The sequence below is a fragment of the Phyllobacterium sp. YR531 genome, from assembly GCF_000282595.1.
In the GTDB taxonomy this organism is placed as follows: domain Bacteria; phylum Pseudomonadota; class Alphaproteobacteria; order Rhizobiales; family Rhizobiaceae; genus Phyllobacterium.
On sequence record NZ_AKIZ01000001.1, the window covers coordinates 1 to 114,376 of the forward strand.

105 protein-coding genes and 5 pseudogenes (1 of these 110 cut by a window edge) are annotated in these 114,376 nt (G+C 55.5%); 42 read left to right on the top strand and 68 right to left on the bottom strand.

Annotated elements, in window-relative coordinates; translation table 11 throughout:
* Positions 1–261 precede the first annotated feature (261 nt).
* The 8 genes from PMI41_RS00005 to PMI41_RS00040 form a co-directional block, all read right to left on the bottom strand.
* The gene (locus tag PMI41_RS00005; protein ID WP_008120488.1) at positions 262–1,251 is read right to left on the bottom strand and encodes a sugar phosphate isomerase/epimerase; all 990 of its coding nucleotides are present in this window, start codon (positions 1,249–1,251) and stop codon (positions 262–264) included.
* A 39-nt stretch (positions 1,252–1,290) separates the two neighbouring features.
* Positions 1,291–2,385, bottom strand: coding sequence for a Gfo/Idh/MocA family oxidoreductase (locus PMI41_RS00010; RefSeq protein ID WP_008120489.1), 1,095 nt, complete (start codon positions 2,383–2,385; stop codon positions 1,291–1,293).
* 322 nt (positions 2,386–2,707) lie between these two features.
* Positions 2,708–3,484, bottom strand: a complete 777-nt coding sequence (locus PMI41_RS00015; protein ID WP_008120493.1) for an ATP-binding cassette domain-containing protein — start codon at positions 3,482–3,484, stop codon at positions 2,708–2,710.
* On the bottom strand, positions 3,481–4,491 hold the full coding sequence (locus tag PMI41_RS00020) for an ABC transporter permease (RefSeq protein WP_040853365.1): 1,011 nt from the start codon (positions 4,489–4,491) through the stop codon (positions 3,481–3,483). Before PMI41_RS00020 ends, PMI41_RS00015 begins: the two co-directional genes overlap by 4 nt.
* Before the next feature lie 136 nt (positions 4,492–4,627).
* Positions 4,628–5,647: a substrate-binding domain-containing protein gene (locus PMI41_RS00025; RefSeq protein WP_157179258.1), complete on the bottom strand. Its 1,020-nt coding sequence runs from the start codon at positions 5,645–5,647 to the stop codon at positions 4,628–4,630.
* 68 nt (positions 5,648–5,715) lie between these two features.
* Positions 5,716–6,633: a sugar phosphate isomerase/epimerase family protein gene (locus PMI41_RS00030; protein ID WP_008120499.1), complete on the bottom strand. Its 918-nt coding sequence runs from the start codon at positions 6,631–6,633 to the stop codon at positions 5,716–5,718.
* 479 nt (positions 6,634–7,112) lie between these two features.
* On the bottom strand, positions 7,113–8,111 hold the full coding sequence (locus PMI41_RS00035; protein WP_040853341.1) for a LacI family DNA-binding transcriptional regulator: 999 nt from the start codon (positions 8,109–8,111) through the stop codon (positions 7,113–7,115).
* A 277-nt stretch (positions 8,112–8,388) separates the two neighbouring features.
* A complete protein-coding gene (locus PMI41_RS00040) occupies positions 8,389–9,402 on the bottom strand; it encodes a LacI family DNA-binding transcriptional regulator (RefSeq protein WP_008120501.1) in 1,014 nt (337 codons plus the stop codon).
* Between the two features lie 119 nt (positions 9,403–9,521).
* Between PMI41_RS00040 and PMI41_RS00045 the strand changes: the two genes are divergently transcribed.
* From PMI41_RS00045 to PMI41_RS00065, 5 genes are all read left to right on the top strand, one after another.
* The gene (locus tag PMI41_RS00045) at positions 9,522–11,075 is read left to right on the top strand and encodes a carboxylesterase family protein (RefSeq protein WP_008120504.1); all 1,554 of its coding nucleotides are present in this window, start codon (positions 9,522–9,524) and stop codon (positions 11,073–11,075) included.
* Positions 11,076–11,113: 38 nt separating this feature from the next.
* The gene (locus PMI41_RS00050; RefSeq protein ID WP_008120505.1) at positions 11,114–12,010 is read left to right on the top strand and encodes a transporter substrate-binding domain-containing protein; all 897 of its coding nucleotides are present in this window, start codon (positions 11,114–11,116) and stop codon (positions 12,008–12,010) included.
* An 87-nt stretch (positions 12,011–12,097) separates the two neighbouring features.
* On the top strand, positions 12,098–12,772 hold the full coding sequence (locus tag PMI41_RS00055) for an amino acid ABC transporter permease (RefSeq protein WP_008120507.1): 675 nt from the start codon (positions 12,098–12,100) through the stop codon (positions 12,770–12,772).
* Positions 12,769–13,437: an amino acid ABC transporter permease gene (locus PMI41_RS00060; protein ID WP_008120509.1), complete on the top strand. Its 669-nt coding sequence runs from the start codon at positions 12,769–12,771 to the stop codon at positions 13,435–13,437. Before PMI41_RS00055 ends, PMI41_RS00060 begins: the two co-directional genes overlap by 4 nt.
* A gap of 34 nt (positions 13,438–13,471) precedes the next feature.
* The gene (locus tag PMI41_RS00065; RefSeq protein ID WP_008120511.1) at positions 13,472–14,254 is read left to right on the top strand and encodes an amino acid ABC transporter ATP-binding protein; all 783 of its coding nucleotides are present in this window, start codon (positions 13,472–13,474) and stop codon (positions 14,252–14,254) included.
* 48 nt (positions 14,255–14,302) lie between these two features.
* Here PMI41_RS00065 and PMI41_RS00070 read toward each other — a convergent pair whose 3' ends face one another.
* The 18 genes from PMI41_RS00070 to PMI41_RS00155 all read right to left on the bottom strand — a co-directional run bounded on the left by PMI41_RS00070 (position 14,303) and on the right by PMI41_RS00155 (position 33,331).
* On the bottom strand, positions 14,303–14,452 hold the full coding sequence (locus PMI41_RS00070) for a hypothetical protein (RefSeq protein ID WP_157179259.1): 150 nt from the start codon (positions 14,450–14,452) through the stop codon (positions 14,303–14,305).
* 273 nt (positions 14,453–14,725) lie between these two features.
* Positions 14,726–16,312 (bottom strand): electron transfer flavoprotein-ubiquinone oxidoreductase, encoded by a 1,587-nt coding sequence (locus tag PMI41_RS00075; protein WP_244423882.1) that lies wholly within the window; start codon positions 16,310–16,312, stop codon positions 14,726–14,728.
* Between the two features lie 104 nt (positions 16,313–16,416).
* Positions 16,417–17,397 carry an alpha/beta fold hydrolase gene (locus PMI41_RS00080; RefSeq protein WP_244423883.1) on the bottom strand — a complete coding sequence of 327 codons (981 nt, stop codon included), beginning with the start codon at positions 17,395–17,397 and terminating at the stop codon, positions 16,417–16,419.
* Positions 17,398–17,462: 65 nt separating this feature from the next.
* Positions 17,463–18,338: a CoA ester lyase gene (locus tag PMI41_RS00085; protein WP_008120519.1), complete on the bottom strand. Its 876-nt coding sequence runs from the start codon at positions 18,336–18,338 to the stop codon at positions 17,463–17,465.
* A gap of 54 nt (positions 18,339–18,392) precedes the next feature.
* Positions 18,393–19,574 (bottom strand): FAD-binding oxidoreductase, encoded by a 1,182-nt coding sequence (locus PMI41_RS00090; protein ID WP_008120520.1) that lies wholly within the window; start codon positions 19,572–19,574, stop codon positions 18,393–18,395.
* Between the two features lie 44 nt (positions 19,575–19,618).
* Positions 19,619–20,542, bottom strand: coding sequence for an FAD-binding protein (locus PMI41_RS00095; RefSeq protein WP_008120521.1), 924 nt, complete (start codon positions 20,540–20,542; stop codon positions 19,619–19,621).
* Positions 20,542–21,303, bottom strand: coding sequence for an electron transfer flavoprotein subunit beta/FixA family protein (locus PMI41_RS00100; protein ID WP_008120522.1), 762 nt, complete (start codon positions 21,301–21,303; stop codon positions 20,542–20,544). Before PMI41_RS00100 ends, PMI41_RS00095 begins: the two co-directional genes overlap by 1 nt.
* A 27-nt stretch (positions 21,304–21,330) precedes the next feature.
* Positions 21,331–22,164, bottom strand: a complete 834-nt coding sequence (locus PMI41_RS00105) for a 3-keto-5-aminohexanoate cleavage protein (RefSeq protein ID WP_008120523.1) — start codon at positions 22,162–22,164, stop codon at positions 21,331–21,333.
* The gene (locus tag PMI41_RS00110) at positions 22,161–22,958 is read right to left on the bottom strand and encodes an SDR family NAD(P)-dependent oxidoreductase (protein ID WP_008120524.1); all 798 of its coding nucleotides are present in this window, start codon (positions 22,956–22,958) and stop codon (positions 22,161–22,163) included. Before PMI41_RS00110 ends, PMI41_RS00105 begins: the two co-directional genes overlap by 4 nt.
* Complete coding sequence (locus tag PMI41_RS00115) at positions 22,955–24,508, bottom strand: hydantoinase B/oxoprolinase family protein (RefSeq protein ID WP_008120525.1); 1,554 nt, start codon at positions 24,506–24,508, stop codon at positions 22,955–22,957. Before PMI41_RS00115 ends, PMI41_RS00110 begins: the two co-directional genes overlap by 4 nt.
* The gene (locus PMI41_RS00120) at positions 24,505–26,577 is read right to left on the bottom strand and encodes a hydantoinase/oxoprolinase family protein (RefSeq protein WP_008120526.1); all 2,073 of its coding nucleotides are present in this window, start codon (positions 26,575–26,577) and stop codon (positions 24,505–24,507) included. The genes PMI41_RS00115 and PMI41_RS00120 overlap by 4 nt, the downstream gene beginning before the upstream one ends.
* The gene (locus PMI41_RS00125) at positions 26,574–27,680 is read right to left on the bottom strand and encodes an Ldh family oxidoreductase (protein WP_052025800.1); all 1,107 of its coding nucleotides are present in this window, start codon (positions 27,678–27,680) and stop codon (positions 26,574–26,576) included. The genes PMI41_RS00120 and PMI41_RS00125 overlap by 4 nt, the downstream gene beginning before the upstream one ends.
* Positions 27,677–28,618: a branched-chain amino acid transaminase gene (locus PMI41_RS00130; protein WP_008120528.1), complete on the bottom strand. Its 942-nt coding sequence runs from the start codon at positions 28,616–28,618 to the stop codon at positions 27,677–27,679. The genes PMI41_RS00125 and PMI41_RS00130 overlap by 4 nt, the downstream gene beginning before the upstream one ends.
* Positions 28,618–29,034, bottom strand: a complete 417-nt coding sequence (locus PMI41_RS00135; protein ID WP_008120529.1) for an OB-fold domain-containing protein — start codon at positions 29,032–29,034, stop codon at positions 28,618–28,620. Before PMI41_RS00135 ends, PMI41_RS00130 begins: the two co-directional genes overlap by 1 nt.
* Complete coding sequence (locus PMI41_RS00140) at positions 29,031–30,161, bottom strand: thiolase family protein (RefSeq protein WP_008120530.1); 1,131 nt, start codon at positions 30,159–30,161, stop codon at positions 29,031–29,033. Before PMI41_RS00140 ends, PMI41_RS00135 begins: the two co-directional genes overlap by 4 nt.
* Positions 30,162–31,355 (bottom strand): CoA transferase, encoded by a 1,194-nt coding sequence (locus PMI41_RS00145; RefSeq protein WP_008120531.1) that lies wholly within the window; start codon positions 31,353–31,355, stop codon positions 30,162–30,164.
* Position 31,356: 1 nt separating this feature from the next.
* The gene (locus tag PMI41_RS00150) at positions 31,357–32,130 is read right to left on the bottom strand and encodes an enoyl-CoA hydratase/isomerase family protein (RefSeq protein WP_008120532.1); all 774 of its coding nucleotides are present in this window, start codon (positions 32,128–32,130) and stop codon (positions 31,357–31,359) included.
* Between the two features lie 4 nt (positions 32,131–32,134).
* The gene (locus PMI41_RS00155; RefSeq protein ID WP_008120533.1) at positions 32,135–33,331 is read right to left on the bottom strand and encodes an acyl-CoA dehydrogenase family protein; all 1,197 of its coding nucleotides are present in this window, start codon (positions 33,329–33,331) and stop codon (positions 32,135–32,137) included.
* A 294-nt stretch (positions 33,332–33,625) separates the two neighbouring features.
* Between PMI41_RS00155 and PMI41_RS00160 the strand changes: the two genes are divergently transcribed.
* From PMI41_RS00160 to PMI41_RS24110, 5 genes are all read left to right on the top strand, one after another.
* On the top strand, positions 33,626–34,651 hold the full coding sequence (locus PMI41_RS00160) for a transporter substrate-binding domain-containing protein (RefSeq protein ID WP_008120534.1): 1,026 nt from the start codon (positions 33,626–33,628) through the stop codon (positions 34,649–34,651).
* Between the two features lie 103 nt (positions 34,652–34,754).
* Positions 34,755–35,939, top strand: coding sequence for an ABC transporter permease subunit (locus PMI41_RS00165; RefSeq protein WP_008120535.1), 1,185 nt, complete (start codon positions 34,755–34,757; stop codon positions 35,937–35,939).
* The gene (locus PMI41_RS00170; protein WP_008120536.1) at positions 35,936–37,024 is read left to right on the top strand and encodes an amino acid ABC transporter permease; all 1,089 of its coding nucleotides are present in this window, start codon (positions 35,936–35,938) and stop codon (positions 37,022–37,024) included. The genes PMI41_RS00165 and PMI41_RS00170 overlap by 4 nt, the downstream gene beginning before the upstream one ends.
* Before the next feature lie 51 nt (positions 37,025–37,075).
* Positions 37,076–37,849, top strand: coding sequence for an amino acid ABC transporter ATP-binding protein (locus PMI41_RS00175; protein WP_008120537.1), 774 nt, complete (start codon positions 37,076–37,078; stop codon positions 37,847–37,849).
* A gap of 53 nt (positions 37,850–37,902) precedes the next feature.
* Positions 37,903–38,700 carry an IclR family transcriptional regulator gene (locus tag PMI41_RS24110; protein ID WP_008120538.1) on the top strand — a complete coding sequence of 266 codons (798 nt, stop codon included), beginning with the start codon at positions 37,903–37,905 and terminating at the stop codon, positions 38,698–38,700.
* A 207-nt stretch (positions 38,701–38,907) separates the two neighbouring features.
* Here the strand turns inward: PMI41_RS24110 and PMI41_RS00185 are convergent, their stop codons facing one another.
* Genes PMI41_RS00185 through PMI41_RS00195 form a run of 3 tightly spaced genes read right to left on the bottom strand, consistent with a single transcriptional unit; the run spans position 38,908 to position 43,865 of the window.
* On the bottom strand, positions 38,908–39,558 hold the full coding sequence (locus PMI41_RS00185) for a hypothetical protein (RefSeq protein WP_008120539.1): 651 nt from the start codon (positions 39,556–39,558) through the stop codon (positions 38,908–38,910).
* 12 nt (positions 39,559–39,570) lie between these two features.
* The gene (locus PMI41_RS00190) at positions 39,571–42,723 is read right to left on the bottom strand and encodes a multidrug efflux RND transporter permease subunit (RefSeq protein WP_008120540.1); all 3,153 of its coding nucleotides are present in this window, start codon (positions 42,721–42,723) and stop codon (positions 39,571–39,573) included.
* 5 nt (positions 42,724–42,728) lie between these two features.
* Positions 42,729–43,865, bottom strand: coding sequence for an efflux RND transporter periplasmic adaptor subunit (locus PMI41_RS00195; RefSeq protein WP_008120541.1), 1,137 nt, complete (start codon positions 43,863–43,865; stop codon positions 42,729–42,731).
* Positions 43,866–44,257: 392 nt separating this feature from the next.
* On the opposite strand from PMI41_RS00195, the gene PMI41_RS00200 reads away from it, so the two are divergent.
* The 4 genes from PMI41_RS00200 to PMI41_RS00215 all read left to right on the top strand — a co-directional run bounded on the left by PMI41_RS00200 (position 44,258) and on the right by PMI41_RS00215 (position 48,054).
* Complete coding sequence (locus PMI41_RS00200) at positions 44,258–44,884, top strand: TetR/AcrR family transcriptional regulator (protein ID WP_008120542.1); 627 nt, start codon at positions 44,258–44,260, stop codon at positions 44,882–44,884.
* Between the two features lie 352 nt (positions 44,885–45,236).
* The gene (locus tag PMI41_RS00205) at positions 45,237–46,259 is read left to right on the top strand and encodes an ABC transporter substrate-binding protein (protein WP_008120543.1); all 1,023 of its coding nucleotides are present in this window, start codon (positions 45,237–45,239) and stop codon (positions 46,257–46,259) included.
* A gap of 5 nt (positions 46,260–46,264) precedes the next feature.
* Entirely contained in the window at positions 46,265–47,296 is a 1,032-nt protein-coding gene (locus tag PMI41_RS00210; RefSeq protein ID WP_008120544.1) for an iron chelate uptake ABC transporter family permease subunit, read from the top strand.
* The gene (locus tag PMI41_RS00215) at positions 47,293–48,054 is read left to right on the top strand and encodes an ABC transporter ATP-binding protein (protein WP_008120545.1); all 762 of its coding nucleotides are present in this window, start codon (positions 47,293–47,295) and stop codon (positions 48,052–48,054) included. Before PMI41_RS00210 ends, PMI41_RS00215 begins: the two co-directional genes overlap by 4 nt.
* Positions 48,055–48,325: 271 nt before the next feature.
* Here PMI41_RS00215 and trbI read toward each other — a convergent pair whose 3' ends face one another.
* Genes trbI through traI form a run of 12 tightly spaced genes read right to left on the bottom strand, consistent with a single transcriptional unit; the run spans position 48,326 to position 58,587 of the window.
* On the bottom strand, positions 48,326–49,639 hold the full coding sequence (gene trbI / locus PMI41_RS00220; RefSeq protein WP_008120546.1) for an IncP-type conjugal transfer protein TrbI: 1,314 nt from the start codon (positions 49,637–49,639) through the stop codon (positions 48,326–48,328).
* 12 nt (positions 49,640–49,651) lie between these two features.
* Complete coding sequence (trbH, locus tag PMI41_RS00225; protein WP_008120547.1) at positions 49,652–50,107, bottom strand: conjugal transfer protein TrbH; 456 nt, start codon at positions 50,105–50,107, stop codon at positions 49,652–49,654.
* Positions 50,107–50,952, bottom strand: coding sequence for a P-type conjugative transfer protein TrbG (trbG, locus tag PMI41_RS00230; RefSeq protein ID WP_008120548.1), 846 nt, complete (start codon positions 50,950–50,952; stop codon positions 50,107–50,109). The genes trbH and trbG overlap by 1 nt, the downstream gene beginning before the upstream one ends.
* 15 nt (positions 50,953–50,967) lie before the next feature.
* Positions 50,968–51,630: a conjugal transfer protein TrbF gene (locus PMI41_RS00235; RefSeq protein ID WP_008120549.1), complete on the bottom strand. Its 663-nt coding sequence runs from the start codon at positions 51,628–51,630 to the stop codon at positions 50,968–50,970.
* A 41-nt stretch (positions 51,631–51,671) separates the two neighbouring features.
* Positions 51,672–52,871, bottom strand: a complete 1,200-nt coding sequence (trbL, locus tag PMI41_RS00240; protein ID WP_008120550.1) for a P-type conjugative transfer protein TrbL — start codon at positions 52,869–52,871, stop codon at positions 51,672–51,674.
* The gene (gene trbK / locus PMI41_RS00245; RefSeq protein WP_348225788.1) at positions 52,865–53,011 is read right to left on the bottom strand and encodes an entry exclusion protein TrbK; all 147 of its coding nucleotides are present in this window, start codon (positions 53,009–53,011) and stop codon (positions 52,865–52,867) included. The genes trbL and trbK overlap by 7 nt, the downstream gene beginning before the upstream one ends.
* 56 nt (positions 53,012–53,067) lie before the next feature.
* Positions 53,068–53,817: a P-type conjugative transfer protein TrbJ gene (trbJ, locus tag PMI41_RS00250; protein WP_040853350.1), complete on the bottom strand. Its 750-nt coding sequence runs from the start codon at positions 53,815–53,817 to the stop codon at positions 53,068–53,070.
* Between the two features lie 34 nt (positions 53,818–53,851).
* Positions 53,852–56,308, bottom strand: a complete 2,457-nt coding sequence (locus tag PMI41_RS00255) for a conjugal transfer protein TrbE (protein WP_008120553.1) — start codon at positions 56,306–56,308, stop codon at positions 53,852–53,854.
* Positions 56,309–56,316: 8 nt separating this feature from the next.
* The gene (locus tag PMI41_RS00260) at positions 56,317–56,616 is read right to left on the bottom strand and encodes a conjugal transfer protein TrbD (RefSeq protein WP_008120554.1); all 300 of its coding nucleotides are present in this window, start codon (positions 56,614–56,616) and stop codon (positions 56,317–56,319) included.
* Entirely contained in the window at positions 56,609–56,992 is a 384-nt protein-coding gene (locus tag PMI41_RS00265) for a TrbC/VirB2 family protein (protein WP_008120555.1), read from the bottom strand. The genes PMI41_RS00260 and PMI41_RS00265 overlap by 8 nt, the downstream gene beginning before the upstream one ends.
* The gene (gene trbB, locus PMI41_RS00270; RefSeq protein WP_008120556.1) at positions 56,982–57,953 is read right to left on the bottom strand and encodes a P-type conjugative transfer ATPase TrbB; all 972 of its coding nucleotides are present in this window, start codon (positions 57,951–57,953) and stop codon (positions 56,982–56,984) included. Before trbB ends, PMI41_RS00265 begins: the two co-directional genes overlap by 11 nt.
* A gap of 10 nt (positions 57,954–57,963) precedes the next feature.
* Positions 57,964–58,587, bottom strand: a complete 624-nt coding sequence (traI, locus tag PMI41_RS00275) for an acyl-homoserine-lactone synthase TraI (protein ID WP_008120557.1) — start codon at positions 58,585–58,587, stop codon at positions 57,964–57,966.
* A gap of 383 nt (positions 58,588–58,970) precedes the next feature.
* Here traI and repA point away from each other — a divergent pair, with 383 nt between their 5' ends.
* From repA to repC, 3 genes are all read left to right on the top strand, one after another.
* Entirely contained in the window at positions 58,971–60,188 is a 1,218-nt protein-coding gene (repA, locus tag PMI41_RS00280) for a plasmid partitioning protein RepA (RefSeq protein WP_008120558.1), read from the top strand.
* A 229-nt stretch (positions 60,189–60,417) separates the two neighbouring features.
* Positions 60,418–61,431: a plasmid partitioning protein RepB gene (gene repB, locus PMI41_RS00285; RefSeq protein ID WP_008120559.1), complete on the top strand. Its 1,014-nt coding sequence runs from the start codon at positions 60,418–60,420 to the stop codon at positions 61,429–61,431.
* Positions 61,432–61,616: 185 nt separating this feature from the next.
* The gene (gene repC / locus PMI41_RS00290; protein WP_008120560.1) at positions 61,617–63,062 is read left to right on the top strand and encodes a plasmid replication protein RepC; all 1,446 of its coding nucleotides are present in this window, start codon (positions 61,617–61,619) and stop codon (positions 63,060–63,062) included.
* 207 nt (positions 63,063–63,269) lie between these two features.
* On the opposite strand, the gene PMI41_RS00295 is transcribed toward repC, so the two are convergent.
* Complete coding sequence (locus PMI41_RS00295) at positions 63,270–64,427, bottom strand: site-specific integrase (RefSeq protein WP_040853351.1); 1,158 nt, start codon at positions 64,425–64,427, stop codon at positions 63,270–63,272.
* Positions 64,424–64,945: a hypothetical protein gene (locus PMI41_RS00300; RefSeq protein WP_008120562.1), complete on the bottom strand. Its 522-nt coding sequence runs from the start codon at positions 64,943–64,945 to the stop codon at positions 64,424–64,426. The genes PMI41_RS00295 and PMI41_RS00300 overlap by 4 nt, the downstream gene beginning before the upstream one ends.
* A 171-nt stretch (positions 64,946–65,116) precedes the next feature.
* Here PMI41_RS00300 and PMI41_RS25545 point away from each other — a divergent pair.
* Positions 65,117–66,241, top strand: a pseudogene (locus PMI41_RS25545) (RHE_PE00001 family protein).
* A 70-nt stretch (positions 66,242–66,311) separates the two neighbouring features.
* Here the strand turns inward: PMI41_RS25545 and PMI41_RS00310 are convergent.
* The 4 genes from PMI41_RS00310 to PMI41_RS00325 all read right to left on the bottom strand — a co-directional run bounded on the left by PMI41_RS00310 (position 66,312) and on the right by PMI41_RS00325 (position 71,114).
* Positions 66,312–68,006 carry an ADP-ribosylglycohydrolase family protein gene (locus PMI41_RS00310; protein ID WP_008120567.1) on the bottom strand — a complete coding sequence of 565 codons (1,695 nt, stop codon included), beginning with the start codon at positions 68,004–68,006 and terminating at the stop codon, positions 66,312–66,314.
* A 2-nt stretch (positions 68,007–68,008) separates the two neighbouring features.
* Positions 68,009–68,683, bottom strand: a complete 675-nt coding sequence (locus PMI41_RS00315; protein WP_008120568.1) for a DarT ssDNA thymidine ADP-ribosyltransferase family protein — start codon at positions 68,681–68,683, stop codon at positions 68,009–68,011.
* A complete protein-coding gene (locus tag PMI41_RS00320) occupies positions 68,680–70,062 on the bottom strand; it encodes a 3'-5' exonuclease (protein ID WP_348225789.1) in 1,383 nt (460 codons plus the stop codon). Before PMI41_RS00320 ends, PMI41_RS00315 begins: the two co-directional genes overlap by 4 nt.
* A gap of 461 nt (positions 70,063–70,523) precedes the next feature.
* On the bottom strand, positions 70,524–71,114 hold the full coding sequence (locus PMI41_RS00325) for a poly-gamma-glutamate hydrolase family protein (RefSeq protein ID WP_008120570.1): 591 nt from the start codon (positions 71,112–71,114) through the stop codon (positions 70,524–70,526).
* A gap of 98 nt (positions 71,115–71,212) precedes the next feature.
* Between PMI41_RS00325 and PMI41_RS00330 the strand changes: the two genes are divergently transcribed.
* The 4 genes from PMI41_RS00330 to PMI41_RS00345 are packed head-to-tail and all read left to right on the top strand — an operon-like array spanning position 71,213 to position 74,954.
* The gene (locus PMI41_RS00330) at positions 71,213–71,791 is read left to right on the top strand and encodes a hypothetical protein (protein ID WP_008120571.1); all 579 of its coding nucleotides are present in this window, start codon (positions 71,213–71,215) and stop codon (positions 71,789–71,791) included.
* Complete coding sequence (locus tag PMI41_RS00335) at positions 71,788–73,170, top strand: 7-cyano-7-deazaguanine synthase (RefSeq protein ID WP_008120572.1); 1,383 nt, start codon at positions 71,788–71,790, stop codon at positions 73,168–73,170. Before PMI41_RS00330 ends, PMI41_RS00335 begins: the two co-directional genes overlap by 4 nt.
* 4 nt (positions 73,171–73,174) lie before the next feature.
* Entirely contained in the window at positions 73,175–74,359 is a 1,185-nt protein-coding gene (locus PMI41_RS00340) for an ImmA/IrrE family metallo-endopeptidase (RefSeq protein WP_008120574.1), read from the top strand.
* 31 nt (positions 74,360–74,390) lie between these two features.
* On the top strand, positions 74,391–74,954 hold the full coding sequence (locus PMI41_RS00345; RefSeq protein WP_244423879.1) for a hypothetical protein: 564 nt from the start codon (positions 74,391–74,393) through the stop codon (positions 74,952–74,954).
* Positions 74,955–75,307: 353 nt separating this feature from the next.
* On the opposite strand, the gene dinB is transcribed toward PMI41_RS00345, so the two are convergent.
* Both dinB and PMI41_RS24465 read right to left on the bottom strand, forming a co-directional pair.
* Positions 75,308–76,369 carry a DNA polymerase IV gene (gene dinB, locus PMI41_RS00350; RefSeq protein ID WP_008120577.1) on the bottom strand — a complete coding sequence of 354 codons (1,062 nt, stop codon included), beginning with the start codon at positions 76,367–76,369 and terminating at the stop codon, positions 75,308–75,310.
* A 1,823-nt stretch (positions 76,370–78,192) separates the two neighbouring features.
* Positions 78,193–78,762 carry a GNAT family N-acetyltransferase gene (locus tag PMI41_RS24465; protein ID WP_280113437.1) on the bottom strand — a complete coding sequence of 190 codons (570 nt, stop codon included), beginning with the start codon at positions 78,760–78,762 and terminating at the stop codon, positions 78,193–78,195.
* 181 nt (positions 78,763–78,943) lie between these two features.
* Between PMI41_RS24465 and PMI41_RS24470 the strand changes: the two are divergent.
* From PMI41_RS24470 to PMI41_RS00375, 3 genes and pseudogenes are all read left to right on the top strand, one after another.
* Positions 78,944–79,144: pseudogene (locus tag PMI41_RS24470) on the top strand (ABC transporter permease); the annotation flags it as partial.
* Positions 79,145–79,291: 147 nt separating this feature from the next.
* Positions 79,292–79,927, top strand: a complete 636-nt coding sequence (locus tag PMI41_RS00370; RefSeq protein WP_008120581.1) for a DUF4433 domain-containing protein — start codon at positions 79,292–79,294, stop codon at positions 79,925–79,927.
* A complete protein-coding gene (locus tag PMI41_RS00375) occupies positions 79,924–80,997 on the top strand; it encodes a macro domain-containing protein (RefSeq protein ID WP_244423880.1) in 1,074 nt (357 codons plus the stop codon). Before PMI41_RS00370 ends, PMI41_RS00375 begins: the two co-directional genes overlap by 4 nt.
* 193 nt (positions 80,998–81,190) lie before the next feature.
* Here PMI41_RS00375 and PMI41_RS00380 read toward each other — a convergent pair whose 3' ends face one another.
* The gene (locus tag PMI41_RS00380; RefSeq protein WP_008120583.1) at positions 81,191–82,066 is read right to left on the bottom strand and encodes a LysR substrate-binding domain-containing protein; all 876 of its coding nucleotides are present in this window, start codon (positions 82,064–82,066) and stop codon (positions 81,191–81,193) included.
* Between the two features lie 138 nt (positions 82,067–82,204).
* On the opposite strand from PMI41_RS00380, the gene PMI41_RS00385 reads away from it, so the two are divergent.
* From PMI41_RS00385 to PMI41_RS00410, 6 genes are all read left to right on the top strand, one after another.
* Positions 82,205–82,966: an SDR family NAD(P)-dependent oxidoreductase gene (locus PMI41_RS00385; protein WP_008120584.1), complete on the top strand. Its 762-nt coding sequence runs from the start codon at positions 82,205–82,207 to the stop codon at positions 82,964–82,966.
* 40 nt (positions 82,967–83,006) lie between these two features.
* Positions 83,007–83,846 (top strand): transketolase, encoded by an 840-nt coding sequence (locus PMI41_RS00390; RefSeq protein ID WP_008120585.1) that lies wholly within the window; start codon positions 83,007–83,009, stop codon positions 83,844–83,846.
* The gene (locus PMI41_RS00395) at positions 83,843–84,880 is read left to right on the top strand and encodes a transketolase family protein (RefSeq protein ID WP_008120586.1); all 1,038 of its coding nucleotides are present in this window, start codon (positions 83,843–83,845) and stop codon (positions 84,878–84,880) included. Before PMI41_RS00390 ends, PMI41_RS00395 begins: the two co-directional genes overlap by 4 nt.
* Positions 84,881–84,944: 64 nt before the next feature.
* Positions 84,945–85,952, top strand: a complete 1,008-nt coding sequence (locus tag PMI41_RS00400; RefSeq protein ID WP_008120587.1) for a TRAP transporter substrate-binding protein — start codon at positions 84,945–84,947, stop codon at positions 85,950–85,952.
* A 27-nt stretch (positions 85,953–85,979) separates the two neighbouring features.
* Complete coding sequence (locus PMI41_RS00405; protein WP_008120588.1) at positions 85,980–86,510, top strand: TRAP transporter small permease subunit; 531 nt, start codon at positions 85,980–85,982, stop codon at positions 86,508–86,510.
* Positions 86,507–87,766, top strand: a complete 1,260-nt coding sequence (locus PMI41_RS00410; protein WP_008120589.1) for a TRAP transporter large permease subunit — start codon at positions 86,507–86,509, stop codon at positions 87,764–87,766. The genes PMI41_RS00405 and PMI41_RS00410 overlap by 4 nt, the downstream gene beginning before the upstream one ends.
* Positions 87,767–88,248: 482 nt before the next feature.
* Here PMI41_RS00410 and PMI41_RS00415 read toward each other — a convergent pair whose 3' ends face one another.
* From PMI41_RS00415 to PMI41_RS00435, 5 genes are read right to left on the bottom strand one after another with little or no spacing between them, the layout of a single operon-like run.
* Entirely contained in the window at positions 88,249–88,575 is a 327-nt protein-coding gene (locus PMI41_RS00415; protein WP_210160779.1) for a DCL family protein, read from the bottom strand.
* Positions 88,575–90,446, bottom strand: a complete 1,872-nt coding sequence (locus tag PMI41_RS00420; protein WP_202949282.1) for an ATP-binding protein — start codon at positions 90,444–90,446, stop codon at positions 88,575–88,577. The genes PMI41_RS00415 and PMI41_RS00420 overlap by 1 nt, the downstream gene beginning before the upstream one ends.
* A 28-nt stretch (positions 90,447–90,474) precedes the next feature.
* Positions 90,475–90,996, bottom strand: coding sequence for an ABC-three component system middle component 5 (locus PMI41_RS00425; RefSeq protein ID WP_008120593.1), 522 nt, complete (start codon positions 90,994–90,996; stop codon positions 90,475–90,477).
* Positions 90,993–91,550 carry an ABC-three component system protein gene (locus PMI41_RS00430; RefSeq protein WP_244423881.1) on the bottom strand — a complete coding sequence of 186 codons (558 nt, stop codon included), beginning with the start codon at positions 91,548–91,550 and terminating at the stop codon, positions 90,993–90,995. The genes PMI41_RS00425 and PMI41_RS00430 overlap by 4 nt, the downstream gene beginning before the upstream one ends.
* A 17-nt stretch (positions 91,551–91,567) precedes the next feature.
* Positions 91,568–91,756: a hypothetical protein gene (locus tag PMI41_RS00435; protein ID WP_008120595.1), complete on the bottom strand. Its 189-nt coding sequence runs from the start codon at positions 91,754–91,756 to the stop codon at positions 91,568–91,570.
* Between the two features lie 341 nt (positions 91,757–92,097).
* Here PMI41_RS00435 and PMI41_RS00440 point away from each other — a divergent pair.
* Positions 92,098–92,250 (top strand): annotated as a pseudogene (locus PMI41_RS00440) (cold shock domain-containing protein); the annotation flags it as partial.
* Positions 92,251–92,318: 68 nt separating this feature from the next.
* Positions 92,319–93,079, top strand: a pseudogene (locus tag PMI41_RS24480) (IS5 family transposase).
* A 12-nt stretch (positions 93,080–93,091) separates the two neighbouring features.
* Here PMI41_RS24480 and PMI41_RS00455 read toward each other — a convergent pair.
* A complete protein-coding gene (locus PMI41_RS00455; protein ID WP_008120599.1) occupies positions 93,092–94,087 on the bottom strand; it encodes an ornithine cyclodeaminase family protein in 996 nt (331 codons plus the stop codon).
* 138 nt (positions 94,088–94,225) lie between these two features.
* Between PMI41_RS00455 and PMI41_RS00460 the strand changes: the two genes are divergently transcribed.
* Both PMI41_RS00460 and PMI41_RS00465 read left to right on the top strand, forming a co-directional pair.
* Positions 94,226–94,687, top strand: coding sequence for an Lrp/AsnC ligand binding domain-containing protein (locus tag PMI41_RS00460; protein WP_008120600.1), 462 nt, complete (start codon positions 94,226–94,228; stop codon positions 94,685–94,687).
* 186 nt (positions 94,688–94,873) lie between these two features.
* Positions 94,874–95,143, top strand: coding sequence for a hypothetical protein (locus PMI41_RS00465; protein ID WP_157179261.1), 270 nt, complete (start codon positions 94,874–94,876; stop codon positions 95,141–95,143).
* Between the two features lie 142 nt (positions 95,144–95,285).
* On the opposite strand, the gene PMI41_RS24115 is transcribed toward PMI41_RS00465, so the two are convergent.
* A complete protein-coding gene (locus PMI41_RS24115; protein ID WP_008120601.1) occupies positions 95,286–96,503 on the bottom strand; it encodes a lipase family protein in 1,218 nt (405 codons plus the stop codon).
* 478 nt (positions 96,504–96,981) lie between these two features.
* Here PMI41_RS24115 and PMI41_RS25360 point away from each other — a divergent pair.
* Positions 96,982–97,257, top strand: a pseudogene (locus PMI41_RS25360) (metal ABC transporter permease); the annotation flags it as partial.
* Between the two features lie 292 nt (positions 97,258–97,549).
* Here the strand turns inward: PMI41_RS25360 and PMI41_RS00485 are convergent.
* Both PMI41_RS00485 and PMI41_RS00490 read right to left on the bottom strand, forming a co-directional pair.
* Positions 97,550–97,927 (bottom strand): 2Fe-2S iron-sulfur cluster-binding protein, encoded by a 378-nt coding sequence (locus PMI41_RS00485; RefSeq protein ID WP_008120604.1) that lies wholly within the window; start codon positions 97,925–97,927, stop codon positions 97,550–97,552.
* Between the two features lie 171 nt (positions 97,928–98,098).
* The gene (locus tag PMI41_RS00490) at positions 98,099–99,382 is read right to left on the bottom strand and encodes a cytochrome P450 (RefSeq protein WP_157179262.1); all 1,284 of its coding nucleotides are present in this window, start codon (positions 99,380–99,382) and stop codon (positions 98,099–98,101) included.
* A 1,076-nt stretch (positions 99,383–100,458) separates the two neighbouring features.
* Between PMI41_RS00490 and PMI41_RS00500 the strand changes: the two genes are divergently transcribed.
* On the top strand, positions 100,459–101,451 hold the full coding sequence (locus tag PMI41_RS00500) for a transporter (protein WP_008120612.1): 993 nt from the start codon (positions 100,459–100,461) through the stop codon (positions 101,449–101,451).
* A 212-nt stretch (positions 101,452–101,663) separates the two neighbouring features.
* Here the strand turns inward: PMI41_RS00500 and PMI41_RS00505 are convergent, their stop codons facing one another.
* Genes PMI41_RS00505 through PMI41_RS00535 form a run of 7 tightly spaced genes read right to left on the bottom strand, consistent with a single transcriptional unit; the run spans position 101,664 to position 107,689 of the window.
* Entirely contained in the window at positions 101,664–101,981 is a 318-nt protein-coding gene (locus tag PMI41_RS00505; RefSeq protein ID WP_008120615.1) for a 2Fe-2S iron-sulfur cluster-binding protein, read from the bottom strand.
* Between the two features lie 40 nt (positions 101,982–102,021).
* The gene (locus PMI41_RS00510) at positions 102,022–103,254 is read right to left on the bottom strand and encodes an FAD-dependent oxidoreductase (RefSeq protein ID WP_008120616.1); all 1,233 of its coding nucleotides are present in this window, start codon (positions 103,252–103,254) and stop codon (positions 102,022–102,024) included.
* 13 nt (positions 103,255–103,267) lie between these two features.
* Positions 103,268–103,825, bottom strand: a complete 558-nt coding sequence (locus PMI41_RS00515; protein ID WP_008120617.1) for a cupin domain-containing protein — start codon at positions 103,823–103,825, stop codon at positions 103,268–103,270.
* Complete coding sequence (locus PMI41_RS00520; RefSeq protein WP_008120618.1) at positions 103,818–104,489, bottom strand: 4-carboxy-4-hydroxy-2-oxoadipate aldolase/oxaloacetate decarboxylase; 672 nt, start codon at positions 104,487–104,489, stop codon at positions 103,818–103,820. The genes PMI41_RS00515 and PMI41_RS00520 overlap by 8 nt, the downstream gene beginning before the upstream one ends.
* 48 nt (positions 104,490–104,537) lie before the next feature.
* Positions 104,538–105,449: an ABC transporter substrate-binding protein gene (locus tag PMI41_RS00525; protein WP_008120619.1), complete on the bottom strand. Its 912-nt coding sequence runs from the start codon at positions 105,447–105,449 to the stop codon at positions 104,538–104,540.
* A 30-nt stretch (positions 105,450–105,479) separates the two neighbouring features.
* Positions 105,480–106,505, bottom strand: a complete 1,026-nt coding sequence (locus PMI41_RS00530; protein ID WP_008120620.1) for an amidohydrolase family protein — start codon at positions 106,503–106,505, stop codon at positions 105,480–105,482.
* Positions 106,505–107,689 carry a cytochrome P450 gene (locus PMI41_RS00535; protein ID WP_008120621.1) on the bottom strand — a complete coding sequence of 395 codons (1,185 nt, stop codon included), beginning with the start codon at positions 107,687–107,689 and terminating at the stop codon, positions 106,505–106,507. Before PMI41_RS00535 ends, PMI41_RS00530 begins: the two co-directional genes overlap by 1 nt.
* 226 nt (positions 107,690–107,915) lie before the next feature.
* Here PMI41_RS00535 and PMI41_RS00540 point away from each other — a divergent pair, with 226 nt between their 5' ends.
* Positions 107,916–109,295, top strand: a complete 1,380-nt coding sequence (locus PMI41_RS00540; protein ID WP_008120622.1) for an aminomethyltransferase family protein — start codon at positions 107,916–107,918, stop codon at positions 109,293–109,295.
* Between the two features lie 306 nt (positions 109,296–109,601).
* Here the strand turns inward: PMI41_RS00540 and PMI41_RS00545 are convergent, their stop codons facing one another.
* Together PMI41_RS00545 and PMI41_RS00550 are read right to left on the bottom strand one after the other, a co-directional pair.
* Positions 109,602–110,249: a TetR/AcrR family transcriptional regulator gene (locus PMI41_RS00545; protein ID WP_008120624.1), complete on the bottom strand. Its 648-nt coding sequence runs from the start codon at positions 110,247–110,249 to the stop codon at positions 109,602–109,604.
* Between the two features lie 55 nt (positions 110,250–110,304).
* Positions 110,305–110,664 carry a DoxX family membrane protein gene (locus PMI41_RS00550; protein WP_008120626.1) on the bottom strand — a complete coding sequence of 120 codons (360 nt, stop codon included), beginning with the start codon at positions 110,662–110,664 and terminating at the stop codon, positions 110,305–110,307.
* Positions 110,665–110,807: 143 nt separating this feature from the next.
* On the opposite strand from PMI41_RS00550, the gene PMI41_RS00555 reads away from it, so the two are divergent.
* The 4 genes from PMI41_RS00555 to PMI41_RS00570 form a co-directional block, all read left to right on the top strand.
* Positions 110,808–111,917, top strand: a complete 1,110-nt coding sequence (locus tag PMI41_RS00555; protein ID WP_008120629.1) for an alcohol dehydrogenase catalytic domain-containing protein — start codon at positions 110,808–110,810, stop codon at positions 111,915–111,917.
* 121 nt (positions 111,918–112,038) lie between these two features.
* A complete protein-coding gene (locus tag PMI41_RS00560) occupies positions 112,039–112,269 on the top strand; it encodes a tetrahydrofolate dehydrogenase/cyclohydrolase catalytic domain-containing protein (protein WP_008120635.1) in 231 nt (76 codons plus the stop codon).
* A gap of 541 nt (positions 112,270–112,810) precedes the next feature.
* Positions 112,811–113,659, top strand: coding sequence for a formyltetrahydrofolate deformylase (purU, locus tag PMI41_RS00565; RefSeq protein ID WP_008120637.1), 849 nt, complete (start codon positions 112,811–112,813; stop codon positions 113,657–113,659).
* A gap of 26 nt (positions 113,660–113,685) precedes the next feature.
* Positions 113,686–114,376 carry the 5' portion of a methylenetetrahydrofolate reductase gene (locus PMI41_RS00570; RefSeq protein ID WP_202949283.1) on the top strand. The gene runs 227 nt beyond the window's last position, so 691 of the gene's 918 nt are visible here — the first part of the coding sequence; it begins with the start codon at positions 113,686–113,688; its stop codon lies off the right edge, out of view.

Here is a 114,376-nt window from a genome sequence, read left to right on the forward strand (position 1 = left end):
GCTTTTCCCTCGACCATGACGACCGCGTTCTTCAGGCCGAGCCCAGGCGACCTGGACAAAACGGCACTGATGGAGCGCCGGCCCCTTCTCTCAGTCAGTTCCGTCAGAAGCTGGATGACGCGAGCCCGCACCGAAACGAATGAAGCACAAGCCTCGCTGTGGATCTCGCAGGAGAAGCAAGTGGGCCGAAGATCACTGCTATTAGGTGCGAGAAGGTGCGCAGAGCGGCGATCCCGATGAGGATAACTACTCTACTGGCGCTCACTTAAGCATGGTTTCTCGGAGGAAGTCCGCGGATCTCTCGATTGCCATAAGGTCGTTCGACATAAGGAAGTCCTCGACTTCAATGCTAACGGGACCAACATAAGATCCAGCGGCCAGTGTGGCGAAGAATTCCTTCCACCAGAGGTGGTCATGACCATAGCCGACTGCAACATAATTCCAGGCTCGCTCAGCGGCGGGCGCCCAGAAAGGCTGGACCTCGATAAGATCAAGTGCGCGATTGCTCTTGTTGATCCGGCAATCCTTGGCATGGACGTGGTAGACCAATTTCTCTTGGCATAGGACCCGTGCCATTTCGATCGGGTCGCCGCCCATAAAAAAGACGTGACTCGGATCGAGGTTCATTCCGACTATCTCTCCAAGCTCCTTCCTCATGATCCTCATGGTCCGTACATTGTAGACCATATTGGATGGATGATTCTCAAACGCGATCTTTTTCACCCCGTGTTCCGCGGCCTTTTTGACGGCACCCGCCCAGAATTCGAACGAGACCTCCCACTGATACTTCAAGATATCGAGGTTTTCGAAAGGAAAGGAGCTGGTAATCCAATTGACGCATTTGTCTTCAGCGGATCCCGCGGGGCAACCTGTCTGTGAAATTATAGTGTCGACCCCCAAAGCTTCCGCAAGTTCAAACGACCTGTAGATATCCTCCCTATGCTGCTTGCCACGATCTCCTGGTTCGAGCGGATTAGCAGAGCAATTAAGGACGTCGAGCGTCATCCCTCGCTGCTCAATCTTGGACAGGTAGGTCTTTCGAGCCTGTTCGGAGTCCAGGATCGCACCGACATCGATGTGGGGACAAGTCGACCATCCTCCAACGCCGATCTCGAGTCCTCGAATTCCCATTGCCGCGGCAGTGTCCAGCATATCGTCAAAGGACAGTCGCCCCATGCCCTCGGTGAACAAGCCCATATGCATTGGCAATGGACGAACAATTCCAGCAAAAGCTGTCGCGATATCAAGCATCGATAACCTCCTAAATATTTGTCCGAGTCGTGAAATGTTTCAAAGGTCAACCCATCTGTTTTCATCGGCGGATTGTTGGATCGCATCGATGACACGGTCTATTTCGGCGCCGAAGGAAAAATCGCATTCGTAGTCAGCGCCATTGACAAGCGCATCGAACACTTTGTTGAACTGGAACATCATCATCTCGGAGAAACTGCCCCACCAGACTCCGTCAGAATATTGCTCTGCGATCTTGACCTTCTTGAAGCCAGGATATTCATCATTGCCGAAGTGGACATATACTTCGTTGAAGTTGTCCTGCTCGACCCGAACGCTGCCGAGCAGCCCCTGCAATTCATAACCGATGCCGATAGGATGACCGCCTCCCAGGCCCGTGCATCCCAATGAACCGATCGTGCCATTCTTATACTCGATCAGAAATTGCGTGATGTCATCGGTTTGTACCTTTGCCATTTCGGAACTTCCGACAGCGATAGGCCGCTCCTTGATAATCGTACTTTGAATTCCGACGACACGCTTTGTGTCACCAAGTACAGCCTTGAGAGTAGAGAGGACATGTGTGCACGTATCGCCCAGGACGCCGCTCTTGGAATTTTTATCTTTCATACGCCAGTTTATGGGCATGTTTGGATCAAGTTTGCCGCCGTAGTCAAAGGTTCCGGTAACCCGCGTTATTTTACCCAGTTTGCCGGAGACCACGAGGTTTTTGACAAAGACGTTCTGGGGCGCGGTGACGTAGATAAATCCAACGTAGTTGAAGCACTGTCTCGTTTTCGCGAGGTCCGAAAGTTCTTGGGACTGCCTCGGGTCGGTAGTGAGCGGCTTTTCGCAAAAAACGTTTATGCCGTGCTCGATAGCTTGCCTGGAGATTTCATAGTGAGACTCGTTGGGCGTAGCAACGATAAGCAGATCAAGCTTGCAAGCCAGGGCATCCCGCCAATCGCCTGAATGTCGTTCGAAACCGTACCTTGACGCAACGGCTTGTGCTGCGTCGCCATTCGCATCACATACGATTGCCCATTCTATAGTACCGTTGCGCCCCTCGAAGATATCCTGCTGGGCAAGAATGGCACTGACATGCATTTTCCCGATGAAGCCGGCCCCAACCAGACCGATCCGAATTTTTTTCATTCTCACGTCCTTTATATATACAGCGTTCACATTTTGGCCCGGCCTGCCTTGGCTACAGAGACAGAGCTCCTGTCTCTGTAGCCACCTCGATGGCTCTCTCTGAGGCGGCCATCGCCTGGGCGCAAAGCGCCATTTCGTTGACTTTGACTTGCGGCATCTGGACGCACCTCCGGTGCGGTCAAATCGCCGAGCAGGGCTGGTAATGACTGTGATCCAGACCTATCGTCGCGCAGCCGCCGTCACGCGACGTTCAGCAACGCGCTTTACGCACTCGATAGCTCTCGCGATTGACAAACACGGGGATGACCAATGATTCCCCGCGTCACTCCTCCAAATCGATATCTAAGTTGGCGAGGGTTTGGCCACCCGCCATCAGATCGGTAATCTCCTCGCGAGTTTTCTCGCCTTTGGAAAAGTTCGCAGCCAGTCCCCCACGGATCAAGACGGCAAACTGATCGCCCACAGCCATGGCATGGGTCACCTGGTGGGTTATAAAGATCACTGCTAGTCCACGTTTCTTTGCTTCAAGAACAATTCGTAGAACATGGCTCGCCTGTTTGACGCCAAGCGCAGCTGTGGGTTCATCGAGAATAAGGACTCGGGCACCAAAGTAGACTGCTCGGGCAATCGCCAATGACTGGCGCTCTCCTCCAGACATACCCCCTACAAGACGATCGCCATCGTCGATGCGCGTGATCCCGAAGTCTTGCACCGCCTTTACCGCAATTTGGTTGGCACGTTTGCGATCATAAACCCTGAAAGGCCCGAAACTTTTCGTTGGCTCGTTACCGATGAAAAAGCATCGACCGATGCTCATGAGAGGAAATGTTCCACCGAACTGATAAACCGTCGCAATGCCCTTGTCCTGGGCTTCGCGAGGGCTTGCGAAGCTCACCCTCTCCCCATCGATGGAAAACGAACCGGACGTAGGCTTGTAAACACCGGAGAGCGTCTTGATGAGTGTTGACTTGCCGGCACCATTGTCACCGAGCAAACAAAGAACTTCACCTTTGTTGACCTTAAGTGTGATGCCATGGAGTACGTCCATCACGCCAAACGATTTCGTGACATTTTTGAGCTCAATCAAGGGTGTGCTCATGACGTCCTCCCCTTTTTCGGACTGTAGCTGAGCGCCATTTTCCGGAAAGTATTGTTTGTCAGCACCGCGAGCAGCAGCAGGACACCGATGATGAGGCTGGCCCAATTGGCGTCGAACTGCGTGAAATAGATTCCCTGGCTTACGACGGCGAAAGTGAGTGTTCCGAAGAAAATTCCCACGACTGAGCCGAAGCCTCCCGTCAGCAGGACACCTCCAACCACAACAGTGACGATCGAATTGAAGATATAGGACATGCCCCCAGATACCTGGGCCGAACTGTAAAGGATGGTCTGACACATCCCGACAAAAGATGCGCTCATAGAAGAGGTGGCAAAAAGGGCGACGGTCAAACGTTCTGTTGGGATTCCCACATTTCGAGCGCTCTCTCGATCACCGCCCATGGCGAAGATCCAATTGCCGTAGCGCGACATGTGAAGCACGAAGAAACACATCACCACAAAAGCCAACCACCAGAAAATCGTGACCTGAAAACTGTTGGCCACGTAGGAGCCAAACACCGTCTTGATCCAGTCCGGCGCACTTAGCGGGACAGAAGTGCTCCCCGTCAAAGCGACTGAGACACCGAGAACAAGCCCTTGAACGGCGAACAAGGTTCCGAGCGTCACGATCAGAGAGGGCACCCCGGTTCTGATCGTAAGGATTCCGTTGATCAGGCCGATGACAAACCCGAGAAGAAGGGAAGCGCCAATCCCTACGACAATCGGTGCACCGTAGTGGCCCGAAACGATGGCAACGGTCATTGCACCTGCAGGGATCATCGCTCCGATCGAAATGTCGAGCTCGCCAGCGATCATCAATAGTCCGACAGGGAGTGCCACGATGCCCAGGTTAGCGGCAACATTGAGATAGCTTGCAGCACCTATGGGAAGCACAAAGTTGGCGTTTCCAAAGAAGGCAAAGAAACCAAAGACGAAGGCCAGTCCTATAAATGCGCCAACTTCTGGACGCCGGATAAGTAGGCCGAGGTCAAATCTGGCATTGGGCAGTTCATCTAAATGCTTAGCCGGGATATTTTGTGTTGTATTCACGAATCAGGCTCCTCCTTGGTTAGTACCGACGACCCGTGTTCTTCGGCGGCAAAGGTCGACGGGCGTCGGCGGCATCAAACGCGATGGTCGATGTTTAACGCGTTCCCTGCTTAGCTCCTGCGAGGACCTGCTCGACGTTGGAGCTATCGACGATGGTGGGACCGGTCAGGATCGGTTTTGTCGGTACAGCACTGCCAAACGCCACATAAGAGTGAAGCAACGATGTTGCCAGAAAGCCTTGGAGATATGGCTGCTGATCGATGGCGAACATTTGAGTGCCATCCTTGATCCGATTTAAGACCCTCTGGCTCACATCGAAGCTAGCGAGCTTTACACGCCCGTTAGCACCGGCTTGCGCGATTGCATTCGCCGCGCTATCCGCATCGACTTGACCGACCGTAATCACGCTGTCGATTGTCGGATCATTCAGCAGTCGCGCCTTGATCGCTTCCGTTACGGCAATTGGATCTCCGAAACTTGTCGCCGGCAACGGCAACTGCTTTGCTGCTTTGCCGGCTGCGGTCATTGCCTCAGCAATACCGCCGCACCGTGCCTCCAAATTTGCTGAACCTGGGACGGTATTAACGCACACCGCGTTAGTCGCCCCATTTTGCGCAAGATACTTTCCACCTTCAATTCCAGCTAATTTGTCGTCGGTGCCGATGTAATTTAGCGCACCGACGGCATTGGCGACATCAACGCTTCCAGAATTATATAGCATTACAGGTATACCTGCCGATATTGCCGCAGTAATCGCTGGATTTTCTGCTTCTGGCACCCAATTCGGAACAGCTATACCGGCAGCACCTTGGTTAGTAGCTGTGCGAACCAAGTCTGCAGTATCGGCTCCAATCTTATCGTAACTTTGCAGAGCCAAATACTTGACCGATCCTCCATAAGGCTGCATCGCTTTTGCGGCATCATCAACGCCCTTCTTTATGACGGCGAAGAAGGCGTCGTCAGAACGGGCGCCGATCACGTAGATGCTTTTGCCCTCCTGCGCCGAAGCAGCGTTTGCCAACACGACAAGAATTGCAGCACCTGCTGCGACCATAGTAAGATAAACGTTTCTCATGCTTTTCCTCCCTGTAGAAATTTGTCTGTCTTTACCCATCTGGCCGGAGTTTCACGCCACCAGCCTCCAAGTGGTCGTTAACCGGCACATTTGCGCGACGTGTTGTGTTATGGCGCCTTTTCCCCCAATAACTCCTTCTCCAATCGCGCTTTCACTTGTCGACCATCGATGACCGCTCGTTCGGGGAAACCAAGCGGATTAAAATTCGCAATCGTGTCCTCTTGCTCCCCGAAACCCAGTTCACGGAGCGCCGCAAAGAGATCGTCAAATGGAATATCGCCGACACCGAGCTCGCCGAGATGTAGATGGCTTCTGATCGAACCATTCCAGAACGCTGCTGGCGGGTTGATGTTGTTTCGAAAAAGCTTTGTATGGTCGTATGTATCCGCGACCAGAATATGCTTGAGGTGTTTGCCAGCATACCGCAACATACGCTTCACATCGCCGACACCTTCATCGTAATGAAATGTATGCGGAATCGAATAGATGTAAGCGAAAGATGACGAGTCGTAGTACCTAATAATGTCGACCGTATCATCGTTACGCTCATAAAAATCATCGGGGTGGGCCTGTATATCCAACCGCATGCCTTTGCGCTCAAAAACGGGAAGCAACTCATCAAGCGAACGCATGAGTTTCGCTTCGCATAACTCAGGTGTAGCCCTGCTGCCACCGAGTTCGGAGTTAAATACTTGCGCTCCCATCTGTTCGCCGATTTCGATCATGCGCTTCCAGCAATCGACGGCATACTGGCGTACGAATTCATCCGTATCGGCAAGGCGAAAACCGGTAGTCAGAGAGGCGATTTTTAAACCAGCTCTCTCAATCGCCTTAGCGTGCCACGCAACCTCTGCGTTTGTAGCCTTCGGTCGCTTCCAATAGCCAGGAAAATATAGATCATATGGGGAGACATATTCGTATCCGGCCTCTGCGACCTTATGATAGACTTCCTCAAACTCCATACCTGTCTTGATCCGGCTGCCTTCCTTCACCCAGAAGGCGCTGGTGTCGAATGTGATCTTCATAGTTTCTTCCTCCCGGGCAGACTTTCATTTCCAATTGGGTAAAGGCGTTGGTGGTCTGGAGTTTTGCTAAGCTCGACCACCATAGCTCGCAACGATACAGCGCCCGTTGACACTATGACGCGTAACCTCAAGGCCAATTATGACAACTCGGCAAAGTCAAAGGTTTATCCGTCTCAGGCGGAAAGTTGCTTTGTGACTTCCTAGACGTGAGACCCACTTGACATCGATATCTTTGAATATAGCAGTGGGTTCCTCCTCCCTCTACTACGAATATTAAGTTCGCTCGAGTAGATATGCTTTTTGGCATTCAATAGCTGTGACATACGATATTACGCCCAGCGAAACATTACGACTGGCGTTTTTGATCGATTTCGATCATTTCCTAGATATGCAGCCCAGATTATTGACGTCGGCGACCGGCCGCCTCACGCCCCTGAGCTGATCTGTATGCGAGACATGGATTGTGCCAGCTCACGGCTTCAAATCCCGATATTGTAAGGTCCATGCACGGTAAAAGGTGCTTGCCCACTTGTGTTCGGTAAGATCGGACGGTCGTCGATTTTGAAATATGCCAAGAGTGTTTCAAGGGCGAACCTAGCTTGACGCTCAGGATTCTGATCAATCGCGAGGTCCATGGTTCCCTCATCGATCATTCGTCGCGTTTGATCAGTCAATTCATGGCCGATAAATGTGGGCCTTGAACCGAGGGGATATTGTTTTATCACTGCCTCTACGGCTTGATGAGCGGCGCCAGCATCGTAAATCGCCGTAACTCGTTGATACCGGCGGACAGCAGCTTTCAATAGCAGGGACGACATCCTCCCTTGGTCACCTTCATCGATAACCTCGGCGATCGTGTGTTGATCGGAATGGCGTGTGAGGGCATCTTTTAAACCTTGGAGCCGCATCAAGTGAGCCTGATATTGTTGATGATTGCATAATACGAGAACCTCACCTGGCTTAGCCATGCGTGCAATGAACCATCCCGCCGTAAGCCCTGAGGCCCGGTGGTCCGGTCCTGCGTACGTGAGGCGCAAATGTGCGGGTAGATCGGAGATAAGGGTAATCAAAGGTATTCCCCTTGCCACGAGAGTGGCCGCCGCCTCCAATACGGGCTCTTTATTTGGAGCGTAGGTGATGACCGCGTCAGCCTCTGTCGTCCGCATGCGTTCGGCAAAGTGTTCCGCTCTATCGTCAGCCAAGATGCTGCGGAGAATAAGCGCCGTTCTGCCAAGACTTTCACTCAGGATGCTGAATTCGCGGCTCATTCGACCGATGAGGGGGAGATCGGGTCGGGAGAGGAGAACCTCGAAGCGTAAGACCCTTTGATATGGCGAAGGAAGAATACGAGGTAAACCCAATTCCCGCGCCGCTGCGATCACCTTGCGCGCCGTTTCCGGCTTGACGCCCCCCCGTTCGTTCAAGACGCGACCGACGGTTGCTATGCCTACGCCGGCCAATTCGGCGACTTCCTGCAATCTGGAGCGCTCAGTGCGTTGCCTAAACATTCCACCCACTTAGCTTTATCGAGAGAGGTCGAGCACCCCTGAGGACGCGTCTGGACGAAGATAGCCGAAGCAGTAAGGAAAATCTAAAGATTTTGCCAGGGTGGCATCATGGCCCGTCCTCTCAAAAGCGGCTTTGGCGAGAATCTTTATCCAAGCTATGCAGCGATTTTCTCGTGCTGTCACATGACTTACGTCGAACTCAGCCAACGACGTTGCCTAAAGTGCTGTTGCCGTTCCAGCAATGAATTCAGCAATTTTCTCTTGTGTGCAGGGTGAACGGGATGAAGTCCACTTGCCTGTCTTCACGAACAAGTCCTGCGGTAAAACCGCACCATGCGGCCATGCGTTCAATCGCGCGCCGTGCCATGAGATCGGGGTTCTGGTCAATGCACAGGAACATCTCTCCGGTTTTCAGCATTGCGCTCGTGATCGGTGTGAGCTCGTGCCCGATAAAGCAGATCTGTCTTTGACATTTCTGCCGTTTGAGAACCTCGCCAATCATCTCATTTGCGGCGCCGCAATTGTAGACCAGGACTACGTCCTCATTTTTATGGAGTGCTTGAGAGAGCACGTTATAGCATTGCCTGTGATCATCATTCGTAACGTGAACCCCTGCAAGCGTTACGCCGGGAAGATACTGGGCAAGCGCATCCCTAAATCCATCTATGCGACCGGAAAGACCTGCCCCGTCTATTCCGCTCGTCAGAATGACAGCTGAACCAGATTTTTCGAGACGAGATGATGTGAGCCAGACTGCAGTGCGTGCTGCTGCACGATTATCAATTCCAATATAAACGTCGCGAGCGGTATTCGGGATATCGCCGATGATCGTTGCTATATAGATCCCACGCTGCTTCGCATTCTCAACCGCGTGTTGAAGAATGACGTCATTCGTGCCCGCAAAGGCGATTGCCTGAGCATTCGATGAATTAATCGCCCTCGCAATAGCGACCGCATCGAAGGGATCGCAATAGTCGATCTGGATACTGAGGTTACGGTCGACGATATTTCGGAATTCTCGAAACGCATGCGCCAAACGGATTCTGAAGTCGCTCTGAGGCTCAGGAAGCAGGAGCTGAATACGCGACAGCGGACGATGTGCGTCCGGCAGGATTCGGCGACTCCCTAGGCGCGTCGCGGCATCGACGACCCGTTTTGCCACCTCTGCCGAGACATTTCCTCGATCGTTCAGGACGCGATCGACCGTCGTCGTCCCGACGCCCGCCTCTCTCGCAATGTCAGCTATCCTAGCGCTTGTCATAATACACCATAGCAAACGCCGTTTGGTGTAAAAACACCAATTCAGCAGATTGTCATAAATAAAACGGAGATCAATTATCGCAGCGAGAGATCAGAGTATTCACGTTAGATTTGTTGGTAATGAATTCAGATAAACCGATCGCAAAAACAATATACGGGCCCGTCCAAGGCGAAATCATCAACGGCGTCACCAAGTTTGCTGGCATACAGTTCGGGGATCATATAAGCGGTGATGCCCGCTTCCTGCCTCCGCGCGCGCCTTCAAGCTGGACAGATGTGCGGATTTTGCGTTGCAACGCACCCAGAAGCCCTCAGCCACGAGAATCTGTTAACGAGGTGGCACCAGCTTGCCGCGAGTTCTTCTTCGGGCCTCGCACTGACGAACCGATCTCGGAGGAAGGGCTCTTTCTGAACATATGGACACCATCCGTCGATCCGGGGGCGAAGAGGCCAGTAATGGTTTGGCTCCACGGCGGTGGCTTTACAACAGGATGCCCCTCAGGAGCTCGCGAGGATGGGACAAAATTGGCGCGGAACGGCGAGGTCGTTGTCGTCGCGCCCTCCCATCGGCTGGGTGCGCACGGATATCTTTATCTGAACGAACCCGGTCCTTTCCAGAACAGATCGGCCAATCTCGGCATGCAGGATATCGTATTTGCGCTCAGATGGGTTGCCGAAAACATCGAGGAGTTTGGTGGTGATCCAGCAAATGTGACCGTTTTCGGGGAATCTGGCGGGGCAATGAAAGTCTCGACGCTTCTTGCGATGCCCTCAGCCAGAGGACTTCTCCACCGCGCGATATGTCAGGCAGGACCGTTTGCACCCGGTTTCAGATATCTGACGATGTCACGACCGGAGGCTGATAGCATGTCCCGACGTTTTTTGTCATCTGCCGGGTGCAAGGATATTGACGAACTGCTTACGCTGACGACGAGAGAATTTGTCGAGGCGCTCCAAGACACATGGGAAGGCATCATGGCGTGGCGTCCGGTAGCCGACGGCATCGTCCTTCCTAAAAGCGCGGAAGACGCTTTGCTCGACGGGTCCACCCTCGATGTACCTATGTTTATCGGCCTGACCGCCAATGAAGCCGATTACGATGTCCGCTTTGACATGAATTTTGGTACGAGAGATGAGCTTCGAAAATCTCTGGGGCAACACACTGACAGGATTTTCGAAGGTTATCGGAAAACCCGACCCGACGCCGATCAGGCGGCAATATACAGAGCCATATGGACCGACTGGACGTTCCGTATGGGCTCGATCCAGGTAGCGGAGCTTCGGTCGAGCCTCAAGAGCAACACCTTTATGTACAGTCTCGACTGGCAACGCAATTCGGAGCCAAAAGCGAAAGTAACGCACGGCAGCGAAGCGCTTTTTATCTTTGGTACGCTCGATCATGCCGGCTTCACACGTAACGATGATGAGGCCAGACGGCTGAGCGAGGAAATGCAAGGGGCGTGGCTCGCTTTCGCACGCACAGGCGACCCAAGTCACTCGGGTATTCCCCAGGTTCCGCCTTACAATGGGGCGACCAGATCAACGATAGTTTTCGCTACCGACACTCGTATTGAGCATGATCCTCAGCACGATGATCGACTCGTGTGGGAGCGCGAATGGAATTCTAAAACAGCTTTTTTCGGGAGATATCAGGCCGCAATAAAAAGCCTTTGAAGCAGCAATGTTGTCAATGAAAGGAAAGGGGAACGGATATGGATATAGCACGACGCAATCTTATGAAACTGATACCAGTTGCAGGGGTTACTGCAGCTGCCGCCGGTATCATCGCAGCTGGCGCGAGAGAAAGTTCGGCGCAAAGCGGGCCGAGCGGCACCTGGGACCAGATAATGAGTTCCAGAACATTGCGAGTCGGCGCTGCGGTGGCGGAGCCTTGGTACTTCAAGGACGAAGTTCAAAGCGATGCGCCAGGAGGCGCCACATCAGGCAGCACGACATGGCGAGGAATCGGGATTGGCATGGCGAAAGCCGTGGCTGAAGGCCTTGAAGTGGACTTGTCCGTTGTGGAAACCACTTGGGGAAACGCGGTGGCAGGACTTCAAGCCAACCAATTTGACCTGATGTTCATCCTCGACGCTACACCGCAGCGCGCCAAAGCGATTGATTTCCTAAGCGTTCCGATCGGTTATTATCCGCTTGCGCTGTGGGTGGCGGAGGCAGAGACACGTTCCACCTGGGCGGAGTTCAACACACCCGAAACGAAGATCGCAACGCTACTCGGCTCGTCGATGGATCAGTTTTTAACCAAAACCACACCCAATGCAAACATAGTTCGCTTGCAGGAAAGCTCTCAGGTAAATGCAGCATTCCGTTCACGCAGGGTCGATGCTGTTTGCGCTGTAGCCCCGGGTTTGGCACAGACAGCGGCGCAACTGAAACTCGGAAAGGTGCTTAACCCTTCCCCGTTTGTCCCTCTACCCGCTGGCACTGGCTTTCGATGGGAGCCCAATAACCGGTTCAAAGATTTCCTCTCGGCATGCGCCACCTTCTTTTATTCTACGGGGAAAATTGACGAGGTATACCGGGAGTTCATGAAATACCGTGGCGTGGATGAGAAGTACTTCGTCTCGATGATCAAAGAGCGGTGGTGATGCTTCGAAACCGCGAAGGATTGCCGTAGACCGGTTCCTCCACGCGGAACCGGTCTAATCGATGACCTCTGTTGAGAAAGCTATAGAATGCCTTACCAATGGGACTTCGGGACTATATTTCGTAAATGGGATGCCTTGCTTACAGGGACATTGTCCAGTTTAGAGTTAACCTTCTGGTGCATAATTCTAGCCATTCCTCTTGGACTTGCTATCGGCCTGATGCGTATGTCCGGTTTCTGGCCATTACAAATTGTCGGCCGGATTTTTGTCGACTTTTTCCGCACCTCTGCGGTTCTCGTTCTCATGTTATGGTTTTATTTCGCGCTCCCGGTATTGGCTGGTGTGGAGATTTCCCCTTTTGAAGCCGCTCTTCTGGCGATCGGCCTTCAGTCTGCTGCCTATTTTTCCGAGATATTTCGTGGGGCAGTCAGTTCCATCAGCCAGCAGCAGTGGGAGGCCGCTGCAGCGCTCGGCATTCACCGCTTGCATGCTCTCAGGTATGTTATCTTGCCCCAGGCGATTCGCCGGATGATCCCGGTTTCGTTCAACCTATTAATCACAATTTTTAAGAGTACCAGCATCGCGGCCGCAATCGCCTTCGGTGAACTCACTTATCAGGCATCGATCATGACATCATCGACCTATCGTCCTATCGAAACGTATACGGTGGTCGCCTTCATTTACGTCGTCATCATAACGACTTGCAGCTTCCTGGTCAGATATCTGGAAGATCGCTTTTCGATCGAGAGGCTGGGCAGATGAACGAATATTCCTGGGATTTCAGCTTTCTGTCCAACCATTACAGCATGCTGATCTACGGCATTGCAGGGACGCTGCTGCTATCGTGCCTGGTCACCATGTTCGGGTTTACGTTGGGAGCCTTGATAGGGGTCGCGCGCACCAGCAAACGCCAATTCATTCGCATTCCGGCAAGTTGTTACGTCGAGATATTCCGCAACACGCCTCCGCTTGTTCAGCTTCTGTGGTTGTTTTACGCGCTTCCGATATTGACAGGCATGCAGCCTCAGCCCCTCGTCGCGGCGGCTATCGCGTTTTCCATTTATACGAGCGCATTCATGGCGGAAGTCTATCGTGGCGGGATCCAGTCTATCGAGAGAGGGCAGTGGGAGGCAGGCCGAGCGATCGGGTTCACCTATATTCAGCAGATGCGCTATATCATATTGCCGCAAGCCATCAAGCGGATGATCCCCGCCGCAACAAACCAGTTCATTGAGACGGTAAAACTCACGTCTTTGGCATCGATCATCGCATACAAGGAACTTGTCTATTACGTGGGCTATATCTCGGACTTGGAATATCGGTCGCTTGAATCCTACACTATCCTGACACTGATCTTCACCCTCATTCTTATCCCTTTAAGCTATGTGTCGCTCGCATTCGAAAAGCGCCTGCGCGTTCGTGACTGACAGCAATCAGAAAAATTTGCCACAGGTGGGAAATATGAATGAACTCTTGAGATGTAACGACCTGGTTAAGCGCTATGGATCTCATTCGGCGGTAAACGGCGTAAATTTTTCGGTCAACGAAGGAGAGACGATCGCCATCATTGGCCCGAGCGGCTCAGGCAAAAGCACACTGCTGCGCTGCCTGAATCTGCTTGAGACACCGACTGAGGGGGAGATTTTCTTCAAAGGAAAACAGGTTGGGTGCAAGTCAAAGGTAGGCGCCATCGAATATCTGGAGCGCGACTTGGTCTCAGTTCGTCAGCGGATGGGCATGGTTTTTCAGAATTTCAACCTGTTCCCCCACCTGACAGTGGAAGAAAATATTTCACTGGGTCCATGTAAGATAAGACGTATTTCACACGATGTTGCTCGAAAGGCTGCCTCCAGCTTGTTGGAAATTGTCGGGATGGCTGGAATGAATGGCAAATATCCCGGCCAGCTTTCCGGAGGACAACAGCAGCGGGTTGCGATCGCGCGAGCGCTCGCAATGGAACCGGACGCAGTTTTATTTGACGAACCAACCTCGGCCCTTGATCCGGAAATGATCAGTGAAGTTTTGGACGTAATGAAGGCCCTTAGCGACCGCGGAATGACGATGATCGTGGTCACTCATGAGATCAGTTTTGCTGCAAACGTTGCCGACCGGGTGATCTTCTTCGATGGTGGACAGATCAAAGAGGACGGCCCCCCCGAATATGTCATCAGTCAACCCCGAACCGCGAGAATGGTGCAATTCATAAATCAGCACACGGCCTTTCGACCCGACATTATGCAATAGGACAGTGCTTTCAGCTTACATCGGACACGAGCGGAGATGACTATCCGCTCATATGAACTTCACTTTCGCAAGGCGCTTTGAGCGAATGGTTCGTTGACCTTCTTCTCGCCTCTTTTGGTTCACTTTCCAGATGCCTTGCGCCGACATGACAGTTCCGCCCGATTCAATCGTGCCCGTGAGGAAAGCCATCTTGCTCATCTTCTTTGTCACCCGTGGACGGATTGAAGCAAACGCTCCGATCTCCAACGGTGCCATGAAATCGCAAGTGAGGGTGGGGTAGAACACTCTTTCACGCTGATGCTGCGGCGTTTGCAGGTGATCGGTGACATTTCGAACTGCTTTCTCACCATCTCGAACACTAGCCCGAAGTATAAGGATGTGACGGTCATTTTCCTGACTTTCTATCGCATGGCTTATCGGTCTGATCCCGCGCGGGGATCAGACGCGAATTTCAGATGCCGGCCCGATCCGCTACATGTTAGCGTAGAAGGGTCCTTCGCCACCCTGCGGCGGCACCCAGTTGATGTTCTGGTTGGGGTCCTTGATGTCGCAGGTCTTGCAATGCACGCAGTTCTGCGCGTTGATCACGTAAGTTTCCTCGCCGTCCTTCTCCACCCATTCATAAACGCCTGCCGGACAATAACGCGTCGAGGGGCCGGCATAGACGTCGTGTTCGGAACGCTTCTGCAACTCCATGTCCTTCACCTGAAGATGCACCGGCTGGTTCTCCTCATGGTTGGTGGAGGATAGGAACACCGATGAAAGACGGTCGAAGGTCAGAGCCCCGTCCGGCCTCGGATAGGCGATCGGCTTGTGTTTGGAGGCCGCTTCCAAGCTTTGTGCATCCGTCTTGCCGTGCTTCAGCGTGCCGAAGAAGGAAAAGCCGAACAGCTGGTTCGTCCACATGTCGAGACCGCCCAGCCCAACGCCGACCAGCGTGCCGAACTTCGACCACAGCGGCTTGACGTTGCGCACCCGCTTCAGATCCTTGCCAATATCGCCTTCGCGCCATTCCGCCTCGATCTCCGCCACCTCGTCATGGGCGCGGCCGACCGAAATCGCCGCGGCGATCTTCTCCGCCGCCAACATGCCCGACAGCACGGCGTTGTGGCTGCCCTTGATGCGCGGCATGTTGACGAAACCGGCGGAACAGCCGATCAACGCGCCGCCCGGGAAGGTCAGTTTTGGCACCGACTGATAACCGCCCTCAGTGATGGCGCGGGCGCCGTAGGACAGGCGCTTGCCGCCCTCGAATGTGCCGCCGATCGCCGGGTGGGTCTTGAAGCGCTGGAATTCCTCGAAAGGATAAAGATAGGGGTTCTTGTAGTTTAGGTGGACGACGAAGCCGACTGCAACGGTGTTGTCTTCTAGATGATAGAGGAAGGAGCCACCGCCGGTCTTCATATCGAGCGGCCAGCCGAAGGAATGCTGCACCAGGCCGGGCTTGTGGTTCTCCGGCTTGACTTGCCACAGTTCCTTGATGCCGATGCCGAATTTTTGCGGCTCGCGATCCTTGGAAAGGTCGAACTTGGCGATCAGCTGCTTGGCTAGCGAACCGCGCACGCCCTCGCAGATCAGCACATATTTGCCGTGCAGCTCCATGCCGCGGGTGAAGTTCGGACCCGGTTCGTCATCCTTCTCGATGCCCATATCGCCGGTGGCGATGCCAATCACCGCGCCTTCGTTATTATAGAGGACTTCCGTTGCGGCAAAGCCCGGATAGATCTCAACGTCGAGCGCTTCGGCCTTTTCCGCCAGCCAGCGACAGACCAGCCCAAGCGAGACGATATAATTGCCGTGATTATTCATCAACGGCGGCATCATGAAATTCGGCAATCGAAGCGACGCAGATGAACCGAGGAAAAGAAACTGGTCGTCCTTCACCTTTGTCTTGAAGGGATGCCCCTCTTGTTCGCGCCATCCCGGCAGGAGTCGGTCAACGCCGATCGGATCGACTACGGCGCCGGAGAGAATATGCTCGCCCACTTCCGCGCCCTTTTCAAGAACGACGACCGAAAGCTCCGGATTAACCTGCTTCAGCCGGATCGCTGCTGCCAGTCATGCCGGCCCGGCGCCGACGATCACTACGTCGAATTCCGTAGACTCGCGTTCGATTTCAGAAACTTGCATCGCGTCCTCCTTGGCCATCCGCATAACCTGGTTCAGTCCAGAGATTTCTCTGTCAGGAACTGCTTCATCAGGTCAGCAATTTTCAGGTTGTTGAGGTCGGAGAACGGGAAATGCGTATTGCCCCGAATGCCCAGATCAGGAAGGTGAACGACTATGGCGTCTCCGCCATGCTTGTTCACTGTATTCGCCCAGATCTTCGCCATCTCGAACCGTACGCGCCATGTGTCGTGACCCGGATTGGACAACGGCTGAGAGGGAATGTTGTCGCCATAGTACATAACGATCGGGATTGTGGTGAACTTCAGAAACTCTTCCATCGCAGTGGTTTTGGGGAACAGCATGCCATCGGACGCAGGCATCGGCTCAGGCGCCTCACCTTCTGGAAAAATATAGCCCTCGCCCGGTTCATAAGAGACGATCGCACGGACGTTGCTGTTTTTCAGCGCCTCCATCCATCCAAGTCCGCCGCTCTGAGAGTGCGTCACGAGTATCGATGGGCCTATCTTGTCGAGCAGTGCTGAAACGCCGGCAACTGCGACATCACGGTCGAAAGGGCCCGTATTTGGCGAAATCGAACGCAGATACTGATCAAGCACGGCTGGATCTTTGGAAAACTGCACGCCATCGAAATAGTTCGGCCACGTTCCTACCCGGAAAATATCAAACCACATCGCGTCGTTCAGATACGGTTCGATCTTCATCTCAACAGTGCTGCGGCCTGCGCGGCCGCGACGTGGTTGGTCGAGCAGATAGACGCTGTAACCCCATCGCAAGAAAAGTGTCTGAAAGCCTTCTCGCCCGTCTGGCGTTGTTTCCCAAGTCTTGGCTGTCTGATCCGCTCCATGCCAGAATACAAGCGGATATTTTCTGGCATCGACGGGCTTTTGGTAGAACGCGTAGAGGTGATCGCCATGAAGAGACGCCTCCCCCTGTTGCAACACAGTGCCGCCGACGGCAAAGCTGCCCTGTTCGGCAATGATGATCGGCTCGAAAGCCGTATTTTCTGCGGCCATAGCATCCGTACCCAAAAGCGCCAATCCGATAAGCGAGAGCATCCCCGAAGCTCCTGAAATAATATTCATCGCCATGCTCTCTCTTCGATCATTGCAGACATCTGCAACAAGCGTCGAGCGATCTCCGCGTGCAACCGTTCAACCATCTTGCCTTCGATATTGATGACACCAGCCGTACCGTTTTCCGGAAGATCGAAAGCCGCACAGACCTTCCGTGCCCAATCAACTTCCTCGACGGTTGGAGCAAAACTCTCATTGGCAATGGTAATCTGATTTGGATGGATCAGGGTTTTGCCGTCCATACCGATTTCGCGGCCGTCCATACACTCCACCTTGAAACCATCGTCATTCCTGAAATCGTTAAAAACACCATCGAGGATATCGAGGCCTGCAGCACGTGCCGCAGCGACACACTGCATAAGCCAGGGAAGATAACTGGCCCGTCCCGGCTTCAGGGAAACTCGCGTGTCTTTCGCCAGATCGTTCGTGCCGATCACGAGGGTTGAAAGTTGTGGGAGAATGTCCAGGCGCGCTTCGGCGATTTCGAGAGTGCGCAGCATTGCGGCCGGCGTCTCAAGCATCGCCCAGACCTCAGGGACATTTCTTCCTTCAAGGCGCGCCGCAATAGCTTGAAGATCTCTAGACGCGCTGATTTTTGGAAACAGGATCGCCATCGGTTCCGCTGCAAGTACAGCAGAGAGATCTGCTTCGCCCCAAGGGCTCGAAAGAGCGTTGATGCGCACAACGACCTCTTCCCGTCCGAACCCGCCATGCGACAAGATCTCCACAGCCTTCTGGCGGGCATTTTCTTTTTCGCTTGGCGCAATCGAATCTTCCAGATCGACGATGATGACATCGCTTGGCAACGATTTTGCTTTTTCAAGCGCGCGAGCATTGGTCGCTGGAACATAAAGTGCGCTGCGACGCAGACGGACGGACATCGGATTCTCCTATTCTAACGCGGCTTAACTCCACCTGGGCGAAGGACCAGATATTCAGGCCTTTATGCCCTTTTCCGCATAGGGGCGGTTGTCCACGATGCGCTGATAAGACAGCCGTGTCAGGTCCAGCGCCTCAAGACGGCCAGTGAGGATCAGTTCAGAAATCGCCCTGCCAGCAGCGGGGGCGTGCTGCAACCCGTGCCCTGAACAGCCGGCGATCACAAAGAAGTTGGAAAGGCCACCCTCCCAACGGCCGATGATGGCATTCCCGTCGAACACATTCTGCGCGTAGTGCGTTGCCCAAGCGTGCTTAAGGCGAATGGCCTCGAACTTTGGTACGCGCGTGGCGAGCATTGGCCAGATATGCTCTTCGAAAGCATCCCAGTTCGGTTCATCGACAAAATTGCCGACCCGGGACATATCGGTGAGACCGGAAAGGAAACCGACACCCTCAGGTCGGAAACCAACACCGACCTGATCACGTGTCAGCGGGAGCGGATCGAAAGTCTCATGGCACTCGAAATAATATTGGGTGCGAGGCAAAGGCTGAACGGGCAGGTCCATTCCAACCATCTTGGCAACTTTAGCCGCATACAGCCCGGCAGTGTTGACGAAATGGTCAGCGGTAATTTTCTTGCCGTCCGCGAGCGTTACCGAGCGAACGAGACTGCCGTCGTGCGCGATATCAACGACCTCACCGTGGATATAGGTTGCGCCGAGGGAGATAGCCTTCCGCCTCAGACCCATCAGCGCTCCATAAGGATCGATCCAGCCGTCACTGGGCGAGAATACGGCTCTCGTCACACCTTCATTGCTGATGTCAGGAAAACGCTGCGAAAGTTCCTCCGCATCGAACAGCAATGCGTTGACGCCATTGTTGGTTTGGAAGCGATGATTTTCTTCCATGTCAGCAGCCTGCTCAGGCGTGCCGGCGATAAAGAGGTATCCTTGTTTCCAGAAGTGGAGATCAACGTTGTCGTCGTCAACTTTCATCGACTCGCCAAAATTCGAGTAGAACTGGCTGCCGAATTGCGACATCTGTAGGTTTTCAACCTGGGAAAACAACAGTCGAATACCCGCCATCGAAAGAGCGGAAGGCGCTTTTTCGTAGCTCGGATCCTTCTCGATGACGCAAATCCGAAGAGATGGATCTCGTTGCAGAAGGTGATATGCGGTGCTGCCGCCGGCAAGGGCTCCACCGATAATGATGACATCGTAATCTGTTGCGCGCGTCATATGATACAGTTCCCCGGTTTTTGCGCTTGACTGAAAATTGCAGTTCAGAGCTTTTCGGTGAGCTCAGGCACCAAGCTGAAGAGGTCGCCGACCAAGCCGTAATCTGCTATCTGGAAGATTGGAGCTTCTTCATCCTTGTTGATCGCAACAATGACCTTTGAATCCTTCATCCCGGCCAGATGCTGAATGGCGCCTGAGATGCCAACAGCGATATAGAGCTGAGGAGCAACCACTTTGCCCGTCTGGCCAACTTGCCAGTCGTTGGGCGCGTATCCACTGTCGACTGCGGCTCGCGACGCGCCGGCAGCTGCGCCGAGTTTGTCTGCGAGTTTTTCGATCAGATCGAAATTATCTCGAGACCCGACGCCACGGCCACCTGAGACAACGATGCGCGCGGAGCTCAGGTCCGGCCGTTCCGATTTCGACACCTCCTCCGAGACCCAAGAGGACAGACCAGGATCCGCATTGGCCAGCAGAGTCTCGATCGGCGCGGCATGGCCTTCGCCAGCGGCAGTAAAGTTTGCCGTCCGGATTGTCCCGACCTTGACCTTATCGTTCGACTTGACCGTCTGAATGGCGTTACCGGCGTAGATAGGGCGCTCAAAAGTATCGTCCGAAACAACGCCGATCACATCCGGAATGATCATGACATCCAGAAGAGCTGCGATCCGCGGCATCACGCTCTTGGCCGAAGCGGTGGATGCGGCAAAAATGTGAGTGAACCCGTTGAGACCGGAAACCAGCTCCGCCAGCGGTTCCGGCAACCCTTTGGCATATTTTGGGTCGTCCACTAGAAGGACCTTTGAAACGCCTTCCATTTTTGCGGCCGCAGCCGCAGCATCTCCCACATTCTCTCCCGCAACCAGAACTGTAATCTCCCCGAGCTTCGACAAAGCGCCGACGGCTTTCGCGGTTTGATCCCTACCCAACTCTGAGCTGTTTATCTCTGCCATGACGAGCGTCTGCATCACAGTACTCCTGCCTCATTTTTGAGCTTCGCAATCAGTTCGTCGACGGAAGCAACCTTGATGCCGCCGGAGCGCGCTTTGGGTTCAGCCGTTTGCTCGACAGTAAGTCGTGGCGCAAGGTCAACGCCATATTCGCTGGCGGACTTCTCTTCGAGCGGCTTCTTCTTTGCCTTCATGATGTTGGGCAACGACGCATAACGCGGTTCATTGAGCCGCAGATCGGTGGTGACGATCGCAGGGAGCTTCACGCTGACGATCTGCAGGCCGCCATCGATTTCCCGCGTAACTTGTGCCTTGCCGCCCTCGAGCGTGAGGGCGGAAGCGAACGTCGCCTGCCCCCAGCCAAGAAGAGCGGCGAGCATCTGGCCCGTAGCGTTCATATCGTTGTCGATGGCCTGTTTGCCCATCAGGACGAGGTCAGGCTTCTCGGTGTCGACAATGGCTTTCAAAAGCTTGGCGACGGTGAGTGGCTCGATGTCCTGACTGACGTCATCCGAAGCGTGGATGAGGATCGCGCGGTCAGCCCCCATCGCAAGCGCTGTACGAAGCGTTTCCGTCGCCCCCTTAACGCCGATCGAGACTGCGACAGCTTCGGTAGCGATACCTTTTTCCCGAAGCCGAACGGCTTCTTCGATCGCGATTTCATCAAAAGGGTTCATCGCCATTTTGACATTAGCGAGATCCACCCCGCTGCCATCGGCTTTGACCCGAACCTTCACGTTGTAATCCACAACACGCTTTACAGGTACCAGAACTTTCAAGACTATCTCCTTTAGGCGTTCAGCCACTCAGTCGCGCGTTAGGCCGAGGATCGCCCGCGCCTCCGCGGCGGTTGCTGGATGGCGCCGATATTCGGGGCAGAGCGAGGTCACTCGAGCGACCAGTTCTGCATTCGATTTCGCCAGGCGCGTCTTGTCGAACTTGACATTGTCCTCAAGGCCTGTCCGGCAGTGTCCGCCCAGTTCCAGCGCCCAGTGGTTCACTTCTAGCTGGTGACGACCGAGGCCCGCGGCCGTCCAGGTCGCATCCGGAAGGATTTTCCTCAATTCGGAAAGTTCGAATTCGAGAATTTCGCGTCGGGCCGGTTGAGCATTGCGGACGCCCATAACGAACTGAACATGGGGATTGGGCTTCAGAAGGCCGCGATCGACGAGATCCTTTGCATTATAAAGCATCGCCAGATCGAAGATCTCGCACTCCGCCTTGACGTTATAGTCCAGCATCCGCTGCGCCAGATCGTCGATGAACGACGGAGGATTCTCATTGACGAACGTTGGGAAGTTGACCGAACCTGTCGCCAGCGAGGCCATATCAGGTGACTGGTCGAGCATGCCGCCGCGGGATGCCAATTCTCGACCCCGGGCGCCCGTGGAATACTGGATGATCATTCCCGGGCAATGCTTTTCAATACCTTCCCGCGCAGACCTGAACACTTCCGGGTCGGAACTCGAATTTTCATTTTCGTCGCGGGCATGCATGTGCACAAGCGAAGCGCCGGCCTCGAATGCCTCGTGGGTGCTCTCGATCATTTCCTGCACTGAAATCGGGACAGCCGGTGTATCTTTCTTTCGAGGCACGGATCCGTTGATCGCAACGGTGATAATGCAAGGCGTTGTTGTCACAGCTTCAGCTCCGGCAGTTCGTCGTCCACGGGGACGGTATAGTTGAGATAGGCGCGGCCGCCGTCGGCATAAACCGTTTGCCCGGTAACATAGGAGGCGTCGTCGCTCGCCAGGAACGACACAATGCCCGAAACTTCGTCGGCGCGACCAACACGGCCCATGGGCGTGCGCGACAGAACGCGGCGGTAGGCGGCCTCGTTCTTGTTCATGCCAAGCGACAAAGGAGTGAGGATCGTACCTGGTCCAACCGCGTTCACGCGCACATTCTGCCGGGCAAGTGCGATCGCGAAGATGCGGGTAATCTGATTGATGGCCGCCTTCGAGATGCCATATGGAACACGATCAGGGATCACCAGCTCTGCCTGTGCCGATGACATATTGACGATCGAACCGCCCTGTCGCTGCCCGATCATAACTCGGGCAGCTTCCTGTGTACCGAAATAACAACCCTTCAGGTTGACGTTCAGAACTCGATCGAGCTCTTCTTCGGTGAGGTCGATCGCCGGGGTCGTGCAGGTGATGCCGGCATTATTAACCATGATATCGAGCCTGCCGAACCTTGCCACGACGTCTTCGACGAGCTTTTTGATTTCGGTGCGGATACCCACGTCGCAGCGAATAGCGACGGCACGCTTGCCGGAGGGATCCAGATCCATCGCGGCAGCTTCGGCCTGCTCCTGATTGATATCGGAAAGAACGACGATGGCTCCATCGGCAAATAGCCTTTCAGCGCAGGCTTTGCCGATGCCCTGGGCCGCTCCCGTGACGATTGCTACCTTGTTTTCATGTTTCATTTCACTTCTCCAAAACCACCGCCGCCACCGGTTTCAATGATGACCAGATCGCCGTTCGACAGGACATGGCTGCCTGATGCAATCTGGGCGTTTCCGTTGATTTCAAGTTTTGCTGGCTTTCCCTGACCTCCTCCGAACAACCCGGGCGCGGGACACTTGATGCGGTTGATCATGAAAGACGCCATCGCCGACGATTCACCCCGGAATTTGAAGGTCATGCCAATGCCATCGCCCCCACGAAATCTTCCGCTTCCTCCCGAGCCGTGCAGGATATGACGGGATTGCACTTCGATTGGGGCCTGGTTCTCAAGGACTTCGACCGGCGTGTTGGAAAGATTGGACGGGAAGCTGACGGCGCTGGCACCGTCACGACCGGCTCCGCCGCCCTGCCCTGCTCCAAGAAAAGCATTGATGGCATAACGCTTGCGACCAGACAGGCTCGTGATCTGGATGTTGTTGGATGGCGAGCCCGGAGCGGCTTGGGTGCGTTCGCCCAGAGGCTCGGCCAGCGCGCCGAAGATCGCCGGCGGAAGGAGATGCCCGATCATGCCACGAGCCCCAACTGGCGCTGGCCGCAGAGGATTGAGGATGCTGCCTTCGGGAGCCGTGATCGAGATCGGAAGGAAAGCGCCCTCGTTATTCGGGATCCAAGGGGCAAACAGCGACTTCAACGCGTAGGCCGAATAGGCCTTGGTATAATTAAGAACCGTATTGATGGCGAGGTTCACCTGATCTGACGATCCTTCATAGTCGACAGACACTATGTCGCCCGAAATCGTGACTGTCGCCCGGATGACGACAACCCCACCCTTCAACTCGGCAGGGCCATCATTCTCGATTTCATAAGCCCAGGTGCCATCCGGAGCGGCACGGATGGCGTCGCGCATGGCAACTTCGGTGCGACCGATAATATCGTTTGCGAACTCGTCCAGATCGATTTCCGTCTCGTTCAGCATATTGACAAGGCGCAGGCCTAGCGATGTCACACACGAAGTCATCGCCCAGATATCGCCCATCGTCTCGTCAGGCACACGGACATTTTCGCGGATCATCCGAATGAGGACCTTGTCCTCCTCCCCCGCATGGAGCAGTCTCAGCGGTGGAATTTGCAAACCTTCTTCGAACAACTCGCGGTTCGCGGGGTTGCGAAGGCGCCCACCGATATCGGGAAGATGGCTGACGACGCCCGCAAAGCCGACGATGTCGTCTTGCACGAAGATCGGAGCGACGATCGTGGCGTCGTTGAGATGACCGGTTCCATACCAGGGATCATTTGTGATGAACACATCACCCGGACGCATCGACTCGATACCGAACTCGCGGCTGAAGAGGCGAACCGTTTCCGGCAGCGTTGCAATGAAGGAGGGAATCGACTGCGAACTTTGGGCAAGGTTGCGCCCTGTACGGTCGGTCAATACCACCGCATAGTCGTTCGCTTCACGTACAAGCGTTGAGAAAGAAGCCCGGACAAAAGTTGCGGCGGCTTCATCGACAATACCGACCAGTCTTGTCCAGAGGATTTCGGTTGCGATTGGATTCAACTTGCTCATGTTGCAACCTCATCAAGTACAACTTCAATTGTGCCGTCGTCGAGTATCTGTACGTCGGCGGAGTGGGAGACGATGAGGCTGGATTCCTTCTCAGTGATGATGCAGGGGCCTCGTAGTTTGGTGCCCGGCGGCAGACTTGCGCGCTGCAGGACTTCAACCTCTTCCATGGCGTTTTTTTCCGGGATGTACAGGCTACGACGGGTTGCCTCGCCATGCGCGCGCGACGTGGAGCCAAGTTCGAACCGGCGGACAGTCTCGCCGGAGACGCCCCAAACGCGCCATGTCACCACTTCGGGTATGCCGCCCGGTACGATCCTGCCAAACACGGAGGTGTATTCCTCGAGGAATTTCTCTGTCAGTTCCTGTTTGGAAGCCGTCACTGCTGGATTAAGAACGACCTCGACATTGGCACCCTGACCGAGATAACGCATCTCGACGCAGAGGTTCCAGTTGATTGAATTTGCGTGAGCGCCCGTTGCAGTGATCTCGTCGACGATTTCGTTTTTCGCGGCAGCTACTCGTGCTGCCAATGTCTCACGATCGAGATTTTCCACCGCCTCCACCTTCGACCAGGCACGGTCCGCGCGTGTCGGAGCGACGAGGAAGCCAAGGCAAGAACCGACACCAGACGCAATTGGGCAAAGAACGCGTCTGATGCGCAGTCGGCGGGCAACGTCAACTGCATGGACCGGCCCTGCGCCACCAGTTGCGATCAAGGTAAAACGCCGCGCGTCCAACCCTTTTTCGGCAATATGCGTCCTTGCAGCGGCCGCCATGTTTTCGTTGACAATCTCATTGATGCCCCGGGCTGTTTCGAGGGCATCAAGGCCAACCGAAGAACCAAGCTTGGCGAGCGCCTGCATCGCTTTTGACCCGTCCAGCTTCATTGTGCCGCCAAGGAATCCATCGGGATCGAGGTGGCCAAGGATGAGATCCGCATCTGTGACGGTCGGATTCTCACCACCAAGACTGTAGCACGCGGGACCCGGTTCTGAGCCGGCGCTTTCCGGACCCACCTGAAGAAGGCCGAGCGGGTTGATCTTTGCAATGGATCCACCGCCTGCTCCGATTTCGATCAGATCGATGGAAGGCGTTTGAGCAGGAAGTCCTGAACCTTTCTTGAACCGCTTTTCACGCGCGAATTCGAAAGTATGCGTTATCTCGGGACGACCGTTGACCGCGACGCAGGATTTCGCGGTCGTACCGCCCATATCGAATGCGAGGATATTGTCTGCATTCTGAAGCATGCCACAGTTGATGGCGGAAAGAACCCCGCCTGCTGGACCCGATTCCAGAAGTCGGATTGGAAATTCTCCGGCCTGGACAGCCGTGGTGAAGGCGCCATTCGATACCATGATATCCAATCGGCCATCGATACCACCCTCGGTGAAGCGCGACCGCAGGCGCTCAAGGTAGGTTTTGACGAGGGGCTGCACGAAAGCATTCGCGACTGTTGTCGACATCCGCTCGTATTCACCGATGGAGCCGGAGACTTCGGAAGAAATCGACACCGGTACACCAGGCAATGCTTCGGCTAGGATCGAACGCACCTCTTCCTCATGCCGGGAGGAAACAGGGGAGTGAAGGAAACAAACTGCGACAGCGCCGACCTTGTCGGCATGCAGCTTGGCAGCCACTGCCGAAACCTCATCACTGGAAACGGCGGCCCATTCGGAACCGTCCGGCCCCAAACGAGCGCTGATCTCGTGCCGGTCCTCGCGGTCAACAAGCGGCTTCGGATAAGTCAGCCCAAGGTCATAAGTATCGTAACGAAGTTCACGGCGAATATCGAGCGCATCGCGCATACCCGTAGTCGTTACAAGCGCAGTCTTCACACCTTTACGCTCGATCAGCGAATTCGTGATCAACGTCGTGCCGTGGACGACTTGGCTCACGTCTTTCGCAGTGCCATATTGCTCAAGGAGCTCGCGTGTAACTGTCGCGATCGCGTTGCCCGGATCAACATAGGTCGTCAGAGATTTAGCCAACCAGATTTTACCGGTTTCGTCATCCAACAGCACCCCGTCGGTGAATGTGCCGCCTACATCTATCGCAATACGCAGGGTCATTTTGGAAACTCTTCTTCAGGTGAAACAGATTTTTTCATTTGATCCACGGAGTTCCGCGCTTCCAAGAGAGCCGCAACCACTGTGGACGATAAGCGGATACCTTCCCGACGCGCCTTTTGCCGCAGGGCTGCGCCGCGAGCTCCCGGCATGCGGGGTGGGTGATTGGCGTCTACCGGTATCGTGTTTTCGATCAAAGCGCTGATCAATGAAATACGGCTTCCGACCGCTTCGACTCCTCCGAAGGCGCGGGCATCCATTGCTACAAATAGGTGGCTGACACCCCGCGGGCGGTTAGACCCTTCCTGGGGTACAAGCACCTCGGATCCGGGGTGTCCACCAGACAATGCAACGCAAAGTAGCTCTACGAGCAAAGGCAGGATCGTCCCTTTTTCTCCACCGAGCGCTTGCATGGTTCCCGTAAGTGCCACTTTGGCGTCGCTCGTCGGCAGACCGTTTTTATCGAGTGCCCAATCGAGCGGAATAGCGGTTCCATCGACCGCGGCTTTTCGGATGCGACCGCGAGAACCGGCGGTTGTGGCGAAGTCGATCAGGAGTGGCGAACCGTTCGGATCTGGAAACCCAGCAGCGATAGGGTTCGTCCCGAACAATGGTGTCTTCGCGCCTCTCGGAGCCACCGTTGCCGACGCATTGGAAAGAATTAGGCCGACCATCCCCTGGGAGGCCAGATACTCAGCAAAAGCAGACGCCGCCCCAAAATGTGCCGAGTTACGCACGGCGATTATAGCAGCACCACATTGTCGTGCCCGCACGACCGCCTCGTCACAGGCTTGCAACCCCGCGAGAACACCCGGAGCACAATCCGCATCCAGAACAGCCGCTGCCCGAAAGATTCCCTCCATGCGCATGGCCGGGCGTGCTTTAAGGGAGCCCGAAGCGATGCCAGAAACATATGAAGGCAGATGTGCAATCCCGTGACTGTCGATTCCGCTCTCCTGAGCAAAGACCAAGAGAGCGGACATACGCGCAGCGTCCTCCTCCTGCATCCCGGCGTCTGCCAGGATCGCGGCAACTCGCTCGCCTAGATCTTCGGAAGAAATTAGAGCGCCGACAGCCAAAGCGTTGTCCCCGTTCAAGGCCATCATGTATTCCAAACCGGCGTGAGCCAGCTCTTTTCCAGATTACCGCGCCCTTCAACGGCATCAAAATAATCCTTTTGAAGCAAAGATGTAACTGGACCCACTGCACCAGAGCCCACAGGGAGCCTATCTATGGAAATGATCGGAAGAACTTCGGCTGCGGAACCAGCAAAGAATGCTTCATCACTGGCATAGAGCTCGGTGCGATCGACCGCGCGTTCCTCAATCGAAATTCCCCGATCCTGTGCCAGGGTCAAAATAGTGTCCCGCGTGATACTTTCAAGGATGCCGCTGGTTACGCTAGGGGTAATGAGCTTGTTTTTGCGCACAATGAAAATACATGCTCCGGGTCCTTCGCCCACCTTGCCCTCATCATTAAGCATGATGGCGTCGTCGTAGCCGTCGATCTGCGCCTGAAAGCGAGCCAGCCTGGCGTTGGCGTAATTTGCTCCGCATTTTATGCGCGGCGGAAGAGCGTTATCGGACATGCGCCTCCAGGTAGAGACATGAGCAGCGATACCGCTCTCCACTTTCTTGCCCCTTGGTCTTGGACCTGCATAGACCATCCAACTGACTGGACCGGTCACATGATGTTCGCCAATGCCGTCGAGATAGGCCGTGGTCCGGATATGGCAATTTGCGCGATGGTTGTCTGCGCGAAGCAAACCAAGGGTCGCATCGGCAATCGCGTCCATCCTGAACTCAGCCTTGAAACGCAGAAGGCGGATCGACTGATCAAATCTTTCCAGATGTTCCTGAAGACGGAAGATATAAAGCTGCCTCTCATCATCGTTCCAGTAGCCACGAAGGCCTTCGAAAACGTTCAAACCATATCGCATCGCCGGTGACATCAAATGTACCGTGGCGTCGGCAAAGGGTACAGTCGTGCCGTTGACAACCATTTGTCTGGTCTTGGCTGATTCGGTCGGTAGGGCGTCACTCATCACAGGGCTCCGTGGTTCTGTTGTAGCCGAAAGCGAGGGATGGACACGCCTTCTTCGGACTCAATTGAAAGGGCAACCGGCGCATCCGGGGTAAGTTTTTTGCCGGCTTCGGAATCGATTACATTGGTGAGTAGGCGAGGCCCCTCGTCGAGCTCGACAAGCGTGACATCGTAAGGCACCCGCGCCTTCAGGTGGTCGGTGTAAGCGGTGTGATAAACGACCCAGGAAATCACACGGCCGCGACCGCTGGCCTCGCGCCATTTTGGATCCGCTGCCAGGCATTTTGGGCAGTTTGCCCGCGAGGGAAGCCACGTATTTCCACAGGCCTCGCAGCACTGGTAGCGCAGCTTACCTTCAGCAAGCCCGTCCCAATATGGCCGGTTGACGTCGGTTATGTTCACTGTTGGGAAGCTCAAAGCGGTTCTCCTAAAACAAGGGTTGCATGTGTATGCATCGAGCCGCCCTGGTTTGAGATGATGCAGGCACCCGGATTCTTCACCTGGAGTCGGGCGTCACCACGCATCTGCCTGACGCCTTCGATAATTAACTGCATACCTGGTGTTCCGCTTTCTGATAGAAGACCTCCGGATGTGTTGAGCGGCAGCCAGCCGTCAATTCCGAGACCTTCAGCCAGCGCTTTCGAACCCGCCTGTCCACGCGGTGCCAGACCGTAGTCCTCTAAGGTCTGAAGAACCGTCACGGTGAAGCAGTCGTAGATTTGAGCAACGCCAATATCAGAAGGTGCAATGCCGGCCATCTTGAAAGCGGCCCTGGCAGAATCCTCCGCCTTGGTCCGAAGCAGGTCCTCACGCAGATGGACATCCCAGCTCTCCTGACCCTGACCAAGGCCAAGAATCGGAACTGCCGCGTGCCGACCAAGCTGTTTCGCACGCTCAACACTCATCAGAATGACAGCGGCACCTCCGTCTGAAACCAGGCAGCAATCATCTCGCCGCAGCGGCTCAACGACAAATGGTCCACTCAGATAAGCGTCCATCGTCAATGGCATGCGAAGATGCGCGTCGGGATTTTCACTGCCATGCTCGCGTGTCTGAACGGCGACAATACCAAATTCCTCATCGCGAGGCTGGTAGCGGTTTCGGTACGCCTGATGGATCATCGCGTAGCCGGCCGCTGTCGAGTACCAGCCGACCACAGCGTCATCTCCGCGGGGCCGATGGTAGACGGCTCTCGATCCCGTGCGCGCTGTGTCTCCGTAGCACACGAGCGCCGTATCGATCATGCCTGCCTCGATGGCCATTGCGGCGTAGGTGATGAGGCCGATATTGGCTGCCCCGCCTTGATCCAGGGAGCAGCCGATGGTCGGCCGGAGCCCAAGCGCTTCGGACACTTTCTGACCATAGAGGATGGAAGGCTCCGAGTTCGCCATCTTGACGAACAAACCGTCGAGCATATCCTTGGAGATACCCGCATCAAAAATCGCGTTTCGCGCGGCTTCGACAATCAGGTCGATACGATCGCGGCCAGGATGCTTGCCGTACCGGGTGTTTCCGACCCCTGCTATGACGACTTTCCCGCGCATCTAGATTACCCCCTTCTCAGTCAGCCGTTCCAACGACTTGGCGTCGAGCCCGATCTCACCGTAAATTCGCTCGTTGTCGGCCGCATATGTTGGACTGCAACGGTAATTCGGCTGCGGCGTATCAGCGAACCGGATTGCGGAGCGCGGAAGCGTTATGTTACCAAATGCAGGATGGTCGACGTCTATGAGCGCTCCGCGTTCATGCAGGACGGGATCGGCGATCACTTCGGTAAGATCTCGCACGGGCGCTGTCGGGACTCTGGCTGCTTGCAGCAACTCCAACAGTTCCTGCTTGCCTTTTTCCCGTGTGAAGGTGGCAACAAGCTGGTCCACCATTTCCATGTTGGCAACCCGATCCTTGTTCTTGGCCGTCGACGGATCGTTGATGAGGTCTGGACGACCCATCGCGCGCGCCAAGCCTTCCCAATGGTTGTCGTTGTTGCAAATGATCGCCACGTAGCCGTCCCGTGAAGGGTAGACGTTATAGGGGCAAAGGCTCAGTCCCCCATGTCTATTGCCTGTACGCAAGGGGATGTCGTTACGCGCTCCGAACGTCATTCCGATATTGGAAGCCATCGTGACGTAAACTGCTTCAAGCATCGACACGTCGATGCGCGCTCCCTCGCCGGTCGTTGCACGACGGTACAAAGCTGTGGAGATCGCACCAAAAAGATGAACGCCTCCAAGGAAGTCACACAGGGCTGCGCCGGATTTGGTCGGTGGACCGTCAGGGTATCCGGTCACACTCATCACACCTGACATTGCCTGGATGGTCAAATCCATCGCCATGTAGTCCCGGTACGCACCGTCTTGACCATATCCGGAACCGCTGGCGAGAATAATGTCGGGCTTCGCCGCGCGCAGCGCCTCGTACCCTATTCCGAGCCGGTCAATAACGCCGGGAGCATAGTTCTCGACCACCACGTCCGCATTTGCGAGAAGCTTGAAGAAAATCTCGCGTCCCTCGTCTGACTTCAAGTTCAAAGAGACAGAGTCCTTACAGGCATTCAGCATCGCAAAAGGTACAAAAGCCCCTGAGCTTGCATCGCGCCGACGGAGGAATTCACCTCCGATTGGCTCTACCTTGATTACCTCGGCGCCAGCCATTGCCATCAGAAAGGTGGCATATGGTCCATTATAAATCTGTGTGAGATCAAGCACTCTGATCCCAGTCAGCGGTTGACCCATGGTCATTTCATTCCCCCCGGAATTCCGGCACACGCTTTTCGGCAAAAGCTTCCTTAGCCCGCTTCGTATCTTCCGAATGATGCAAGATCCGGTTCACAAACTGCTCCATTCGCAGGCCCTCAGAAAGGCTCATGTCGAGCGCGCGCACCGCCAATTCCTTGGCGGCCTGAACTGCGAGAGGAGCGTTCTTCTTAATGCGATTGGCGAGGTCGTGGGCCGTATCCAGCATCTTGTCTCGTGGAACGACGCGGTTCACCAAGCCCCATCTTTCTGCCGTCGCAGCATCCATAGTATCGCCGAGCAGCAACATCTCCATTGCTATGGCGTAGGGCAGTTGTTTCATAACGCGCTGCGTGCCGCCATTGGCAGCAATGATTCCGCGTTTCACTTCGGAGATGGAAAACGTTGCCTCTTCGCAAGCGACACGGATATCGGTGGCCATCAGAAGGGTCATACCGCCGCCGACACACGCACCATTCACTGCGGCGATGACGGGCTTCCAGATCTCCAGCCCGCGATTAAGAAGGCTGTCCTTTTGCGTCAGCCAGACCTCTGAGAGCGGTTGAGCCCGCCCAACGAAGGATTTGATATCCGCTCCCGCGCAAAATGCCTTGTCCCCGGCACCCGTTATAACTGCAACACGGACGTCGGCGTCGTCTCGGACCCTGATCCAAGCCTGTGACAACGCAGCATAGTGCTCGGAGTCAAGGGCATTGCGCCGTTCTGGGCGATTGATTGTGATGGTTGCGATGCCGTCGTGTAGATCAAATTCGATTGCCATGTTCTTACCCCCGAAGCAGTTCGCGTGCGAGTACCATACGGTGCACTTCCGAAGGTCCCTCCCCGATGCGCTTGATGCGCAATTCGCGGTACCAGCGCTCTATCGGCATCTCTTTAGCGACACCCATCGCACCGAAGATCTGGACAACGCGATCGATGACACGTCCCGCCGTTTCAGTGGAAAAGACTTTGGCAATCGACGCATCGGTCTTGATGTCTTTTCCGAGGTCGCCGTTCCAGGCCGCTTGGTATGTCAGCAGCCTTGCGGCCCTCAGTTCCATCTCGCTATCAGCGATCATCCATTGGATTGCCTGCTTGTCGGCAAGCCGCGATTTGTGGACGTTGCGCTCACGGGCCCAATCAATGGCGAGACGCAGGGCCTCCTGAGCAATACCGATTACTGCTGCCGAGTACGGGACGCGTGCATGAACAAGCCATTTCTGGCAGATCGCAAAGCCCTGGCCTTCTTCGCCAAGGCGATTTGCTGCTGGAACGCGGACGTTATCAAACGTCAGTTCATAGGGTGAATAAGAACGGATAACCCCGATCTCGCGATAGGTAATGCCAGGAGTTTCCTTGTCGACGATGAAGGCGGTGATGCCTTCGCCTTTTCCGGCTTCTCCAGTCCGGGCAAACACGATGCCCCAATCAGCGTTGCCGGCTGCGGTAATCCAAAGCTTCGATCCATTGATGATGTACTCGTCGCCGTCACGAACAGCACGGGTTTGGATTTTGTGTCCCGGATCCGAACCACCGGAAGCTTCGGAGATGGCGACGAAGTTCTTCTTGCCTCTCTGAATGCCCTGCACACCGTATTTCTGCCGCTGATCCTCAGCGCCAAGCCAAATCACAGATGGAGGATCAATCCCAAATGCGCCACATGCAGGAACGTAAGCGCCCATGCGGCACTTGGCTGCTTCCTCCGCAACAATCACTTGTGCGAGCAGGCTAAGGCCGCCGCCGCCGTATTGTTCGGGTGATGCCAGGCACCACAACCCGAGAGTTTTTGCTTTCGCCTGCAACGCTTCGAGTTCCTGAGGTGGCAACTCGAAACAATCGTGGGGCTGCTTTTCCTCGATTGGCCGGACCTGGTCATTCATGAAGCGCTGCACAGTATCGCGCAGCATCATTAAGTCTTCTGGCATCTCCCACGCGCCGGCGGGAAAGACAGTGTCGTCGATGGCAGTCTGTATGGTGGGCATACCTTCATCCTATGATGGTGGCGGCAACGTTTCGTGCTGTCGCCGTTTCCAAATCCATCCCACAGGATCCGTCGCACCACAACACAAAATATCAATTGTCGATGCATAAAGTCACTATATGATAAAAATAGGAAAAAATATACATGGGCTCTTCAATATTTGTCATTATATGACATAATGCTTCATTATCTAATTCTATATGTTGCCTTACGTCGTTTTTACTCATACCGTTTGGAGGCGCTGTCACATGGAGGCGTGCTCCCGACGGCACTAAAACAAAAAAGGGGAACTACGATGCAGAAGATATATTCCAATGTAATCGCAACCTCGTTTGCTCTTGCACTTGGAGCGACGACTGCTGCCACCGCAGCCACGGTCGATGACTTGAAGGCGCGCGGTCGTCTTTTATGTAGCGCCCATACCAGCAGCTATTTCGGATTCGCCGAACTGACGGACACTGGGACCTGGAAGGGCTTTGACATCGATTTTTGTAAAGCGGTAGCAACAGCGGTCCTCGAAGATCCGGAGAAAGTAAATTACGTGCCGGTCGACTGGAACCAACGCTTCCCTGCGCTTCAGTCCGGCGAACTCGATGTGGTCTTTAAAAACACGACATGGACGCTATCCCGCGATGCTGAACTCGGTTTCCAGTTCACAATTCCGTATCTATTCAACGGTGTGCAAATTGCGGTTCCGGCCAAGTCGGGTATCAACTCGCCGAAGGAACTTGCGGGAGCCACGGCATGCGGTCTTCAGGGGTCGTCAACCGAGCTCGTTTTGGCAGATTATTTTGCTACCCTCGGTCAGAAATATAACTCGATTACATACGGCTCTACCGATGAAGTCACAGCCTCCTATCTGGCAGGAAGGTGCGACTATATGGCGGCGGTAGGTCTTACGCTGGCGATTTCGCTCAAGGGCCATGAAGCGGAGAATAAGATCCTTCCTGACCTCCTGAATCTGAACGTGAACGCCGGTGCGGTCCGCCAGGGTGATGACCATTGGCTGGATATCGTCAACTGGACGATTGCCGCGCTGATTGAAGCAGACAGTCTTGGCATTACGAGCAAGAACATCGATGAGATGGTGCAGAAGGGCTCCAAGGATGTCGCCATCGGTCGTTTTTTGGGCGTCACTCCTGGTGTTGGCGCAAAGCTTAAGCTGCGCGACACTTGGGCAAGAGATGTTATTAAGGCGGTCGGAAACTACGGTGAAATCTACGACCGCAATATCGGTGCGGAATCGCCTTACAAGCTTGAGCGGGGCAAAAATCAGCCTGCGTCAAAGGGTGGGCTGCTCGTCGCGCCGGTCTTCGACTGACATGTATCGTTCCGCTGAAATGCGGCGAGTGTAACAGTCCCCCTTTTCTTTGCACGATCGCCAAATAAGGCGATCGTGCCACCTCAAAGGCTATTGGACCGATATGAAAGTAACCGCAAAAGCTCAGCGTCCGAGGCGAAGAAAAAAGATTTCTTACGCGTCAATGCTGATACAAACTGTTTTCGTTTTAGGCTTTATCGCGCTTATCGCCTATTTTGCGCATAATGCGCTTAGTGCTATCAATGCACGGGGAATGACGACTGGCTTCGGGTTCCTGGAACGTCCCCGCGGATGGGCTTTACCTCCGTCGATCTTCGAGTCGGTGTCGCAAGACAGCTATTTGAGGACCATCATTGTAGGGTCGCTGAACACGCTCATGGTCGGGGTCGTGGCGATCGTGCTGTCGACGATACTCGGTTTTCTTCTTGGAATCGCACAAGTCGGTAACAATTTCTTACTGCGCTCGCTTGCCCACGCGTTCGTCCAAATTTTCCGTAACGTGCCAACTGTCGTGTATGTTGTCTTTATCTTCAGCGTCGTCCTCACGCTTCCTCCACCGCGGGGAGCTATCAATGCCTTCGATGTGGCATATCTTTCAAACCGAGGCCTTTTGCTCCCCGCCGTCGAAACAACGGCCAGTTTCTGGGTGCTGGCGGTAGCAACTATCTTCAGCACCGGTGCGGCACTTTCTGTCGTAAGAAAGCGAAAAACTACAGCAGCCGGTACCGGACTCAAGCATGCAATAATATTTCTAACGGTTACTCTGCTCGCTCTGGTGGGCCTGTCTGCCGCGTTCGCGGCGTCCGGGTCGATCCGCATCTCGATTCCTCAGCTCGTGGGCTTCAATTTTACCGGCGGAATGACCTTGTCGGTGGAAGTCACAACGCTCGTCCTTGCACTTACAATTTTCGGCAGTGCCTACATCGGTGAAATCGTGCGCGGGGGCCTCGTTTCCGTTTCGCAGGGTCTCACCGAGGCGGCCGGCGCTCTAGGCCTCAAGCCATGGCAAGTGTTCTTTTATGTCAGGTTGCCGGTGGCGATGCGGTCAATCATTCCGGCTCTGACCAATCAATACCTTTATATGATGAAGGCAACATCCCTTGGAATTGTCATTGGTTTTGCGGACTTGTTCTCGGTAGCGAACCTATCGATCAATTACTCAGGGCAAACGCTCGAGATTCTCGGGCTCATGATGGCGATTTTCGTGGTCATCAATTTCACGATGTCCCGTATGTCAGCCGAACTGAACCGCCGCCTTCAGTTCAAAACCAGCGGAGCTGAAAGATGACCGTCATTACAAGTCAGATTAGGCCTAATGCTAAAGCTGGCGGCGCGCGCGAATGGCTCCGTAAGTCGTTTTTCGGTAACTGGTTCGATGCGTGTTTATCAATCGTCCTGTTGTTTATCAGTTTGAAGCTCGGTTGGTCCTTTTTGCAATGGGCGTTACTTAATGCCGTCTGGACGCCGAACGCGCCAGAACTTTGCGGGGCTGGCGGAGCATGTTGGTCGGTCATCTCTACCCGATGGAGGCTAATCTTCTTCGGTCTGTATCCGGCCGATGAGCAATGGCGGGCAGCGCTGGCTTGTCTGATCATCGTCGCGGCTGTCGTGATGACTTGTATTCCGCGCTTTTTCACCCTCAAAGGAATCCTCATGATCTGGGGTGTCTCCTTTCCATCGTTTCTCCTGCTGATGGGCGGCGGCTACTTTGGCCTGTCTCCGGTACCAACTGAACGTTGGAGTGGCCTTCCCCTGACGCTTTATATTTACGCCTCGACAATCCTGCTTGGAATGCCGTCAGCAATCCTGATTGCGCTTGGTCGCCGCTCACCCTACCCGGCTATTCGGATCATACTGGGGCTGGTGGTGGACCTGGTCCGATCCCTGCCGCTGCTAACAATTCTTTTTAGCTTTTCACTGGTGATCCCGCTGTTTCTTCCCGCTCAACTGACCTTCGACAAAGTATACAGAGTGATTATCGGCTTTACGCTGTTCTTTGCTTGCTACCAGTCTGAGGTGATCCGCGGCGGACTTCAGTCGGTCGCCTCAGGTCAGGAAGAGGCGGCCCGCGCCTTAGGATTGAACTACTTTCAACGCATGGGTCACGTCGTACTTCCACAAGCTTTGAGAAATACAATGCCCATGACAATCAACCAGTTTGTCGTAACCTTCAAGGACACATCTTTTATCGTGGTCGTTGGACTGTTCGAGTTGCTCGCTGCAGCGAAGTCTGCATACGGCGTTCCAGAGTGGAGCGCCTACTCGAAAGAAGTATACGTCTTCATTGCCCTGATCTATTTCGTTTTCTCTTACTCGATGTCGAAATATGGGAAGTATCTTGAATTGAAGATGAAGGCCTCCAGTGCGCGCTGATGCACGTCACACCACCCCTCTTTTTTACAAACTTCCAAAGGATGCGGTCAAATGGAAACAACACTATCAGCGAGCAACGAAGCGCCTTCGGTGATCGCTATTACCATGCGCGGCGTCAACAAATGGTATGGTAGCTACCACGCACTACGCGACATTAACTTGAGTGTGCGGCACGGGGAGCGCATTGTTCTTTGCGGTCCATCCGGATCCGGGAAGTCTACGCTGATCCGATGTATCAACCGATTGGAAGAGCACCAGGAGGGCGACATCGTCGTTGACGGGATCGAGATTACCGATAATACCAGAAACATTGACTCCGTGCGCTCGGAGGTTGGAATGGTTTTTCAGAACTTCAACCTGTTTCCACATCTGACGATACTGGAGAATTGTGTGCTTGCTCCAACGTTAGTTCGCCGGGTCACGCGAAAGGAAGCGGAGGAGACAGCCCTCCACTTTCTCGAGAAAGTTCGGATTCCCGAACAAGCTCATAAATTTCCTGGCCAGTTATCTGGAGGCCAACAGCAACGCGTAGCCATTGCGCGCGCGCTTTGCATGCAGCCACGCATTATGCTCTTCGACGAACCCACCTCCGCACTTGATCCCGAGATGATCAAAGAGGTGCTCGACACGATGATCGAATTGGCCAACGAAGGGACAACAATGGTATGCGTCACACACGAGATGGGTTTCGCGCAGGCCGTAGCTGATCGCGTCATATTCATGGATCGAGGAGAGATCGTTGAAGAGGGGCCACCGAAGACCTTTTTCAATAACCCGCAGTCAGAACGCACTCGCTCATTCTTGGGCAAAATCCTGGGACATTGACGTAGCGAGAAGCGCTTCGTATCCCATTGCTACAAAACGCGCTCGAGGTCGAAATGAGTACAACGGTTGTTAAAGGACTTCAGGTAATTGAGGCATTGGCGCACAATGGTGGAGCCATGGGTATCACAGAGATTGCGCGTGTGTTGGATATGAACCAGAGCGCCGTGCAAAGAATACTAGGCGTTCTTACAAAACGTGGATACATTCAAAGACCAGCTGGAAGTCGAAAGTATGAGCTGACCCTCGCGTTGTGGGAGTTGGGGTCGCAGGTCGTTGAACATCACCAACAGCGCAGACTTGTGCATCCTATCTTGCGGTTCGCTGCCCAATCGACTGGTTTCACAGCTTTTTTAACCTATCTAGCGCATCCTTTTATTGTTTACCTCGACAAAGTTGAAGGCGCACATGGCCGAGCACATTCTAATGAGCCTGGCAGTCGCATTCCGATTCATCGGACTGCTGCTGGCAAAGCAGTGCTTGCCTATTTGCCAAAACAGCTCGTTCGATCGCTGTCAAAGCCTCAGACCGACTGGAGCGGCTTTTTAAGTTTTGGTCCAATCGACCCTGCGACACTAACTGACGAAATCAACGAAATACGTCGCCGTCGTTATGCCATTTCTCAAGGCGGCATGACCGTCGGTGTTAATTCAATCGCCTGTCCGATTTGGGCGACTGACGATATTCCCTTCGGCTCAATCGCATTGACGGCGGAAGACCGCGATCTGCCTGCAGAACGGTTTGCGGAGTTGGGTGAAAAACTAGTCGCGATGGCACGCGAAGCTACCGTTGCGCTAGGAGGACTACACCATCAACAAGCGGCCGAGAGTGAACTCACACAGTCACTAACATAGAAACGCTGTACCTGTGCAAGTCGTCCAAAGTCCAAGAATTTCTTGCCGATTGGTCCACCGAAATTTGCGAAATGGCCGGTCCCGGTTCCTCCCCTGGCCTGTTGAAGTCACCATGCAGCAATAGCATTCGCGTTTGAGGCGTTCGCCGCGGGACCACCTGAGTGCAAGCCTTGGCCGCAAATCGCCAGCTTTGACACTCAGCATTCGTTATTGCGCGTATCGTCGCAATGAAAGCCCAACACCGGCTATGGCAAGACCATGGAGAAGTAAATCGACAGCGAGAATGACGTCTGGCCTGATATTTGCGAGAGTAAAGTGGTCGAAAATGGTCCACGCCACGCAGAATAATCCCACCAGTCCCTGAGCGACAAGCCATGCCCGGCCATTTACGATGTTGAGCGTCAGGCCAATCCATATCGTTAGAACTGCCGAGGTGGTAAAAAGGCTGCAGAAGAGGACGAGGGACAAGGTAGAAGCAAATAGGGAGTCGTTTGAAAGTAAAAAACCCAATCCCACCCGAACAACTCCGTTGGCTATCCAGTCCAGATACAATACTGGCCGCCCCATTCGAGTGAGGACGATCGAAAGCAAGAGGCCACCAAAGATAGAAGACATGCCAGGCCAGTAACCAACAAAATTCCTGCCCAATATAGAGTTTGTGAGCGCTAGGCTTGCCAGACTGATCAGTACGACTCCAAGTGCGACGAGGCGGGTCCAGTCATAGGGGCCATTGAAGCGGCCTGAGACCTTGCCACGCCTCCTGTAGACTAGGCTCTGCCCGAAGGCCATGATGCCCCCCACACGCAAGCTGTCTGATTCACGTTCCGGCAGAATGAAAAAACGACTGCAGATAGACATTCGTCCCGCCCCTCACTCATGAGGGGCGACAGAATAGTCGCCCTCTTTACTTATCGTGAAAAGCGATTTCGCCTTTTCGCGAATACTTTGGAATGTCACATAGAGCATTGGTATCAAAATGATGCCGATGCTACTTGCAACAATCATCCCGACAAACACCGGAGTACTCACGTTTTGTCGGGCAAGCATTGATGCACCGTTCGCCCAGACCAAGGGAACGAGGCCGAGAATAAAGGCAATAGACGTCATCATCACCGCGCGAAAACGCAGTACTGCGCCTGTCTCCGCAGCTTCGCGGATACCAAGGCCCTTTTCACGCTGCTCCTTGGCAAACTCAACGATAAGAATGCCGTTCTTCGCAGCCAGGGCGATGAGGACGACAAGACCAATCTGTCCGTAAAGATCAAGCGTCAGGCCGGCACTAACAACCCCAATGAACGCGCCCAAAATGCCGACTATGACGGATAACAGCACAGGTACCGGTATCATCCAGCTCTCATACAGCGCAACAAGGAACAAATAGGCAAACAACAGGGCCAGAGCGAGAATAATGGTGGTCTGCCCGCTCGCCTTTTGTTCCTGATAGGAAGTGCCGGTCCAGTCGAGCAGATACCCTGCTGGAAGAATTTCCGATGCAGTTTGCTGGAAAGCCTTCATCGCTTCCTGCGATGAAATGCCGGGCGACGGTGAACCATTGATGGTGACTGCACGATAATTATTGTACCGGGTAATAACCGCCGGGCCAACAATCGTTTTGAGCTGAGCGATTGACTGCAATGGCACCATGGCGCCGGTCGAGCTACGCACATAGATGTTCCAGAGTGCCGGGATATCCTGGCGATCGTCGACGTCACCCTGTACTTTCACCTGCCAAGTCCGGCCAAACAGGTTGAAGTTGTTGACATAGGAGCCCCCGAGTGTCGTTTGCAGCGCCGAAAAGATTTCATTGATGCCAACACCAAGCGACTGGGCTTTTTCTCGATCGATGTCGAGATAGAGCGAAGGAGCATTGGCTGCATACGTTGTGAAAACCCGGCTTAGGGAAGGGTTTTGGTTTGCAGCCCCAACGAGAGCGTTCGCGATACTTCCCATCGAGGCAGGGTCTGCCCCCTCAAGCGATTCCACCATGGCTTCGAAACCGCCACTGGTCGACAGACCCATTACCGGGGGCAGGTTGAACGGCAGGATCGTCGCCGATCGAATCTGTTGCGCACCACCGAAGACCTGACCAATGAGCGTTTCGACCTTGTCAGCCGCGGCCTGACGATTCTCAAATGGTTTGAGCTGCACAATCATGAACGCGTTGTTGCTGGCTGAATAGTTGTCAAGAAACGAAAAACCTATAACACTGACCACGTTTGATACTTGAGGCAATTGCTTCAGCATTGCCTCAACCTGACGCACTGTCTCGCTGCTTCTCGCCACCGATGCTCCGTCAGGCAATTGTACATTGATGAAGAATGTGCCCTGATCTTCTTCCGGCAAGAAACCGCCAGGAACTATTTTTGACAGGCCAAATACGCCAAACCCGCAGAGCGCAACGATCACGATCGACAGCACTGACCACCGCAGCGTCTTGCGGACGATCCACGCATAACCATCGCGCATTCCGTCGATACGGCGGCTGATCCATCCCATGAGGCCGCGCTTCTCGCCGGTGTGACGGAGGAAAACGGCACAAAGGGCCGGCGACAACGTGAGTGCATTGATCGCGGAAATGAGCATTGCCACGCTGATCGTGACAGCAAACTGCCTGAAAAGTTCGCCCGAAATACCTGGAATAAACCCAATCGGGACGAAGACCGAGAGAAGCACAAGTGTGATTGCGATAATGGGAGCGGTCACTTGCGCCATCGCCTTCTTTGTGGCTTCCGCTGGCGAAAGTTCCGGCTCTTCCTCCATGACGCGCTCGACGTTTTCCACGACCACGATGGCGTCGTCGACGACAATGCCGATGGCGAGCACCAGCGCGAGCAGAGAGACGGTATTTGCAGAATAACCAAGTGCCAACATCACGGCGAAGGTGCCGATGACACTGACGGGAACGGCAATGACCGGAATGATCGTCGCCCTGAGATTGCCGAGGAATATGAACACGACAATCGCAACGAGAACGAAGGCCTCTATAAGCGTGTGGACAACTGCGTCGATGGTTTCATAGACGAAGTCAGTCGAGTCATACTTGATTTCGGCCGTCAGTCCTTGGGGCATACGACTTTTCAAGTCTTCGATCTTTGCTGTCACGGCGCTGCCGGTCGTGAGCGCATTTGCTCCTGGGGCCAGGAAAATACCGATTGAGACAGCAGGGTCACCGTTGAGGCGGCTCAAAGCATCTTCGTTTTGTGCCCCCAGTTCCACTCGAGCGACATCTTTGATCTTGAGGACAGAGCCGTCCGGGTTTGCCCGAAGGACAAGATTACCGAATTCCTCCGGTGTCTTGAGACGACCTTGGGTCTGAACATTAAACTGAAATTGCTGGTTATCCGGTACAGGCCGCGCGCCAATACGGCCAACGGGCGCCTGTACGTTCTGGGCGGAGATGGCACTCACAACATCTGAAGGCACCATGCCAAGACTGGAAAGCCGTTCCATATCGAACCAGATGCGCATTGAATAGTTCATCTGCCCGAACAGTTGGGCTGATCCGACACCAGGTATCCTGGCGAGTTCATCGAGCACGTTGATGGTTGCATAGTTCGTCATGAACAGCGGATCGAATTTGTTTTCAGCGCTGGTCAAGGTGACAAACTGCAGAATAGAGGACGATTGTTTTTGAACCGTCACGCCAAGAGCCTGCACGTCGGCTGGCAACTGCGACAGAGCCGTCTGAACACGGTTATTGACGTTGACGGTATTGATATCAGCGTTTGTGCCAAGCTCAAAGCTGACGGTTAATGTATAGCTGCCGTCATTACCGCTCGTGCTCTTCATATAAAGAGCTTTGTCTACGCCGATGACTTTTGACTCAATTGGCTGTGCCACAGCCTCTTCCAGAACCTCTGCTGAAGCACCTGGATAGATCGCTTTCACCTGGACCTGTGGTGGCACAATGTCCGGAAGTTGGGAAACCGGAATGCTCATGAGCGCAAGGGCGCCGGCAATTGAGATGACAATGGCGATCACAATCGCCAGTCGTGGCCGGTCGATAAAAGTGTTCGAAATCATGACAGTTATCTCCGGCTTGCTGTCTGTTCAGCGATTGGCTCGGGCGTAACAGGTGAAAGAGGACGGACGCGCTGCGCTCCTTCTGCGACGATTGTCTCACCCAACTTCAAACCCTGTAGAACCACCGCGCTTTCGGCGCTCGACTGCCCGAGCTTGATACGGCGGATTTCGGCCACGCTCTTCTCGTTGACAACATAAACAAAATCACCTTGCTGGTCGGTCAGGACAGCCCCTCGGGGAATAGAAAGCGCCTGCTGTGGCATCACAGCCTCCAGCACGACCCTTACGAACTGGTCATTGAAGAGACCACGCTGATTGTCGGACCTCAGCGGGTTGGGGATTGTCCCGCGCAGGGTTATTGAATCAGTATTTTGCGCCACGCTGATATCTGTGAAGTCCAGTCTACCTGTCGGTTCGTACACGCGGCCATCAGGAAGACGAAGGCGCAACCGCAAAGCTTTCTCAGTTCCACCCAGAGCGGCATATTTGTCTCTGAGTTCGATGATCTTTGACGTCGGAACCGGGAAAGTCACATACATCGGATCCTGGCTCACGATGGTCACAAGCGTTCCAGAGGAGGGGGACACTACGTTCCCAACAGTGACAACTGCTCGGCCGATCCGTCCGTCGACGGGCGCTTTGATGGCTGTATAGCTCAGATTGATCTCTGAAGTATGCAATGCCGCTTCAGCAGCCCGCACCTGGGCTTGTGCCGACCGTTTTGCTGCTGTCGCATTATCCAGCGCGCTTTGAGTGCCGGATCCAGTGTTACGAAGTTGATCCGCTCGCCCGAAAGCGAGATTTGCATTCTCTAGCGTTGCCTGTGCCTGCTCAAGTGCTGCGCGCTTTGCCTCGACATCTGCCTCGAAAGGCGGGCGCTCCAAGCGAAAGAGCAAGTCGCCCTTTTTGACATGCGATCCTTCTTTGAAAAGTTGTTCGTCCAGAAATGCGGATATTCGCGCGACGATGTTGACGTGATCAACAGCCTCGACACGACCGTTGAACTCAACGGATTCCGTGACGCCCTTTTCCTTAACGGTAACAACGCCAACTGCAGGCGGCGCACCGCCGGGCATCTGAGCTGCACTGGGTACGACGAGGCAAAGATAAATTGTCAGGATGAAGCAGATTTGGCGGCGCATGAACGGTCTCTTTTCAAAAAGGTTGTCGGCGCCTTATATAAACAAACGGTATGTTTGTAAATTGATTTCAGACGCTATATTTTGGTTTCGATTGTATGTGATTGGCAGTAAGGGGCTGCGGTATCGACAAGGGCTGAGCCAGTGATTTCGGCTCGTTGTCGACATGTTGGCTGATGGGAGTTAATGCACCGATAGGGAGATACAAAAGCAGGAATCACTGACGTATGGCCATATACGTCATAACCAAGGTATATGCGTTAAAAGTATCTCTATTTTGTTAGGCGAGTATCCTGGCGGCATGAATGCCTGAGCCCTGGACTGGACAGCCATGCTATTCTGGAAGAGTTGCGCAAACGCATCTTTGTGTATCAAGGAGAGGAGAGGCCAATAGTATGAAACGGACAAAGGAGCAGGCCGCTGAGACACGACGGCAAATCCTCCGTGCGGCAGAAAATCTGTTTCTGGATAAGGGTTACGAGAATGTTACCCTTGATGAAATTGCCACTGCCGCAGGCGCCAGTCGAGGCGCCCTGCATTGGCATTTCGGAAACAAGCAGGGTCTTTTGTACGCCCTGAGAGATGAAGCTCAATCCCCCTTGCAGGAACTTGCAGACTGCCTTGATGCGGGGACTGCCTTGTCCCCTCTTGATATGCTGGGTGATGCTATTTGCTCAATCTTCGCAGCAATGCACCACGACAAACGACGGCGTGGCCTTATCCGCGTTATGATGTATCTTGACATCTCGATATCTCAGAAGAAACCGTCAAAAAGTCAGCGCAATGAGGTCTATGACGACATTGCACGCATATTCGCTGAGGCAAATCGAAGACAACGGTTACCGTCGCCGTGGACACCAGTTGCAGCAGCCTCGGCCGTAAGCGCTGTTGTTGTAGGAATATTGGAAGAGTGGTCATTGGAGCGAAGTGATCTTCAGTTGGTTCCTCACGGCCAAGATCTTGTCAAGATGGTCGTTCGAGGATTTCAGCTTGGAAAGGCAGCAGCCGACGCTGGCAGTTGAAGAACTGATGTGGCTTGGATGGGAAGATAAAAGTCCGAGGCGACATCTACGTGTCTGGCCGGGAAGCGAGATGGAATGCACTAGAATACGCATGGGTTGATGCCAGCTGAAACGCGGACTCTACTAATCGCTTCTGGCAGAAACGTGTTCGGTACACATGGGTTTGCGAAAGCGTTAAAGGACTAACCGCAGAAGCCAAACGCATATCGTGGAAGAACCTGGCTATTACAAGAGAGCTTCAATACTCCGGTATGGAATGACGGTTAAAGTGGAGTTTGGGCGTCTTGTTTTTCCGGCCGTGAAAGGGTAGATGGCGGAGCCATTTGATGTCCAGAAATAACAGGAGCCGTCCTTGATCACGCTGAAATCACTATTAGCCATGGCAGGCATGCTTGCGCTCAGCCTCTCGGATACCTCAGCCATAGCGGCACCAACAAAATTTCCGCTGATCATTGAAAATTGTGGCGCTCAGGTGACCTTTGACAAAGCTCCGGAACGGGCGGTTGGCCTTGGCCAGAACAGCGCAGAAATACTGCTGCTGCTCGGCCTTCACGACAAGATGGCTGGTACAGCATTCTGGCCGAGCCAGGTATTGCCGCAGCTTGCCGAAGCCAACGCCAAGGTGAAGTTGCTGACGGTAGAGTTTCCTACTTTCGAATCGATTCTGGCAGAAAATCCGGATTTTGTGGCTGCAGCCTTGCCGAGCCTGATCGGACCAAGCAGCAAGGTCGCCAAACGCGAGGATTTCGAAAAGATTGGAATCCCGACCTATCTCTCGCCAAGCACCTGCCTCAGCACGAAGGAGGTAAAGGACCAGTACGGCAGCCGTACCCAAATGTGGAACATGGATCTCCTCTACAAAGAGATTGATGAACTCTCGCAGATTTTCGATGTTGCCGATCGCGGCCAGGCGCTGATTGCCGACTTCAAAGCGAGAGAGGCAGCACTTCGTTCGCGTGTTTCGAAGGATGGCGCGAATCTTTCCTATGTCTTCTGGTTTTCCAGTCCCAGCCCGTCGGCCGATGCCTATCTTGGTGGAAAGAATAGTGCTTCCAGCTTCATCGCCGACCTGTTGGGCGGACACAACGCAATAACCTCCGAGGCAGAGTGGCCGACACTGGGCTGGGAGAGCATCATTGCGGCCAATCCGGACGTCATCGTCGTGGCCAATCTCGACCGCAATCGCTGGGAGCTCGACAAGCCCGAAGCCAAGATCAAATTCCTGACCACAGATCCAGCCGTCAGCCAAGTCTCTGCCGTTAAGAACAAAGCGATGGTGGTTATGGACGGTCAAGCCATGAATCCCACGATCCGCACAATCTACGGTGCCGAACAGGTGGCCGCCCAGTTGAAGGCTCTCGGCCTTCTGAAGTGACCGAAATGCGCCGTTCCCTCCATCAGCTTTTTGCTTTTGGCACGTTGCTGCTTGCCTCGCTTGCGGCGATCGGGTTTGTCGTCGGCATCAGTGTCGGGATCGGCGACCTGCCGATCCCGCTGGCGACAACGTTCTCCGCTATCACCAATAGACTTGGTTGGACTGCTGTGGAACTCAATCGCATCCATGAGACAGTAATCTGGGACTATCGTCTCAGCCGAGCACTCGTTGCTGCGTTTTGCGGCGCCGGTCTCGCGCTGTCGGGGGCGATCATGCAGTCGTTGCTGCGAAATCCCTTGGCTGAACCCTATGTATTGGGCATATCGGCCGGCGCCTCTACCGGTGCCGTTGCAATCGTCATCTTGGGCATGGGGGCCGGCGCGTTGTCGCTCTCGACCGGTGCTTTCGCAGGATCCTTTGCTGCATTTTTCTTCGTGGCGCTGCTATCTAGCGGTACGCGGGGCGGCGCCGACCGGACTATTCTCGCAGGCGTCGCCGCATCGCAACTTTTTAACGCAGCGACGTCCTATATCGTTACAACGTCAGGCAATGCACAGCAGGCACGCGATGTCATGTTCTGGTTGCTCGGCAGCTTCGGCGGCGTGCGCTGGCCGGAGCTTATGCTTGTCTCCATTACTGTCGGTCTTGGGCTCGTCGTCTGTCTCTTTTATGCCCGGGTTCTGGACGCATTTGCTTTCGGTGACGAAGCAGCGTCGGCGCTCGGTGTTAATGTGGGGCGGGCAAGGATTGTGCTTTTCGCGCTGACCGCCATGATGACGGCCGCTATCGTCAGCATGGTCGGCTCGATTGGTTTTGTCGGCCTGGTCGTCCCACATGCTGCGCGCTTCCTCGTTGGGCCGCTCCATATCCGTCTCCTGCCGGCATGCGCTATCACGGGAGCCATCTTCTTGGTCCTTGCGGACATCGCCTCGCGCACTCTCGTTACACAGCAAGTGCTGCCGATTGGCGTAGTCACGGCATTGGTGGGTGTCCCCTTCTTCTCCATCATTCTCTATCGGTTCCAGCGTGCCTCATGAGTATCAAGGCTGATAACCTCACGTGGAAAATTGGTAAGAAGACTATTGTCGATAGCGTCTCCTTCAGGACGCAGCCCGGCGAGATGCTCGGGCTGCTTGGCCCGAACGGTTCGGGCAAGACTTCGCTCCTGCGTCTTCTTGCCGGTCTCAGGCAACCACATGCCGGCAGCATCACGCTTGGTGACAAAGATATCAGGACGATCGGCCGCCGCGCGATCGCGCAACGCGTCGCTTTCGTAGAACAGCATGCTGCAACCAACGCTAACCTGCGGGTTATCGATGTGGTGAAACTCGGCCGCTTTCCGCATCGCTCGATGTTTTCTGGGTGGGAAGCAACCGACGATGATGTGGTCGATGACGCCCTGGAACGCACTGGCATGACGAACAAGCGTAACGATCGCTGGCAGAGCCTGTCGGGTGGCGAAAAGCAACGGACTCATCTTGCAAGGGCTCTGGCTCAGGCACCCAGCGAACTGATCCTCGATGAACCCACCAACCATCTAGACATACAGCATCAAATAAGCCTGATGCGGCTCGTCTCCCGCCTGCCGATCACCAGCATCATCGCCCTGCATGACCTGAACCATGCAGCAATGTTCTGCGATCAACTGATTGTTATGCAACGCGGTCGGATCGTCGCTTCCGGCACGCCCGAAAACGTGCTCACGCAGGAATTGTTGCACGAGGTCTTCGCGGTGGATGCAAAGGTTGAGATATCAGAGCAACATTTTCGTCCCCATATCCAGTATCTGCCCTAGCACGTTTGCAGCTGGTCCCGTATAGATGCCAGCGGGGCACTTCATGGAAGGCGCCCATATGATCGACGGATCCAACCTTCCGCCGTTAACACATCTCGGAAACCTGCGCGTGCCCAGCACGGCGCGAGGCGGATCAAGGGTCAATGCCATCTGCTAGAATAGCACGTTGGGAACAGGACACCGCATTGTCAACCGACTGAAATGATTGCGCGCGCGGGTGCATGCGCGTCGACCCGTTTCCACCGCAACAGCCTCGCAAAAATCAGAAGCATTATTTTCGATATGCTGTCGGAAAAACAATGTCCTGATCAACAAGTACATTGAACTTATAGCCCGGGCGAATTTCCAGCGTCGGCTGGACGTCGAGATTCCGGTTGATCGTGCGCTCGGCAACGCGTCCGAATGTCTCTGCAAAGTTTCGCCTGGCTGCATCAGATGCGGTATCCTGTGTCGCAAGCGTCGAGCTTTCAGGCATGGCCATGTCGATTCCCGTTCCGATCATGGCGATGAGGGCGGCCGAACTGAACGTCTTCAGGTAATGGTTATTCACTTTGTCCTTGAAGCCCCCATAACCTTGCGCATCCGTGGCGGCCATGCCGCCGATCTGAAGCGTCGAACCGTTGGGGAAAATGATATCCGTCCAGACAACGAGAATTCGGCTTTGCCCGAAAGAGATATTGCTATCGTATCGGCCAAATAGCTTGGCTCCTTGCGGGATCAGAAGACGATGGCCGGTCGCGCTGTCATAGACGTTCTGGCTGATCTGCGCGGTGATACGGCCAGGCAAATCACTATTAATGCCACTGATCAGAATGGAGGGAATGACCGAACCGCGCTTGAGCTCATAGGGCGATTGCTGTGGGACTACTCGATTGGGCAAATAGCCGAGTTCCTTGATGTCCGCATTGAAGAATTCTTCCTTGGATGTCTGGCCGTTCGGATCGGGGTTTTGTCCGGCAAGGCCATTTCTTAGCGCTGCGGCATAGAGATCGGACGCGGACGCCTGAGATGAGGAATTTGAAGATTTTATTGTATTCGATGTGTCCGTCGTATCGCCTGCCCTGCTTGCCAGCTTGCTGCGATCGATGGCAAGTGGTGCATCATAAGCTGCGGCATTCGCCTGCAATCTCGCCATGCGCTGACGTTGACGCTCGCGCAGATATTGTTCATCCTGCTCGCGTCGAAGACGCGCCCGCCATATCTCGTCCGCTTCGAGGCCGCCTTTCCCATTCTGGTCTGCGGTCGCATGCTTTGGTTGCGAACTGAACGGGTTAACCGTTGTCTCCGGCTTCGTCTCCACGGGCGATGGCTGGAAATTCTGGGCCTGCTGAGGCTCGCCGATGATGCCGTTGGCCACACCCTGCTTCAACTGGTCGGCATAGGTCGAGGCTGGGTTTCCCGCAGATTGGTCAAGGCCTGGATCGTCACTAGAATACAGTCCGCGTCCGGCCAAACCAAAGAATATGATGGCGAGAAAGGCGACAGCCAGAACGATCACGACGATCACCGGCAGGCGATTGACGCGCCGCATCCCGGTATTCTGGTTGCTGTTATGCGCTCCGCCAAGCTGCAGTGATTGCACCATGACCGCCCCTTCCTAGCCGCGCTGCATGACCGAAAGCGGGCTTGCCGGTGTCGCGCCTTCAGTTGTCACGCTGTAAGCGCGGCCGATTTGGATCCTCGTAGTCGATAGGCGTGCAAGCATCTGTCCCTCGAATGACTCGATCACATAGGCAAGCGAGATGAGTTTCGTTTTCCCGTCAGTCTTCTGGTCAGTCACAACCGCATAGCCCCAGCCCTTGAGCGCCGCCTCGAGTGCCTTGCCGAACGGAGTATTATCCTGCTTCAAAGCCACGGTCGCAGTTCCCGGCCCGATCTGTTCGGCCAGACGGCTGACCATGTCGCCTGCGATCGCGCTTGCGGCAGGGCCAGAGATTTCGGGCGACGCGTTGCTCGTAACCAATCCCTCTGGCCCGAGCGATTGGCATCCGGAAAAAACGAGGGTGAGAAACCCGGCGATCGCTATGGTGCGAACAGGTGAATGCGACCGCATCACCGCCCTCCCCGCTTGATAGTGATCTTTTGCTGCTTCCAGCCGACGCCTGAGACCAGAACAGCGCGGTCGATATTGTAGTCGACCATCATCATGTCGCCTTTCATGCGGTAGTTTACGATGCGGTTCTGGCCGCCCGATACGACGAACAGAACCGGCGCGTCCTGGGCCGATACGGATTTCGGGAATTGAATATATGTTTTCGTGCCGTCACTATAGATGCGTGTTGGCCGCCAGCTTGCGCGGCCCGAGACCGAATAGCCGAAGTTCAATTGTTCTGCTGGCAAGCCGGCCCCGGGGATCGTACTGGCTTCCAGCCGTGCATTGATATCGGGGAGTTTCTCGGAAACGTCCTCGGGATATTCGAAGCCGACACGAGCCATATATTGCCTTGCATGCGATTTAAGCTGGATGTGATAGGTTCGCCGCGAGGTTGTCACCACCATGGAGGTGATCAAGCCCGGCTCGGATGGCTTGACGATCAGATGGATCGCCTGTCCACCAACCGCGCCGGACGTTGCCGGTTCGACCTTCCAGCGCACCGTGTCGCCGACGAGTACATCACGGACCACCTCGCCGGCCTCAAGCTCGATGTCGCAAACCTGCAACGGCGAGCAGACGACGGAAGGTTGCACCTCCCCAAACAGAAAGATGACCTTCCCGTCAGCCCCCTTTGTGACCAACCCGCGACTTCCGCGCCATTGACCGGATATGTTCGCACCCTTGGCTTCGTTTGCGTTCATGCTTTGAGCGATCGCAACCGGAAGGAATGTGGGCAAGGCCAAGAGTGTGACGGCTGCGGTCAGGACCAGCGCGGCACCTGCAGGGATGGTTCTCACGTTCATGTGGTTTCATGCCTTTCAGAGCTGCGCGGTCCAGTCGAAATCACGCAGGTAAAGACCAAGCGGATTGAACCGGATGATGCTTTCATCTTGCGGCGGATTGAGTGTCACCGTGGCGATGCCGCGAAACCGCCGGATAGCGGTTTCCTTGCCCTTCCGGTCACGCTCATATTCGGTCCAGTCGATCTGGTAGGATTGGTTGGACAGGGCAACGATGTTGTTGACCTCAATCGCGATGGTGGCGTTCTTCGCTTTTTCGAAGGGAGAATTTCCTCGGAACCAGTTATTCACCTTCTCGGTTGCGGGATCCGAAGTTCTGAGCAGCGCATAGGTGCGGTCGATATAATGCTTCTGGACAATCGCATCCGGAGTCACGGAACGGAAATTCGAAACGAATCCACCGAGCGTTGCGCGAACCACTCGCGGATCGGCATATTCGATCTGCTGCGGGAAGCCGGCATTGGCGGCCGTACCGAGCTTGTCAACTTCCACGATATAAGGGATCAGCTTCACCTGTGTGCTCTGGAAAAGAGCATAGCTGAACCCGATCACCGCCATCAGCATGCCGGTGATGCCAACGATCCGCCATGCCCTTGCCGCATGGACATAGGAGCCGTAGCGTTCGTTCCATTCCTGCCGCGCCGCGATATAGGGATTTTCCGGCGTCTCACGCGATGCCATGCGTCCCCCCTGCCTTGTTTCGATAAGCCCGTCGCCTCATGTCACTGTCCCTTCTTTCCGGATGAACCTTTGGGCGCCAGGGATGACTTTCGGGCCTCCTCGAGCTTGGCGTTGGCGAGCCCAAGCGTCGAGGTGCCGTAGGTGCCGCGTCCGCCCATCGCCTGATCGCGGGCCGCCGAGGCGAGTGCGCCGCTGGTGGCGCCGAACCCGCTTGCCATCCCCTTCAGAGCCGCACCGGCCATTGACGAGCCTGTCGATCGGGCATCCGCATAGGCCGCCGTCCCGGCTTTGGCTCCTCCCATCGCAAGCGAAGTCGCGCCGACCGTCGCGCCAACGCCAAAGCCGGATGCCTGCGAGCCGTGCCGGATGGTCTCCATGCCACCAATAACGGATACGCCCTGCACCACACCCTGCATGATCGGTGGGACATACATGGCGATGACGAACACGACGACCGATATGCCGGCGATGGCGAGCGTGGTGATGAACTGGTCCGAGGTCGCGGTCGGCGCCTCGGCCAGGCCGAGCAGAATATCTGAGCCAATCTTGGCGATCATGACGAGAGCCATCAGCTTCATGCCGACGGAAAAGGCATAGACTAGATACCGGACCGCAAAATCCTTGGTGTAGGAGGAGCCTCCAAGCCCAAGCATGATCATGCCGGCCAGGAGCCCGACATACATCTCCACCATAACGGCGACGAAGATGGCTGCGACGAGGGAAAAGGAGACGACGACCACGACCATCGCGAAAACGGCGGCGATCGCGAGCGCATTGTCCTCGAACAGGCCGAATTTCGCCTGCTCGGACATCTTGGACGCGACACGAATGCCGGCGTCAAAAATATTGGCGGGCGATGCGGAGCCGCCGCCGGCGCCTATCTGGTAGAGGCTGTCGACCACGGCCTTGGCAAAAGCCGGACCCCCGTCGAGGATGAAAGCGAAGAGACCGATGAACATGATCCGACGCACCAGCTCGGCGAACCATGCGTCGAGGCTCGCCGCATTGATCGCCAGCCAGACGGCAGCAATGCCGATCTCGATGCCGGCGAGGATCCAGAACAGCGAGCGCGCTGCGTTCATGATCGTCGTCTCCCAGCCCTTCGCGGCGGTGACGACCTGGTTCTCCAATGTTGTCAGGACTGAACCTTGCTGTGCAAGCGCTGGCGCGCTTACAAGCAGCAAAACTCCACTCACGATAAACACCGTCTCCAGCGTGCGAGAAGGATGTGCGCCTACCATCGGGGTTTCATCTCCTGCCCGCCGTGCACATCGCGATCCGGATCACTGCTGAAAAAGCGCTCCCGGTGTTCGCGCTGCGCCGCACCCGAGCCCGGTGGTTCAGTCGTAGCGTCCGATTGAACGACCACCCAATACATCATACCGGCCCCGAAGGCGACGACAGCCGCTACCCCGAGGGCGATGAGGATGCGCGGGCTCACCAGCGCGGCTCCATCGTCTGACCGCTGCGGATATCGCGGCTGGGCGCGTTGAAGAACTGCTCGCGGCGGGCCTGAGCGAGATCTTTTTGCGCCTGTTCCGACTGGAACCATGTGCCCATCATGGTCGTCTGCTGCGAGACGAGCCCACGCAGTTTCTGCATCTGCGCGACCTGCTGGGTGGCGATCTGGTGGCCGACCTGCAGCGCCTTCATCTGGCCGTCGGCGCTCTCGGACATCGAGCGAAGGGAATTCATGGTGGACTCCTCACTGGAAAACTGTTCCGCGGTCAGGTTCGCGGCCTTCAGTGTGCCCGCGATCGTGTCGCGGTTGGTGTTCGACCAATTCTGATAGGTAGTTGAGAAGGCTTCATTGTCCGGAAGATTGGTCTTGAAGTCAGCGAAACTCCCGAAGCGCTGGTTGAGGACATCGTCGATGTTGCCCATGGAGAAGGCGATGCCCTGCCCCTGCGCCACGACGCTTTGCAAGCTCTTCAGGTCATTTTCAACCTGTCCCCAGATGTGGCCTGGAAGCTGTGCCGTGTTCTGGAGCAGGTTGTTATAGATATTGAGCTGGTTCTGAATTTGCTCCGCCAACTGATTGATCTGGGTGATCTGATTGTTCACCTGCTCTGCTGACTTGCCGACGAGGCTGATCAGTTCAGCGTTGTTGGCCAGTTGGGTCCATTCCGTCGCTTGTCCGGTGACACCGCCGGCGCGCGTGGCTGCAGACGTTATTGGCACAAGCATTGCGACAACCGCGGTGGTCGCGACGAGCCTTCTTCTAAGCTTTCGGAAACAGCAATGCTGCATGGGCAATCCCCCTCTGCCGGGTCCAATGGAGAGGCCAGTCGGCCGCATGTTCGGAATGAAGGGCGCGGATACGCTTGAGATCTTCCTTGCCAGATGCGCCAACGAACGAAAGCGTGAGAGGTCCAAGGGCCATGTCGAACAACCGGCGGCCTTCGGGACTGGTTACATAATATTCCCGCTTCGGCACAGCGGAGGCGACAATCGCGATCTGGCGGTCGTTGAAGCCAATTCTCTCGTAGAACTCACGAGTTCCAGGCTCTCTTGCCGCTCCGTTCGGCAGGCAAATCTTGGTCGCGCAGCTTTCTTTCAAGACATCAATGATGCCGGAGCGATCGGCGTCCGAGATCGATTGGGTTGCAAGGATCACGGCACAATTGGCCTTGCGCAAGACTTTTAGCCACTCCCTGATCTTGTCCCGGAAGACCGGATGCCCGAGCATCAGCCAGGCCTCGTCAAGTACAATGAGGCTTGGGTTTCCTGTCAGCCGCTTCTCAATGCGGCGAAACAGATAGGTCAGGACCGGCACAAGGTTGCGCTCGCCCATATTCATCAGCGCCTCAATTTCAAAACACTGAAAGGCACCGAGTGACAATCCGTCCGCTTCCGCATCGAGGAGCTGCCCCATCGGACCGTCGACGGTGTAATGGTGCAGCGCGTCCTTGATCTCGCGCATCTGCACGCCAGAGACGAAGTCCGAGAGCGATCGGCCGCGCGATTCCGCCATCAGGGCCAGCTGCCTGGAGATGGCGTTACGATAATCGGGGGTGATGGTGACGCCCTGCAGTGCGACCAGCATCTCGATCCAGTCGCTCGCCCATGCACGATCGGCATCGGTCGAGAGCTCGGACAACGGGCAGAAAGCAAGTTCCCCTCTACCCCCCTGTGGCTCGCCACCGATCTCGTAATGGTCGCCGCCGACCGCGAGCGTCAGGGGGAGCATTGAACGCCCCTTGTCGAATGCAAAGAGCTGCGCTTCCTTGTAGCGGCAGAACTGGGCAGCAATCAGCGCCAACAGCGTGGACTTGCCCGATCCGGTCGGGCCGAAAACGAGCGTATGGCCGACATCGTCTACATGGAGATTGAAGCGGAACGGCGTAGAGCCACTGGCTACCTGCATCAAGGGAGGGGATCCTACCGGATAAAATGGGCACGGGGCAACAGGGCTCCCGGACCAGACGGAATTGAGCGGGATGAGATCAGCGAGGTTACGCGTGTTGATCAGCGGCTCACGAATATTGGCATACCAGTTCCCGGGCAGGCTTCCGAGAAAGGCATCGGTCGCATTCAGCGTTTCGATACGTGCTCCGAACCCTTCCCCCTGGATTAACCGGCGTACCGCTTCGCATTTCTCTTGAAGCCGGGCACTATCCTCATCAAACAGAATGATCACCGGCGTGTAATAGCCGTAGGCGACGAGTTGAGACGACGCTTCCGCGATGGCGTCCTCGGTCTCGGCTACCATCAGCATGGCGTCCTGGTCGACGGCGTTGCTTTGCGTCTGGAAAAGCTGGTCGAAGAACGGGCGAACCTTCTGCTGCCATTTCTTTCTTGTGCGCTCCAGCTTTGCCTTGGCCTCCTCGGCGTCAAGAAAGATGAAGCGGGAAGACCAGCGATAGGTCAGCGGCATCAGGTCGAGCGTGTTGAGGATGCCCGGCCAGCTCTCCGCTGGCAGGCCGTCAATTGCGACTACCCCCAAAGAGCGGTTCTCCACTGTCGGTGCCAGGCCGTGTTGAAGTTCGGCTGTCACCAGCCAGTCGAGATACATTGGAATTGTCGGCAGCCGGATTGGATGGTTCTCGGCGGTGATGCAGAAGCGAATGAACTGGGAAAGTTCATCATATCTTGCGACGCGGCGGCCTCCCTGTTCCTCGAATTCCTGCGTCATCATCCGGCGGATCGATATGATGTTTGCGAGGTATTGTTCGACTTCGCGGATCGAGGTCTGGAACATCTCCAACGCCTTGTCGGCGTAGGAGGCTGATCGGGTCTCGAGATCAGAATAGAGATAGCGTGTCAGACCGGAACGGCGTGGCTCTGGCGGGCGGTAGGTCAGGATCAGCGCGTGCTGGCTCTCGAAGTGGCCGCTTTCGCGTTCGAAATGCGCGCGGCGTTCGACATCGATCGCGCGGGTAACTGGATCGGGGAAAAAACAATCCTCGTCCGATGGGTAATTCGTGGTCGGGACGCGGATTGCCTCGACCTGGATCATCCAGCCGGAACCCAGGCGCGACAGGATCGCGTTGATCTGGCGCGATACGTCATTGCGCTCGAAGTCGGTAGAGCTTTCGGAATCCGGCCCGGCAAAATACCAACCGGCCATCAGTGAGCCGTCCTTGAGAAGGATAACGCCGTTGGCGACGAGCCCAGCATAAGGAACAAGATCGGCGAAGGACGGACCGGATTGCCGGAAGGGAGCGAGAGAGACCATAACAGCCCTTAGTACCGTCGCCAGGGCGTCGACGTCGCCCGGTAATAAGCCTTGTATTGGATGTGGCGGACATAGACCTTGCGCATCAACGGATCGGCTTTGGCCATCATTCGCAGCGCTGCGACGGCTATCAGCCAGATCGCCACGCCGAACAGGGCAGCGTACCACGTCAGGACCACGAAGATCAGGATCACTGAGGCAAGCCCGGTGAGCAGCACGAGCTCGCGGTCGGCTCCCATCATAAGGTTCGGGCGAGAGAGCGCCCGATGGATGCGTGATCGGAAGAGGTTGGAGCTTGGCTCAGCCATTGGTCCCCTCCCCTTCCGCAAGGGGTATCGGACCCGGCGCCTCGATCGGGCCGATCGAAGCGCCGGTGGAGCCGAACAGGGCGACAATCTGTGTCGCGCCGAGGAGCACGCCGCCGACAAGGGCAATATAGCAAAGCCTCCGCGCGAAGTCGTTGAGTTCGCCGCCGAAGATCAGCATGCCGCCTGCTATGGCGACCGCGGCCAGCGCAATGAATCCGGCAACGGGCCCGGTGATCGATTGCTGGATTTGCTGTAGCGGCGATTCCCAGGGCAATCCGCCACCTCCGGAAGAGGCAATCGCAGGTTCGATGAGGAGAAGGCCGAAGGTAATCGCCAGAGCTCCGGCTGCAAGAAGAGCATGGCGATCACGCGACATGACGTTCCTCGTCGATTTGGGGGTAGGTTTCGGTTTCGTACTGAGAGCCGGTGAAGCGATCTACATGGACTACGTCGCGAACGCGGCGCCCTTTGGGAGTGCGTTCGATCGAGACCACCAGATCGACGGCCTCGCCGATGACTTCACGCATCGGCTGCTGGCTGACCTCAGCGGTCAGTTGTTCGAGGCGGCGCAAAGCTGACATTGCCGTATTGGAGTGGATTGTGGTGACCCCGCCGGGGTGCCCCGTATTCCAGGCTTTGAGAAGAGTGAGCGCCGCGCCGTCGCGGACCTCGCCGACAACGATGCGGTCTGGACGCAGGCGCATGGTGCTCTTGAGGAGTCGCGCCATGTCGATCATATCGCTCGTGTGCAGGGCAACAGCGTTTTCGGCGGCGCACTGGATCTCGGCCGTGTCTTCCAGGATGACAATCCTGTCTTCCGGCGCGCTTTCGACGATCTTGGCGATAACAGCGTTGGCTAGTGTTGTCTTGCCCGATCCAGTCCCCCCGGAGATCACGATATTGAGGCGGGAGGAAATAGCATTGCTGATGATGGATGCCTGTCGCTCCGTCATCACCGTCGATCTGACATAGTCGTCCAGCGGAATGAGCCGCGACGCCCTGCGCCTGATCGTGAAGGCCGGGCGCGCAACAACCGGTGGAAGCAGTCCCTCAAATCTATGCCCGCCGATCGGCAGTTCGCCGGAAATGATCGGCCGATCTTCGTCGGCCTCAGATTGCAGCGCGTGTGCGACGCTTCCGATGACGATCTCTGCTGTGGCGGCTGACATTTCGCCAGCCGGCGTCATGCCGTGCTCCAATCGTTCGATGAAGAGCTTGCCGTCGGGGTTGAGCATGATCTCGACCACGCTTGTATCGTCGAGTGCGACACAGAGATGGTCGCCAAGTGCTTCCTGAAGCTTGCGGACCAGGCGGGGATGAGAGCGCAGATGGTTCACGGCACGCTCCTCACGCAGCACGCATGTGGCCGCGCGCGATCGTCGAGCGGTATCCCGTTGGGCAGACCTTGTTGAAGCTCTCAACGTCCGCAGCAAGAGAACCGGCGACGGCGACCGTGCTACCGATCCTGCATGGCTCGCTGAGGCGGCGCATCGGCCAGCCGGCCCTGTTCAGAATTCTTTCAAATCTGAGATCAGTTGCTGTGACTACTTCGTCGTAGCCGTTTGCTATCGACCATTCGATGATGCCAGCGAACATGGTGAGCGTGGCCTCGTGGAGAACCCCTCCCCTGCCCTCTACGAGCGATGTGTCGACGCAGAACCGCGAACTCTCGATCATGCGGGGATGGGCTTTGAGGCAACGTGAGGCTAGAAGCTGAGGAAATGTCCGCTGCAGCATAGTTGGTCCAATGGCCGGGAGAAGCCGGGCGCAGGCGACAACAGCGCCGGCCTCTGATATGGCGAGAATGTAGGTCGGTAGGAGAGCGTCGTATTCGTCGGTTTCGCGTCCATTCAATACGTTGACATTCCAGCCCAGCCGTCCCGCGAATACCCGGGCTCGAAGATGATGCTGTTCGTCGATCAGCCTGTTATCTCTGTCGACCGAAGCATCGCGTACTGCGTGCACTATCATCGTGTAGACCTCCGTCATTGCTAGTTGATGGGAGATCAGCACATAAAACCTGATGAAAGGAGTGTAGAATTCTACAGCGGTTGAGTCGGGTGAGTCGCAACGAGTCGTGGCTATTGTGTCAGACAGGCCGCACCGCATGGTTGCTGTAGGTCTGGATTCACTGGTTAATAAACGGGGGTAAGTTTTGCCCTCCATCTCGGCGGTTCAACGGATAAGTATCAGAAAAATATAAGAAAAAATGCGGATTCTCGTCTTCATGAAGCGTTGGGCTGCTAGCCGTTAAGTCTCTGTTAACCAATAACTTGTTGCAACGGAGCGGACTTTGGGTATCGTCACGGAAAAAGGTCGATATTGGCCAATTAACCGTGACGAGAGTTTAGACCGTGAGCAATGCCGTTGCCATATCCAGGAATGATCGCCCCTCGGTAGATGTTACCCTAGGAGAGCACGCCGAACAGCTGAGTTCACAGCTCCAGGCCATGAGCGAGGCGTTGTTTGCCCCAACGTCGCATAAGAGCTTAAGGAAGTTCACGTCGGGTGAGGCAGCGCGCCTGATGAAGATATCTGATTCGACACTCAGGAAGATGACTTTAGCTGGTGAAGGACCGCAGCCTGAGCTGGCAAGTAATGGACGGCGCTTCTATACACTCGGCCAAATAAATGAAATCAGGCATATGCTGGCGGGCTCTACTCGTGGACGCGAAAGTATCGAATTTGTGCCCCACCGGCGCGGCGCGGAGCACTTGCAGGTTATAGCCGTGACTAATTTCAAAGGCGGTTCCGGTAAAACAACGACATCAGCTCATCTTGCACAATATCTCGCGCTGCAGAGTTATAGAGTACTCGCAGTTGACCTCGATCCACAGGCTAGCCTCTCGGCACTTCTGGGCGTTCTCCCAGAGACGGATGTTGGTTCCAATGAAACATTATACGCGGCCATCCGGTACGATGGTTCGAAGCGGCCACTCAAAGAGGTTATTCGTCCGACATATTTTGATGGGCTGGATCTCGTTCCTGGAAATCTTGAGCTTATGGAGTTTGAGCACACAACCCCAAAGGCCTTGACCGATCGCGGCGCACGTAACGCGCTTTTCTTCACCCGTATCGCGCAGGCGTTCGACGAAGTTGCTGATGATTATGACGTCGTTGTGATTGACTGCCCTCCCCAGCTCGGGTTTTTAACGCTTAGCGGTTTATGCGCTGCAACATCAATGGTGATCACTGTGCATCCCCAGATGCTCGATATTGCATCCATGAGTCAGTTCCTCCTTATGACCCGCGACCTTCTCGGCGTAGTGAAGGAGGCTGGGGGAAATCTCCAGTATGACTTCATCCGCTATCTTCTAACCCGGTTCGAACCTCAGGATGCGCCGCAAACGAAGGTCGCAGCGCTGTTGCGCAACATGTTTGACGATCACGTCCTGACAAATCCGATGGTGAAGTCCGCGGCTGTTTCTGACGCCGGCCTTACTAAGCAAACACTTTACGAGATAGGGCGGGAGAACTTAACGCGATCAACATACGATCGGGCGATGGAGTCTCTGGATGCGGTGAACGCCGAGATCGAGACGTTGATCAAAGCTGCATGGGGCCGCGTATGACGAATACTACGGACCATATTCATTTGTTGTTGGGAGCTCCCAACACAAGATCGTTGAGGCGTATCCTGGCTGCCTTTCGCCGATCTCAGGATGTGTCCATCTCTGCAGGGATGCTTGGAACGAGCGATCGCCCCAATCGTAGAAACGCCAGCCTGTTGGGAACTCCCAACAGGCTGCTCGTTCGGTTAAACCAAAGGTGCCTCGAAACTTGCCCGCAGGGAGCAATATCATGAGTCGCAAAGACGCAATTGATTCATTGTTTCTCAAGAAGCCCGCATTGGGCGAGAAGACTACGGCCGACAGGTCGCCCGTTCGCGTGCGGACCGGTGCGATCTCCGCAATGGGCTCGTCATTACAGGAGATGGCTGAAGGTGCAAAAGCCGCTGCTCGGCTGCAAGACCAGTTGGCTTCGGGCGAGGCCGTGATCTCCCTGGATCCTTCAACGGTCGAGGGCTCAACGATTGCCGACCGGTTGCCGACAACCATCGATCCGAAGTTCGATCAACTCAAGGCAAGCATCGCGGAGAACGGGCAGCAAGTTCCGATCCTTGTTAGACCCCATCCGGAAACTGCCGGTCGATATCAGGTCGCATATGGGCGAAGACGGCTACGGGCTGCTGCCGATCTGGGCCGAGAGGTTTCGGCTATTGTCCGAAATCTTACTGATCGCGAATTGGTCGTGGCGCAGGGCCGGGAAAACCTGGACCGTGCTGACCTCTCGTTCATCGAGAAGGCGCTCTTTGCACTCCGGCTCGAGGCCGCGGGGTTTGACCGCGCAACTATCACTGCTGCCTTATCGACGGACAAGTCTGACGTAAGTCGCTATATCGCCGTGGCGCGAAGCATCCCGGAGAAGCTTGCCATTCAGATTGGCCCGGCCGCAAAAGCAGGCAGGTCACGTTGGATAGCGTTAGCCGAAAACCTGGAAAAGCCCAAGGACTTGGATGCAGTCGAAACGATTCTGGAATCTGATCGGTTCAAGATTGCGGATAGTGATACTCGCTTTGCGCTGATTTTCAATGCTGTATCGAAGCGTCCTGCCAAACCCTCCAGGAAAGTAAAAGCCTGGACTACACCAGAGGGCAAAACAGTTGCTCGGATCCAGCAAGAGCCAGGGAGAACGGCTTTAATTTTTGATGAGAAACGGGCGCCTTTATTCGGGGAATATGTCGCGGACCAGTTGAATCGCTTGTATGCCCAATTTCTTGAAACGAACGGAGGAGGCAAGGCCGATCAAGATTGAGATGACAGAAATAGCGGACCACTAACCGCAAAAGAAAAAGGCCACCGAAACGAATTCCGGAAGCCCTTCTCTGTAGTGTCGCAGCTGAGAGAATCGCATTTCTGAGAATCACCGTCAAGGGTTGATTGAGCCCAGCGTCGTTTTGGCGAGCGGATTTCTTTTGCCTGATTGAAAGGTAGAGGACGATGCAGTCGGAAAATGCATTCACGACGCCCTTTGGGCGGCGATCGCTATCGCTTGGCATGCTGGCAACACAGGTGCAGGCGCATGAGGTCGATCCGGAGGCTTCGGTTGATAAATGGAAGCTGTTTCGCTGGCTGTGCGAGGCGCGGGCGCTGATCGGGATATCCGACCGGGCGCTGGTGGTGCTGAACGCACTTTTGACGTTCTATCCGCAGAGCGAGCTCAACGAAGCGGGTGGCCTGGTGGTGTTTCCGTCGAATGCGCAACTGTCATTGCGCGCGCACGGCATGGCACCGGCGACCTTGCGCCGGCATTTGAGCGCGCTGGTGGAAACCGGCCTGATCTTCCGCAAGGACAGCCCCAACGGCAAGCGCTATGCGCGCAAAGCCCGGACAGGGGCAACGGGGGCAGGGGAGGGCGGTGAGGCCTTTGGCTTCTCGCTGGCACCGCTTGTGGTACGGGCGGGGGAGTTCGAAACCATGGCGGAAGCGGTGCGTTCGGAGCGCCTGCAGCTGAAACTGATGAAGGAACGGGTGACGCTTTTGCGCCGTGACATCGTCAAGCTGATCGAGCTTGGCTTTGAGGAGATGCCTCATATCGACTGGAACGGGCACTACAGGGCGTTTCGCAGCGTGATTGATGATATTCCCCGTCAGGCGACGATCCGCGATCTGGAGCCGGTTGTGGACGGGCTTGAATGCATCCAGCTGGAGATCTCCAAGCTATTGCAGAATAAGCTGAATTTACAACAAACAAGCGCCAGAGAGTCTCATTCTGAGCGCCACAAACAAAATTCAAATACCAAATCCACTTCTGATCTTGAACATCGCTTTCGAACAAACCAAGGGCGAAATGCTGAGCACAACCGGAACGATGATCCACTGGCGGAAACGCCCGGTAGCCAAACAACAATGGGGTGTGCTGAGAACCCGCATGAAGCAGGAGAGGCGGGCGATGCTGACAGTGCAGCTGGACGAGAGCCTGGTATGCCCGGCGTGGCTGGTTTGGACGATCCATCGGATCTGCGCACCGGCCTGCGCAGCCGCAGTCTTGATCTGGCAGCGCTTGGTGCCTCTGCCACAGCCTTTGATGCCAAACCCGTTCCGCTCGGTCTTGTCCGCCAAGCCTGTCCCGATATATCAGCCTATGCCAGGAATGGCCTTGCCAGCTGGTCCGAACTGATGGGCGCGGCCATTGTCGTACGTTCCATGCTCGGTGTCAGTCCTTCGGCCTATGAGGAAGCCTGCTCCGTGCTTGGCCAGGAAAACGCAGCCATTGCCATGGCCTGCATCCTGCAAAGAACCGATCAGATCAATTCCGCCGGAGGCTATCTCCGATCGCTCACCGACAAGGCGGCAAAAGGCGAATTTTCCGTTTGGCCCATGCTCCTTGCCCAACTCAGGGCCAATGGTGAGCACGTCAGGCTGGTCGAGGGAAGGGCAAAATGAGGATTGCCAAAGGCCCGCAAACCGCATCCATCCGCAAGTCCGATAATCGCACATCCACCGGTGCACAACGATCAGCCATGGCAAAGGGGCAATCCAGCCCAAAATACCGGCGCCATTATCACCCTTTGTATAAAGTCGTAAGTCATGAGTCAGTTGAAAATGCCGATGGGCTTCGCGAAACGTTTCGGTCCGCCAACGTGGAGTCGATCACACAAGGATCCGGGCGGCCCTTCCCATTTTTCGCTCGGCATTGTTATAGTAGCCAGCTGCTTGCGCCACGGACTTGTGCAACGACTGTTGCATGGCTTCCGCCAGCGGAATGCCGCGATTGGCCGCCTCTGTCAAATAGCCGGAGCGCAGCCCATGCGCCGAGAATAGCGCCGGATCGAGACCAGCTTGCTTGGCGCGTGTCTTGACGATGAGATTGATCGATTGCGGCGTCAGCGCCTGCCGGTCAAGATTGCCCCATTGATCGATACGCCGGAACACAGCGCCGTTGGCAATTCCGGCTGCCTTGATCCAGGCTTTCAGTGCAACGACCGGCCGACCGATCAACACCACCTGTTCGTCCTCGTCGGCCGAGGTGGTTTTTGTTCTGCCGAGATGGATGGTGAGGCAGGGCAGGGGAGGCGAGTCTTTGTTGGCCGGATCGGCGCGGACCGGCGGCTCGTCAACGAGATTGTCGAGACGCAGAGCGGCGACCTCGGAGCGGCGGCGGCCACCGGAGGCAAAGGCCATCAGCAAGATTGCACGATCACGGACATCGACCAGTCTGTCGCCGGCACAGGCAGCCAGCAGCGTGATGAGAACATCACCGGTGACCGCCTTTTTGCTCTTGCGCTGGCGGGGCCGGGCGCTGGCGCGAACAGCCAGCCGCAGAGCACTTTTGAGGGAGGGGGCCGAAAAGCTTCCGGTCAGGCCGCGCCAGCGTGTCAAGATCGACCAGCTGGTGAGCCGCCGGCGCACGGTGCTCGGCGCATGCGGGCCGGTGCTGCGCAACATGCCTTTGGCCCGCAATGCAACTGTCACGTCTTGCGGCATGCCGTGCTCCGGATTGTTTTCGCGCGCGGCGGGATCCCACAAATGGTGCGCGACGAATTTCAGCAGCAAACTTTCCGGCGCTGGCCAGGGCAGGGGGCCGCCGGTGACAGCCAAACACCAGCTCTCCAGATAGCCAATGTCCGAAGCCAGCGCCCGCATGGTGTTGTCGCCCATGCCGGTGCTGGCCAGATGCCTGAGCGTGGCTACATCCTCGTCGGTGAGGATTGCGGCGAGCTGGTCACGGCGGTCGAACGGCAGGATGGCATCAAGGGCGTCCAGCGCCTCGGCGCGGGCAGTTATCGACTTGGCGGGTTGCATCATCAGCGCTCTTCGCCGTAGTAAGCGATCGGAAGATTCCCGATCAGCAGCACCATGGGCACAGTGAAAGTCACAAGAAGCATAGCCGAAGCCGCAGTATTGACCAGCACGAGAATTTCCAGCCAGCTGGCGCTCGCTGCCCCACCCACGCTCTTCAAAAACGCCTCACTTGCCGCCAGACCAACACTGATGCCGAGCACAATGGCCGCACTGCCAATGATTGCTCCGGCGATGGCATTGGCTGAGATCCGTGCCATTCTCCGCGTCCAGCGCCACCTAAACAGCCCGATAGCCGCGGAAAGATACAGGAGCGTGATGGGCAATGTCATTGTTCCTTCGCTTATCGGGCGAATATACATCATTGCCACGGCAACAGCCTTGTCCAGTGGCAGACAGAGACGCAGGAGCAGCCCGGCAGCCAAGGCGCCTATAAGCATATACCGGAGCACGGTTGCGTGTTTGTCGAGATCGCGGTGCACGGCGGCGTACAGCGGCCGATCGTGGCGATTATGAAAGGACAGCATGGTGTGGTTTCCTCGTTGTGCCTGGCAAGGAGATGCAGGATGGCTGATTTGTTGGTTGAAATCAATCACTATTGATACTTGGTAGTTATCGGTGGTTAGAATGTGGTCAGTATGATGTCTATACAACAGAAGTTATTTCGTCTATAGCTTCGTGTTAACCTTGTACTGACCATGATTGCAATGGGTTACGATATCGCCAAATTACCATCTCAAGGCTGCTGCGGCCGATTTAGGACGTGGGCTCAGTGTTGACCAGTCTCGATGAGCGGATAGCCCGTTCACCGCTCAGTGAGGGTTTTGGCGAACGCTCGCACTTCACCGACGCCTGCGCCTCTCTGTGGATCGACGGCGAGCTGGTCCATCTCGAAGACCTCGTCCTCCACGACGCTACCCGGGATATTCGCACGCCGACCCACGAACTGACCATCGCCCGCGATGTTCTTAAAACCCGCCGCCGCATCGCCGTACAGGCACCCGACTGGGCGCTGTCGCCGGACGGTCTTCGCAACCTATGAGGCCAGGCTGCGGCGAAGGCATCTGGCGGCATCGTGGGCGGCAGCGAGACGCCCCCGGCTGCCGATGAGGTTTTCGGAGGAGGTGAGGCGGAAGAGGTGGAAGTTGGTGTAAACCCGCTTAACGCCGAACTCGCCGCCATTGATGCGCTGCTTGCCTGATCCGACGCAGCAATCGAGCGGGCAAAGCGGCCCGGCCGTGCCGGTGCCACGGAAAAAGATCCGCTCGTTTACGATCTCGACTGGGACGAGGACGGGCGGCTGGAAGAATGGCGCGGCATGTTGCGGCAGATGCAAGACCTACCCGCTGTGCTGCAGGCGCGGTGGTCGCCCTCAATGCCTGGAACGAATTGTTGGTGCTGCAGCATGCGCCCTGGCTTGGTCGGCTTCTGGCAGCGTCGATCCTGCGTGATGCTGGGCTGACGACGGCAGCGCATCTGGCGGCCTTCAACGTTGGCCTCAAAACTATCCCCGTCGATCGCCGTCGACATCGCGATTCCGAAACCAGGCTGTTGGCCATGCTCACCGGTATCATCTCGGCCTCAAGGAACATGACCGTCTGGCGCTGGCGCGAAAAATGATGGAGCGCCGACTGGTCGGGAAACGCACGTCGTCAAAACTGCCAAAGCTGATCGAGCTGGTGCTCTCGCGGCCTCTGGTGTCGGCCGGGATGATCGCGAAGGAACTTGCCATCACGCCGCGCGCGGCACTGCGGATCGTCGAGGAGCTGGGATTAAGGGAGATGACGGGGAGGGGGAGGTTTCGGGCGTGGGGCGTTCTATAACCAAGCTGCGGGCATTGATCCCACCGGATGACGTCGCACTCGGGCTTGTGTCACAGATTATACGAAGAGCTTATCTGCGGCGCCGGCGAGCAAGGCGGGCTTTCGCGACGATCGAGGTCAAGCTCACCGTTAGCTCGATGCTCTCAGTGTGGTCTATGCAGTCCTTGATCAATCGTCCCAGCGTTGCGTCATCAAAGCCCGACGAGATTATCAGGTCAGTCGCCTGATCGAGACCGGGAAATTCCGATTGCCGTATAGAAGGACCAGCATCAACCGAACGTCGGTCGTCGGACGCGCTCCTCATCTCATCAAAAGCAAAACGGTTTTGTCGTCCATCCGCGTCATCACGATGGCCGGCCCGCGTGCTGATTCGTGGCTGGCCAGGCAATTGATCTTCACCTATCAGAGCGGTGTTCTCGACACGCCGCTTTGCGAGGACAGTTTGACCAAACGGTAATTCAAACCATTGCCAGATTGCGTTCCCGGATTGATACTCCCGACTACGCGGGACAATCGGACCAAGTCCGGCAAGCGCCAATCCGCCATTGAAACGCACCACAGCATCTGACTGGCTGGTCGGTGGCTCCCACGAGGAAACATCCGGATAGGCAAATGTCGCTTGATCCTGTCCGAGGCTAACGCGCGCCAGCCTTCGTGCTTCCGCCTCGATATACGGACGATCCTGAATTTCCCACGTCGGCTCGCTGTCAGAAATTGCCCCAAGAAGAGCACCGGCCATGGTCGCGATCGTATCGGTATCGCTGTCCAACTCATTTGCGGAGATGATCAGGGCATCCTCGATCGACTGTTTAGCGTAAAGCTCCGAAAGCGCGAGAGCAGCAAGCGCAGTCTTAAAACCAGAGCCCCTGAACTTATCGGACAGGCATCCGATGCGTTCGAGAAGCTGCGGATAACTCTGCCCGTTTCCGGCGGCGATAATTTCTTCCGCGGCCTGGATATCTGCTAGGGCATCGGCCTGAAATCCCCGGATGGCCTCGGGGAAGAGCCTCTTGGTTTCTCGTTCCCAGGACGGAAGCCAGAACTGTGCCAGTTCATCGTCCTTCGCTACGATCAAGGGCAGGTTATCCAGGAAAGAAATAAACTCACGGGCACGCTTCATTGAAGGAATTGACCGCACCGCAAGGGTGTCCCAAAGGCACAGCGCATGAAATATCGCGCCGCAGAAGCCATGTGGGTGACCGTGGGTGACGATGGCATCCCGAAAGACCTGTCCGACTGTCTCGGGCAGTGGCCCTGTGGCTCCCCAAACATGAGGCTGAACGCGCATCGCTGCGCCGTTTCCACCCCCATTGACGTAGGACTGTCGGTCGCTTCTGAAGAAGTTGGAGAACCAGTTTATACCTCTCTTCGACAGGTTGGCCGCCGCCGCCTTTGATCCGAGGCCGGCGCCAAGAGCGTACCCCTGCCAGGCAGTAACCTCGATCTTGGCGAATGTCTCGACATCAAAAGTCCCGTTGCCCCTGATCGAGCGCGACACGCCGAGACGCAACTGCGTGTCGTCGGAGTAGGTTCCGGCGGGCAAGTCAACCCGTACTCCCCCCCGGCCGCCGATAGTCCGTTGCCAATCGACGGGGGCCGTGATGCGCCCCTTGCCGGTCCGATACCGGACACCGTCCTGACCGCGGGAAAGTTCCGTGATCCAGCCGAGCGCATCGCCAGCCGCCGCCCAGAGCGATGAATTCACGATTGCCCGCTCATAGTCGTCGTTCCGATAGGCGGCGTTGAGGTTCGACCCTTTGATCATGTTCAATTCTGCCTTCCTATAAACTTCTGCATGCCTACCACGACTTTGACATTCTCGTACCCGTAGTCAGAAAGCCACCCAACGACCGTATCATGGTACTCACCTTCCTCCACATAGACTGTCCGCAGATAGTCAAGGCTCAGCTTCTCGGGATAAAGGACTTCAGCCTGTTCGCAGGTCGGCAAATGGTCGGGGCGGTTCGCCCGAAGCGCGTTCCACGGTCGACCATCGATGCCAAACCGCTTGCGTGAGATCTTTTGCGCAAACAGGGCGTCGAAGCCGGCGGTTCCCTTGGCGCGTGTGCAGGCATCATAGCCGTTGTTTGTGGTCGTGAACCAGACACCGTCATGCTCGATGAGCTCGGGATCAAAGGAAAGAATGCACCACCAGATATCGTGCGGATGCCATCTGCGCGAGACATCGAGAAAGCGGCGGTTCACCTCAGAAACCGTCAGGTTCACGAACCGCAGCCAGTCCTGTGATTTGTCGAAAAAGGCCGACTCCTCCGGTCTAACCGCCGCGTTGAGTTGCAGGACATGGCGTAAATAATTGTCTTCGCCAAGGAGCGGTCTCGACAGAAGATGTCTGCTGTGTAGACTGCCAAGCAAGCCGCGGTTCGTCGTAAAGTGGATGACCTCTGAAATGCCACGGTCCGATATGCGTTGAGCGAGCGTCACAGGCGGATCTCCTGGAACGTGCCCGACTGAAAGAATTCTGTCAGCCGCGATTGTTCGCCCGGTTTGTAACCGACAATGACGTGTTTTCTCGCTCGCGCGACCGCAACTGCCAGAAGCCTGCGCAAAACGCGAACCTGGTCGCTGGCCTCCTCGTCTCCATAAGCCGTGTTCTCCTGATTGAAACCCAGGATGATCACATGATCGAATTCGAGACCTTTCGCTGAGTGAAAGGTGCAGATTCCGACATTTGCCGGGCCTGTCGGCCAGTCTGGATTGCGCTGCATATCGACAAAGGGAATGCGCGCGTTTCCCAACTCCGCCTTGATTGTGTTGAACCAGTCCCCTCCTTGCGGTTTGAGAAAGGCAACAGAGTCGGTCTGAAGGTTGACGTGTCTGCGAATATAATCGATTGCCCATGAAATCTGCTGGGAGTACTTTCCGGCGATGACCTGTGGCAAAGGACCATTCGTCGTGGCAGCTGAGAGGTCAGGAAGCACGCCATCGCTGTCGATGGTCAGGCCCTGCAAGATACCGGCCGAGAAGGCGGCGATTTGCCGGGTATTACGGTGGTTTTCCTGGAGACGGTGCGAACGGTTTGGGGCGATCGTTACCCCAGCCTCCGTCCAGGTGAAGCCACGTGCATAGATTCTCTGAGCTGTATCGATGACAAATGTGACGGCGTGGTCGCGGGCCAGATGATAATTGATAGCCCGTATTTCGTTTGCCGAGAAATCCTGACTCTCGTCGATAATGGCGATGTCGTATTCCAGACTGTCGATTTCGCGCTTCATCTTAAGCGCGAGAGAATTCCAGTCGAGCCAGTCGTTGCGCTGCATAAGTTCGAGATAGGGGTAAACGACCTCATCAAGTATCCGGCGGCGCAACGCTCCATCGACGCGGGGAAGCAGTCCTCGGCCGGTTCTCTCTCTCGTTACATATTCCTCGAGATCCTCTGGCTCAAACCTGCCAAGTAGGTAGTCGACTTCCTGTATCACATAGCTGGTATCCAAACCCGCGAACGCTCTTGCGAGCCGCGCGAGTTGGCTCTTTGCTTCAGTCTCATGGACCCTCGGTTCATTGAGCTTCTCCAGGGCCCATTTAGCGAATGTTCGGATTTCGATGTCATGGGGCTTGCTGCGCAATTGCGCATTTGCCAGGGCTCGAACGTAACCGGCCAGCGTCCTGTTGAACGTCAGCAGAAGGATACGAACGGCGGAGTTGTCATTCAATCGGTCCTTCCGAGCTCGCATCATGCTGGCAAGTGAGGACAATCGAAGCAACGCCGTTGTCGTCTTGCCACTACCGGCAGCGCCGCGGATCAGTTCGGCGCCGGTTCGATTCGTGCTGATAATCGCGAGCTGTTCTGAGGATGGCGTGATCCGTCCAAGATGTTACATTGTTTTTTGGGCCCCCCGACCTTCTTTGAAGTGCTTATATCCATTACGTGAAACACTAACGAAAACAAAGCGGAAACAGGATCAATCGGCTCGGTAAATTATCGGCGGAGGTGGAAGTTGAAGATTTTGCCAGTTACAAAAAGTTAGCTTCACAAGTGGCAGCGCGAAAAAAACCGTGGAAGCGCCCTAGCTCGTTGAATTCTCTATTGGAGGCATTGTCCCGACTTCACGACTTCCTGGCCCAGATTATGTTTTGGTCCGGGTTATCGAGCCGGGCGGGCTGGAGTTAATGAACTCATGCAGCGGGCACTATCCCCCTGATCCATTAACCTTACGCAGCCGATAGGGGAACGTCTTCTGCCGTTGCAGTATTCAGACACCGAAGAGATTGGGAACCATCCAGCGCGAGTACTGGGCTTCCTCCAAGTCACGGGATCCTGTCTTCATTGGCCCAGTCCTTCGTTGATCGCATTGACAAAATCGTCGAGTGACGGCGTTGTTGACTGCCCCGTTTTATCGGTGAGCCGAACACGAAGAGCTCGGGTAATCTCGAACTGCACGCCCATTCCTAGTTTTGCGCGGTTACAGATGTTTTTTTCGGCAGTCCCCTGCAATGCTGGATTCTTGTGGGTCCTGACCGAGAAGCCTCTTTTCGAAAGTGCTTTTGCGATGCTTGCCACCAGTTTCTCGTGTCTTCCACCGAGATAGATGACCTCATCATCGCCTTCGCAGCCATGCATCGCCAGCGCAACATCACTACTTTCAACGATTGCTATCGCCTGCGGCTCATTGAAGTTTGCAGATGTCACATGAAGATCGCGATTGCCCTTCGGTTTCCGACCCTCGAACAGGTAGTAGCTGAGATGAGAGCCTGCCACTGCTCGGGCTAAATCAGACGTTCCCAGCTCAATCTTTCCGCCATGGGGAGCGAGCACGCAGATACTGGAATTCCGTTTTTCTGCCTCGATGCGGAAAGCGCTTGCATCTTCGGACGCGGCCAGTTCGTCAAAATTCCCGTAGCGATCGCAACGCATCTCATTCCGCTCCATATGCAAAGTGAACAATCAATCGGTGCGCGAATTTTGACATGTCAGATAAAAAAATACAAGATACCTGACATAAGGAGATTCCAATGAGCGACGGTCCGCATAAAAGCTTGCCTCTACGCCACGGATACCAACGTGTCGCAGCATGGGCGTTCAAACCAGCATTTGGCATTCAACAGGTCAGCGACGCGGCTGAAGCTGCCCTCATGCGTGACGTCAGGCTTGAGGTCGATCCGGCTTTGAAGCAGCTTGTCACTATCGCTGATGGTTGGGATCTTCTCACGCTGGCCTCTTCCGCAAATGAACAACTCGACCGTCTTCGCGTCGATCCCTCTGTACAGCCTTTGGCAGCAAGCGCCATCGAGGCGACGCAAATGGCTATCTCGGAAGGATACGCCGGATTGGCTGCTCTAGAGAAGGGCTTGGCCGCGTCGCTCGGCGAGCGACTGGCCGCCGGCGCTCGCGCGATGGAAGAGCATTACCTTGTAAAAGCGGGTCCAGGCGCCTGCCAGCAAATGCGCCGACGACTGGGAGAAACCATAGGCCAGATGATTGCCGGCGGAACGTTCGACCGTATGGCGAGGTCAATACTTGGCGATCGCACCGTAAACGTGACTAGATCACCAATGGTGTACGACGGCATCGATCAGGGGCCTCCGCTATGAGCGAATCCCGATTGGCAATACCTTTGATCCGTGTTGCGGTTGTGGAGCCAGGAGCTAAAGCTAAAGCAGCAGAAGGATGGCGCACGGCTGAAATCGGAAAGGCAATCGTTTTCAAGACGGAAGACCTGAACGACTATAGGACGAAAAACTGGGATAGCCGCGTTTATGACGCTATGCTCCTCATCGCTGCGGTCGAATATTGCGACAAGGCTTTGAAACGGCCAGGGTTCGGCTGGGCACGCCGAATTGAGCTGCAACTGCCCGTTCATGATACGTCGCGCTGGCAAAACCCACGCGTGATGGAATGTGTTGCCACCGCGTTGAAGTTCTTGACGGGGGATGAGTGGAAGCTGACTTTCACCGCCGCCAAGGCCAGTGTCGACAGCAATCTAGGACAACAGAGCTTGTTCGAGTGGGGAGATCCTGGCCGAACGATTACGCCTTTTAGCGATGGCTTGGACTCACGTGCTGTCTCGGCAATTCTTGGCGCTCAAGGCCGCTTCGATAGGCTGATCAGGGTTCGTGTCGGCTCGAAAGCCGACGATCGGCCTGTCCACGATCGCAAGAAGGTACCGTTTCTGAATATACCGTTCTCCGTCAACATGAAGCCGATCGGGATCAAAGAGTCGTCGGTGCGAAGCCGTGGATTCAAATTTACGCTGTTGAGTGCGTTGGCCGCATATCTCGTCGGAACCCATGACGTCGCTATGCCGGAAAGCGGACAAGGTGCATTGGGACCGACCCTTATTCCGACCAGCCACGGCTATGAAGACTACCGCAATCACCCACGCTTCCTCCGAAAGATGGAGGACGTGGTTGAAGCGCTATTCGATTGTCCGATCCATTTTCGATTGCCGCAACTGTGGAAGACGAAGGGGCAGACCCTGGCAGAGTTCGCTGCGATCGCATTCGAGCCAGATGAGTGGAACAAGACCCGCTCCTGCTGGCAGCAGAGCAGAAATTCTTCATTCGATAAAACGCGCAGGCATTGCGGTATATGCGCAGCGTGTATGCTTCGCCGGCTCAGTTTCCATTCTGCCGGTATTAACGAGCCAAAAGAGAACTACATTTGGGAAAATCTGCGGTCCGACCGTTTTGAGGACGGAGTGGTCCCGGGCTTCACGAAAGTGACCCGGGCAATGCAACGATACGGGATAGCCGGAGCGTTGCATCTTGATCATCTCGCCGAAATGCGCTCTTCCCCCCTCCACCGCTCTCGCTTAAAGCGACACGCTTGGCAATTGGCAGAGCAGCTCCGAATGACGACAACTGAGGCCGAGGAGAAACTTTCCGGCCTACTGGAACAGCATGACAAAGAATGGAAGGCGTTTATGAAGGATCTCGGGCCGAAATCATTTGTTTCCCAATGGTTGGCGTGACCTCATGAGCGAGAGTCACGAACAGCTTAACCGGGACCAGATCGGCGAACGCCTGCGTATCGCCCGCGAAAACGCGGCGAAGACGCAGGCGGACGCGGCAGCGGTAATTGGTGCAGCGCGTACCACCCTCGTTGCAATGGAGAAGGGCGCACGGCGGGTCAGAATTGGCGAACTCCAACAACTCGCGCAATTCTACGGCACGAGCGTCAATGCGCTGCTGCGCAGAGAAGCCGTTCACGTCGAGCTCACGCCCAAGTTCCGCAAGCTCGCCGATCATGACGAACCGGCCGTCAACACGGCTGCGGAACTGATGGCCCAGCTCGTCCGTGCGGATGTCGAGCTGGAAACGCTGCTCGGTATCGCCCATGTCCGAAACTTTCCGCCCGAGCGCGCGATCCTGGCGGGGGATGTCCGCGAGCAGGCGGAGCAGCATGCGCTGGAGCTGCGTCATTGGCTGGGGCTCGGACTGGCGCCGGTATCTGACATTGGAGCCGTTCTGGAAATGCAGATGGGCGTTCGCCTCTATGTCCGCCGCCTGCCCGGAAAAATTTCCGGACTGTTCGCGTTCGAAGAGTCTGTCGGCGCTTGCATCCTGCTGAACGCGAACCATCCTCTGGATCGACGAACCCAGACGGCAGCCCACGAGCTTGGCCATCTGGTCTCGACGCGTATGCAGGCTGAAGTCAGTGAGATCGACGAACTGGAAAGCTCGCGAGTGGAAAAATATGCCAATGCATTTGCACGTGGATTTCTTACTCCAGCTCAGGCCGTCCGGCAGAAATTCGAAGAGGTAACCGCCGGCGCTTCCAGTTTGACGCGCCGCCACGTAATTGTTCTCGCGCATTTCTTCCACGTTTCGCGGGAGGCGATGGTGCGAAGGCTCGAAGAGCTGCAACTGACCAAACGTGGCACCTGGGACTGGTTCCAGGCAAATGGAAACATCACCGATGATCATGTCCGGCAGGTCTTCGGGGACGTGGCCCAAAATGACCGAATGAAGGATGACGCGGTGTTGCCAGTCCCTATCAGGACCGGCCTCATGGCCTACCAGGCAGCCAAACGGGGCCTTCTGAGCGAAGGCCAGATTTCGAGAATGCTGCGTCTCGACCGTGTCACGGTGCGAGACATCCTGATGGATATCGATGCCGAAGAAAGTGGGGCCAATGCGGCAACCTCAATTCTTCGGTAAAATCTCGGCCCCACTTGTAGTGGATTCGAGTGTGATCATCAACTTGAACGCAACAGGCCGGGCCTCCGATATCGTTCGCGCATTCGATGTGACGCTCTGCGCGAGCACGGTCGTGCGGGATGAGCTTATGATTGACCGCTTCAACGGTAGGGACGACGCGGGCCTGGCGCGCGCACTGGCTGACGAACGACTTCTCGAATTCATCCCTTTCGATCATGACGGCGAGCTCATATTCGCCGGCCTTGTCAGCGGGCCTGCTGATCAGACGTTGGACGATGGTGAGGCTGCAACCCTCGCGCTCGGTGCGGTGCACGCTCGAACGGTCGTCATTGACGAACGCAAAGCGCTCAGGATTGCGGCGGATCGTTTTGCTGCGATGCAAGTGATTTCGACCGCCGATATCCTGTGTTCGGATCTAATTCTGTCTGCCTTTGGGCGTGAACAAGTCGCCGACCTTGTATTCAACGGCCTTACCGGAGCCAGGATGGGCATTCCCGAGCGCCATCATGGTTTCGTTTCCGATTTACTCGGGCCACGAACTGCAGCCTGCCGAAGTCTTCCGGCGTCATTGCGTCCGATTGCCGGGAGCGAGTGAGCAGCGCAGGTCTGAATCGGGCACGGTCTGCGAGCACTCCGCTATCCCTGTTCGCCCAGCAATTCAAGGGCCTTCCGCGCAAAGTTCGGCGTGGTGACGGCAAGTCTTGCAAGCAGCTCCGCCGTGGTCAGTGTGGGCTTCCTATAGCCGCTGGCTTGCCTATGCAGGATGTCGCTCACCTTCGACGGGGTTGCATTGAACAGGGCGCATAGAAACTCGTCAGGATGCGCCGCGTCGATACCAGTCGGGAGATTATAGAAGTCCCGGGTGTTCGCAGTGACGATCGCAACCGCGCCCGACGCTGCGGCGGCCGTCGCGACCTGGGTGGCAAGCGTTAGACCCTCTCTCTGAAATTAAAGAGCAAGATCAAGCTGAGAATTGCGATCTGCTTTCTCCAGACCTCCGAGGCTGACACCGAGTAGTCGGATTCCCTTTCTTGTCGGAAATACGGATTGGAGCAAAGGCTCAAGTATTATCCAGACAGAGGCTTCGGTGCGACTGGCTGCCGGCGAAGTGCGGCTGCGGGTAATCGTCTGAAAATCGAAATACTTGACCTTCAGCGTGACAGTCTTGGCGCCGGTGTCATTGTTGCTGCAGAACTGGCACACCTTGGATACGAGTGGATGCAATTGCTCGCGCGCGGTCTCGAGTTCAAAAACGTCTTCAGGAAAAGTATCCTCGGCGCCGATCGATTTCCTCTTTCGATCAGGCTGCACGTCCCGGTTATCGATCCCGCGGGCGATACCATAGAAGTACGCGCCTGCCTTGCCGAAATGCTGTGACAGGAACTCAAACGACCGCTGTTTCAAATCCGCGCCGGTTTCTATCCCCAGCTGATGCATTTTCTCGGCGGTTGCGGGGCCGACACCATGGAATTTCTTGACGGGGAGTCGCTGAATGAATGAGGGCCCGGTCTTTGGCGGAATGACGGCCTGCCCATTCGGTTTGTTGAGGTCACTCGCTATTTTTGCCAGAAACTTGTTGTAAGAGATGCCGGCTGAAGCCGTCAGGCCAGTTACGGCCAGTATCCTTGCTCGAATCTCCGAGGCGATCTCAGTCGCGATCTCCATTCCCTTGAGGTTCTCAGTGACATCAAGATAGGCCTCGTCGAGCGACAGGGGTTCAACAAGCGGTGTGTAGTCGCAGAAAATCTCTCTGATTTGCTGTGACACATCGCGATAAACTTCCAGCCGGGGCTTGACGAATATAAGGCTTGGGCATTTACGAGCCGCAGTGACAGAAGGCATTGCCGAGTGGACACCAAACTTGCGTGCCTCATAGCTCGCGGTCGTTAGAACTCCGCGCGCGCCCGAGCCCCCCACAGCGATCGGAAGGCCGCGCAATGCCGGATTGTCTCGTTGTTCTACTGACGCATAAAAGGCGTCCATATCTATATGAATAATCTTTCTTAACATCTGGAAAGCCTGAAGAGGTATATTCGCAGAGACGCTAGCACGAAAAGAACAAAAATAGAACATCTGGTTTGTGAAAAGATTTGCTTTGGGCCGTCGAGAACTGGACGTTGGAGCGCCACTCTATACCCGCTGCGACTTTCTCTGCCACTGCAAGCAACCATCAGCAGTACGTTTGCCGCTAGTCATTCGCGATGCGGTTTTGAAAGGTATTGTGGAGCCAACTTGTTTGATTCGACAAAGTTCAAGCGCCGGTTTCCCGAATTCGATGTGACCACATATCACGAGGACGTGGAGCTTATCCGTCGGGAATGGCCGAGCGAATCGACGTCATAAAATAGCAGCTATATGGTCAGCATGGCAGCTTATCGACATACGCCTCGCCCCTTCATCGACATTCCTGACAGCTGAGCACCCCGGCAGCTTTCGGCAACCATCGAAGCCCGGCGTCGGTCGATTCGATGGCGCAAAATAGCCGCCGTACTTTGGCCCTCTTCCGTTCTTTTCTCGCCAAATCCACACTCTGTTCTAGAAGTTACCATTGAATAGGCGAAACAAAGCAGGCCCTTAGTCGGGATTGCAGACATAGGCGCTACAATTAAAAATGCCTGAAAATAGCCTACTATCGGCATTTTCAAAGGAACATTTTGCGATGCCGGTGAGATCAATCGTTAAGCTGATTCGAATCCGAGATTCTGGCAGGGGCATGTGATCGTGAAACTGGTGAGCAACACAATGGGAAACGCGTCTTGCTTGGAAAGATATCTACGAGCCGGCAAAAGGCGAGCCATTGTTGACGGGCGACGAACACTCGGAGATAGGCTGGTTTGATATTGAACAGGCCATTGCTCTCGAAAATCTGGCACTGGACGGGTATCGGCATTTATTTCGTAAATTGCCAACGGTCGGATTCTTGCCCTGACATTCGGTGTGGTATTGGTAAATACCGGCTGCAACCAGTTCGGCGAGTATTGGAATCGTCTGGCTATCAGCATTGAGATTATGATCATCAAGATGGGTTAGAAGGGTCGCCAAGCGCGCAATGTCGTACTCGACCTGATGAAGAACCTGCCCGCAAGAGGCATTCCTCTACCCGTGGCGGATCGTTGATTGCAGTCAGTGCTGTCGCAGTGCCGTTAGCGGCTTGTACCGAGTTCCGCCAACGGCGGAATCTTCTGCGCGTCGGCGTTGAGACCCATTGGGTCGCCGAGATATCCGCGGCCTTTGATGCAGCTACGTTTTGGGATCGCTCTCCGCTTCCACGGTCTCCGTATTCTCTAACGCAGATTCGGAAGCTTTCTGGACGGCCTTCGTCGCGCTTTGGAGAACGTGTGGCTCCCAGATCGGGACATTCACCGTTTTGACGGTGCGGCGTCCATTTCGTTTAGTTTCGACAGTGAAGGACTTGGTAAGTTTCATGGACTTTTGCTTGGAGATGATAGGGGATGACTGACTATAACGCTTTTACCGCTCGGGCAAAACCTTTCCTCAAAATTCTTTTCTGCGGACTGTGTCACGGCATAGAGGGGTAGAAATTGAGAGAGAGTTAGAACTCGGACTACAAATGTTCGATCCCATACGGCCTTCATGATGGCTAGGATGGAGACCCGTGATCTTGGCCGTTGCCTTGACACACAGAAAACCGAGTGACGGTTCATCGGTGAAAAAGTCTGCCATCTATGATCATTGGGCTCGTCATGATCAACGCCATTCCGGCAAACTCGAACGGATCCGACCTCTCACCGAGGAATACTCAATACGACCGGAGAACGAATTGCGGATGCTGGCCTCTGGAGAAGTTGCCGTATGGTACTAAGAGGGCAAACTCAATCGTCCGCGCGCGTTTCCGATACCAGACGGGACATCTGCACGAATGTCGTGCCGAACCCCATGTGTTGGTAGAAAGACTGTGCGGCGATATTTTGAGCGGAGACGTTCAGGCAAACCATGTCAACGTCCTGTTGAGGCAGCCATTCCAGCATGTGGTTCACAAGCGCCGTGCCATAGCCCTGTCGCCGTTTCGCTTCATCCACGCCAATGGCCATGATGAAAGCGAATTTGCGAAAGCGTGCGTTCTTTTGGCCTGATACGTCAACAATCCTGACGGCATTCATCCCGACGATCTGATCATCTTCCTCGATCAGAAAGGTCGTGCAGTCGCGAACAATCCCGAGCAATTCCTCTTCCCCCCCATTTCTGCGTCGGCGGTTGTGGCGGCGACTGAACCGATCTGTCGAAGCAGGCGCACTATTGCGTGAGTGTCGTGTTCGTCTGCTGTGCGAATTCGAAAAGATGGCATTTGTTCTCACCAACCGCGGCACTTTGCGCAGTTGCAGCCGTCTGACCGGCAGGTCATCACTACAGTAGTCAAATGGAGTTCGATGGAGCGAATGCAAAGACCTATCGGACCTGTGTGGCGCGATGGAAGAACAGATGTTGCGCGCAGTCCAGGAGTTCTGCGAACCGGATCTCGGGTGTTTTGATGATGCGAACTACGACGAACTCCACAAAGCTTTACTTATTATCGCCACAGACAGCCAACTAAACAACGGCCTATCCATTTTACCTCGTATGGACATGCGTCTTATTCTCGATCTTGCCATCACGCACATCGCTGGACGCGGTCGGCAAACTCTGGTCGCCATTGTTGGCGTTGCGGTAGGGGTTGGCTTTTCGATCGCCATGGCGGCGCTGATGCAGGGCGGCCACGATGATTTCGTTGAACAGCTTATCAACGCCATGCCGCATGTAGAGATCAGCGATGAGCATCGCACGTCACCGCTGCTCTCGCGACTGGTGTGCTTGCCGGACAAGAGGAAGGCGCGAAAGCGCTTGACATAAACACGGGGAATAGAGAAGCAGACCAAATTCCCACTGTGGCTTTGTGTGCTTGCCGCTACGCATTGGATAAGCTAGCGTCGTAGTATGACAGACGCTCTCCTGACCCGCGAAAAGGCACTCATTTTTCGAATAGTCCACAAGGACAATATCGGTCAGGTGCTCAAGAATGGATGCCATTGCAGAAGCACAGTGGCAGGTAAGGCGTCATATATAGAAATTGGAAATCAAGAGCTTATCGAAAAGCGGACGCAACGGGCCGTGCCTTGCGAACCAGGCGGGACTCTCAGCGATTATGTACCGTTCTATTTTACCCCATTCACGCCGATGCTTTATAATATTAAGACTGGGTATGGCGTTCCAAAAAAACCGATCTCAGACATCGTAATTCTCGTCTCGTCGTTGCCGTATTTGCAGGAGCAAGATATTCAATTCGTTTTCAGCGATCGTCATGCGTATCTACGGACCGCGCAATTTTCGAACGATATTGATGATCTTGATCGAATTATATGGCCTGTACTCCAGGCACGAGACTTCAAAAAGGATGATGCGGATAAATTCGAAAAATACCAAGCTGAAGCTCTTGTGCACAAGCACCTACCGGTCAGCGCCTTGAAAGGCATCGTGTGCTACAATACTGATACCAAGGATGAAGTCGCGGACCTTGCTGACAGGCACGACGCAAACGTGAAAATCATCGCGCAGAAGAAATGGTTCCTATGATGATTACCTTTACACAAGGAAACCTTCTCGATTCAGATGCTGAGGCGCTCGTCAATACCGTGAATACGGTCGGTGTGATGGGTAAGGGCGTCGCCTTGATGTTCAAGGAGGCCTATCCGGAGAACTACAAGAGATACGAAGCCGCTTGCCGCGCGAAGGAAGTTCGCGTCGGAAAAATGTTTGTCACTCACAGAGATGCATTTATCGGACCGAAGTGGATAATCAATTTCCCCACTAAAGCGCACTGGCGGTATCCTTCAAAGATTGAATGGGTCGAGCAGGGCTTGGACGATCTGAAAGCAGTGGTCATAAGCAATCATATTCGCTCGATTGCTCTACCGCCACTGGGGGCAGGAAACGGAGGCCTCGAATGGGAGGAGGTACGCGAGCTCATTGTGAACAAGCTTAGCGAGCTCCCGGACGTGCAGGTCATCATATACGAGCCCACCAAGCAATATCAGAATGTCGCGAAGCGAACCGGAGTCGAGACTTTGACACCGCCGCGAGCATCGATTGCTGAGTTGGTACGCCGGTATTCGATATTGGGTATCGAATGTTCATTACTGGAGGTTCAGAAGCTCGGCTATTTCCTAGAACGGTTTAATCAAAAGCTTTCCTTGCCCAGTTTCGAATTTGAGTTCGCTGCTAACAAATATGGCCCATATTCGGACAAGCTAAAGCACATGCTCAACGGCCTGGATGGGAGTTACCTCCACTGTGACAAACGGCTGGCGGATGCGAGTCCATTCGAGCCAATCCGGTTCGATGAAGCAAAACGCGATCATGTCGAGTTATATCTGAGGACAGAAGGCAGGGATTACGTACCGGCAGTCGAAGCGACGTCAGCATTGATAGACGGTTTTGAGTCGCCACTGGGAATGGAATTGCTGGCTACAGTCGACTGGCTTGTCGATAGAATGGAGACGGAACCTTCTGTCAGCGCGATCCGTGCAAAGTTGGCTGACTGGCCAGGCGGGAAAGAGTCTGCGGATCGCAAACTGCGCCTATTTGAGGATCGTATTATCAGTATCGCGTTGGATTCTTTACGTGAATCCCCCCTTATTTCATGACCGGGTTAATATGAGACGGAATTGACGGTCGACAGAAATCTTCTCCGGACGGCCGACGGGCGAAAGGATCCTGCTGCGCGAACTCTCGATGCAAAAGGTGGTAGAAAACACACCGAACGGCTTGGCACACCAGAACGTCATTATCTCGCTGTGAGTCGCTCCAAAACCTATGCGCAAATCCGCTAATAGGCGATCATTCGCCTGCGCTATCTGTAAGCCAGTCTGCGAAACGCTTAGCCAAGCGCCGCTGGGTTCCACTTTTAGGATAGGCAAGATAATGCCCGGTATACCGACTATCGCGGCAACCAGTGAGAGGTCGGACGAGGCGCCCGTTCTCAAGCTCCCGCCGGGCTAACGTATTAGACTCAAGCGCAACGCCCAGGTCATTTGCCGCCGCGTCGACCGCGAGGAAGCTTCGATCAAAGCTCATCGTTGGCAGCGGGGGTGCCCCCAAATTGTTTAGTTCAAACCAGTCGATCCACTGAATTCGTTTGAGATCACTTCGGATAAGTGGAAATCCAGATAAATCCCTTGGGGACTTCAAACGCTCGGCCATTTTTGGAGAGCACAGCGGGGAAACAACCTCCTGCCCCAATGGGACTACAATCAGATCCTCACGATTGGAAGGCTCACCGTAAACGATGTCGACGTCGAACAGGCCGTCGACAAAACGGGCGTAGTTGGTACTAGCAGCAATCCTTACCTCAACCCCTTCATTCCGGCTCAGGAAGTCTGGAAGGCGGGCGGACAAGACTTGCGCCGCGTAACTCGGAGCGCAATGAACGCGGAGAAGATGCGCCTTGTTAGATGAGATCATCTCAACACCACGCCTTAACTCCTCGAAAGCGTTAGAGGCATGGTTAAGCAGCGTTTGTCCGGAAAGCGTCAACGTCACCTTCCGCGTACTTCGTTCAAACAGAGACGTTCCGAGGTCCCTTTCAAGCTTCGAAATCGCGTGACTGACGGCACTCGGCGATAGATGCATCTCCTCGGCCGCGGCCCGAAACGACGCAAGCCGAGCGGCGGCTTCAAAGATGCGGACAGCGGAGAGCGAAGCAATCTGTAACATCTGATTAGTGAACCAGATTCATCTACCGGTGTAAACTTCGCGTTTGTCTAAACTATCCATCTACGTCAGTTTTGTGCCTGCAAGGCCGATTGGCCAGTTAATTTGCCAGATGCACGGGAAGCATCAGGAGGAGATTTCATGCTTTTGAAAGGAAAGACCGCGGTCATATCGGGCGCGGCCAGCAAGCGCGGCATCGGCCGTGCGACCGCACAGCTTTTTGCCGAACATGGCGCTCGAGTCGCAATCCTCGACATCGACGCTGCTGCTGCGTCGGAGGCCGCCTCGTCTTTGCCGGCGGTAGAAACCGGTCAGCATGTTGGGCTGCGGTGCGATGTTGCAGACCGGTCGTCGTGTGGAGACGCTGCGGCGAAAGTGATCGAAGCGTTGGGAGTAGTCAATACGCTGATCAACAATGCTGGCATTACTCAGCCGATCGCCACGCTCGACATTACCGAAGCTGACTGGAACCGCATTGTGGCTGTAAACATGACGGGTGTTCTCTTTCTCAGCCAGGCGTTCATTCCGCACATGCGCGACAACGGCAGCGGATCGATCGCTTGCATGTCGTCTGTCTCTGCGCAGCGCGGCGGCGGGATCTTCGGCGGGCCGCACTATTCTGCTGCCAAAGCGGGTGTTCTAGGGCTCGCAAAGGCAATGGCACGAGAATTTGGACCGGCAGGCATTCGGGTCAACTCAGTCACGCCCGGCCTCATCCAGACAGACATCACCGGTGGCAAGCTCACGGATCAAATGCGCGCCGATATCATCAAGGGCATCCCTTTAAGCCGGCTGGGCGAAGCGACTGATGTCGCCAACATCTATCTGTTCCTCGCCTCGGACCTGTCGGCTTACGTCACGGGCGCCGTGATCGACGTCAACGGCGGTATGCTGATCCACTGAGATCTGTCGAGCAGCGACTCTAGGAGGAAAACATCCAACCATGAATCAGATGGGTCACAACATCAGTCTGACGGAACGTGCTAGGCGCATCCGGCGTTATGCGCTGCGCATGGGCGAGGTACAAGGCCAGGGCTATATCGCACAGGCTCTCGGCGTCGCCGACGTTCTCGCTGTTTCCTATTTCCACGCGACTAACTACCAGCCGAACGACCCGGAGTGGGAGGGACGCGACAGGTTTCTCCTTTCAATTGGGCACTATGCCATTGCTCTCTATGCCGCCCTGATCGAGGCCAAGATCCTTCCCGAAGACGAGCTTGAAACCTACGGCACGGACGACAGCCGTCTACCAATGTCCGGCATGGCGGCCTACACACCTGGAATGGAGATCACAGGCGGTTCGCTCGGGCATGGCCTGGGTATCGGCGTCGGCATGGCGCTCGCGCTAAAGCGGAAGAAGTCCTCTTCTTTCGTCTATAACCTATTCTCCGACGGCGAACTCAACGAGGGCTCGACGTGGGAGGCGGCGATGTCCGCTGGGTCCTACAAGCTCGATAACCTCATCGGCATCGTCGATGTGAACCAGATGCAGGCCGACGGTCCGTCGATCGGCGTGCTCAACTTCGAGCCGCTCGGACCGAAATTCGAAGCCTTTGGCTGGTTTGTTCAACGAATAGACGGCAACGATATCGATGCACTGGTGAAGGCTTTCGACGCGGCCCGCAACCATGACGAAGCCAAACCTCGCATCATCATCTGCGACACCAAAATGGCGAAGGGCGTCCCGTTCCTCGAAGCGCGCGATCGAAATCATTTCCTGCGCGTTGAGTCGCATGAATGGTCGGAAGCCATCAGGGTCATCGATGAGGGAGTGGAAGAATGAAGCGTTCCAAGTACATCCGCCCGGCGCACCTTGAGAACGGCGCAGACAAGCCCCGCTTGACGACGTCTGCGATGATCGCCTCGATCGCCGGGCCTGACCAGCCGACTCGGCCTGCGCCATTCGGGAATACGCTCGCTGCGCTGGCCCAGAAGGACGACAGGATCGTTGGGATGTCAGCCGATCTTGCAAAATATACTGACCTTCACGTCTTCCGAGCCGCGCATCCAGACCGTTTCTACCAGATGGGGATGGCGGAGCAGCTTTTGATGATGTCGGCCGCCGGCATGGCCCGTGAGGGGTTCCAGCCGTGGGTCACAACCTACGCGGTCTTTGCGTCGCGCAGAGCTTATGACTTCATCTGCCTCGCGATTGCCGAGGAGATGCTTGACGTGAAGATAGTCTGCGCACTTCCCGGACTTACGACCGGATACGGACCGAGCCATCAGGCGACCGAAGATCTTGCCATGTTCCGCGGGATGCCGAACCTGACGATCATCGATCCCTGCGACGCGAGCGAGATCGAACAGGCCGTTCCGGTGATCGCGGCACACAAGGGGCCTGTTTACATGCGGCTACTCCGCGGCAATGTACCGGTCGTTCTTGAGGAGTACGGCTACAAGTTCGAGCTCGGCAAGGCCAAGCTAGTTCGCGACGGCCGGGACACCTTGATCATTTCGTCAGGTCTCATGACCATGAGGGCGCTCGAAGCCGCCAAGCAGCTTGAAAAGGATGGGGTTGATGCTGCCGTGCTTCATGTGCCGACCATCAAGCCGCTCGATGAAGAAACGATCATCGCAGAATGCCGCAAGGGCGGCCGCTTGGTGGTCGTGGCGGAGAACCACACCGTGATTGGTGGTCTTGGAGAGGCGGTTGCCGGTGTGCTCATGCGTGCCGGAGTCGCACCGCCGGCATTCCGTCAGATCGGTCTGCCGGACGAATTCCTGGAAGCGGGAGCCCTACCAACACTTCACGACCAATACGGTCTTTCGACCATAAAAGTTACGGAAGCGATCAAGAACTGGCTCTCGACCTAGGAGAATCCCGACCCGTTGAGGAGAACGGGCAGGGTTTTCAATCAAGCTTACGATGGAGGATAAGATGAGCTTGCAGATCAACAGACGATTTTTCCTGACGAGTGTCGGCGCCGTTCTAGCCGCGCCAGCAATCATGCTATCGCGCCGCTCGGCAAATGCGGCCACGACTACGCTGACTCTCGGGCATGGCGCTGCACCTGGGAACCCTAGAACCATCGCGGCGGACAGGTTCGCCGAGCTTGTCAGGCAAAAGACCGAGGGCCGCATCCAAATTAACGTCGCCGGGGCAGAGACACTGGGCAGCGACTCTGCAATGTTGACCAGTCTGCGCACCGGCGCACTCGACTTTACCGCCAATAGCCAGGGAGCAACGTCGGCCATCCTTCCAGAACTGAATGCGCTTGGCTTGCCATTCCTGTTCGAGAATACGGACAAGGCGATGGCCGTGCTGAACGGCCCGGTTGGTGCCGAACTCAACAAGCGATTCGAGGCGGTGGGCGTCGTGCCGCTGGACTGGTGGGACAACGGGATCCGCCACCTTACCAACTCCAGGCGAAGAGTCGCATCTCCTGCGGACTTGGCAGGTATGAAGATCCGTACACCGGCCGACCCAATGACGATCGACATCTTCCAGGCACTTGGAGCGGGAACCGAACAGATCGCGTTCGGGGAACTTTACATCGCCCTCCAGCAAGGCGTGGTGGACGGTCAAGAGAACCCTCTTACCAATATTGAGAGTTCCAAACTCCACGAGGTCAACAAGTACATCAGTTTGACAGCACACAAGTGGGAGTCGACGCCTTTCCTTATGTCAAAGATCGCTCAAGCTCGGCTAGGCAGTGATCTCGAGGCTGTGATGGCGGCCGCGAAGGAGGCAGGGGACCTGCAGAGAAAGCTTTCGAACGAAACGACCTCAGAAGTCCTCGCGAACTTCAAGAAGAACTCAGCTGTCGAAGTCGTCGAAGTTGATCACGACGCGTTCGTCAAAGCGACCGTCTCGGTCGCTGACAGCTGGAAAAAGAAACCGTTTGGCGATTTCGTTGCCCAAGTGGAAGCTGCAGCAAGGGGCTAACGCCCTCTTTACCGGCCCGGAGGTCTCATGAGTAGGTTTTATCAAGCCGTCGATATGGTCGCCGGTATCATCGTTACTTTTTCGCGTCTGGTCATCATCGTTAGCGGTATCGCTCTAACGGTGGTCACGACTACCAACGTGATCGTTCGCTATGTGTCTGCAGGCGGAGGTCTTTCTTTTGCGCAAGAGCTTCCGATGCTGATCTTCCCTTGGTTTATCATCGCGGGGATCGTCATCGCGGCTCATGCCGGAGGCCACATGTCAGTCGAATGGCTGTATGACAAGCTCGAAGGTAGCGCGCGCATGACGGCATTGGTCGTGGCCAATGCGATTAGCGTCGGAGCGTTCCTGATACTCGCTTACCAAGCAACGGTCGTAGCCGAGATCGCTGGCGCGGAACACAGCCCTGTCCTGCACCTGCCCAACAGCATCGGGTACTACTCCCTTTCCATCGGCGCAATCCTTGTCTCCATAGTTACAATCGCAGCGACAGCACGCGTGCTTCGGCTGGGCTGGGATCATCGCCTCGAAATCAAGCCAGAGGAGATCGCCCTATGACTCTCATCATGATCGTCTCTTTCTGTATTCTCATGGTGCTTGCTGTCCCTGTTGGCTACGGGCTAATAATCGCTGCCGGCCTCGGTGTGCTCTTCAATGGTTTCGTTCCACTGTCAGTTGTTGCCCAGCAGGTCTATGACCAGACGCAGTCCTTTCCCATGTTGGCGCTACCGTTTTTCATGCTTGCAGGCACGTTGATGCTAGGCGGTGAACTGGGCCGTCAGCTTCTGGAGCTCGCGTCCCGCGCCATGCAACGCTGGCGAGGCGGTCCGCTATCGACCACTGTTATCTCGTCGGTCGTGTTTGGAGGCGTTTCCGGGTCGGCAGTGGCAAACGCGAGTGCACTTGGCTCTGTTCTTATTCCCTGGCAAAAGAAACAAGGTCTTCCGCCTGCCCTTTGTGCGGCCAACAACGCGACGTCCGCGGTAATCGATGTGCTCATTCCTCCTTCGATCCCGATGATCCTCTATGCGCTAATCAGCGGCGTCAGTGTCGGCGACCTGTTTGTTTCCGGTATCGTGCCTGGCCTGATCATGGCGGCAAGTTTTGTTTTCGTTTGCTGGTTCATAGCGGTTCGGCGAGGTTACGAGGCACAAGCTACGAACGTCCGCAAGCGAGAGCTTGCCAAGCTTGCCCTTCAGAGCTTCCCGGCGATCCTCCTGCCAATCCTGATCGTCATCTTGCTGCGCTTCGGCTTTGCTACGCCGACCGAAGTCTCGGTGCTTTCGGTTGTCTATTCGTTACTGCTGAGCCTCCTGTTTTATCGCGATCTGACCTGGACGCGGTTCTGCGACAACATGGTTGAGGCCGGCGTCGCGACCGGCGTGGTCATGCTCGTAATCATGGGGAGCGCGGCAGTCGGCTGGGTTCTGACTTTCGACCAGGCTCCTCAGCACATGGCCGAATGGGTCTCAGTGCATATTACTAGTCCAATCGTTATCATTCTCATGATGAACATCATCATGCTAATTGTCGGCATGCCTCTCGACATGCCTCCGGCGATCCTTCTTCTCGGTCCGATATTCGTACCGCTGGCGGATACCATTGGTCTTGATCGCGTACAGCTCGGGCTAATGATGGTAATCAACTTGGGGATAGGGCTGTACACGCCGCCGATCGGGACGACTCTTTTCATTTCGTCGTCCATAGCTAAGGCCCCGCTGGGAGCGACGACCAAAGAGTTGTGGCCGTACTTCGGCATGGCAATGCTCCTACTGCTAGCGGTCAGCTTCTGGCCAGCTCTAACGATCTACTGAGACAGAAGCCGATGGCCGAGACACCAGGTTTCGTTATCACCGTCCAACGTTTTACGAAATCCCACGGAGCCACATCGGTTCTCAAGCGCGTCGACTTCTCCGTAGCGCGTGGGGAAGTCCACGCGCTACTTGGAGAAAATGGGGCGCCCAAATCTTAGGAACGCCGCATAAGGCGGTCTGGGTATCCGGCGATCTCATGTATTGACTGATGAAATGTATATGCACGACTGGAACTTTCGACAGGACACGACACGACACGACACGACACGGCGGGCGCGGTGGCATGCCTGGACGCTTGCTCGAATAATGGCCGCACCGTCATGACTTCGCATTTTCCCCTTGTCGTCGGGTGGAACTATTTCACGACGCGCCTCATTATTCTGTTCGATGATTATCAACCGAGGCAATCGCGCTCGGCATGCCTGACCCGGTTGCGATCAGGATGGCGCCGCTCTGCGTGATATCGCTTTAGGCCATCCGTGTTAGGTCGTACTCGCCTGCTTGTAACAGGCATTGAAGGAGAACTTTTCTGCAGTGCCGTCTACGCGGATTACCCAAAAGCACCGCGTGCCGTAGTCCGCCGCTCGCACCTCGAATGATTGGATCCCAAAACCGATCTTAGTTGCCGCCTCAGGATGTCTTTGTAGCGCAGAGGTCATAAATTGCGAATCGGCAGCGTCAATTGTTTCGCCAATGCGGTACTTATACAAGATGCTTCGGAAGCGCTCCCGCGCCTCCACCTGAGTCGTGAATACTTCTCCATCAATTACGATATCCTGCCGCCGGGCCATCATACTCGCGTCTTCCATCAAAGAAAATTCAACGTCCCTTTTTCGAGGGTTGAAAACCGTCCGACAAATAGCTGCTCGGGAATCTCGCTCCAAGGCATAGCGGTGGCAAATATGACCTGATGCTCAACCGGGGAGGCCGCAGAGGTTTCAATAACCTGTCGTTGGAAGTTGTGACTGCGTGCTTGCTCCATCCCTTTGTCCTCTGTGATGTCGATCATCAGGAAACGCGGGTGGCGGAACTGGGGGTCTTTAAGTGCAGCCCCCAAAAACCCTACGAGAAATGCGGTTTTAAGCACGACACGTGAGCTTGCCGAAAAATACGTATGATCGTCCACGGTGATCGAGTTTTTCCCGAACGAGAAGTCGACAGTCTTGGGATCGACGAACGAGTCCTGACGCTTCAGATCACCCTTGAGTATCGTTATCGTCTCACGCTCGATCGCGGTTCTGGCAACGCGCAGCCTGTCTGTTTGGCTTCTTTTCAGTGACAGAATTCGGCTGTCCAGATCCTTGATAGCAAGGTCAAGGCTCTCCCTTCTTGCAGATAGGTCACCGATTTTATTGGCGAGCTTGACCTGAGCTTCGACATCCTCGATCGACTTATCGATGTAGCCAAGCTGCCGATGTAACTCTCTAATATCTTCTCGTACCTTCGATGTTGGTCGCGCCGTAATCGCCGCAAGTTCTCGCGACTTGGCGGTCCACGCGGTCTTTAAACTGTCAACCTTCGAAGCCTGTGTTTTTAGCCGCTCGCCGCGAATACCCTGCAATCGCTCAGACTGTTTTATCTGAATCGAAAGCTCATTGATAATGCCGGTGACACGATCACGAGCTCTGTCAGGATCTATTGGCGTTTTGCAAAGATGGCAGGAGAAGGCATGCTCCTCTGCTTCAAGAACGTCGGCATAGCATGCGGGACATGTTGCGAAGTGCACGTCGGGAACGATTTCCGCTGCCAGTCTGGCATCCTTAAGTGCTTCAACTTTCCGCTTCAAGCTCTCGATGAAGGATTGCGAGTCTGAGATCTCGAACTCAATCCCGCTCAAAGCTTCCTGCGCCGCCGCAAGCTCCTGCTGCAGCTTTTGGACGGCATTATAGAGCTCTTTTTGCTGCGTCAGGGTCAACCTGTCGGAGGCAGCAGACGAATAGAAAAGCTCTTCCTTTTCGGCAATCGATTCAAGGACGCGCTCTCTATCAGCTAATAGTGACGCTCGTTTTTGGGAAATCCATCCGAGCCCCAGACTTTCTTCCCCGCCGACCACTCTGAAAATACTTCTGAGCTCGGCGGAGACCTCCTGGAGCTCTCTCTCCTTCAGTCTCCGCAACTGCTGCGACTCGTAGATCGCCGTATCAAAGGCACCGCAGAGAAGGTTTCCGACAGCTTCCCGGAGGTTCTCTGGATCGTAACCTTCAAATCGGAAAAGACTGTCGGTCGGCGAGAGCTGGTCGGCGTATAGCAGTCGAAGAACCTGATGCATCGTAATGCTTGACGTGCCTTCAACCGCCACGTCTGGCATGCCAAGGAGGCGGAACAGGGCTTGCGAGAAGCTCTCCTTGTTTTGCGACCTGGAATAAGAGTACCGAAGCCAGGATTCGATCGGAGCTTCGACAGCTGCCTCGTATCGCCCGCCGAATATTTCCATATCGGATTGGGATGCGGCGTCAATTTTGCGGCGTAAAACCGCGGGATTGCCGTTTAACTCCACCTCTAACCAAACGTGATCGCACAGGAGGGCGTGGCCACTCCAATCGAGTTTGCTGAGGTCACCACCAAGCCCAAAGAAAATGAAGTTGAGTATCGTCGACTTTCCCGACGAATTGTCTCCGCGGACCACGTTGACGCCGACATGAAAGCGCTCATCGTAGGCGACGTGAACGCCGCGCTTCACGACCAGTCGGCGAACGATCAAGCAGGGGTCAAACCGGATCATAGCGATACTCCAGCAAGCCACTTCTTGCTTTCAGGCCGTCACGACCGTTAAGGGCGTACCGTTCATTGATTTCATACAATATGCCAATGATATCGGGCATCGTGTCATTGAGCTCCAGGCACCGCTTCTCAACTTCACCACCAAGGCGAGCGGGAACAAACAGAACTCGGTTTCGCGTCCACTCGTCCTCGGAGATGATTCCGACCCTTGCCAGGCTGGAAGCCGCGGCCTTTTGGAATGCAGCCATTCGCTCGAAGAGCGAATTATCGTCGGGCAATTCGCCGTATGGCTTCAATCTGGCATAACTTCTGCTTACAGCTCGCCAACGGGTGTCGTCCGCGAAGAGCTGAAGGTTTTGCAGGCGGAAGGGGTGGAGCAGGTAGAAGTCGAGAATGCGAAACTTGTCGTATGGAACGGCGCGTTCAAGCTTGCAGCCAAAGAATAGGCGCAGGAAGCGAAACACAGTATGATATGGATCGAACGCCTCGTTGTATGAGAGCTGTGTCATGCGATCGCCCTCTGCGCGTGGTGCCATCGGATAAAGCACTGCTCAGCCAGCCAGTAGACCATGCCGAAAACCACATTGTGGCTCACGATCATCAGTTCGCTGCTGCATTCTTCCACTATTGGGTTGACGATGCGGTCCATAATCATCGCATTCATCTGTGCCTCCGAAACTTTCGGAATTTCGGGATAGATTACATGCGAGAATTCGGTCTCCGCCTTCGCCAAAACGTGGACGAATATCATTTGTGCCGAGGAGTAGAGCGACCACTTCTCGAGCAACTTCACGAACATTTCTTTCTTTTCGATCGCATCATCATAATAATGATGCATATTGGCAGCAATGAGCTTGTTCTCAAGGCCTTCGACGCCGTCCTGAGCGCGGCGCAGGTGATATCGCGCCAACTCATCAATCGTTATTTTTGTCTCGTCGCTCGCGTCGTATTGCTCCTTCAGCCGAAGGAGCAATTTTTCGATCTTTCCCTTCGGCGACTCGACCTTGATGATCTTGTCACGACCGATAATATCGCCGTCAGCGCAGGCGTTCGTTTGGTTCACCGAGTTCATAGGTTGGATTACGAACCGTGCGTGGTCTTGTCGCGCCCTACAATGTCTCTTCCGGCTTTCGCGCGGCTTTGATCGACTGCATTTCCATTGGTTCCGGCGCGAAATGTCTTCGTTACTTGATAGGTAAGAAGGGCTCCGCCAACGCCTCCGGTCAGCAACCCAAGAACAAAATTTGAGACGTCGAATGTGAAGTTCATAGCTACCCCCGATTAGTAAAACCTACGCCCTGTTTGCCGTGATTTGTCAACAACGCGGATGGGATTTGCTCTGTTATTCTTCACGTTATAGGTAAAAACTGCGTATCGTCTCCTCACACAGGAGGCTCGCATGTTTACCCGTACTAGGAGCGTTAGCATTTCATGGTGGCAACCTAAGAGCGCGCGAACACCAATAGGGGTTCGATCTCGTGGTTGTCGGCCGCCCGGAGCACTATGACATAACGGGCACGGGTCTCGCCAGCATTGATCAGGTTTGCCCGACCCCAGCTAAAGGACGGCCGTCCGAGCTGCCGCGCGAGCAGGTCGCCGACCAGGCGAGAGAGCCGTCCGACGGCGCGGACGTGTTTGTGCATATCTCAGCGGTTGAGCGTGCTGGGTTGCGTAGCCTCAATGATGGGCAGAAGATTAGTTACGAACTCGTACAGGACAAGAGGTCGGGCAAGACTTCCGCCGATCAGTTGAGTGTGCTCTAGGTCGTGTGGACTCTTGGGATTCCCAAGGCTGAGCAAATCAGATTCAAGACTGTCTTTTGGAGGCAGTCATGGGTGTTTTGGATCGTCTGATTTTGCGTGATGAGCAATGGGAGCGGATATCGCCGCATATCATTGGTGACGAGCGCACACGCGGTTCGTCCGGCCGCGACAACCGCATGTTCGTGGAAGCGGTACTTTGGATCGTGCGGACCGGCTCGCCTTGGCGCGATCTGCCTGAAGTGTTTGGTGAATGGAACAGTGTCTTCCGCCGTTTCAGCCGCTGGAGCAAAAAGGGCGTCTGGTGGCGCATGTTCGCGGCGATGTCGGACGATCCGGATTTCGAATATCTGATCGTCGATTCCACCATCATCCGCGCCCATCAGCACGCCGCTGGCGCAAAAAAGGGGCTGAAGATCAGGCCCTTGGCCGCTCTCGAGGCGGCCTGAGCACCAAAATCCATATGGCTGTGCGTGGTCTCGGCTGCCCGGTCCGCTTCACACTTACCGCAGGCCAGAAGGGCGATGCGCCGCAAGCCGATGCCCTGATCGAGGGCCTACCTGCCGACATCGTCATGGCCGATACCGCTTATGACAGCGATCGCCTGCGCAATGCCATCGCTGATAAAGGGGCTGTGGCGGTGATCCCCAACAATCCCTCCCGCGCTCAAAAATACCCGCTGGACAAGAACCTCTATGCCCAACGTCACCTGATCGAATGCTGCTTCTCCAAACTCAAGCAGTTCAGAAGAGTCGCAACGCGCTTCGAGAAAACGGCGAGAAACTACCTCGCCGTCGTCACCATCGCAGCAACCGTCCTATGGATCAGATAACATCCAGGCCACCTAGAGAGAAATAGCTTGGCCCACACCCAGGCGTTTGGCCTCGCGGTAAGCGAGGTCGGCTGCCACCATATCTTCCATGGCGACGCCCATGGCCTTGTAGATTGTGATCTGCTGATCTGACGTCCGACCTGGTCGCTGTTTTAGCAACATCGCGCCAAGATCGGTGCCTGCCTCGGGATCAATATTTGCAAGTTCGCAGCAACCCACGGGTGTTGGAGCGAACGAATCCCGCGTCTCAACAAAGAGGTTGCCGCGAGCCATCAAATCGATCGGAAGTTCGCCGCCGGGTGGCGCGACACCAACCGAGGACACGTGCGTTCCTGGTTGAACCCATTCTGCGGATATCACGGGGACATAGGAGTGCGTCGCGAGGCACACAACATCTGAAGAGCGTATCGCGGCCTCGAGGTTCTCGACGGCAGTGATACCTGAATGACGTGAAGCCAGCGCCTGCGCATCAGCAAAATCTTTAGAGAACACTCGAATTTCCTGGAAGTCGCGAACGAGTGGCAACAGGTGAAGGTGCTGGCTGGCTTGAACGCCAGCGCCCACGACGGTCGCGACCTTGGCATTGCGCCTGGCGAGTTCTCGCACTGAGAGGACGGCCGAACCAGACGTGCGTACGGCCGTGATGTAGGTGCCATCCATAATGCAAACAGGCATTCCTGTTTCTGGATCGAAGAGATGTATTGTTGCGAGGTGACTTGGGATACCCCGGGCGATATTGCCTTCGAACACGTTGACCAGTTTTACGGTCAAATGCATTCCCTTCATCCAGGCCGGCATCGCCAACGAATAGCCTGCATTTGGAATATCGAGTTGTGGCCGCGCTGGATTGACGACACGACCGTCGGAGAGCGCTTTGAACCCCTCCGCTAGCGCGTCGAGCAGCTTGCGCAGGTCGATACATGTTCTGACCTCCGCTTCGCTCAGCGAGAGAATCTTGATCTCACCCTTGGTGTGAATGCTCGAGGTAGGTTGTCTACTGCTGTCCATGATGTCGCTTGCCTCCGTTCTGGTTGGGGTTTCGTCACTTTCCAACCGTATTGCGGCAAACCGCGTGATGAAATATGATAATTTCAATTTCTTTGCGTGATTGTCGCGCATTCAAACCCAAGAAAGTGTGAATCCGAAATGAACGATCTGGACCGTGTCGACCGCATGTTGCTCGGGCTATTGCAAGAAGATGGTCGCCGGACTGTTCTTGACCTCGCCCAACGCGTTGGATTGTCACCGACCGGCGCATCACAGCGCATCAAGCGCCTTTTCAATGAAGGTTTTATCCGCGCCGTCCGGGCTGTGCTCGAGCCCTCAAAGATCGGACGCGGTACGCTCGTCTTTGTCCAGGTAAGGCTCGATCACACCGCGCCGCACGTCTTCGACCGCTTTGCAGAGGCTGTTGCGAAGGCACCCGAAATCATCGAATGCCATATGGTGATTGGTGGTTTCGACTACCTGGTCAAAGCACGAATAGCTGACATGGCGGCGTTTCAGGAATTCCTGCAGCGGGTCATTCTGCCGCTTCCTGGTGTCAGGGAAACGCACAGTTACGCATCAATCGGTGATGTGAAGCCTGACGCATTGTTGCCGCTTTGACACCTCCGATTTTCTGGACCGGTTGAGGCTGGAAATTCCAGTCTAGATGGAGTTTTCGGCATGAAAAAGTCGAAGTTCACGGAGGTGCAGATCGCTTTCATTCTGCGGCAAACCGGGGAGCGAACGCCGGTTCCCGTGGTCTGTCGGTAGTCGCGCGTCGCCGCCATCGTCTTTTCGATCAGACAAGTGTCCACACCATCTAGAGCAATTTCCGATCAGGAAGATGTCACAATCCTACAGGAGAAGGGCGAATCTGTTTTGGTCGAGAAGGATGAGCAGTTCGTTAGCCCGAAGTTGGCGTTCGATTCAGATATCGCAGAACCACTGACTTCACACTTTCGTGCCCGAGGTTTGGGAACCGGCTTCGGGATCATTACGGCAGCGCTCTCTGGAATCGAGTATCGCTCGATATTCGCCGCTTCGGGAGCCTTCCAATGCTGGCCTCGATCCAAGTAAAAAATGACTCGATTTCTGATCAGGCACGAGCCAATTGCTATCTCATGGTCTCAACTGCGAACCGTCTGGTTATGAAACCGTAAGCCTGTGCAGCTCACGCCGAACTGTGGGCCAGGCTGCACAGGGCCTTTGCTTGCTAAGCTTATTTGATCCGTGGGCATGCCGATACGGCTTTGGCTCCTTCGAACCGTTGCACAAACCAGCCCGGCAATGCTGCTGCGGCGACCGGCACGATGTTTTCATGGCCGAGGCCCGCGCTCTCCCGATAGTCGACCGTGACTCCGTCAGCGCAGAGGTCGGCAGCTACCTTGCGCGTCTGCCCGACCGGCACCGCATCGTCTTTGTCGCCTTGGAAGAAAACAAAAGGTACGTTCTTTGTCGGCAGGAACGCGTCATTCTCGTCAAGCAGCTTGCGCCACGGTGTGCCGGGCTTCAGGCCTTCCTGATTTGCGTAAAGCGTGGTTGGATTGCCGGTGGTCGCGGCCGCGAGATCCCAGCAGCCCGAGCTGAGATGCTCGAGCATTTCCAACCCATCAATTGACAGGACATCGCGAAGTTTCAGGTCGACGCGTCCGACGTGCAGGCCGGCCATGCGCATGATGTAGTATCCGCCAGTTACCGTGGTAGTCAGGTCGTATTCAGTGAGATCCCAGTGCCGCGAGGCGGGCGCGATCTCCCCGACACCGATGAGATCAAGCTCGGGCGCATATTTTTCTTGCAAATGCGCCAACCAAAGCGACGTTTGGCCGCCTTGAGACCAGCCATAAGTGGTGAATTTCGGTCCGACATTGGCACCGGGGAAACTCTGCGCGAATCGGGCTGCATCCAGGGAAGCCCGTGCTTGAGCTGAACCGTTGAGATAGACAGTTGCGCCGGGCGTTCCTAGCCCCTGATAGTCGCTGCCGACTACGACGAAGCCTTTTTTCAGCAATTCGTCCAATCCCGGAATACGGGGTCCGTACGCACTGACAAGACTGCGTCGGGACGGGGCGCAACTGTCCTGGCTGCCGGCAGTCTCGTGGTTCCACAACACAAGCTGCCGTTGCCCACCGTCGGGCCTTGTTGGAATGTAGATTTCACCCGACGCATAAGTCAGGCTGCCGTCCACAGCTTCTGTGACATAAATGACGTTCCAGCCTTTGGAATCCGACGGGGCGTCACTGCGTTCCTGCACCCAATAAATCTGACCGCGCCTCGCGTCTGCAGGAACTTTACTCGGAACGTCATCCCAAAAGATCGACCCTTGCGGTCCGTCTTTGATGTTCGGTCCCAAGCTTTGCCCCACGACTGTGCCGGACCCTGCCGTCAACCAGGAGAGCAGCACTGCTGATATCAACGTCGTCTTAAGTATCCTTCTCAATCGTTCCTCCCAAGAAAAATCCACTGACGTGCTGATAGCATCCTTAATCGTAGTAAGCTGATGGGATATTCACAAATAATATGATTCGAGCAATGTATATGGATTAGGTTATGTTATGGGACATCCGGCTTTTGGCGAAATCGATTGTTTGGATTTGGACTGTGAAACCAAACACACTGGCAGCGTGTCTGATTTCGGCGAAGGCTAAATTGTTGAAACCGTTGAGCGCGGCGCGGGCTACAGCGGCGATGTCACTCAAACCTGCCGTTCCGCATCGCTGATCGAGGCCCTCGCTCAATACTCTTGCCATCATCCACCTCGTCAAAGTGGGTGTTGGATCACTCGCCAACGCCGCTGTCACATCACAATCGATCATCGATCTCAAGACATGCTTGTCTTATGACTTTCTGTACCGGACGGCGAGGGTTGGATCGGAGAATTGCTGACCGTGTGACAGGTCAAGCTAGAGTTGGATCGCCTCTTCACCCTTGCGGCATTCTGGCGAGTGTTGTTTGCGGAATGCCTAACCCGCTGTTCTTGCGTGCGGTTCTCGCCTCCGCTCGCCCGTGCACTTCATCATCCTGGGACTTGTGGTGCTCAACCTTGTTTGTGGGCTTCCAGGCGCTTGGGACACTGTTATCCGTAGATTGAGATATTGTCGGCTGCTGCCAGGTTCTGGTGCCAACGTGTTCAAACGATGTGCCTATTGACCATTTTGTTCGGTCTAAGGGCTTCGATATCAGGGCCGCTTCTTTGACCGGCCGAAAGGTGTGGCGGTCGAGACAGGCCCGTCGAAAGCGAGCATATGTTTCCATCTCCTGGGTCATACCCACCCTTTCGCCTATCGGACATGGAAAAGGCAAAAGACCTGACAGGACGGGAAGAAACATTCGCGCAGAACGAAGCAGGATATCTCGCACGGACGAGACCCGCCTCCGGGCAACATCGTCATTTGGCGCGGTCTGTCCCGTCTCATTGACATCACGCTCGGCGCAGCCATTGAGGGCGGAACTTTTGGGTAATTGAAAGCCTCACCGAGGCTTACATTAAGAATCTTCCGGCGCAATCACCACTCGCAAACCGTCCAAGGTTTCGGTGATTTTGATCTGACAGGAGAGACGCGAGTAAACGCCACGATGCTGAGAGGTTTCCAAAAGAGCCTCTTCGTCGTCGTTGATGTCGCCAAGCTCACCGATCCAAGCTTTGTCAACATGGACGTGGCATGTCGCGCACGACATGGAACCGCCGCAAATTGCAAGCAGTTCGTCCAACCCAGCGTCACGGATATTTTCCATCACGGACATTCCCACGCGTGCATCGATCAAGTGCTCCTTGCCGGATCGATCAACAACAATTATTTTTGGCATCTCAGCTCCATTCTGCGCTCCCGAAGAACGGTACGATGCTGAGCGGTCGATACGCATCAGCGTCTCCCGTAAATCACAACGGCTACTCCTTGGTCGGACGAGACATCTAGTGAGTTTCACAAGGCACTAATCACTGCTTGCAAACACGGTCACCGCGTAGCGCCTACCTACACCAGCACCTGACCGGTGCTGGTGTACGGACACGCTCCAAAGCGTGCGCTGTCAGGATTAGATGACGGTATTAACTCTGTTTTCGCCCATGTAGCCACCGAACTGGGCGACATCTGCAGACGGCCTTACGCGTACGTGCATTTTGACGACTCGATGCGCCACGGTTCGATGCTTTTCCTCCACGTCGAGGATTTCCCACGTTTCAACACGCTTGATCAACTCCTGTAGGAGTACCTGCATTTCCAGCTTCGCGAGGTGCATACCTGGACATACGTGACGGGCAAAGCCGAAGCCGACGTGATCGGCATTCGAACGTCCGATGTCGAACTTTTCCGGATCAGGATAATGGCGCTCATCACGATTCGCACTGACAAAGTTCAATCCGATGAACGTACCCTTCGGTATATCGATTTCTGCGATTTTCGCATCACGGTCTGCCCGTCGAAAAGCGTACCCACCCAGGGGGCCTTGGCGAAACAGGCGCACAACCTCGTTGACAGTTCCATTCACAAGTGACGGATTCTCGCGGAGACGATTCCACTGCTCTGGATTAACGGCGAAGAGACGAACCATTTCAGTGATATGGTTGATGGTATTGTCCAGGGAGCCATAAACCAGAACCGACATCAACCCGGGAAAGAAAGCCGGTCCCAGATCGCTTCCGGTTTTTGTCCCTTGTTCAACGTGAGCTGACCAAGAGTGCGGACAAACCCGATTGCGGAGGCCCGGATCTAAAAGATAATCAAGGGACTCCCTGAATATGCGATTGACCTCGGGATCCATCGGGTCGTCAAAAAGATCGAAAAGATTGCGTTGCCACGGCAGCAGTTTCGCTGCTTCATCCGGTGGGACGCCAATCCGCGGAAGTACGGCTGCGAGACCGAACGCCTCGGCCAGTTCAGTCATGACCTCGAACGTGCCCCGCTCACACAGTTTCTCGACGATACCTGCTGCGAGTTGCTCAAACTCGGGACGGAAATCCTTGAGTTGCGGAACGGTCAGCGGTCGCGCAACCACCTCTCGCACTTTCTGATGGGTCTCTCCGTCATTTCCGGTTGGAGCACCCCGAAATATGTCACGGAGTGTCTCGATCGGAGTTCCTTTGTATATCTCGTCTTCAGCGTCGAAGCCGAAAGCCGAGTCCTTGTTGAGAAAGGTATCGGTCTCCACGAACGTCTTGCGAACGTCCTCATAGCGACCGACCACCCAGGATCCATCGGCCAAACGAACAACAGGTCCAGCATCCCTGATCGCCTTGCGCATTGCCATCGGATCATCGATCGCTCTTTGTGACCTCGGATCCCAATCGATTTGCGGTGCTTCCACAGTCAATCCTCCCATTTTGGATTTCGGAATTCTGCCAAAGTTCAAGCTGACATCGATCCGCGTACCTTGATCGGCTGTCCTCCTACATGCGCGGGTGGAATATCGCGCAACACACTCGAATTCCAATTAGTATCTGGAGTCGAGTGGGAATGTCAAGAGATTCATTCGCACTCGGAGAAGGGTGGCCCTCTCATCGCTGCGCCTGGCGCCACCGAGAAGCCTGTATGGCGTCGGTTCTGTTTTGGAAAATAGGGCTCAACCTCTGATCGAAAGCGCTTCCAAGTCACACCTGACTCGTCGCGAGAGAATGACTGTCACAGACACAGCGCTGCCATCGTACGAGGGGTCGCCATCACGCCCTGCGTTGAACCAAAGTCCATCCTCGATCCCTGGAACCAAATGCAAAGTTTGATTTCAGCGTCGTGGTCAAATCGAAGTTTGGGCTTTACGGCGACGACGGAACAGGAACGCCACAGCGGCCAGTTGACATTCCAATTGGTTTTTGAATACTGTTAAGAATTGCTACGGGAGGGGTGAGAGGAGTCATCTTCCGCTGGGACGACCTGCAGGCGGTTTTCGCGCTTGATAGCTGCACTTTTTTGAAAAATGGGTGGCAAGGGAGAGTCTGCGTGATCGGGACTTCTTTCACGTATTCGGGTTCTGGTGACGGTTATCAGTGTGGAGGGAAAATAGTTGAATGCTGTCGATGTTGCTGGAAAGCGAATGCGATGGGCGGGGCGCAGCGCCGACAGAAATTCTGGGAGCCGATTGGCTTGGTGAAACCAGAAGTGCTGTACTCAACCACAGACTTTGTCGCATCTTTTCAGATAATGCCGTCCTCCGACGCGATCTCGGGCTCATACGAAGCTGTCCTGCTGGGACAGTTCTGCCGAACCTCACACCACCGTTACGCTCTGCTTGCAAGCTCGCGCTCCTCTTTATCGAAAACAACTCGGAAGGTGACAGCTCGAAACGCTGCGGAAAAGCTGATCCGCATACATAAGCTGCATGCTCAAGATCTCTTATCGAAGAGGACAAAATAACGATACCTGCTTGAAACCTGGAATATCTGAGGGAGGAGAGATTTCATCATGAGAAAAGCGAAAACGCTTCAGACATGGATTACCGTAGTCTTCACATTCGTCTGCGTCATATTTATAGGACCGGAGCCGTCAACCGTACTGGCTGCAGAGTCGTTTATATTGATACAGCCACCCGGGGGCACGGATCTCGGTCAGGCAATATTGCCTCCGCCGGGTCTTTACGGTGGAGTTACAATGATCCCATATAGTCGGAATGACCATTTTTATGATGCCAACGGGCATGTTCTTCCTCCAGAACAAGATATAATTCTCGACAGCCCGATAATCGCGGCCGGACTTCTCTACGTTTATCCGTTTGAGGTGTTTGGAGGAAGTATAGCGTCGTCGTTTGTGCTTGTAGCCACCGACTTGGACTATAACCTCCCTGGAGATATTGATGGCAATGTGACAGGGTTGGCTGATGCGTACGCGGATGTTTTCTACTGGACGAAAAACGTCGGCTTGGCCGGGGTCACTGCGGGTGATCTGCCATTGTCCTACGGATTGAATATTGGAATTGGTCTTGGGCTCCGCATTCCAACAGGAGACTACGACAAGTCGGCGACAGCCAACCTGGGGAGCAATGTCTGGACGCCTATTCCCAACATAGCCGTGACGTATGTGACGGGCCCAGACATGTCCCTCGGCGACAGCACGGAGCTAAGTGCCAGAATATTCTATGGGGTTCCATTCGAAAACCCAGATACCGGATACAAAACCGGGCAGATATTCAATATGGATTACTCAGCTGTACAACGATTTGGTAGCCTCCGTGTTGGAGTGGCTGGCTCGTATCAGATGCAAACGACGGGTGATACTCCCCCATCTGATGGCTCTATCCCAGATCGGGGCAAGACGTCTTTTGCGTCGATAGGTCCAGTCGTCGATTATACTTTTGTTGAGCAAGGAATTAACATAAAAGGGAAGCTCCAATTTACTTTTTCTCCTAAGAATACGGTAGACTCGACCGTCGTCATCCTTTCCATCAGTAAGAAGTTCTAGTCTCCCGAATCTCGATAGCGGCTCGCTTTAAGTATGATCAAGAGAACACTTTCTTTGCGAGACGCTAAGACGTCACTTGGCAGAAATACCACAATAGCGGACGCTACAAGCTAGCTAGAGCGCTCGTGCGATTTATGCGATCACGCCGGGTCGCAAGAGTAGCCAGCAGTTTTTGACTTCGATCCGTCCCAGAAAATCCTGGAACCAAATACCTACTCGTCTGGTGCGACAACAATCCGCATACCATCCATTGGTGGTTGAAACACAACCTGACAAGAGAGGCGAGAATTCGGCTTTAAATAGTCAGAAGCCTCGAGAAGATCCTCTTCATCCTGGGATTTCGAGGAGAGTTCTGCGCCGCCTGGAAGGTTTTCAATGTAGATATGACACGTTGCGCAGGAGAGCGAGCCTCCGCAGATTGCCAGAAGTTCCTCTATACCTGCGCTGCGGATGTTCTCCATAAGCGACAGGCCGACATGTGCTTCAACAGAGTGCAAGTCGCCATCCCGTGTCTTGACTGTGAATTGCATAGTGTTGGTCTCCTCCTCTGCGATTTCGTCGCTACTCTTTTCAGGCGGCGATAGCGATGTCCTTGAGCGGTATCCGGTCGTCGGCCAAAAGCGCAGGATCGACATGCGCATGGGCTTCAACCAGTTTGCGGCCTTGCACGTAGTCTCGCGTCGCGTTGATGCAATCGAGCGCGATCACCGCGCCGTCCTTCAGATAGACGAGCGAGAACTCCCGGTCCACGAGGTTACCGCGAAGCACTGTCTGATCATAGCCGAGACTGAGGCCAATCGTCTGAAGCCGTAAGTCGTATTGGTTCGACCAGAACCAGGGCACGAGCCGCAGGGGCTGGGGCTTCCCGCAGACAGCCTTCGCCGCCGTTTGCGCTTGCTCGTTGGCGTTCTGAACGGATTCGATGCGAATGCCTGGCCCGTCGCGCATTATCGTGCAGTCACCAATGCAGTAAACATCGGGCAGCGTCGTTCGGCAGAAGTCGTCAACCAGAATGCCAGTCTCGCCCCTCGTCGCTTCCGCACCTGCTGCAAGCAGGGGGCCGATGGCTGGCATGATCCCAATTCCGACAATGACTTGATCGGCTGCGATCGCTGTCCCATTCTGCAGACGCACGCCGCTCACTGCTCCATCGCGTGCTGTAAGCTCCGAAATGCCTGTACCGAGCAGAATCTCCACCCCGTGAGTACGATGCTCCGCTTCGTAAAAGCGGGACACTGGCTCGGCGGCGACGCGGGCAAGAACCCGATCCTGCGCTTCCAGGAGCGTGACCTCCTTGCCTAGTTCGCGCAATACAGCAGCGGCCTCCAGTCCGATATAACCGCCACCGATGACAGCAATGTGCTGGCTCGTTGGCAAAGCGGAAAGAAGGCGATCGCAATCGCCCTTGTTACGGATGGTGTGGACCCCAGAAAGGTTATGGCCGGGGCATGAAAGCGGGCGGGGTTCACCACCGGCCGCCCAGATCAGGACGCCGTAGCCGATCGCGGTATCATTGTCGCAGACTACCACCTTCGCGCTGCTATCGAGGGCTATTACACGCCTGCCGAGCCGCAACACCACCTCGCGTTCGTTCCAGAGCTCTGGTGGGCGCAGTTGCAGGCGATCAAAGCTCTTCTTGCCGGCAAGATACTCCTTCGAGAGAGCGGGACGATCATAGGGAATCACGGGTTCATCCCCAATCAGACCGATGCTGCCCGCAAATCCAGCCTGCCGCAGCGCGATCGCTGCCTGTGCCCCCCCGTGTCCACCGCCAACGATCATGCAATCGAAACGCTCCATCATCAATTGCCTTCCCTTACGCTGCCTTGGCGCCGATGAGTACGAAGCACATGGTCGCGGCGTGGTCGCCCTTGTTGCGCCAAGCGTGCCGTGTCCCGCATTGGATCACAACGTCGCCAGTCCGTAGATGCCTCGTTGCACCATCGTCCAACTCGAGCCATATCTCGCCATCAAGGACGATATCGTAGTCGACAGTGTCGGTCTGGTGCATCCCCGGCGCGTCCGGTTCGAAGCGCTCGGCAAGGCCCGGAATAAACTCACGCTGCTCCCGATCAGCCGCCAGGGGATCGAAATCCGGGTGCAAGAAGGACGAGTCGGGTGGGAACGTGACGATCATCAGTCGGGTCTCGCCCGCCGCGGGAGGAACGCGCAGTCGTAGCGGCGCGCTTTCACCTTCTCCCTGCGGCAATGCTGGGGAGGCCGCAGTCGCGTAGACCACTGACGTCATCATACCCGGAATTGATGCATAGTGATGGGCATTGGCCACGGGGCCATCACTTACGAAGGCGGATTTTCCGTCCTTGACGCCAGTAACGATCCTGCGGGGCACTTTCGAGCTATCGAACTTACTCATAGATCAATCCTTTCTCCTTCAGACGCGTACGCATGTCATTGATATCTAGGCTGAGCTTGCCGTCCGTGTAGAGCCGCCGCTTCTCCTCCTCCATCGCCGCGCGGCGATGTGCCTTTTCGAGGACGTTGGCGGCCAAGGCTCGCGACACCACGCAGACGCCGTCGTCGTCCGCCACGATCACATCGCCGGGCGTAACAAGCACGCCGGCGCAGACGATCGGCACCTGGACACTGGCGAGTGTTTCCTTCACGGTTCCCTGCGCGCTGATGGTCTTGCTCCAGACGGGAAAACCCATCCGCCGCAGATCTGCAACGTCGCGCACGCCGGCGTCGATCACCAGTCCCCGGATCCCGCGGGCGAAGGCCGACGTAGCAAGAAGATCGCCGAAATAACCGTCGTCGCAGGGAGAGGTGGGCGTGACCACAAGGATATCGCCCGGCTTTGCCTGCTCCAAAGCCACGTGGATCATCCAGTTGTCTCCGGGCGCAACCTCGCAGGTGAGAGCAGTGCCCGATATGCTCGCGCCCGACTGGATCGGCCGCAGGCGCGGGTTCAAGAGCCCGGTGCGGTCCTGCGCCTCGTGCGCGGTTGCGACGCCGAGGGCTGCGAAGCCGTCGGAAATCGCCGGGTCCGTTCGCGCAACCGTCGTTACTACTTTCGCCATGTCATGCTCCTTGGTGGCGGGTGTGTATCCTGGACGGCAGACCCAGCGTTAGCCTGCCGCGATGAAGCCAGGATCGAAAACGCCAGCAGCTTTCGCACGCTGGTTGGGTGAGATGAGCCCTGCGCGGGTCATAACGTCGATGGAGGTGGCGAGCGCGGTGGGCGCTACGGTGAGCTTCTTCGGCCACATGCCCATGCCACGCGTATAGGCGAGCCCCCTGGCTGCTAGATGCGGGTCGTCGGGCGTCGTGATGCGCTGGTAGATCGGCAGGGTGACGGCATCGTTCGTCGGATCATTGACGAAGTCATGCGCTTCTGCCAGTGCGGCAAGCAGTCTTTCGACCGTCTTGTGATTTTGCGACACCCAAGCTGCATTTCCTATGATCGCCGCAAAGACGATCTCGGGGATGATGTCGTTGACTTCGCCGATTAGGCGGAAGCCTTCGCGCTCCGCGAGAAAATTCCACGGCGCGGGCTGCGGGGCGCAGTCGATCTCGCCTTTCTGTAGTGCTATCCACCGCATGGTGTGGACGCCGGTTAGCACGAATTCATAGTCGCCGGGATAGGTTAGGCCATCGCGATGCAGCATCATCCGCGTGTAGATCGCCGTACCCTCGGTGAGGGAGGAGGTCCCGATCCGCTTTCCGCGCAGATCCTTGATACCGTCGATGTCGGAGCGCACGACCAGCGACATGGGCAGGCGAACCGAATTGGCCGCGAGGATTCTGAGATCGCCTCCGGCGATATAGTCCAGAATTGCCCCCTCGGGCGGGGTGATGGCGAGATCGGCGGTGCCGTCGCGCACCGCAGCCGTCGCCTTGTCTACCGAACCAAGGCGCAAATATTCGATCTTCAGCCCATTCGTTTTGAAGAAGCCCTGGTCTTCCGCGACGAAGACCGGAAGCCAGTTGAAGCCCTGCGCGCCGCCGGCGAAGCGTAGTGGCGTCAGTTCAGTCATCATTGTTCTCACTCCTTTTCCGATCGGTCCTCTTCAGCGCCCCTGGGCCCTCAACAGCGCATCGAGTCGAGGGTAAACTCTCCGTACGTTACCCTCGAAGACGGCGTGCTGAGTCTCTTCATCAAGGCTGAGGGCGTCGATATAACGTTTGGTATCATCGAAGCCGTGTCCGGTTTCCGAGTCCGTCGCACGAACCGCCCCGAGAAGCTCGGAGCCGAAGAGAATGTTCTTCGCGTCAACTATTTCGAACAGCAGATCGATTCCCGCTTGGTGGTAAACGCAGGTGTCGAAGTAGAGATTCTGCATCAAGTGCTCGGGTAGCGGCGGCTTGCCCAACATGACAGACAGCCCCCGGTATCGGCCCCAATGGTATGGGGCCGCACCTCCGCCATGCGGAATGATCAGTCGGAGCGCCGGATGCCGCTCGAAGAGATCGCCTTCGATCAACTGCATGAAGACGGCGGTATCCGCCGCGATGTAGTGCGCGCCAGTGGTGTGCAGGCAGCGCTCGCAGGAGCCGGAGACATGGATCATGGCTGGCACCTCGAGCCGTATCATAGCCTGCCAGAGCGGATCCCACCAGGGATCGTAGACCGGCGGCGCCGACCAGTGGCCGCCGGAGGGATCTGGATTGAGGTTGCACCCGACAAAGCCACGGGCGATGCAGCGTTCCAGTTCCTTGATGGCGGGTCCGACGTCGCCGTCCACCGTCTGCGGCAACTGGCACACGCCAGCGAAGTTCCTGGGAAACAGGTCGCAGATGTGCGCGATCATGTCGTTGGAAAGCCGCGCCCATTCGATAGCTATATCCTGTCCCGGGACGTGATGACCCATGCCGGAAGCGCGGGGAGACAAGATCGTCAAATCCGATCCCCTTTCTCGCTGAAGACGAAGCTGGTTGTTCACGATGATGTCAATCAGCTCACTATCGGCTATCCCAGCATAGGCCGGCCGCTCCCGCGACTGCCCTTCAGCGAACGCGACCTGCGCCTTACGAAAAGCATGAAAGCCGGGCGGTTCGGTCGTGAAGTGGCCATGGCAATCTATGACGAGACCCATCACACATCCCACTTCGCCGGCAAGTCGGAGACGCCGCGGAATCGCCAGCCCTTGGCCTGCATCTCGCGGTTGTCGTCAAGCCGAAGGTTCGGCAGTTGATGAAATACCTCCTCTAGGGCGATCTCTCCCATTGCACGCGATAGGAAGTGCCCGGAACAGAAATGAGGGCGGAATCCGAAGGAGACATGCGGCCGTTTCTTGCGAAACATATCGAAGCGATCGGCGTCCTCGAAACGGGTTTCGTCACGATTGGCCGATCCCATGACAATGGCGACGGATGCGCCGGCCGGGATTTTCGTATCGGCGATTGTGAAGTCCTCAGCGGCCACTCTTGGTGTTACGCCGATGGGAGCGATCCAGCGCAGGCCTTCGTCGAAGGCGCGAAGCGCATGATTCTTCGGATCAGCCGCCACAACCTTAGTCTGCTCGGGATCCAGCAGTAGGCCGGCACAGGCATTGGCGGCGGCGTGTCCTGGCTCTTGGAGGCCTCCCAGGATAATAACCTTCATCGTCGGCATGATTTCGGAAAGGCTGCGCACCTTTCCGTCCGGCATTCCGCCACTCACGACATGGCTCATCAACGTATGATCCGGCTTGGAGACGACACGCTCATACAGCGCACCCATCTGGGCGTCTATGTCGGCCAGCGCCTGATCGAGCCGATCCCACACAGCTTGGTCGCTGGAGACGTTTTGTAGACCGGCGGCCATGGCATGGAACCATTCGACCAACATTTCGTTTGGTGTATGGGTAAGTCCGATCACGTCCCCGATGCAGCGCACCGAAATCGGCTCGAAGAGATCCGCAGTGAGGTTCGCCGCTCCGCGCTGCTTCAGCCCCGCGAGGTAGCGATGCACGACCGGGCGTGTCAGCTTATCGACATAGCTACGGACTGCCTCCTGTGTTAGGTTCTGATCGATGCCCTCCCGCAGACTCTTGTGCTCTTCGCCCGACATCGTCAGCACGTTTGGCATACCCATGACGCGAGCCTCGGGTCGATCAGGACTACCCGACGGGCCAAAAATCCGGTCGTTCGAACCGACAGTGCGACAATCCTCGTAACGGGTCACGAAATACTCTTTCGTGCCCTCGAAGAAGGCAACAGGCTCTTCTTTGCGCAGCCGCGCGTAGACGGGATAGGGATCCCGGTATAGGTTCTCGCTCGTTAGTTCAGTGGCCGACATGTTTTTCCTCCCTTTCGCAAGGCAACGTCCGCCCGGAAAGGCGGTAGAATCTATATTAGGCGGATGTTCCTCCCATCACGCCGTTCGGATGTCAGGTCTGCATTGCCTCGAACCTCTTGACATACTCATTCGTCTTTAGATACTGAATGGTATTCGTGGCGATACCCCTTGTCAACACGGCAGGACGGCCTGCGAATAAGGTAAGGATAGCCAGAGGAGGAATATCATGGCTGCAGGTGAAGGAGCTCCGAAGAGCCTCGAAGCATTGATCGACGAAGCGGGCGGAGCGGTGAAGCTGCTGCGCGGGTCCAACCTTGGGCCCTATGTCTTCCCGGGCATCCCGCCGGAATTCAGCAACTGGCGCGACGAAGTGCAAGCCTGGAAGGACAGCGTCGCACTGCTGGAGTTGTCCTACCATATGACTGAATTACACCTGCGTGGCCGCGACGTGATCCCTTTCTTGGGGCAATTTGCCGTGAACAAGCTTGATCCGTTTCAGGTCAAGCGTGCTAAGCAAATCGTGCTTGCAGGTCACGATGGCAATTTCATTGCCGACGCTATCCTTTTTCGTGAGGAGGAGGAATTTTTTCGCATCGTCGGAGCGCCTTTCGCCAGCGACTGGCTGCTCTACAACGCGCAAAATTCGCCGCTCTCCATCACAGTGGAGAAGAACGACAACTGGTCTGTTCGCCAGACCCCTCGCGACGTTTTCCGACTCCAGGTGCAGGGTCCGGAGGCTTTACCACTCATGCAAGAAGTTACGGGCAATACTTTGCCGGATATCAAGTTCTTCTTCGTTGGCGAGCTCCAAATTGCCGGCAAAACAGTCCGGGCGCTTCGTCACGGAATGGCCGGGACACCAGGATTCGAGTTGTACGGACCGTGGGACGACCAGCAGACCGTGCGCGAAACGCTCGAAAAGGTGGGTGAGAAATATGGAATGCGGAAGGTCGGCGCGCTCGCCTATTCCGCTACTGCCCAGGAATCAGGCTGGATGCCGATGCCGATGCCGGCCATCTATCATGGCTCTGAGATGAAACCGTATCGCGAATGGCTCAACAACTACTTTCTCGAAACCATCGGTTCGCTCGGCGGAAGCTTCATCTCCGATCGGATCGAAGACTACTATGTCGATCCGATTGAGCTGGGGTATGGCAGTTTGGTGGACTGGAACCGCGACTTCCTTGGCAGGGCCGCTCTTAAGGAGAAGGCTGCGAACCAGAAACGTACGAAGGTTACCCTGGTGTGGAATGACGACGACGTTGCCGCGACGATCAAGGCTTCGCTCTTCGACAACCAGAAACCTGACCGCTTCATGGCTCTTCCCAACCCGATGTATGCGACATTCCAGGCCGATGCTGTTTTCAAGGGCGCTAATGCTGCCGGCGTTTCGCAATGGCTGGCCTATTCGGCGAATGCGCAACACGTGATCTCGCTCGCGGTCGTCAATGTCGAGGACGCGACCCCCGGTACAGAACTCACCCTTCTGTGGGGCGAACCGAATAGTCGGCGGCGAACGGTGGACCGCCACGACGTCCGTGAGATTCGGGTCACCGTCGCGCCGGCACCGTATTTCGACAAGGTTATCAAGATCGGTCACCAATAAACGCCGAATTGGAATATCGCCGCGCCTATCTGTAGCGCGGCGCTTCCGACACAGGCTCTGATCGAACGCTTTCGTGTAAAGTTGAGTGCGCGTTGAAGCTTCTACTTTGCAATACTTTGACAGATTTTCAGCGGAGAGGGGCCGCAGTGCGGACAACGGATTGACGGAGGTTGTCGGAGTGCGCCTAGGATTGCCTACCGGACGACAGGAAGGCTTGGCTGTGGCGGAGGGCTGGGCTTCTTTTCCCTCCTGCCGCTTGTTTGAGGCGGCTATCCCGCACGGACGAAAGACCCGCCATTTATAAGTTCATGACCTAGTAAGAGAACGATCGCGAACTGCGGCGACTTCGGAGAGGGACGTTCGGTCTGCACTGTGGTTCTCGTACATTTCCCTCAGCACCTGTCTGACCATTTGGCCAGCTGAACGCTCCTTGAGAAAGCTTGAGATGCCGCCGTAGGTGAGTTCGAATACCGTTCCACCGAGGAGAAAGGGATCTACCGATTTCTTACAATCTGGAAACAGCTTTTCGATCAGGATGTTGCCGAGGCCCCTCCATTGTTCGGCAAAGACATCCAGGTGTCGCTTGGTCAGTGATCCGTCGCGGCGCGCCCTGCGAAGCAATTCCATTGCAAGAATGCCCCAGCGCTGCTCGCTGGCCCGATCGCTAGACCATTCGGCGAGAGTATCGATCACATCATACGGATCATCATGCTTGCTCAAGAGCTTGCCTAATTCAACGACGTCGCCCCCGGCGTTGCCTTCCAGCAACTGCATGACTATTTCTTCCTTGCTGGAAAAGTTCGAATAAAATGCGCCCTTGGAGAAACCAGCCTCTTCAGCAATTCGCTCCACAGTTGCCCCATCGTAGCCATCCCGCGCTACGACCTCGTATGCGGACGCCATAAGTTTCTCACGGGTCAGAGCCTGGCTCTGCTCTCGCGTCAATCGCGCCATTCACTTTCTCCTAGTTGCGTATTCGAATACGAAGAAGTACGCGAATACGCCTGGATTATGCAAGTAGCAGGATGAGGCAGATTGTCGCCCAGAAAATCGGGAACTCCGGGCCCATCTTCTGCCAGCGCCAATGGAAGCCGTTAATTCTGGCAATCGCATAGGAGGCGCCCAACAGGACGATGAGCGCCAAGGTCTCAGAAACTTTGGGAAAAATGTTGAACACCATGCCAGCACAAGCCAGTACCTCCATGGCGATCGTCCCCCCCACGAAAAACCGCCCAGGCCGAAAGCCTGCCGCTTCGAAAGTGGCCGCGGCCTTGACGTAGTTTGTGGCCTTGCCGACGATATGGGGAACAAACCAGATGCCGCACAATACCCGCATGACATCCGTGATCTCCCAGTAGCCAAGTATCATTTTGTACCTCCTGACCCCGTAATGAGAGACCGCGAAATCTTCTGGCTTGTCATTTGGGATACCATTTAGTATTTGTAGACCATTGAGGATGTCAAGTGGCTCGGGCTGGACTAGCCGCCGCAACTGTCAATCAAGGAGGAAGCATGGTGGAGTTGATGCGCGCAGCGCGGCTACATGAGGTTGGCGCGAAAATGGTCATCGAGAATGTCGAACGGCCTGTTGCCAAGGGGACCGATGTCGTCGTCGCCGTCAAGGGCTGCGGCATGGTCCCCAATCTCGCGAACGTTCTCGCCAACTGGGAAACTTGGTATCCGCACATGCCCCTGCCGCCACGACCGGCGATCTTCGGGCTGGACCCGGTCGGCGTCGTTCATGAGATCGGCCGGCAGGTCATGAACATCAAACGGGGCGACCGGGTATACGTCAACCCGGGCCGTTCCTGTGGCGCGTGCCATGCCTGCAACTCAGGCACTCCCCAGAAGTGTGAGTACTGGACGCTGAACGGATACTTTGGCTACAACCCGAACAGCTTGGAAATCTTCAAACGCTATCCATATGGCGGATTCTGCGAATACATGCTCGCTCCACAAAGCGCGCTCGTCAGAATACCGGATAATCTCCAGTTTCAGCAGGCGGCTCGGTTGGGCTATCTCGGAACGTCCTACGCGGCGATCAAGAAGATGGGACCTCTCGCCGGGAAATCCCTGATCGTGCATGGCGCAACTGGCACGCTCGGGGTGGGAGTGACACTTGTCGCGCTTGCGCTTGGTATCTCCCGCATCTTTGCGGTGGCGCGCGGCAGGCCCCTTCTCGACCGCCTCAGGCTGCTTGCACCAAACCGAGTCGAGATATTTTCGAACCGCGATGCCAGCACAAAGGACTGGGTGAAGTCGCTTACTGGCGGGCGCGGCGCTGATCTGATGGTCGATACGCTCGGAGCGGTCGCTTCGCTCGACGCCTTCAAAGATGCAATGTACGGCGTCCGGCGGGGAGGGCGTATCATCAACATTGGCGGTACCGCGGGTGAGCTGCCGGTTGACGTTAAATGGTGGATGGACGAGCAGATGGAACTGGTTGGATCGGTCTGGTTTACCACGGCCGAGGGGCAGGAACTCGCTGACATGATACAACAGGGCGTTGTCGACATATCATCGCTTCAGCCTAAGACTTGGCCGCTCGACGAAATCAATGAGGCGATTTCCAGCGTTGCCAGCGGTGATGGCGGCTTTACGAGCTACCTTGTTGAAATCTGAAGCGACGAATTGGTTGCAGTAGTTTGATGATACTTGCGGGTGCGCTAACCTTTGCCTGTTTGGGTTTTCAGTGTTCCGCTTAGTTGTGTGATGACTGTTTTGACGCCAGGGGCAGCTCTGCATGACCGCATTCATTCTCGATGGTAGAACATTTGTTGCTCAAATGCGGGCGGCGGCAGACGTGGTCGTACACTTGAAAGCTGAGCACGGAGTCATTCCGGGCTTAGCGGTGGTGCTCGCCGGTGAAGACCCAGCAAGTCATATCTATGTTCGGAATAAAGGCAAACAAACCGTAGCAGTAGGAATAGAATGTTTCGAGACCAAGCTGCCCTACAATATAACAGAGGCTTAGCTCCCTTCGGTTGTCGCCCGGTTGAATGCCATGCCACATGTGCATGGAATTTTGCTGCAGCACTCCTGATTCAGGCGGCAACTTCGATACCGGTAGACGCTTGCACAGCTATGGGGGCCTGATCTCGCCAGAGTAGGGCGTCGCGCGGCATTCTAGCGATGGTTGCATCATGGTCAATGCGATCCTGCTGATGGCCGGTTAAAGGGCACGGCCTAACGCGCTCAACTTGCCGCTTATGGTTTGGGTGCCTCCGGCGGGCGGAACGTCCGGTAAGACTGTTGACGCGCTTCAAATCACAATATACTGATTGGTATCTAAATACTTTGCAGAATTTAGATTTGTTGGGCAACCGTCAAGGACGAACTATCTTGTTCTTAGGAGGAGGAAATGGCTGGCATTGGTTGTTGCCTTTAACAAGTCGTGGTTTTCGAAGTCGCAACTTACATCGCCGCCATGAAACGGTCTAACGACAGGAAGATTGGCACACAGTCTGACAAGATGGACCGGCCAAGCTATTGCAGGCGTCCATGCGGGAGGGGTCATGCAGCGGTATATCCTGAATCTGAAATGCAGGAACCAGCCAGGTATCGTCGCCAAGGTTTCAGGAGCGTTATTCGAACAGGGGGGAGATATTTCGGAGGCGCATCAGTTCGATGATCCTCTATCCAACAATTTCTATATGCGAGTGACGTTCAAGTCACCTAACCGCCAGGAAGCAATTGAGGGACGACTGAATAAGGTCGATGTTGGCCCAGGTTTGAACTGGTCACTATATCTGGCAGACGCGCGTCCGCGAATTCTGATCATGGTTTCAAAGTTCGATCACTGCCTCGTCGATTTAGTCTACCGATCTCGCATTGGCGACCTCGATGCAGAGATCGTGGCTGTAGCCGGCAATCATCCCTCCAACGAACTTCGCTTTGAGCCACGGCCGAACATGCCTTACATCCATTTACCTGTGACCACCAAGACGAAGCAGACGCAGGAGAAAAAGCTTCTGGAATTGGTCAAGAGCACTGGAGCAGAACTCATAGTGCTCGCCCGTTACATGCAGATCCTCTCACAAGAGTTGACGGATGCACTCTCAGGCCGCTGTATCAACATTCATCACTCCTTCCTTCCGGGCTTCAAGGGAGCCAAACCTTATCATCAGGCGTATGAGCGCGGAGTGAAGATGATTGGCGCAACCGCGCACTACGTGACATCCGACCTAGATGAAGGGCCGATAATCGCCCAGGACGTCGAGACCATTAGTCACGCCGACACGCCGGATGATCTCGTTGCGAAGGGACGTGATATCGAGCGGCGCGTACTTGCTCGCGCGGTCCAACTCCATCTGGAGCGGCGCATTCTGCTAGACGGGACCAAAACCATCGTCTTCCAAAAATGATCAGGCCGCTAGGAAAGGTTCTGAGTATGCTGAATTTTCTGTCGGGATCGAAGACTCTGACTCTTAAGCACGGCGATGTCGTCACCGCGCGTATTGGCGCGCTCCTGCGCGACGCTTCGGTCGAGATAATGCCGCGCACGGCATCCAAAATAGAGGATTTCCATGAGCTGTTCCCGAAAGGCACACGTATCTATATTGCCCACATTGCCGGCACGCCTATAGGTGATATGGTGGCAACGGCACGCAGACTGCGCGAAGCGGGCTTTGCGGTGATGCCGCATTTCCCCGCCCGATCTATCCGCGACCGGGCCGAACTGCGCGAATGGATCGACCGTTATCAGGCTGAAGCCGGTGTCGATCAAGGCCTCATCCTCGCTGGTGATGCTAGCACGCCTCTGGGGACTTTCGATTCGTCCATGCAACTTCTCGATACTGGATTGTTTGAGGAGACCGGCTTCCGTTATCTTCACGTCGCTGGTCACCCGGAGGGAAATCGGAGTATCGATCCGGACAAGGATAGTCGCAATGCCGATGCCGCTCTTTTCTGGAAACAGGAGTATGCTCGCCACAGCCGGGCAGAGATGGCCATCGTTACTCAGTTTTGCTTTTCGATGCCGCCGGTGCTCGGCTGGATCAAGCATTTGCGGACTATTGGAATATCCTTGCCAATTCATCTAGGTGTTGCAGGCCCGACAAAGTTGCAGACGCTCATAAAGT

Excerpts from the sequence above, each read along its gene's own strand:
- PMI41_RS00005 (WP_008120488.1), bottom strand. The coding sequence starts at position 1,251 with ATGCTTGATATCGCGACAGCTTTTGCTGGAATTGTTCGTCCATTGCCA.
- PMI41_RS00010 (WP_008120489.1), bottom strand. The coding sequence starts at position 2,385 with ATGAAAAAAATTCGGATCGGTCTGGTTGGGGCCGGCTTCATCGGGAAA.
- PMI41_RS00015 (WP_008120493.1), bottom strand. The coding sequence starts at position 3,484 with ATGAGCACACCCTTGATTGAGCTCAAAAATGTCACGAAATCGTTTGGC.
- PMI41_RS00025 (WP_157179258.1), bottom strand. The coding sequence starts at position 5,647 with ATGGGTAAAGACAGACAAATTTCTACAGGGAGGAAAAGCATGAGAAAC.
- PMI41_RS00030 (WP_008120499.1), bottom strand. The coding sequence starts at position 6,633 with ATGAAGATCACATTCGACACCAGCGCCTTCTGGGTGAAGGAAGGCAGC.
- PMI41_RS00040 (WP_008120501.1), bottom strand. The coding sequence starts at position 9,402 with ATGACAAGCGCTAGGATAGCTGACATTGCGAGAGAGGCGGGCGTCGGG.
- PMI41_RS00045 (WP_008120504.1), top strand. The coding sequence starts at position 9,522 with ATGAATTCAGATAAACCGATCGCAAAAACAATATACGGGCCCGTCCAA.
- PMI41_RS00050 (WP_008120505.1), top strand. The coding sequence starts at position 11,114 with ATGGATATAGCACGACGCAATCTTATGAAACTGATACCAGTTGCAGGG.
- PMI41_RS00055 (WP_008120507.1), top strand. The coding sequence starts at position 12,098 with ATGCCTTACCAATGGGACTTCGGGACTATATTTCGTAAATGGGATGCC.
- PMI41_RS00060 (WP_008120509.1), top strand. The coding sequence starts at position 12,769 with ATGAACGAATATTCCTGGGATTTCAGCTTTCTGTCCAACCATTACAGC.
- PMI41_RS00065 (WP_008120511.1), top strand. The coding sequence starts at position 13,472 with ATGAATGAACTCTTGAGATGTAACGACCTGGTTAAGCGCTATGGATCT.
- PMI41_RS00070 (WP_157179259.1), bottom strand. The coding sequence starts at position 14,452 with ATGAGCAAGATGGCTTTCCTCACGGGCACGATTGAATCGGGCGGAACT.
- PMI41_RS00080 (WP_244423883.1), bottom strand. The coding sequence starts at position 17,397 with ATGGCCGCAGAAAATACGGCTTTCGAGCCGATCATCATTGCCGAACAG.
- PMI41_RS00085 (WP_008120519.1), bottom strand. The coding sequence starts at position 18,338 with ATGTCCGTCCGTCTGCGTCGCAGCGCACTTTATGTTCCAGCGACCAAT.
- PMI41_RS00090 (WP_008120520.1), bottom strand. The coding sequence starts at position 19,574 with ATGACGCGCGCAACAGATTACGATGTCATCATTATCGGTGGAGCCCTT.
- PMI41_RS00095 (WP_008120521.1), bottom strand. The coding sequence starts at position 20,542 with ATGCAGACGCTCGTCATGGCAGAGATAAACAGCTCAGAGTTGGGTAGG.
- PMI41_RS00110 (WP_008120524.1), bottom strand. The coding sequence starts at position 22,958 with ATGAAACATGAAAACAAGGTAGCAATCGTCACGGGAGCGGCCCAGGGC.
- PMI41_RS00115 (WP_008120525.1), bottom strand. The coding sequence starts at position 24,508 with ATGAGCAAGTTGAATCCAATCGCAACCGAAATCCTCTGGACAAGACTG.
- PMI41_RS00120 (WP_008120526.1), bottom strand. The coding sequence starts at position 26,577 with ATGACCCTGCGTATTGCGATAGATGTAGGCGGCACATTCACCGACGGG.
- PMI41_RS00125 (WP_052025800.1), bottom strand. The coding sequence starts at position 27,680 with ATGATGGCCTTGAACGGGGACAACGCTTTGGCTGTCGGCGCTCTAATT.
- PMI41_RS00130 (WP_008120528.1), bottom strand. The coding sequence starts at position 28,618 with ATGAGTGACGCCCTACCGACCGAATCAGCCAAGACCAGACAAATGGTT.
- PMI41_RS00140 (WP_008120530.1), bottom strand. The coding sequence starts at position 30,161 with ATGCGCGGGAAAGTCGTCATAGCAGGGGTCGGAAACACCCGGTACGGC.
- PMI41_RS00145 (WP_008120531.1), bottom strand. The coding sequence starts at position 31,355 with ATGACCATGGGTCAACCGCTGACTGGGATCAGAGTGCTTGATCTCACA.
- PMI41_RS00150 (WP_008120532.1), bottom strand. The coding sequence starts at position 32,130 with ATGGCAATCGAATTTGATCTACACGACGGCATCGCAACCATCACAATC.
- PMI41_RS00155 (WP_008120533.1), bottom strand. The coding sequence starts at position 33,331 with ATGCCCACCATACAGACTGCCATCGACGACACTGTCTTTCCCGCCGGC.
- PMI41_RS00160 (WP_008120534.1), top strand. The coding sequence starts at position 33,626 with ATGCAGAAGATATATTCCAATGTAATCGCAACCTCGTTTGCTCTTGCA.
- PMI41_RS00165 (WP_008120535.1), top strand. The coding sequence starts at position 34,755 with ATGAAAGTAACCGCAAAAGCTCAGCGTCCGAGGCGAAGAAAAAAGATT.
- PMI41_RS00170 (WP_008120536.1), top strand. The coding sequence starts at position 35,936 with ATGACCGTCATTACAAGTCAGATTAGGCCTAATGCTAAAGCTGGCGGC.
- PMI41_RS00175 (WP_008120537.1), top strand. The coding sequence starts at position 37,076 with ATGGAAACAACACTATCAGCGAGCAACGAAGCGCCTTCGGTGATCGCT.
- PMI41_RS24110 (WP_008120538.1), top strand. The coding sequence starts at position 37,903 with ATGAGTACAACGGTTGTTAAAGGACTTCAGGTAATTGAGGCATTGGCG.
- PMI41_RS00185 (WP_008120539.1), bottom strand. The coding sequence starts at position 39,558 with ATGTCTATCTGCAGTCGTTTTTTCATTCTGCCGGAACGTGAATCAGAC.
- PMI41_RS00190 (WP_008120540.1), bottom strand. The coding sequence starts at position 42,723 with ATGATTTCGAACACTTTTATCGACCGGCCACGACTGGCGATTGTGATC.
- PMI41_RS00195 (WP_008120541.1), bottom strand. The coding sequence starts at position 43,865 with ATGCGCCGCCAAATCTGCTTCATCCTGACAATTTATCTTTGCCTCGTC.
- PMI41_RS00200 (WP_008120542.1), top strand. The coding sequence starts at position 44,258 with ATGAAACGGACAAAGGAGCAGGCCGCTGAGACACGACGGCAAATCCTC.
- PMI41_RS00210 (WP_008120544.1), top strand. The coding sequence starts at position 46,265 with ATGCGCCGTTCCCTCCATCAGCTTTTTGCTTTTGGCACGTTGCTGCTT.
- PMI41_RS00215 (WP_008120545.1), top strand. The coding sequence starts at position 47,293 with ATGAGTATCAAGGCTGATAACCTCACGTGGAAAATTGGTAAGAAGACT.
- trbI (WP_008120546.1), bottom strand. The coding sequence starts at position 49,639 with ATGGTGCAATCACTGCAGCTTGGCGGAGCGCATAACAGCAACCAGAAT.
- trbH (WP_008120547.1), bottom strand. The coding sequence starts at position 50,107 with ATGCGGTCGCATTCACCTGTTCGCACCATAGCGATCGCCGGGTTTCTC.
- trbG (WP_008120548.1), bottom strand. The coding sequence starts at position 50,952 with ATGAACGTGAGAACCATCCCTGCAGGTGCCGCGCTGGTCCTGACCGCA.
- PMI41_RS00235 (WP_008120549.1), bottom strand. The coding sequence starts at position 51,630 with ATGGCATCGCGTGAGACGCCGGAAAATCCCTATATCGCGGCGCGGCAG.
- trbL (WP_008120550.1), bottom strand. The coding sequence starts at position 52,871 with ATGGTAGGCGCACATCCTTCTCGCACGCTGGAGACGGTGTTTATCGTG.
- trbK (WP_348225788.1), bottom strand. The coding sequence starts at position 53,011 with ATGATGTATTGGGTGGTCGTTCAATCGGACGCTACGACTGAACCACCG.
- trbJ (WP_040853350.1), bottom strand. The coding sequence starts at position 53,817 with ATGCTTGTGCCAATAACGTCTGCAGCCACGCGCGCCGGCGGTGTCACC.
- PMI41_RS00255 (WP_008120553.1), bottom strand. The coding sequence starts at position 56,308 with ATGGTCTCTCTCGCTCCCTTCCGGCAATCCGGTCCGTCCTTCGCCGAT.
- PMI41_RS00260 (WP_008120554.1), bottom strand. The coding sequence starts at position 56,616 with ATGGCTGAGCCAAGCTCCAACCTCTTCCGATCACGCATCCATCGGGCG.
- PMI41_RS00265 (WP_008120555.1), bottom strand. The coding sequence starts at position 56,992 with ATGTCGCGTGATCGCCATGCTCTTCTTGCAGCCGGAGCTCTGGCGATT.
- traI (WP_008120557.1), bottom strand. The coding sequence starts at position 58,587 with ATGATAGTGCACGCAGTACGCGATGCTTCGGTCGACAGAGATAACAGG.
- repB (WP_008120559.1), top strand. The coding sequence starts at position 60,418 with ATGAGTCGCAAAGACGCAATTGATTCATTGTTTCTCAAGAAGCCCGCA.
- repC (WP_008120560.1), top strand. The coding sequence starts at position 61,617 with ATGCAGTCGGAAAATGCATTCACGACGCCCTTTGGGCGGCGATCGCTA.
- PMI41_RS00300 (WP_008120562.1), bottom strand. The coding sequence starts at position 64,945 with ATGCTGTCCTTTCATAATCGCCACGATCGGCCGCTGTACGCCGCCGTG.
- PMI41_RS00310 (WP_008120567.1), bottom strand. The coding sequence starts at position 68,006 with ATGATCAAAGGGTCGAACCTCAACGCCGCCTATCGGAACGACGACTAT.
- PMI41_RS00325 (WP_008120570.1), bottom strand. The coding sequence starts at position 71,114 with ATGCGTTGCGATCGCTACGGGAATTTTGACGAACTGGCCGCGTCCGAA.
- PMI41_RS00330 (WP_008120571.1), top strand. The coding sequence starts at position 71,213 with ATGAGCGACGGTCCGCATAAAAGCTTGCCTCTACGCCACGGATACCAA.
- PMI41_RS00335 (WP_008120572.1), top strand. The coding sequence starts at position 71,788 with ATGAGCGAATCCCGATTGGCAATACCTTTGATCCGTGTTGCGGTTGTG.
- PMI41_RS00340 (WP_008120574.1), top strand. The coding sequence starts at position 73,175 with ATGAGCGAGAGTCACGAACAGCTTAACCGGGACCAGATCGGCGAACGC.
- dinB (WP_008120577.1), bottom strand. The coding sequence starts at position 76,369 with ATGTTAAGAAAGATTATTCATATAGATATGGACGCCTTTTATGCGTCA.
- PMI41_RS00370 (WP_008120581.1), top strand. The coding sequence starts at position 79,292 with ATGACAGACGCTCTCCTGACCCGCGAAAAGGCACTCATTTTTCGAATA.
- PMI41_RS00375 (WP_244423880.1), top strand. The coding sequence starts at position 79,924 with ATGATGATTACCTTTACACAAGGAAACCTTCTCGATTCAGATGCTGAG.
- PMI41_RS00380 (WP_008120583.1), bottom strand. The coding sequence starts at position 82,066 with ATGTTACAGATTGCTTCGCTCTCCGCTGTCCGCATCTTTGAAGCCGCC.
- PMI41_RS00385 (WP_008120584.1), top strand. The coding sequence starts at position 82,205 with ATGCTTTTGAAAGGAAAGACCGCGGTCATATCGGGCGCGGCCAGCAAG.
- PMI41_RS00390 (WP_008120585.1), top strand. The coding sequence starts at position 83,007 with ATGAATCAGATGGGTCACAACATCAGTCTGACGGAACGTGCTAGGCGC.
- PMI41_RS00395 (WP_008120586.1), top strand. The coding sequence starts at position 83,843 with ATGAAGCGTTCCAAGTACATCCGCCCGGCGCACCTTGAGAACGGCGCA.
- PMI41_RS00400 (WP_008120587.1), top strand. The coding sequence starts at position 84,945 with ATGAGCTTGCAGATCAACAGACGATTTTTCCTGACGAGTGTCGGCGCC.
- PMI41_RS00405 (WP_008120588.1), top strand. The coding sequence starts at position 85,980 with ATGAGTAGGTTTTATCAAGCCGTCGATATGGTCGCCGGTATCATCGTT.
- PMI41_RS00410 (WP_008120589.1), top strand. The coding sequence starts at position 86,507 with ATGACTCTCATCATGATCGTCTCTTTCTGTATTCTCATGGTGCTTGCT.
- PMI41_RS00415 (WP_210160779.1), bottom strand. The coding sequence starts at position 88,575 with ATGGAAGACGCGAGTATGATGGCCCGGCGGCAGGATATCGTAATTGAT.
- PMI41_RS00425 (WP_008120593.1), bottom strand. The coding sequence starts at position 90,996 with ATGACACAGCTCTCATACAACGAGGCGTTCGATCCATATCATACTGTG.
- PMI41_RS00435 (WP_008120595.1), bottom strand. The coding sequence starts at position 91,756 with ATGAACTTCACATTCGACGTCTCAAATTTTGTTCTTGGGTTGCTGACC.
- PMI41_RS00455 (WP_008120599.1), bottom strand. The coding sequence starts at position 94,087 with ATGGACAGCAGTAGACAACCTACCTCGAGCATTCACACCAAGGGTGAG.
- PMI41_RS00460 (WP_008120600.1), top strand. The coding sequence starts at position 94,226 with ATGAACGATCTGGACCGTGTCGACCGCATGTTGCTCGGGCTATTGCAA.
- PMI41_RS00485 (WP_008120604.1), bottom strand. The coding sequence starts at position 97,927 with ATGCGTATCGACCGCTCAGCATCGTACCGTTCTTCGGGAGCGCAGAAT.
- PMI41_RS00490 (WP_157179262.1), bottom strand. The coding sequence starts at position 99,382 with ATGGGAGGATTGACTGTGGAAGCACCGCAAATCGATTGGGATCCGAGG.
- PMI41_RS00500 (WP_008120612.1), top strand. The coding sequence starts at position 100,459 with ATGAGAAAAGCGAAAACGCTTCAGACATGGATTACCGTAGTCTTCACA.
- PMI41_RS00505 (WP_008120615.1), bottom strand. The coding sequence starts at position 101,981 with ATGCAATTCACAGTCAAGACACGGGATGGCGACTTGCACTCTGTTGAA.
- PMI41_RS00510 (WP_008120616.1), bottom strand. The coding sequence starts at position 103,254 with ATGATGGAGCGTTTCGATTGCATGATCGTTGGCGGTGGACACGGGGGG.
- PMI41_RS00515 (WP_008120617.1), bottom strand. The coding sequence starts at position 103,825 with ATGAGTAAGTTCGATAGCTCGAAAGTGCCCCGCAGGATCGTTACTGGC.
- PMI41_RS00520 (WP_008120618.1), bottom strand. The coding sequence starts at position 104,489 with ATGGCGAAAGTAGTAACGACGGTTGCGCGAACGGACCCGGCGATTTCC.
- PMI41_RS00525 (WP_008120619.1), bottom strand. The coding sequence starts at position 105,449 with ATGATGACTGAACTGACGCCACTACGCTTCGCCGGCGGCGCGCAGGGC.
- PMI41_RS00530 (WP_008120620.1), bottom strand. The coding sequence starts at position 106,505 with ATGGGTCTCGTCATAGATTGCCATGGCCACTTCACGACCGAACCGCCC.
- PMI41_RS00535 (WP_008120621.1), bottom strand. The coding sequence starts at position 107,689 with ATGTCGGCCACTGAACTAACGAGCGAGAACCTATACCGGGATCCCTAT.
- PMI41_RS00540 (WP_008120622.1), top strand. The coding sequence starts at position 107,916 with ATGGCTGCAGGTGAAGGAGCTCCGAAGAGCCTCGAAGCATTGATCGAC.
- PMI41_RS00545 (WP_008120624.1), bottom strand. The coding sequence starts at position 110,249 with ATGGCGCGATTGACGCGAGAGCAGAGCCAGGCTCTGACCCGTGAGAAA.
- PMI41_RS00550 (WP_008120626.1), bottom strand. The coding sequence starts at position 110,664 with ATGATACTTGGCTACTGGGAGATCACGGATGTCATGCGGGTATTGTGC.
- PMI41_RS00555 (WP_008120629.1), top strand. The coding sequence starts at position 110,808 with ATGGTGGAGTTGATGCGCGCAGCGCGGCTACATGAGGTTGGCGCGAAA.
- PMI41_RS00560 (WP_008120635.1), top strand. The coding sequence starts at position 112,039 with ATGACCGCATTCATTCTCGATGGTAGAACATTTGTTGCTCAAATGCGG.
- purU (WP_008120637.1), top strand. The coding sequence starts at position 112,811 with ATGCAGCGGTATATCCTGAATCTGAAATGCAGGAACCAGCCAGGTATC.